The following is a 115343-nucleotide window of genomic DNA, read 5'->3' as shown; positions in this document are numbered from 1 at the left end:
GCCGCCTCTCCGACCGGCACGGCATCCGCGTCCAGCTCCGCCCCTCGGGCGAGCAGGCGGGCACCACCTCGCTGGTCATGCTGCCGGACGCGATCACCCACGGTGGCGGCGGCGAGTCGCAGCTCCAGCGCGACGAGTTCACCGTCTCGCAGATCATGCCGGAGCAGTCGCAGCAGCAGTTCCAGGGCGAGGACTTCAACCACGCCCCGATGCGCACCGCGGCCGAACTCGGCTTCGACGACACCCGCTACCCCGAGGTGCCGGACGACATCCGCGAGCTGGACCCGGTGGGCCGTTCGCTGATGCGCGAGGAGCGCCGCGCGGCCCTGGAGACCCAGAAGCCGGGCACGGAGTCCGAGGCCGGCGACTACCCGGAGTTCCCCGAGTTCGACGAGCCGCAGCAGCAGCCGTACGGCAACGGCCAGCAGGGCTACCAGGACCAGCCGACCGGCTTCACCGGCCAGCCGGCGTACGAGGAGCAGCAGCAGACGTCGTACGACGAGCCGCAGCAGCCCACGTACGACGAGCAGTACTTCGCGCCGAACGGCGGGCTGCCGCAGGGCGACGGCTTCCCGGACTCCTTCCCGTCGAACGGCGGTTACCCGGAGCCGGGTTATCCGGAGCCGGCGCGGGAGGAGCAGGCGTCCGCGCACTCCGCGGCCCCGGAGACGTATACGGGCTTCGAAGAGCAGTCCTACCAGGACGACTGGCCGCAGCAGGACGGTTACCGCAACGGGTATCCGGACCAGTACGCTCCGGAAGCGGAGTCCACGCAGGCCGCTGACGTCAGTGAGCGGGACCACGTAGGCTTCGAGCGTCCGGGACCGGCGCCCTCCGCCGTGCACGCGCTCACCGACGCCGGGCTGCCGCGCCGCGGTTCGGCCGCGAGCGGCACGAACGGCTCGGGGCCCGCGCAGCAGGGGCCGTCGGCCGCGCCGGAGAGCAAGGTCGACGTCTTCGGCACCGCGAACGGCGGCTCCGGCACCACGGACTGGCGGTCGGCGAACGACGAGCGCTGGCAGCAGGCGTCGGCGCTGAAGAAGCCGAAGGCAGGCGGGGTCACCTCCTCCGGCCTGCCGCGGCGGGTACCCAAGGCCAACCTGGTCGAGGGCACCGCCGAGAGCACTCCCCAGGGCGGCCCCCAGGTCTCCCGCGCTCCCGAGGACATCCGGGGCAGGCTGAGCAACCTGCGCCGCGGGGTTCAGCGGGGACGCAGCGAAGGCAGCGAAACGAACGGTCAGGGTTTCGGCTCTGACAGCACCTACAACCAGGAGCGTTAGTGTGAGCCCGATGAGCCAGGCGGCGCAGAACCTGAACTGGTTGATCACCAACTTCGTGGACAACACCCCGGGGGTGTCCCACACGGTGGTGGTCTCCGCCGACGGACTCCTTCTGGCGATGTCCGAAGGGTTCCCGCGCGACCGTGCCGACCAGCTGGCGGCCGTAGCGTCGGGTCTTACCTCGCTGACCGCCGGTGCCTCGCGCATCTTCGAGGGCGGCAGTGTGAATCAGACGGTTGTGGAGATGGAGCGGGGATTCCTGTTCATCATGTCCGTATCCGATGGTTCCTCGCTCGCTGTTCTCGCGCACCCCGAGGCGGACATCGGCCTCATTGGGTACGAGATGGCCCTTCTGGTCGACCGCGCCGGTACTGTCCTGACCCCGGACCTTCGAGCTGAGCTCCAGGGGAGCCTTCTCAACTAACAGACGGACGGTGCGTTTTGGCGGCCCGAGGCCATAAGGTTTCGGGACGCGGCTCCACAGTGATGGGTGCCCGGCACAGTCGGAGGAGGAGAAAGTGGCAACACCCCCAGGCGGTTCGTCTTCGGGCAACTGGTCGTACGGTCCCGGCCAGGGACAGGGCGACGGTTCCCAGAACCGGTACAACTTTCCCTCCTCCCCCTCCCCGCGTCGCCAGCCGTACCCGCAGGGCCCCGGTCCTTCGCCGTACGACCAGCCGCCGGCGCCGCGGATCCAGCCGGTGCAGCCCCATCGACGCTCGCCCGAGTCGGCGCCCGCGGGGTCGACGAGCAATCCCCTGGTGCGTCCGTACGCCATGACCGGCGGCCGGACGCGCCCCCGCTACCAGCTCGCCATCGAGGCGCTGGTGCACACCACCGCGCAGCCGCACCAGATGCAGGGCCAGTTGCCCGAGCATCAGCGGATCTGCAACCTCTGCCGGGAGATCAAGTCGGTGGCCGAGATCTCGGCCCTCCTGACGATCCCTCTCGGTGTGGCCAGGATCCTCGTCGCCGACTTGGCGGAGGCGGGCCTGGTCGCCATTCATCAGCCCGGCGGCGACGAGAACGCCGGCGGCCAGCCAGACGTGACACTGCTCGAAAGGGTGCTCAGTGGACTTCGCAAGCTCTAGCGGCGGTCCTTCCCGCTCCACCACCTCGGCGAAGATCGTGGTGGCGGGTGGCTTCGGCGTGGGCAAGACCACGTTCGTCGGGGCCGTCTCGGAGATCAACCCGCTGCGTACCGAGGCCGTCATGACGTCCGCATCGGCGGGCATCGACGACCTCACCCACACCGGAGACAAGACGACCACGACGGTCGCCATGGACTTCGGCCGCATCACCCTGGACCAGGACCTGATCCTGTACCTGTTCGGCACGCCCGGCCAGGACCGCTTCTGGTTCATGTGGGACGACCTGGTGCGCGGTGCGATCGGCGCGATCGTGCTCGTGGACACCCGTCGTCTCGCCGACTGCTTCCCCGCGGTCGACTACTTCGAGAACAGCGGCCTGCCCTTCGTCATCGCCCTCAACGGCTTCGACGGCCAGCAGCCGTACAACCCGGACGAGGTCCGCGAGGCCCTGCAGATCGGCCCGGACACCCCGATCATCACGACCGATGCCCGCCACCGCGCGGATGCCAAGTCTGCTCTGATCACGCTGGTCGAGCACGCGCTGATGGCACGCCTGCGGTAGCCGGCCCACCACCTGTGCCGAGGGGTCCTCTCCAGCCGGAGAGGGCCCCTTTGTCGTGGCCCGCCGCCACGATGAACCCTCGTGAGTCCGGCAGGGGAAACGCCGGCGGCCCCACCCTCCCGAAGGAGAGTGGGGCCGCCGTGGACGCGCTGAACGCTCAGTGCCAGCTGTGCGGTGCCCGGAAGCCGCCCTCGCGCTCCAGGCGGCGCCAGCCGGCCTTGGGGAGGGGGCGGTGGGCCGGGGCCTCGGCAGGGGCGGAGGCCGCGCGGGCCAGGAGGATGGCCGTGATGGCGGCGACTTCCTCGGGCTCGGCGTGGCCCTTCTCGACACGAATGTCAGGGGTGCTCATAGGTCTCAGTCTCCGTGGATGAGGTTTCCGCGGGTGTACCGCGAGGAATCCGCTGGATTACTGCGGGGGGTTGCCGTGCTTGCGCGAGGGCAGGTCCGCGTGCTTGGTGTGCAGCATCGCGAGGGAGCGGATGAGGACTTCGCGGGTGGCGGCGGGGTCGATGACGTCGTCGACCAGGCCGCGTTCGGCCGCGTAGTACGGGTGCATCAGCTCGGACTTGTACTCCTTGACCATGCGCGTGCGCATCGCCTCGGGGTCCTCGGCGTCGGCGATCTGGCGGCGGAAGATGACGTTGGCGGCACCCTCGGCGCCCATCACGGCGATCTCGTTGGTGGGCCAGGCGTAGGTGAGGTCGGCGCCGATGGACTGGCTGTCCATGACGATGTAGGCACCTCCGTACGCCTTGCGCAGGATGAGCGAAATCCTCGGCACGGTGGCGTTGCAGTACGCGTAGAGCAGCTTCGCTCCGTGCCGGATGATTCCGCCGTGTTCCTGGTCGACGCCGGGAAGGAATCCCGGAACGTCCAGGAACGTAACGATCGGAATGTTAAAAGCGTCACACATCTGGACAAAGCGCGCAGCTTTTTCGCTGGCCTCGATGTCCAGGACGCCCGCGAGGCTCTGCGGCTGGTTGGCGACGATGCCGACGACCTGGCCGTCGAGGCGGGCCAGCGCGCAGATGATGTTGCGGGCCCAGCGCTCGTGGACCTCCAGGTAGTCGCCGTCGTCGACGATCTCCTCGATGACCTTGGTCATGTCGTACGGCCGGTTGCCGTCGGCCGGGACCAGGTCCAGCAGGATGTCCGAGCGGCGGTCGGCCTCGTCGCCCGACTCGGCGCGCGGCGGGTTCTCCCGGTTGTTCTGCGGGAGCATCGACAGGAGGTAGCGCACCTCGGCGAGGCAGGTCTCCTCGTCGTCGTACGCGAAGTGGCAGACGCCGGAGGTCTCCGCGTGGACGTCGGCGCCGCCGAGGCCGTTCTGCGTGATCTCCTCGCCGGTGACCGCCTTGACGACGTCCGGGCCGGTGATGAACATCTGCGAGGTCTCGCGGACCATGAAGACGAAGTCGGTGAGGGCGGGGCTGTAGGCCGCGCCGCCCGCGCACGGGCCGAGCATCACGCTGATCTGCGGGATGACGCCGGACGCCTTGGTGTTGCGCTGGAAGATGCCGCCGTAGCCGGCGAGCGCGGAGACGCCCTCCTGGATACGGGCGCCGGCGCCGTCGTTCAGGGAGACCAGGGGCGCACCGGCCGCGATGGCCATGTCCATGATCTTGTGGATCTTCGTGGCGTGGGCCTCGCCCAGGGCACCGCCGAAGATGCGGAAGTCGTGCGCGTAGACGAAGACCGTGCGGCCCTCGACCGTGCCCCAGCCGGTGATGACACCGTCGGTGTAGGGCTTCTTGGCCTCCAGGCCGAAGCCCACGGCGCGGTGCCGGCGCAGCTGCTCGACCTCACGGAAGGATCCGGGGTCGAGGAGCAGCTCGATGCGCTCCCGGCCGGTCAGCTTCCCCTTGGCGTGCTGCGCCTCGGTCGCCTTCTCGCTCGGGCCGGCCAGTGCTCGCGCACGGATCTCGTGCAGCTCGGCCACTCGCCCTCGCGCGTCCGTCGGCTCACCCGGCGCCTCATCCAAAACGGTCATGTACCGACCCTACGAAGGACACCGAGGAAAGGGCGCCGTCGACTCTGCACAGTCTCCGGCCCGTTTTCCTGGTACCCCTGAACAGAACCTCACCGGCATGCAGCCGTTCCGACTGCTCACGGGCCCTGCCGGTTGTAGGGGTTACACAAAGCCGACAGCTGAGAGCCACCTCACATTCACCTGGGGCGGATGCCGTCTCCGGAGTGATTCTCGCGTTGCCGGGAGTGCCGGGAGAGCGTACTCGTAGAAGTGGCCCGTAGTAGTTGGCCCAACACCCTGCGGATGATGTTGAAAATTGAATGGAATAGGTCTACGGTCCTTCTTGTTCACTTCGTTGAACGTTCAACAGAGTGCAGCACCATCCGATCCCGCACGCTTCCCGTCCCCTTTAGGAGCACGTCATGGGCATCTTCGGCCGCAAGAGCGACGACACCGAGACCACCACCCCGGCACCGGCCGCCACCACCCCCGACCTGGCCGCGCTGACCGGCGACTACACCATCGACCCCGCGCACACCACGCTCGGCTTCACCGCCCGGCACGCGATGGTCACGAACGTCAAGGGCAAGTTCCTCGACTTCTCCGGCACCCTGCACCTGGACGGTGCCGACCCGGCGAAATCCACCGCGTCGCTCGACGTCAAGATGGACAGCATCGACACCGGCTCGGCGGACCGCGACGGTCACCTCAAGAGCGCGGACTTCTTCAAGACGGACGAGTTCCCGTCGATGACCTTCCGCTCGACCTCCGCCGAGTCCCTCGGTGGCGACGACTACCGCATCACCGGTGACCTGGAGATCCTCGGCACCACCAAGCCGATCACCATCGACCTGGAGTTCAACGGCGCGGCCAAGGACCCGTTCGGCAACGAGCGCGTCGGCTTCGAGGGCAAGGCCGAGATCCTGCGCTCCGAGTTCGGCCTCACGTGGAACGCGGCGCTGGAGACCGGTGGCGTCCTCGTCTCCGAGAAGATCAAGCTGAACTTCGACATCTCGGCGATCAAGAACGCCTGAGGCCCAGCCACACCGCCAGATCCTCGATCTCGGCGTCCACGGCATCGGCGATGCTCCTGCTGAACTCCACGTCCTGATGGACGGCGTTCACCAGGAGCACGCCGGCCTTGCGGTCGGCGGTGGCGTCGAGCTTCCCGACGAGCCGGTCGCCGTAGAGGATCGGCAGGGCGAAGTATCCCCAGCGGCGCTTCTCGGCCGGCTTGTACATCTCCAACTGGTAGTCGTAGCCGAAGAGTTCGGTGGTGCGCTTCCGGTCGTGGATCAGCCGGTCGAAGGGCGACAGCAGTGCGGCCCGCCCGCTGAACGGCCGGTCCAGGCAGGCGGGATCGACCCGCCACTCCCCCTTCACCCCTTCCACGACGGCCGGTTCACCGGCGTCGCCGACGACAGCGGGTTCGACCGGGAGCGCGGTGCCGGTGGCCCGGGCGATGCCGAGGGCACGCAACCGCCGTTCGTTCCGCTGCCGGCGCGCTTCGGCGACCGGCACGGCGGGTTCGTCCGGGTAGACGCGTGCGGCCAGGTCCCACAGCCGCTCCCGCCCCGCGCGCCCCGCGACGGCGACCTCCCCCCGCAGCACCATCAGCTCCAGCAGTTGGCTGACGTTGCGGTGGTGCGTCCACCCCGACGACTTCCACGGCACCGCACACGTGTCGGGCAACTCCCGTGAGGTGAGCGGCCCTTGATCCCCGAGCCGCTCCAGGATGTCCCGCCTGCACGCGTCGTTGGCGGCGACCCACGCGCGGTAGTGGGTCGTCTCGCTCTCCCACACGGCCATGTCGGCGCGGTACAGCGCCAGGTCCTCGCTCGGGCGGATCATCGCGCGGAGTTCGAGGAGGCTGCGGTCCGCGAGCGCGGCGGCGAGGTCCTCCCGCGCGTACCCCGACCCGAGGCGGCTCCAGGCGACCAGGTCGGCGTTCGGGGCGATCGCGGCGGTGGGGTCGATCTGGAGGAGGGTCAACCGGCGTACGACGGCGTGGAGTCCGGTGGGCCGGTCGGCGTCGAGAAGCTGGGCCTGGACGGCGATCCTGCGGGCCTGCGGGCGGGTGAGTTCATGCACGGGGGCTCCACTGGGCGCTTGCGGGGAGGTGGCGTGTCCGCCGTGGCCACCACTCGGGGTCGGTGGCCCGTTCGTCATCCTGGCGCAGCCCGGCCGGGATCGGGCGCAGACGCGGCTCGGTCACGCGTCCCTCGGGCTGAGTTCGCCGTCCCGCCGGCCGCCGGCGGCCCCACCGCGCGGGCCGTCGGCATGGAGGGCCGGCGTTGCGGGGCGGCGGGTGCGCGGCACCGGGAGGAGCCACCATGCCGACGCCACCGACAGGGCCGCGCCGACCGCGATCCCTTCGAGGCGGGTCGGCAGCAGGGTCAGCGCGTCCTGGCCGAAGTAGCCGAGGAGCAGGGAGAGCGCGCAGGTCATTCCGGCGGCCCAGTAGGCGTAGGTGAGGGGGCGCAGCCACAACGCCACGGCCAGGACGGTGAACATGAGCGCCACGGCGGTGTGTCCGGTGACACCGGCCGCCGCGACACCCGCGGCGAGGACGGTGCCCACGGTGGCTCCGGCGAGGCGTTCAAGTCCCTTGCGCAGGACGTCCGTTCGGCCGCGGTTGCCGCTCGCGGCGACGTACGCGGTGAGGACCACCCAGGGCCAGTGGTCGTCGAAGAGGAGATTCCCGAGGACGAAGGCGGCGGCGATACCGGCCGCCATCTGCAGGGCCATGCGGGTGCTGGGGCGGGGGTGGAGACGGGAGCGGTGCGGGCGGTGTCCGGGGGCGGCCCGCACGCGCCAGTCCTGTGGCCCGTACCGGTCCGCCAGCCCCTGCACGAGCCAGACCCCGGCGCACGCGACCGCGCCGATCAGCGCCGCCCAGGCCCACGTGACCAGCCCGCTCTGGGCCTTGGCCGGCAGCGCGGGGCCGGGGACGACGAGGAGGGTGACCAGCGGGAGGGCGATGAGGGTGCCGGCCTTGGTGGCGGCGGGGCCGTAGCGGCGGATCCAGATCGCCAGTGTCATGCCCGCCGTGTAGACGGCGGCGCCGAGCGCGTAGTGCGAGCCGATGAGCCGGCCGACGAGGATCGAGGCCCCGGCCGTGGCGGGCAGCAGTAGGAGCGCGGTGAGGCGGCGGCGGGTGTCCGCGGTGCGCTGGCTGGAGGACAGGGTGAGGGTCAGCGCGACGGCGAGGACAAGCACGTCGGTGTGGAGTCCGGCGGCACCCTCCAGCCAGAGGGCTGCGCCCCAGCAGAGCAGCACGGCGGTCATCGTCAGGGCCGCTTCGTACGCGTTGCGTATCAGTTTGGCGGTCACAGTCCCGAGAGTAGCGGGAGGAATCGGCACTGGATAGTAAGTGCTCGCGTACGATGTTCGTCATGGATCACCTCTCCGAAGCCGCCCGGATCCGTCGTGGCGTGGTACGGCTGAACCGGCGGCTGCGGCAGGAGCGCGGCAACGAGGCCGGGCTCACCCCGAACCAGTTGATCGTGCTCGGGCATCTGCACCGGCATCACTCCGCGACGCCGGGCGAGATCGCGGCGGCCGAGCGGCAGCGGCCGCAGTCCCTGACCCGGGTCTTCGGCGAGCTGGAGGCGGAGGGGCTGATCTCACGGGAACCGAGCGCGGTGGACCGGCGGCAGTCCGTGCTCACGCTGACGGCGGCGGGGCGGGCGGCCCTCGATCAGGACATGGGCGAGCGGGATGTGTGGCTCGCGGAGGCGCTGGCGTCGCTGAGCGCGACGGAGCGGGGGGTGCTGGAGTTGGCGGGGGCGTTGATGGAACGGCTCGCGGGCGGTGGGTGATCGGCTGCGGGCCGGTGGTGTCCGGCTTTCAGAAGCCTCCGCCGAAGTCTCCGCCGCCTCCCCCGTCCCCGCCGCCTCCGAAGTCGCCGCCTCCGCCGAAGTCGCCGCCGAAGTCGCTCGGGTCGAAGTTGGCGCCGGAGACGTCACCGCCGTCGAAGCCGCCGGTGCCGAAGTCGCCGTAGCCCGTGCCGTAGTCGGAGGCGTAGGACGGGGTGGACATCATGCTGCCGAGGACCGTGCCGACGAGGAGGCCGGGGAGGAGGCCGCCGCCGAAGTAGCCGCCCGCCCAGGGGCCGTAGGCCGGGCCGGCGTCCCAGTACGGGCGGCGGCCGTAGTCGGTGTCGACCTCGCGGATCATCGGGTCCCGGCCGTCGGCGAGGCGCGTCCGGTCGGCCGCGCAGACCGGGACCTCGCGGGGCGCGCCGCCGGGCGGGGTCCAGGTGGCGTCGGCGACCGAGGGGCCGTGGCGCGGGTCGAAGAAGCAGGGGGCGCGGCGCTCGGGCAGCGGCCGGCCCTCGCGGCGCGCGGCGAGCCGGGCGAGCGAGAAGCGGCCGTCCTCCAGCGCCTGGGTGACCGACCGGACGTCCTCGGGTCTCGTGGCCGCCGCCATGTACGACTTGGCCTGTTCATAGGCGTCCAGGGCCCGTTCGTAGTCCGCGCGCATGGCGTCGTCGGCGCCGGGTTCGGCGGGGTGGAATTCGAGGCGGTCGAGTTCCTCGCCGAAGGCCGTGATGTCCTCGTCCACGACCACCCGCAGCTGGTCGAGCGCCGCCCGCTGTTCCTCCTCGCGGCGGCGACGGCCACGGCGTACGAGCGTGTACGCCCCCGCGCCGCCGGCCACCAGCACCCCGCCCGCGACGATCAGCGCCGTACCGGAGACTCCCCCGCCGTCGTCCGGCGAGCCGCCCCAGGACGCGGGCGCCGAGCCGCCCATGGCGGCGAGAGCGCGGTCGGTGAAGTCGGCGAGCTGGGTCGTCGCGTCCTCGCCCTGCACGCTGCTGACCAGGTTCTTCACGGCCGTGTTGGACAGGACGGAGGAGTCGGCGCGGGCGTCGAAACGGTCGCCGAGGCGGATCGCGTAGAGGCCGGTGATGCCGGTGGCGGTGCGGAGGTCCGTGAAGAGCTTCGCCGTGGGGTATCCGGCGGGAAGGACCGCGACGAACACCGGCTTGTCCGCCTTCTTGATCCGCTGCGCGAGCGCGTCGGCGGACGGCAGCCCGGAGGACGCCGGGTCGACGTAGACGGGTCCCTTCCGCAGGGCCTGCCCGATGGTCGAGACACCGGTGTCCGCGGCGGCCGGGGACACCGTCGTCAGGACGGCGAGCAGCAGGGCCGGCAGCAGCCCGGCGAGGCGTCGGGTCCGGATCACAGCCTTCATGATTCGACGCTACCCGAACCGGGTCTCCTTGGTCGGTCCACCCGTGTCCGCCCGCCGGCCGCCGCTCACCAGCTGATCCGGGCCGCCACCGGCAGGTGGTCGCTCCCGGTGGCCGGCAGCTCCCACGCACTCCGCGCCCGCACCCCCCGTACCAGGATCTGGTCGATCCGCACGACCGGGAACGCCGCGGGCCAGGTGAACCCGAAGCCGTTCCCGGCGGCCTTCTGCGCCGAGGTCAGCCGGGAGGTCAGGCCCTGGAACGCGCGGTCGTCCGTGGTGCCGTTCAGGTCGCCGAGCAGCACCACCCGCTCGTTCCGCTCGGCGGCCACCGCCTTGGCGAGCGCGCGGGCGCCGACGTCGCGGGAGTCCGTCCAGAAGCCGTGCCGGGGCATCACCCGCACGGAACCCAGGTGCACGACGTACACCGCGAGCGGCCCGTGGTCGGTGGTCACGGTGGTGCGCAGCGCCCGCACCTCGTCCGCCTTCCGCGCCGCCGACTCGGGCGCCTTGGTCCTCGCCAGCGGCCCGGTATCGCCCCGCAGCACGTCCACCGCCCGCGTGTCCGACAGCGGCAGCCTGCTCCAGAGCCCGACCGTGCCTCGGACCACGTGGTAGGGGTACGCCTTCGCCAGGACCTTCGCGTACGCGCCCCGGGCCTGGTCGGTCAGCTCCTCCAGGGCGAGCAACTCCGCGCCGGACGCGGCCAGTTCGCGGGCGGTGCCGGCCGGGTCGGAGTTGCCCGCGCCCACGTTGTGACCGACCACGGTGAGGTCGCCGCCGGGGTGGGACCGGTCGGTGAGCAGCCCGCCGAAGAGGCTCACCCACACCGTGACCGGCAACACCAGCGCGACCGCGGCGGAGGCGGAGCGGCGCCACACCGCCCCGGCCAGCAGCACCGGCACGCCCGCCCCGCACCACGGCAGGAGGTTCTCGACGAGGCTGCCGACGCCCCCGAGATCCGGGATGCGGGCGTGCAGCGCCATGACCAGCCCGAGCAGCAGGGCCGCCGCCACGAGCAGCGGACCGCGTCTCCAGGGGGCGAGGGGCATCCGGAGGGCGAAGGGCAGGCGGGGCACGAAGGGCGTTCGGGAGGTCGTCACCCCGTCAGCCAAGGCGGCCCGGTGTTGCCGACGCGTATGCCGTTTTCGATACGCGGACGATATGTGCCGACTCCTACCATCGAACCCATGCGTGTGCTGATCGTCGAGGACGAGCCCTACCTGGCCGAAGCGATCCGCGACGGCCTGCGTCTGGCGGCGATCGCGGCCGACATCGCCGGTGACGGGAACACCGCGCTGGAACTGCTGGGTGTCAACGCCTACGACATCGCCGTCCTCGACCGCGACATCCCGGGCCCCTCCGGCGACGAGGTGGCCCAGCGCATCGTCGCCTCCGGCAGCGGGATGCCGATCCTGATGCTCACCGCAGCCGACCGGCTCGACGACAAAGCCAGCGGGTTCGAGCTCGGCGCCGACGACTACCTCACCAAACCCTTCGAGCTGAAGGAACTCGCGCTCCGGCTGCGGGCGTTGGACCGCAGGCGCGCCCACAGCCGGCCGCCCGTACGGGAGTTGGCGGGTCTGCGCGTCGATCCGTTCCGCAGGGAGGTCTACCGCGACGGCCGTTACATCGCGCTGACCAGGAAGCAGTTCGCCGTGCTGGACGTCCTGGTGGCCGCCGAGGGCGGAGTCGTCGGCGCGGAGGAACTCCTGGAGCGGGCCTGGGACGAGAACGCCGACCCGTTCACCAACGCCGTGCGCATCACCGTCTCGGCGCTGCGCAAGCGGCTCGGCGAACCCTGGATCATCGCCACCGTGCCGGGTGTCGGCTACCGCGTCGAAGCGCGGCCCGCGGCCGGAGCCGATGGTGAGGGAGACAGAGAGGGAGGCGGAGACAAAGGCGGCGTTGGAGAGGGAGGCGTAGGTGGAGGTGGACGTGGAGGCGGCCGTGGAGACGGCCGTGGATAGGGCGGCCGGGATGAGCGTCCGTCTCAGACTCGCCCTCAGCTACGCCGGGTTCCTCATGGTCGCGGGCACCTTGCTGCTCGTCGCGGTGTGGGTGTTCCTCCTGCGTTATGTCCCCGACCGGGCGGTGCTGATCAACCGCGACGACGGACTCACCGGGGTCTTCCCCGTCCGGTCCGCCCTCCTGGACGTCTTCGCGCCGAGAGCCGCCGCCGTCCTCGCGTTCCTCCTGGTGTTCGGCCTGGTCGGCGGGTGGATCCTCGCCGGGCGGATGCTCGCCCCGCTGACCCGCATCACGGACGCCACCCGCACGGCCACGAACGGCTCGCTGTCCCACCGCATCCGGCTCCCGGGCCGCAACGACGAGTTCCGCGAACTCGCCGACGCCTTCGACACCATGCTCGCCCGGATCGAGGCCCACGTCTGCGAACAGCAGCGCTTCGCGGCCAACGCCTCCCACGAACTGCGCACCCCGCTCGCGGTCTCGAAGAGCCTGCTCGACCTGGCCCGCGCCGATCCGGACCAGGACACCGGACAAATCATCGACCGGCTGCACACCGTGAACACCCGGGCGATCGAGGCCACCGAGGCCCTGCTCCTGCTCAGCCGCGCCCACCAGTGGTCCTTCACCCGCGAACCCGTCGACCTGTCCCTGGTCGCGGAGGAAGCCGCCGAGACGCTCCTCCCGCTCGCGGAGAAGCGCGGCGTCACCATCGAGACCGGCGGCGACATCGCCCCCGCCCTCGGCTCCCAGCCCCTCCTGCTCCAGCTCGTCACGAACCTCGTGCAGAACGCGATCGTCCACAACCTCCCCGACCGGGGCACGGTCCGGGTGACCACCGCCGTCGGCCCCGTCTCCGCCGTCCTCACCGTGGAGAACACCGGCGACGTCCTCACCCCCCACCAGGTCCCGACCCTCACCGAGCCCTTCCAGCGCGGCACCGAACGCCTCCGCGCCGACCACGCGGGAGTGGGCCTCGGCCTGGCCATCGTCAAGACGATCACCGGCGCCCACGACGGCACCCTGACCCTCACCCCGCGCCCCGGCGGCGGCCTCCGCGTCACGGTGGACCTTCCCGCCGGCCGACGACCGCACCCCCCGTGCCGTTGAGGCCACAGGGGGTGCGGGGAGCGCGGACGGTCGCTATGCCGCCCGGTACGCCTCCTCCAGCTTCTTCACAGCCGCCGCGTACCTGCCCGTCAGCAGCAGGTGGTCCGCGTCGGCGAACGGCTTCGACACCGCCGCCGTCACGTGCTGCCCCACCTTCGCCTGCACGAGCAGCCGCGCCTTGCCGACGAGCGCCCTGCCGGTCGCGGCCGACCTGGTGTGCGCCGCCGCGGCCTCCAGCGCCTTCAGAGCGGACGTGCCACCCGTCGGCGCCTTCGCCAGGGTCGTCAGGCCCCAGCCGTACGGGAACTGCGGATCGTACGACGTGTCGCCGACGTTGATCGGCAGCTGGGCCTCCGACTTCGGCCAGGTGACCGGGAGTTGACCGGTGAAGGCGCGCTTGCCGTAGAGGACGTCGGCCACTCCGTCGCCCTCGGTGCCGGGCAGCCAGGAGGCCACCAGGGCGTCGATCCTGGGGAGTCGGTCGCCGATCAGCTGCGGGCGCCCGGAGACGACGAGCACCGCGCACTTCATCGCCGCGCACACCTTGTCCACGGCCGCCTGGTCGGCCGGGGTGAGGGTCAGGTCGTTGCCGTTGCCGACGTCCCCGACGCCCTCGGCGTACGGGGTCTCGCCGACGACGACCACTCCGACGTCGTAGCCGCTGGTCGAGGCGGACGCGTCCTTGGAGTACGTGACGTTCCCGCCGGCGTTTTTCATCCCCTGGAGGATCGTCGTGCCGGTGGTGTTGGTGCCGGACGCGCCCTGCCAGGTGATGGTCCAGCCGCCGGTCTGGTTGCCGAGGTCGTCGGCGTTGGAACCGGCGACGTAGACCTTCTGCGACTTCTTCAGCGGCAGCACGCCGCCCGCGTTCTTCAGCAGCACCTGCGACTCGGCCGCCGCCTGCCGGGCCACGGCGCGGTGCGAGGCCGAGCCGATCTTCGAGGCGTTGCGCGTGTCGGCGTAGGGCTTCTCGAAGAGGCCGAGCCTGAACTTCTGGGTGAGGACGCGCGACACGGCGTCGTCGATCCGCTTCTCGGTGACGCGTCCCGCCTTCACCTCGGCGACGAGCGTCGAGCTGAAGTCCTTGTAGGTGTACGGGACCATCATCATGTCGACGCCCGCGTTGACCGCCGTGTCGACGTGCGAGGCGTAGTCGCCGGGGAGCTGGTCGATGGCGTTCCAGTCGCTGATGACGAAGCCGTCGAAGCCCATGCGCTTCTTGAGGACGCCGTTGATCATGTCGGCGCGGGCGTGCATCTTCACCGGGCCGAGGCCGTCGCCGACGATGTCGAGCGAGGAGTAGGACGGCATGACCGTGCCGATGCCCCGGTCGACCGCCGTCCGGTACGGGGCGAGGTGGATGGCCTCCAGCTGCTGCCGGGTGACCGTGGTGACGCCCTGGTCGATCGTGTACGTGCCCGTGGTGGAGGAGCCGTACGCGGTGCCGCCGTCGCCGACGAAGTGCTTGGCGGTGGCCAGGACCTTGTCGGCGTCCTTCAACTGCTTGCCGTTCGCGGCGCCTTGGAGACCCTGGATCACCGTCTCCATGGACTCGACGAGCGCCGGGTCCTCGCCGAAGGACTCGTAGGAGCGGCCCCAGCGTTCGTCGCGGGTGACGCAGAGGCAGGGGGCGAAGTCCCAGGGGACGCCGGTCGCGCGGACCTCACTGGCCGTCACATCGCCGGTCTTCTGGGCAAGTTGGGGGTCCCGGGTGGCGCCGATGCCGATGTTGTGCGGCATGATCGTGGCGCCGGCCAGGTTGTTGTGGCCGTGCACGGCGTCGACGCCGTAGATCAGCGGGATCTGGAACCGCGTGGCCTGCGTCCGGAGTTGGAAGGAGTCGATCATCTTCGCCCAGGCCGCCGCCGTGTTGGGCGTCGGGGTCGAGCCGCCGCCGGAGAGCAGCGAGCCGAGGCCGTAGGAGGCGATGTCGCCCGGCGTGCTCATCGCGCCGCGCTCGGCCTGGGTCATCTGCCCGGCCTTCTCCTCCAGCGACATGCGCTTGACGAGGTCGGCGACCCGATTCTTGACCGGCAGCTTGCTGTCCAGGTACGGCAGTCCGTGCGCGTCGACGACGACCTGCGGGTTCTCGGTCGGGGCCTTGGCGCCGGTGACCGTGAGCTTCAGCGGGATCGTCTCGGCGTTCTCGGCCGACTTGTCCTTCAGCGTGCTGACCTTGACGGTCCGGGTGGCGCCGGACGCGGTGCCCGCCGGGAAGGTGAGGGTGCCGGAGACCGGGGTGTAGTCCTTGCCCGAGGTGGCGGTGCCGCCGCCGGACGTGTAGGCGACGGTCACCGGGTCGTCGAGGGGGACGGCGCCGGTGGTGGAGACGGTGACCTTCACCGCGGCCGTGCCGCCCTCCTTGACCGGGTAGACGGCCGAGTCGGTGGTGACGGAGGCGCGCAGGGACTGGTCGGCCTTGCCGTACAGCTCGACGTCGTCCATGGCGAACTGTCCGCGGATGCCGACGGGGAGGGTGACCGCGTAACCCCACATCTGGGTGAGGCCGAGGACGTGGTCGATGCCGCCGACGGGCTGGTAGTCCGTGCGGTAGACGAAGTCCGTGAACGGGATCTCGATCTGCTTCCAGCCGGTGAAGTCGTCCGTGAAGGACGTCGTCCACAACTCGGAGGCCTCGCCGTTCGCGCCGCCGTCCTTGATCTCGAAATTCGTGGCCTTGCCGGTGTTCTGACCGTCCCACCAGAAGCGGATGCCCCGGTGCGCCGACCAGTCGTGGCCGGGTTCGGTGGCGGCGTAGTCGTGGGTGAAGCCGCCGTAGCCGCTGATGTCGTACGTCCCGGAAAGGACCTTCGCGCCCTCGGGGGCGTCGGGTCTCGCGGTCAGGGCGAGCTGCGGCGGGTCGTCGGTGTCACCGCCCCAGGTGAAGATGCCCTCGGCGGGCTGGCTCGCGAAGGGCACCTCGCCCTCGAAGCGGTCGACGGGCGTGGGGGCCGGGTCGGCGGCGGCAGCCGCCTGGGAGACGGCGGCCGGTGACAGCAGCGCGGCGCACAGGGCGGTGGAAACGAGCAGGGCGGTTCTTGGCATGGACCTTCCCTCGGCTCTGGGGCTCTGGTTCACTCTGGTTTCGCACAGTTCACTCATGGCTTAGATCACGCCGTGAGTTAACTAACGGCCCGCAGACCCGTCAAGACGTCTCGTCAGGAAGGGCTAACGCAACCATGTCCAGGAGAACCCCCCGCACGGCCCGGCTGCTCCTCGCCGGACTGCTCTCCGTGGCCGGCTTCACCGCGGCCGTACCCCCCGCGCACGCGGCCGGTGAACAGGTCACCGCCTATCTCACCACCACCGACGACGCCGCCGGGCGCCATGTCACCCGCGGCCTCCAGGCCCAGACGCCGTTCGCCTTCTCGTCCGGGACCGGCGGCAGCGGCGAGAACATCACCGTCGACGAGAACACCCGCTACCAGACCTTCACCGGCGGCGGAGCGTCCTTCACCGACACCGCCGCCTGGCTGATGAACAGCAGCGGCGCGCTGTCGGCGGCGACCCGCAACGCGACCATGACCAAGCTGTTCTCGCCGACCGGCGGGATCGGGCTCTCGTTCCTGCGCAACCCGATGGGCGCGTCGGACCTCGCCCGCTTCGGCTACTCCTACGACGACGTGCCCGCCGGGCAGACCGACCCGAACCTCACCTCGTTCTCGATCGCGCACGACCTGGCGGACGTCGTGCCGCTCACCAAGCAGGCGCTGAGCCTCAACCCCTCTCTGACTGTCATGGCCTCGCCATGGACGGCACCCGCGTGGATGAAGGACAGCGGCTCGCTCAACGGCGGCTGGCTGAAGGCCGAGGACTACGGCGCCTACGCCGACTACTTCGTCAAGTACCTCCAGGCGTACAAGAACCAGGGCGTCAACGTCTCCTACGTGACCGCGCAGAACGAGCCCACCTGCTGCTCCGGCTATCCGTCGATGAGCTGGAACGCGTCCGGGCTCGCCTACTTCACGAAGAGCGAACTCCTCCCGAAGCTCAACGCGTCCGGACTGACGACGAAGGTGCTGGCGCACGACTGGAACTGGGACGTCTACGACTCCTACGCGGCCTCGACCGTGGACGACGCGGCGGTGCGCGCCAACCCGAACTTCGGCGGGATCGCCTGGCACGGCTACGGCGGTGACGTCACCAAGCAGACCAGCGTGCACAACCAGTACCCGACGCTGGACGCCTTCGGCACCGAGCACTCCGGCGGCACCTGGATCGCCAACCAGCAGCGCGAGGACATGAACAACATCATCGACTACACCCGGAACTGGGCGAAGTCGGTGACCAAGTGGTCGCTCGCCGTGGACCAGAACATGGGGCCGCACAACGGCGGTTGCGGCACCTGCACCGGGCTCATCACCGTGCACAACGGCGACGGCGCGAGCGGGACCGTCGACTACACCGTCGAGTACTACACGATGGGCCAGCTGACGAAGTTCGTCCGGCCGGGAGCCCAGCGGATCGCTTCCACGGCGTCCACGAACGTGCCCAACGTGGCGTGGCGCAACCCGGACGGTTCGAAGGCGCTGATCGCGTACAACGACGCCTCCGCGGCGAAGACGGTGACCATCAACTGGGGTGGCCAGCACGCGACTTACTCGTTGCCCGGGAAGACGTCCGCGACGTTCACCTGGGCCGGGACGCAGGCCGGGGGCGGTGGCCAGACCGGGGCGTTCGTGGGGCTCGCGGGCAAGTGCCTCGATGTGGCCGGGGGTTCGGCCACCAACGGCACGGCCGTGCAGCTCTACGACTGCAACTCCTCGTCCGCGCAGCAGTGGACCGTGGGGACCGACGGGACGGTGCGGGCGCTCGGCAAGTGCCTTGATGTGACGTCGGCTTCCACCGCCAACGGGGCGAAGGTGCAGCTCTACGACTGCAACGGGACCGCGGCTCAGCAGTGGTCGTACAACGCCGGTACCGGGGATGTGGTGAACACCGCGGCCAACAAGTGTCTTGATGTGACCGACAATTCGTCGGCCAACGGGGCGCGGGGGCAGATCTGGACCTGCACGGGGACCGCCAACCAGAAGTGGCGTCTGCAGTAGTTTTCGCCCCCGCCGCCCCTACCCGTCCCCTCCTTCCGGGGCTCCGCCCCGGGCCCCGCCAGGGGGCCCTGCCCCCTGGACCCCCGCTCCTCAAACGCCGGAGGGGCTGAAAGAAGGAAGCAGCGCCGGAGGGGCTGAAAGAACACACCGCCGGAGGGGCTGACTGTCAGTCCCTCCGGCGGTACTTGTCACTCCGCGGGCTCCACTCCCGCCTTCAGCAAGCCGTAGGTGTACGCGTCCTCCAGTGCCTGCCAGGACGCGGCGATGACGTTGTCGGCCACGCCTACCGTGGACCACTCCGCGGAACCGTCCGACGTGGCGATGAGGACTCGGGTGGTGGAGGACGTGCCGTGCTTGCCCTCCAGGATGCGGACCTTGTAGTCGACCAGCTCCAGCTTGGCGAGCTGGGGGTAGAGCTTTTCCAGGGCCACGCGGAGGGCCCGGTCGAGGGCGTGGACAGGGCCGTTGCCCTCGGCGGTGGCCACGATGCGCTCGCCCTTGGCGAAGAGTTTGACCGTGGCCTCGTTGGCGTGGGTGCCGTCGGGGCGGTCCTCGACGATCGCGCGCCAGGACTCGACCTCGAAGTAGGAGCGGGCCCTGCCCTCGGCCTCGGCGCGGAGGAGCAACTCGAAGCTCGCGTCGGCCGCTTCGTAGGTGTAGCCCTTGAGTTCGCGTTCCTTCACGCGTTCCACCACTCGGCCGACCAGTTCGCGGTCGCCGCTGATGTCGATGCCGAGTTCCTTGCCCTTCAGCTCGATCGACGCGCGGCCGGCCATGTCGGAGACCAGCATCCGCATGGTGTTGCCGACCTGCTCGGGGTCGATGTGCTGGTACAGGTCGGGGTCGACCTTGATCGCGGAGGCGTGCAGGCCCGCCTTGTGGGCGAAGGCCGAGACGCCCACGTAGGGCTGGTGGGTGGAGGGGGTGAGGTTCACGACCTCGGCGATGGCGTGGGAGATCCTCGTCATCTCGCGGAGCCGGCCCTCGGGGAGGACCTTCTTGCCGTACTTCAGCTCCAGGGCGGCGACCACCGGGAACAGGTTGGCGTTGCCGACGCGCTCGCCGTAGCCGTTGGCCGTGCACTGGACGTGGGTCGCGCCCGCGTCGACGGCGGCGAGGGTGTTGGCGACCGCGCAGCCGGTGTCGTCCTGGGCGTGGATGCCGAGGCGGGCCCCGGTGTCGGCGCGGACCGTGGCGACGACGGCCTGGATCTGCGCCGGGAGCATCCCGCCGTTGGTGTCGCAGAGGATCACGACGGAGGCACCGGCCTCGGCGGCGGACCGTACGACCGCCTTCGCGTACGCGGGGTTGGCGCGGTAGCCGTCGAAGAAGTGCTCGCAGTCGACGAAGACGCGGCGGCCCTGGGCGACCAGGTGGGAGACGGTGTCGCGGACCATCTCCAGGTTCTCGTCGAGGGTGGTGCGCAGGGCCAGCTCGACATGACGGTCGTGGGACTTCGCGACGAGGCAGACGACCTCGGTGCCGGCCTCCAGGAGGGCCTTGACCTGCGGGTCCTCCGCCGCCTTCGCGCCCGCCCGCCGGGTGGCGCCGAAGGCCACGAGCTTGGCGTGCTTGAAGTCGATCTCCTGCTGGGCGCGGGCGAAGAACTCGGTGTCCCGCGGGTTGGCGCCCGGCCAGCCGCCCTCGATGAAGCCCACGCCGAAGTCGTCCAGGTGCCGTGCGATGGCCAGCTTGTCGGCGACGGTGAGGTTGATGCCCTCCCGCTGCGCGCCGTCACGCAGGGTCGTGTCGAAGACGTGGAACGAATCGTCGCGTTCGCTGGGTTCCGTCATGGTCTCTGGCTCCTGAGGATCTGGATCTCGGTCTGTACCGGAATGACCGGCTCCACCGTCCCCCAATGATCCCTCGCGCTGCGCTCCCGGCTGAAGGTGGGCCAGAAAAGCGAAAAACCCCTCGCGGGTGCGAGAGGTCTGCGCGCGGGTCGAGGACGACGATGGCCGCCCGTACCTGGTCGTACGAGGCGGTCACTGCGGACCGGCGCGCCTGCTGCCAATAATCGTGGCGAACGAGAGCACGGAGGCAGTCTGGCACAGACCACCACCATGCTCACCGTCCGTCTCATGATGCGAACAGTCGGTTGATCAACTCGGCCGCCGGGGAGAGGCACGGCCCCGCCCGTCCCGTGCGGCCGGGCCGGACGGTCACACGTCCGCGAGGAGCCCGTCGTCCAGGAACTCCCGTACGTGGGACAGGACCTGCTCGCGGTCGGTGCCCCGCAGGCCGATCGCCACATGGATGGAGAAGCCGTCGAGGAGGGCACGCAGCCGGGAGGCGAAACGGTCCGGGTCGACGGGACGGAACTCGCCCCGTGACACGCCCTCCGCGAGCAGCGCCACGAGGTCGCGGTGCCAGACGCCCTCGATCGCGGCCTGGCGGTCGCGGGCGTCGGCGTCGGCGTTCTGCGAGCGGTTCCAGACCTCCAGCCACAGCGTCCAGTGCGGGTCGCGGTGGCCGTCCGGGACGTACAGGTCGACGTACGCGTCGACGCGTGCCCGGACCGTCGCGCCGGTGCGGGTGAGCAGCCGGCCGCGTTCGGCGCCGAGCCTGCCCTCGCTCCACTCCAGGGCCTGGAGCAGGAGTTCGTCCTTGGAGTGGAAGTAGTAGAGGAGATGGCCGCTGCTCATGCCGACCTCGCGGCCCAGGGCCGCCATGGTGAGCTGCTCCAGACCGCGTTCGGCGATCATGCCCATGGCGGCGGCGAGGACGTCCTCGCGCGGCGGCGCGTTCTTCCGCGCACCGGCCATCGTCCGACTCCCTCCGGCCGGGTCCCTAGACCTTCGGCTGCTGCTGGGTGATGCAGTGGATGCCTCCACCGCCCGCGAAGATCGTACGGGCGTCCACCAGGGTGACCGTCCGCTCCGGGAACAGCCGGCGGAAGATCCCGGCCGCGATCTCGTCGTTCGGGTCGTCGAAGGCGCACAGGACGACCCCGCCGTTGCAGAGGTAGTGGTTGATGTAGGAGTAGTCGACCCAGTCGCCGTCCTCGTCCGTGAGGACCGTCGGGGCGGGCACCTCGACGACCTCCAGGCGGCGGCCCTTCGCGTCGGTCTGGGCGCGGAGGAGGGCGAGGTACTCCTGCGAGCGGGCGTGGTCGGGGTGGGCCGGGTCGCGCTGGCTGTGCACCAGGACGGTGCCGGGCGCGGCGAAGGCGGCGACGATGTCGACATGGCCCTGGGTGCCGTAGAGGCCGTAGTCGCCGGTGAGGCCGTGCGGGAGCCAGATGGCCTTGGTGGTGCCGAGCCGGGCGTGGATCTCCGCCTCGACCCGCTCGCGCGTCCAGCCGGGGTTGCGGCCGGCGCCGAGCTGGACGGTCTCGGTGAGCAGGACCGTGCCCTCGCCGTCGACGTGGATCGCGCCGCCCTCGTTGACGAGGGTGCTGCCGAGGACCGGCGCCCCGGTGAGGTCCGCGACATGGCGGGCGATCTTGGAGTCGTGCTCCCAGCGGGCCCAGTCCTGGCCGCCCCAGCCGTTGAACGTCCAGTCCACGGCGGCCAGTTCGCCCTCGCCGTCGGTGACGAACGTGGGGCCGATGTCGCGCATCCACGCGTCGTCCAGCTCGCGCTCGACCAGGTCGACGTCCGGGCCGAGGAGTGCGCGGGCGGACTCGCCCTGCCCCGGGCCGTGCACCATCGTCACCGGTTCGAAGCGGCGCACGGCACGGGCCACGGACGCCCAGGCGGTGCGGGCCTCCGCCAGTTCCTCGTCGGTGGTGAAGGTCGGGTTGGGTCCGGGCCAGGCCATCCAGGTGCGCTCGTGCGGGGCCCACTCGGGGGGCATGTGGAAGCTCATCAGAAGTCCCAAGTCTCGTGGTGCTAGAGGAAGTAGAGGCGGTTGAGGGAGACCGAGTCGGCGGGTTCGGAGCGGAGTGGCTCGCCGTCCAGGGTGACCAGGCCGGTGCGCTGGTCCACATCGACCGCTCCGGTACGGGAGTTGAGCCGCAGGTCGGCGGGGCCGATGCCCCGGGTGCCGCGAACCGCCACGCGCCTGCGGCGAGTCGGCATCGTGTCGTTGCCCTGGTCCAGGGCGGCCTGCGCGACGAAGGCCACGGAGATGTCGGCGGGTGTGGTGCCGTGGGCGCCGAACTGGGGCCCCAGGACGAGGGGTTCGCAGGTGTCGGTCGCCGCGTTCGGGTCGCCGACCACGCCGTAGGCCGGGAACCCGGACTTCAGGACGAGCTGCGGCTTCGCGCCGAAGTACTCGGGGCGCCACAGCACGATGTCGGCGAGCTTGCCGACCTCCAGGGAGCCGACCTCGTGCGAGAGTCCGTGCGCGATGGCGGGGTTGATGGTCAGCTTGGCGATGTAGCGCAGGACGCGTGCGTTGTCGTGCTCGTCCGGGGCGCCGAGCTCCGCCTTCATCTTCCCGGCCATCGCGAACGTACGGCGCACGGTCTCGCCCGCGCGGCCCATGCCCTGCGCGTCGGAGGAGGTGATGCCGATCGCGCCCAGGTCGTGCAGCACGTCCTCGGCGCCCATCGTCCCGGCGCGGATGCGGTCGCGGGCCATGGCGGCGTCGCCGGGCAGGTCGGTCTTCAGGTCGTGGACGGAGACGATCATGCCGTAGTGCTCGGCGACCGCGTCCCGGCCGAAGGGGAGGGTGGGGTTGGTGGAGGAGCCGATGACGTTCGGGACTCCGGCCATCTTCAGCACGTTCGGCACGTGTCCGCCGCCGCAGCCCTCGATGTGGAAGGCGTGGATCGTCCGGCCCTCCAGGACCCGCAGGGTGTCCTCGACGGACAGGCACTCGTTCAGCCCGTCGCTGTGCAGGGCGACCTGGACGTCGTACTGCTCGGCGACGCGCAGTGCCGTGTCCAGCGCGCGGGTGTGGGCGCCCATGTCCTCGTGCACCTTGAACCCGGAGGCGCCGCCCTCCGCGAGGGCCTCGATCAGCGGGGCGTCCGAGGAGGACGAACCCCGGCCCAGGAAGCCGATGTTGACCGGCCAGGCGTCGAAGGCGTTGAACGCGTGGCGCAGCGCCCAGGGGGAGTTGACGCCGACGCCCCACACCGGGCCGAACTCCTGCCCGATGATCGTGGTCACCCCGGAGGCGAGCGAGGCCTCCATGATGCGTGGCGAGAGGAGGTGGACGTGGGTGTCGACGGCCCCCGCGGTGGCGATGAGGCCCTCGCCGGAGACGATCGAGGTACCGGTGCCGACGACGACGTCCACGCCGTCGAGGGTGTCGGGGTTGCCGGCCCGCCCGACGGCGCAGATCCGCCCCTCCCTGATCCCGATGGACACCTTGCGGATGCCCTGCGCCGCGTCGATCACGACGACGTTGCTGATGACGACGTCGCAGGTGTCCCGCACGGCGGCGGCCTTGAGGTGCAGTCCGTCGCGGGCCGTCTTGCCGAACCCGGCGAGGAACTCGTCGCCGTAGCGCTGCGAGTCGGACTCCACGCGGATCGTCAGGCCGGAGTCGCCCAGGCGGACGCGGTCGCCCGCGCGGGGGCCGTGGGTGGCGGCGTACTCGTACGGGGTGAGACGGCGGGCTTCGGCGGGGTGTCCCCCGGGGCGGCTCATGCGTCTGCCTCCTGGTCACGGGTGTCGTCACGGTCGTCGCCGGCGTCGCCCGGCGGGGCGTCGGGCCCGGTGCCCAGGTAGCCGCAGGCGGCGGCGCGGCGCAGCGCCTCCGCGCGGGCGCCCGGCGCGTCCAGCGGTCCGTCGACGAGACCGGCGAAGCCGATGGCGACGCGGGCGCCGCCGATGGGCACCAGCCCGACCTCCGCCGATTCCCGCGGCCCGAACCGCACCGACGAGCCCGCGGGCACCGCGAGCCGCATGCCGTAGCCGGCCGCACGGTCGAAGTCGAGGCGCGGGTTGGCCTCGAAGAAGTGGAAGTGGGAGGTCACGGAGACGGGGACGGTCGCGGTGTTGGTGACCGTGACGCGGACGACGGCCTCGGGTTCGGCGTGCGCGGGTCCCGGGAGCAGGGCGCCCGGGGCGTCGCCGTCCAGTCCTCCGCCGATCGGGTCGGAGACCACCGCGAGCCGCGAGCCGTCGTCGAAGACCGCCTCCACATGCACCTCGGTGACGACGTCGGCGACCCCCGGGAGGACGTCGTCGGGGCCGAGCACGGAGCGGGCGCGCTCGATGGCCTCGGCCAGCCGCCTGCCGTCCCGGGCGGCCTCGCAGACCGTGTCCGCGATGAGCGCGGTGGCCTCCGGCACGTTGAGTCTCAGGCCGCGCGCCTTGCGGGCGCGGGCCAGTTCGGCGGCCGAGAACAGCAGCAGCCGGTCGCGTTCCGTGGGGGTCAGTCGCATCCCGTGTTCCTCCTTTAGAACATCACTCTAAACCGTAAAACCCATCTCCGAAATGGTTGACGCGCCACCCTGGCTCGGTTCACATTGAACGTCACTCTAAGAAAGTGATGGGCCCACCATGCCGATAGAACAGCGCGGAGTCGACACCGTCCCCGACGCGGAACGCACCAGCGGCCCGCGCGACCTCATGTCGATCCTGCTCGGCTCCAACCTCTGCCTCGGCGTGATCATCTTCGGCTGGCTGCCGCCGTCGTTCGGCCTCGGCTGGTGGGCGTCGGTCAGCTCGATCGTCGCGGGCACGGTGGTCGGCACCCTGTTCACGGCCCCGCTCGCACTGGTCTCGCTGCGCACCGCGACCAACCTCTCGACCTCGTCCGGCGCCCAGTTCGGGGTGCGGGGCCGGCTCGTCGGCTCGGTCGTCGGCCTGCTCCTCGCCCTCGGCTACACCGCGCTGACCGTGTGGATCGGCGGCGACGTGATGGTGGGCGTACTCGGACGGCTCTTCGGACTGCCCGCCGACGGGATGTCGTACGCCGTCGTCTACACGGTGCTCGCGACGGCGACCGTCGCGGGCGCGGTCTACGGCTACCGGGTGCTGCTCGCCATGTCCCGCGTCCTGTCCATCGGCATGACCGCGCTGCTGGTCCTCGGCGTGATCGCCTACGCCCCGCACTTCACCACCGGCGCACTGCCGGAGGCCGGCGGATACCTGCTGGGCGGGTTCTGGCCGACGTGGTGTCTGGCGACGGTGGCGGCGGGACTGTCCGGACCGATCGCGTTCATCACCCTCCTCGGCGACTACACGCGCTACATCTCCCCCGTCCGCCACACCTCGCGCCGGGTCCTGCACGCCACCTGGCTCGGCCTGATCGCCGGACTCCTGGTCCCCCAGCTCTTCGGCACCTTCACCGCCTACGCGGCCCACGCGGCCCTCGACTACGCGGGCCCGCTGGTCCAGGCCTCCCCCGGCTGGTACCTGGTCCCGCTGCTGCTCGCCGCCTCCGCGGGATCCGTCGGCAACGCGGGCCTGATGCTCTACTCCATGGGCCTCGACCTGGACGCGATCCTGCCCCGCGCGTCCCGGGCCCGGGCCACCTGCACGGTCGCGGTCGTCGCGATGCTCTGCGTCTTCGTCGGGCACTACGCCTGGAACGCCCAGTCCGCGATGACGTCCTTCGTGCTGCTCCTCACGGCGATCGGCACACCGTGGGCGGTGATCACGCTCATCGGCTTCGTGCGGTGCCGCGGTATGTACGACGCGGACGCGCTCCAGGTCTTCAACCGCCGCTCCCAGGGCGGCGTCTACTGGTTCCGGGCGGGCTGGAACATCCCGGCGACGGTCTCCTGGGCGGTGGGCGCGGGGGTCGGTCTGCTGGCGGTGTCACTGCCGTCGTACGAAGGGCCGCTGCTGTCGCTGACCGGTGGGGTGGACTGCAGTTTCCTGCTGTCGGGGGCGGTCGGAGGTGCCGCGTACCTGCTGCTCGCACGGCGTCCGGCGCCTCAGGGGGAGGTCGCCTCGTCCACGTCGGAGAGCCAGCGGGCCTCCGCGGTGTCGTAGCGGACCGGTCCCTGGGTGATCCGGGTCAGGTCGAGGGCCCGGAGCGCGCGGTACGCGGTGTCGTCGAGGTGGGGGCCGAGGATGATCTGGATGCCGGTGGCCGGGTCCTGGAGGACGACGGTGGATGCGGTGGTCGGGGTGGGGGCCGTGGCCGCGTCGTCCTGGGCGGCCGGCGGCTCCACGGACGGCCCGGCTCCGGATCCGCGGCGCAGGACCCTGCGGACCGCGCTCCGCAGGCCGTGGTGCGCGTCCTCGCCCGCCTTGCCGCCGAGCGCGGTCAGGAACGCCTGCAACGGCAGGACGACCAGGACGGCCCAGGCCAGTTGCTCGATGGGGCGGCGGGCCGGCAGGGCGCGGGCCCGGACGGTGAAGCCCAGCGCGCCGAACTCCTCGACGAGAGGCGTCTCCCGGCCGGGCGGGGCGGACTCCTCGACGAAGACGTCGGCGGTACGGGGGGACTGGGCCGGGTCGCTCATGGGACGTCTCCTCGTAGCCGTGCGTGGGTGGGACCGTCGTCGTCCCCGATGCCCCGGATTCCCTGGGCCATGGTGGCGATGGTGGTCAGCCAGACCTCGTGCTCGCGCTCGACCAGCGCACGGGCCACGCCGTCGGGGCCGAAGGCCAGCGCGCGTACCTTCCAGTCGAACCCGTACCGGCGGGAGGCGACCATCCGCCCGCTGCGGAGATCCTGGACGGAGGCGCCGTCCTCCTTCGCGACGGCGAGCCGGTGCCCTTCCCTGTCGTACGCGATGTCCATGAAGAAGCCGGAGCCATGCTCGGCGACCACGCTGCCGCTCCCCTCCGGGCCCCAGACCCGCACCCTGCCGTCGCCGTGACCCGTCACGAAGGCCGTGTTGCGGGGGTGCAGGGCGACGCGGATCACGTCGGTACCGCAGTTCCGTTCGGCGAGGAGGCGGCCGGTGCGGGCGTCCCAGACCCGGACGTGCCGCTCGCGTGTGCGGGTGCGCACCCCCTGCGCGGCCAGGATCCACGCGCGCGTCACGTCCTCGGGGGCGTCCACCGTGGCGAACATCGTGCCGTCCCGGGAGGTGACGGCGAGGGTCGCCTTGTCCTCCTGAGCAGTGAGGCGGTCGGGGGCGTCCTGGGAGTCCCGCCAGTGGTAGGCACCCGAACCGCCCGGCAGGAAAAGGGCGTTGAGGCCCTCGGCACCGAGGGCGACCTGCCCCTCCGGCTCGTCCGTCCGCCATTCCGCGAGCTGGGATCCGCGGTCCACGTCCCACACACGCAGCGTCGGGACCGCGTACGTCACCAGCCGCTGCCCGCCGGGCGCGAGGGCCGCCGCGATCGGCATCCTGTCCTCGCGCGCCAGCTTGCCCAGCCGTTCCAGCACGCTGTCGTGCCGGACCAGGTGCGACCGGCCGGGGTCGAGCACGTCGGCGACCAGGGCCCTCCGGCCCAGGCAGGCGACGACGAACCGGGTGCCGTCCGGGCTGAACGAGAAGCCCAGGGGGCGGCCCTGGACCCGGACCGGCACGTCATGCGCCGACCTCGCGGCCGACGGGCCGGCGGCGTGGCGGGTCGCGGGGGCGGGGCTGTCCCGGATCACGGGAGGCGCCCAGTCCGAAATGGAGCCTTGGCGGGACACCGGCGGCTCGGTGGACCGGCGCGCGGTGTCCGGTGCCGAGTCCTCCACCGAGGGCGGCACTTCGCCCTGCTCCACCGCGCCGACCAGCGACGGCACCGCCTCGCCGGACGTCAACTCGGCCACCGGACGCGGCACTTCACCCGGCGCGGGTTCGTCGGTCGAGGTCGGCTTCTCGCTCGGCGGAGCCGGGGGCTCACCCGGGGCCTGCTGCGCTTCCCGCGCGGCCTGCAACCGTGCGCGCGCGTCCGCCGCCAAGCCGTTCGGGTCCGGGTTCTCCGGTACCAGTGCGGCGAGTTCCGTGGCGACCGCGAGGACCGCTTCCCATTCGCCGGCCGCGTGGAAGGCGGCGGCCTCGGTGTGCCAGGCCTCGGCGGCTCTGCGGCGGCGGGCCTCGGTGAGGTGGGTGCGGGTGTCGAGGAAGGAGGGGTCGGTGGCGTCGACCGCCTCCAGGTGGTCGACGGCCGCGTCCCACCGGCGCTCCTCGATCGCGCCGAGGCCCGCTTCGTACAGGTCGTGCAGACTGCGCAGCCGCAGTGCCTCCGCGCACATGGCACGGGCGTCGGAGTGGCCGGGGTCGCGGACCATGACGTCACGGAAGAGGTCGACGGCCCGCTGCCAGCGCTTGCTGCGCAGCGCGGCGAGGCCCCTCATGTACAGGTCGCTGACCTCGTCGGCCGCCGCCACGGGCGTACCGGCATCGGCGAGGTCGAAGAGCCGGCCGTCCAGCGAGCGCATGAACAGCACCGGTGTGACCCACTCCAGCGTGCCGCGCCGGGCGAGGCGGATGGTCTGCCGGGCCTCCGTGACGGCCTCGTCGACGGGGCGGCGCTGCGCGAGGGACTCGTAGAAGGTGCGGCTGAACTCGACGGCGGCGTCGTTCGAGATCGGGTACTGCATGGCGACCACCGCCGGGACGCCCTTGCGCATGAGGGCGCCCGCGACGCTGGAGAAGGGGTCCCGGTCGGCGGAGCGGCCGGTCTCGCAGGCGTTGAGGACGACGAGCCGCAGGGAGGTGCGGCGGGCGACGAGCATGGCGAGGTCCTCGGCCCCGAGGTGGTACGTGCCGCCGTCGTCGTCGGCGAGCGCGAGCGTGCCCTCGGCTCCGTCCGGGTCGAATCCGCCGTGCCCGATGAAGTGGAAGGCGTGCCAGGTTCCGCCGTGCAGCGCGGTGCGCAGGTCGCGCCAGGTCGGTCCCGCCGTCCACTCCACGTGGATCAGTTCCTGCCGGCGCAGTTCGGACAGGGCCCGGCCGAGCCACTCCTGTTCGGCCCGGACGGCCAGCGGCGCCCGGTCGTCGGGGCGGGCCGCCATGCACAGCACCCGCAGCGGCGGCCGTACGGTCAACGGCCTCTCGGGCACGCTGACTTCGGGGCGGCGGACCAGGGACGTGGTCTGGCAGACGTAGCCGTGCTCGTCCGGGTCGTAGAGGAACTCCCAGGGCAGCCGGGCGAGTTCGGCCGGGCGGACGCGCAGCACGATGCGCAGCGGGCGGTCGTCCTGGGCGGCCCGATCGCGGGCGGCGGCGAGGAGAGGTCCGCCTCGGCCGCCGAGGAGGAACTCGTGGAGCTTGCGGCCGAGTTCGCGGACCGGCAGCTCGTCGGCGGTGGGGGCGCGGCGCAGGTGGGCGGCGGAGCTGAGGACGGCGTGCGGGACGGTGGTGTCCAGGGCGCGCAGTTCGACGGGGGTGAGCGGGAAGGGTTTGACCTCGGAGGCCTCGTCGCCCGCGGAGCCGCGCAGGGTGATCTCGTAGCTGCGCGGGCGGCCGGGGTCACGCTCGTCCGCGCTCCCGGCGCCGATCTCCACATGGAAGTCCAGCGTGTCCAAGGCCCCGTCTCCCCCGTCTGCGCGCCTCCGCCCGGCGGTCCACCTTGCCACGGCGAAGCCCGCCCCGGGACAGGGACGGGCTTCTTCATCGACTCCGCGCGGGACCGTCTCCTGGGCGGTTCGGGCCCCCGCGTCGTCAACTCCGCAGTGGATTCTCGGGAGTTCAGCCCAGCCGGTGCATCCACCCGTGCTTGTCGACGGTGTCGCCCCGCTGGATGTCGAGGAGCGCGCCGCGCAGCCTGAGCGTGACCTCGCCGGGCTCGCCCGCGGCCTGCTGCCATTCGGCGCCCGTGCGCTTGACCGTGCCGACCGGGGTGATGACCGCGGCCGTACCGCAGGCGAAGACCTCGGTCAGGCTGCCGTTCTCGGAGTCGCGCTGCCACTGCTCGACGGAGATCCGGCCCTCCTCGGCGGTGTAGCCGAGGTCGCGGGCGAGGGTGAGGAGGGAGTCGCGGGTGACGCCTTCCAGGATCGAGCCGGTGAGGGTGGGGGTGACGATCCGGTCGCCGTAGACGAAGTACAGGTTCATGCCGCCGAGTTCCTCGACCCACTGGCGCTCGACCGCGTCGAGGTAGCAGACCTGGGCGCAGCCCTGTTCGGCGGCCTCGGCCTGGGCGAGGAGGGAGGCCGCGTAGTTGCCGCCGGTCTTGGCGTCGCCCATGCCGCCGGGGACGGCGCGGACGTGGTCCTCGGAGACCCAGATGGAGACGGGCTTCACACCGCCGGGGAAGTAGGCGCCGGCCGGGGAGGCGATGACCAGGAAGAGGTATTCGTTGGCGGGCTTCACACCGAGGCCGACCTCGGTCGCGATCATGAACGGGCGCAGGTACAGGGACTCCTCGCCGCCGTGCGCCGGGACCCAGTCGCGGTCCTGCTGGACCAGCACGTCACAGGCCTCGATGAACGTCTCGACCGGCAGCTCGGGCATGCCGAGGCGGCGGGCGGAGGTCTGGAAGCGCTTCGCGTTCTTCTCGGGGCGGAAGGTGGCCACCGAGCCGTCGGCCTGGCGGTAGGCCTTGAGGCCCTCGAAGATCTCCTGCGCGTAGTGCAGGGTCATGTTCGCGGGGTCGAGGGAGAGCGGGCCGTAGGGCACGAGCTGGCCGTCGTGCCAGCCGCGGCCCTCGGTCCACTTGATCGTCACCATGTGATCGGTGAAGTGGCGGCCGAACCCGGGGTTCGCCAGAATCGCGTCGCGCTCGGCGGCGGAGAGTGGCGAGGCCGAGGGCTTGAGCTCGATCGTGGGCGTCGTCATGAGTGGTTGTCCTTCACCGGTTGTGTGTGACGGGCCGCGCTCACGCCCTCGACTGCCAGTGGCCAGTGTTAGGACGTCCGAGCATTCCCTCATTCCGCGGCTCCGCGTTCGATTATCGCGCGCGGTGGGCCGTGGACGAAACGGCGTGAATGCGACCCGGGGATGATGGTGGCACCCGGCGGGGACGTAAGAGAAGCCGCCGGGTGCGGTTGCGGCCCGGCGGCTTCGAAATACTGCGGGAGTCTTTCGAGGAGCGGCGGGGTCAGCCGGCTACTCGTACGGCGAGCGCGTCGCCGATCTCGGTGGTGCTGCGGGCGGGCTTGCCGGTGCGGTCCGCGAGGTCGGCGGAGACGGCGTCCTCGATGCGGACGGCCTCGGACTCGTAGCCGAGGTGGCGCAGGAGGAGGGCGACGGACAGGACCGTGGCGGTGGGGTCGGCCTTGCCCTGGCCCGCGATGTCGGGCGCGGAGCCGTGCACGGGCTCGAACATCGAGGGGAACTCGCCGGACGGGTTGATGTTCCCGCTGGCGGCGACGCCGATGCCGCCGGAGACGGCCGCGGCGAGGTCGGTGATGATGTCGCCGAAGAGGTTGTCGGTGACGATCACGTCGAAACGGGCGGGGTCGGTGACGAGGTAGATCGTCGCCGCGTCCACGTGGATGTAGTCGGTGGTGACCTCGGGGAACTCGGCCGCGACCTTGTTGAAGACGTTCGTCCACAGGTGGCCCGCGAAGGTCAGCACGTTGTTCTTGTGGACCAGCGTGAGCTTCTTGCGGGGGCGGGCCTGGGCGCGGGCGAAGGCGTCACGGACGACCCGCTCGACACCGAACGCGGTGTTGACGGAGACCTCGGTGGCGACCTCGTGCTCGGTGCCCTTGCGGATGGTGCCGCCGTTGCCCGTGTACGGGCCCTCGGTGCCCTCGCGGACGACGACGAAGTCGATGTCCGGCTCACCGGCGAGGGGGGTCGCCACGCCCGGGAGCAGCTTGGAGGGCCGCAGGTTGACGTGGTGGTCGAAGGCGAAGCGGAGCTTGAGCAGGAAGCCGCGCTCCAGGACACCGGAGGGGACGCTCGGGTCGCCGATGGCGCCCAGCAGGATCGCGTCGTGCTGCTTCAGCGCGGCGAGGTCCGCGTCGGTGAGGGTCTCACCGGTCGCGTGGTAGCGCTTGGCGCCGAAGTCGAACTCCTCGGTCTCCAGCTTCACGTCCTGCGGAAGGACGGCGGAGAGGACTTTCAGACCTTCGGCCACGACTTCCTGACCGATGCCGTCACCGGGGATCACTGCGAGATCGATGCTGCGAGACATGCCCGCCACCGTACTCCGCGTCCCATGGGATGACACCGGGTGTCCATGATGCGGACGTGCCGAGGTTACCGGCGTCGGCCGTTCGACGGACGTTCACCCTTACGCATGGCCCCCGTTGAGGTCCACTGGGAACTTCATCGACATGGAGACACCCGACGTCGGCATCCCGGAACACCTCGCGGTCCGGATGAGCATGGCCGAGCAGTACGAGTACCTGCGCACGAAGCTGACCCGGCGCCGCGCGCTGGTGTCGGCGGGCGCGGTGGCGGCGGGCGGACTGCTCGCGGGCTGCGCGGGCCGGGCGTCCGCCGACGGCAAGGCGGCGCTCCCCTCCCCGGCCACCTCCAAGGTGCCCGGCACGGCGGTCGTCCCCTTCGGCCGCCATCTCGCCTTCGGCGCGGACCCGAAGACGGCGATGCGGATCTCCTGGCAGGTCCCCTTCGCGGTCAGGAAGCCGTACGTACGCGTGGGGTCGAGGCCGGACGAGCTGGGCCACCGCGTCACGGCCGAGATCCGCGCCCTGCACACCCCCGGGCTGACCGGGGTACGCCCCGCCGTGGAGCAGTACTACGTGCACGCGGCGCTGGACGGCCTCCACCCCGGCACGACGTACTACTACGGCGTCGGCCACGAGGGCTTCGACCCGGCCGCGCCGGCCCACCGCTCGGCCATCGGCTCGTTCCGCACGGCACCGGCGAACCCCGGGACGTTCGTGTTCACGGCCTTCGGCGACCAGGGCGTGAGCAACGCCGCCGCCACCAACGACCACGTCGTCCTGCGCCAGGACCCCGTCTTCCACCTCCACGCGGGCGACATCTGCTACGCCGACACCAACGGCCAGGGCAGGAAGACGGACGGCTACGACCCGACGTACTGGGACCTGTTCCTCAAGCAGAACGAGCCGGTCTCGCGCTCCGTCCCGTGGATGGTGACGACCGGCAACCACGACATGGAGGCCTGGTACTCCCCCGACGGCTACGGCGGCCAGCTCGCCCGCTGGTCCCTCCCGGAGAACGGCTTCGACCCGACGCACGCGCCGGGCGTGTACTCCTTCGTCTACGGCAACGTCGGCGTCGTGGCGCTCGACGCGAACGACGTGTCGTACGAGATCACCGCCAACCTCGGCTGCACGGGCGGGAAGCAGACGACGTGGCTGGACGGCAGGCTGCGGGAGCTGCGGGCGACGAAGGGGGTCGACTTCGTCGTCGTCTTCTTCCACCACTGCGCGTACTCGACCTCCTCGCACGCCTCCGACGGCGGGGTGCGCGCCGAGTGGCTGCCGCTGTTCGCGAAGCATCAGGTGGACCTGGTGATCAACGGGCACAACCACGTCTACGAGCGGACCGACGCGATCCGGGACGGCGAGGTCGGCCGGACCGTGCCGATCGGCGCGTCCACCGATCCGACACGGGACGGGATCGTCTACGTCACGGCGGGCGGCGGCGGGCGCGACCTGTACGGGTTCCCGGCGGGCGTCAAGGAGAGCTACGAGGGGCACGTCACCCGGCACGGGACGGTCGACACCGTGCGCTGGGAGAAGGGGCAGCACACCGAGGCGGAGACGGTGGAGTGGTCGCGGGTGCGCTACCGGGGGTTCTCCCTGCTCTCCGTGGAGGCGGAGAGCGGCAGCACGCCCCGGCTCAGGGTCTCGGCGCTGGACGGGAACGGCAGGCGCATCGACCACTTCGAGGTGCGGCGCGGTCACTGAGACCGCGCCGCACCCCCTGCGGGTGCGGCTCCCGGCTGAAGGGTGGTGCTGCGGCTGCTCAGTGGCCGGTCTCGCCGCCGTTGTCCCGGCGGTCGAGGGCGCGCTGGAGGGCGGCTGCGGCGTTCTTGCGCTCGGACTCGCTCGTGCGGGGCACGTGGCGGACTCGGCGGCGGGTGGTCGTCTCGGCCATGGGGAACCGACTCCTTCGGTAATTCCTGGAGAGCAGAAGGTAGGTACGAGACTCCGCCACTGCCTAATGGGCGTGGGAGATGCCCCCGGAGAGACGGGGAGCGACGGACCGCAGGGGTTGCCTGCATGGTGTCCGGCTCACGGCCGCCATTCGCTTGGTCTAGCGAGACGTTCGGCTCCTACAAAGCTAGGACAGGACCACGCATCTGTCTCCACAATTACTCGGACTTCCTACTATCTGAGACGGCGAAACAGGTCACACATCGCTGACCTGCGCTTTCCCGATTCCGGCGGTCAGAGCACATCCCCGTCACGCCAGTCGAAGAGCAGGTCCTCGCCGAGGTCGAGCGGCCCGGCGAGCCCGGGTCTGACGTAGGTGCTGTCCTCCTCCTCGGGCAGGTGGACGATCCCGTCCGCCCCGAGCGCGGAGATCCTGCCGCCCCACAGCCGCCAGCCGCGCGCGGTGTAGAGCCGGGCCCCGTCGTCACTGGCGCCGAGCAGTCCGACGTCGTAGGCGTGGTCGACGATCCGCTCCAGCTCGGCCATGACGAGCCCGCCGTACCCCCGCCGCCGGGCATCCGGCCGTACGCCGACCCCCTCCACGTACCCGACCCGCAGCCACCGCCCCCGGTACCGCACCCGGCGCATGACGACCGAGCCGTGCGCGAGGAGCCCGGTGTCGTCGGCGAGCAGCGCGTGGACGCCGCCGAGGCCGTGCTCCCAGTCCTGGTCGGTGAGGTCCCCGGCGAAGGCCGCGTCCAGCAGGTCACGGGCGGCACGGAGGTCGGCCGGGGTGAGGTCGGCCGTGTGGGCGGTGCGCATACGGATGGTCACGGGGTCAGTATCGGAGACGAGGGCTCACCGGCCCGGCCCATTCGGGGAAACACGAGGGGCCGGGCATGCGCCCGGCCCCTCCTGTCACCTGCCCGTGGGTCAGCCCATGTGCGGGTACGTGTAGTCCGTCGGGGCCACCAGGGTCTCCTTGATGGCGCGGGTCAGCGTCCAGCGCATCAGGTTCTGCGGGGCGCCGGCCTTGTCGTTGGTGCCGGAGGAACGGCCGCCGCCGAAGGGCTGCTGGCCGACGACCGCGCCGGTCGACTTGTCGTTGATGTAGAAGTTGCCGGCCGCGTAGCGGAGCCGCTCCATGGTGTGGGCCGCCGCCGCACGGTCGTTGGAGATGACCGAGCCGGTCAGCGCGTAGTCGGAGACCGACTCCATCTGGGTCAGCATCTCGTCGTAGTTCTCGTCGTCGTAGACGTGCACGGCGAGGAACGGGCCGAAGTACTCCGTCGTGAAGACCTCGTTGGCCGGGTCACTGCACTCGACGACCGTCGGGCGGACGAAGTAGCCGACCGAGTCGTCGTAGGAACCGCCCGCGACGATCGTGCAGGTGGGGTCCGCCTTCGCGCGGTCGATGGCCGCCTTGTTCTTGGCGAAGGAGCGCTCGTCGATGACCGCGCCGATGAAGTTCGACAGGTCGGTGACGTCACCCATGCTCAGGTAGTCGACCTCGGTCGCGAACTCCTCCTTGAAACCGGAGTTCCAGATGGAGGCCGGGATGTACGCCCGGGAGGTCGCGGAGCACTTCTGGCCCTGGTACTCGAACGCACCCCGGGTCAGCGCCGTCTTCAGCACCGCGCGGTCCGCGCTCGGGTGGGCGACGACGAAGTCCTTGCCGCCGGTCTCGCCGACCAGCCGCGGGTAGGTGCGGTACTTCTCGATGTTGTTGCCGACCGTCTTCCACAGGTACTGGAAGGTCCTGGTCGAGCCGGTGAAGTGGATGGCGGCCAGATCGCGGTGCTCCAGGGCGACCTTCGACACCTCGATGCCGTCGCCGGTGACGAGGTTGATGACGCCCTTGGGCAGGCCCGCCTCCTCCAGCAGCTGCAGGAGCAGCACGGCGGAATGGGTCTGCGTGGGGCTCGGCTTCCAGACCACCACGTTGCCCATCAGCGCGGGCGCGGTCGGCAGGTTGCCCGCGATGGCGGTGAAGTTGAAGGGCGTGATCGCGTAGACGAAGCCTTCGAGCGGGCGGTGGTCGAGGCGGTTCCAGACGCCCGGGGAGTTCGCCGGGGGCTGCTCGGCGAGCAGGTCGCGGGCGTACTTGACGTTGAAGCGCCAGAAGTCGACGAGCTCGCAGGGGCAGTCGATCTCGGCCTGCTGGGCGGTCTTGGACTGGCCGAGCATGGTGGACGCGGCGAGGGTCTCGCGCCACGGGCCGGAGAGCAGTTCGGCGGCGCGCAGGATGATCGCGGCGCGGTCGTCGAAGGACATCGCGCGCCAGGCGGGCGCGGCGGCGAGGGCCGCGTCGATCGCGTCCTGGGCGTCGGCCTGGGTGGCGTTGGCGTAGGTGCCGATGCGGGCCTTGTGGTTGTGCGGCTGGACGACGTCGACGCGCTCGCCGCCGCCCATCCGCCGCTCGCCGCCGATGGTCATCGGCAGGTCGATCGGGTTCTCGGCCAGTTCCTTGAGCTTGACCTCAAGACGGGCACGCTCGGGAGAGCCGGGCGCGTAGCCGTGCACCGGCTCGTTGACGGGGGTGGGGACCTGGGTCACAGCGTCCATGAGATCCGTAACTCCTTGTGGGTGAGCGGGTGTTGGGTCAGCCGATGGTGTGCGGCGAGCGTGCGAGGACGAGGGGCAGGAGAGGGAGGAGGCCGGCAGGCCTCGGCGCGGGGGTCATCGCTCAGCCCCGGGTCAGCATGCTGCGGGCGAAGAAGCGCAGGTTCGCCGGCTTCTCGGCGAGGCGCCGCATGAAGTAGCCGTACCAGTCGGTGCCGTAGGCCGTGTAGACGCGCATGCGGTGGCCCTCGGCGGCGAGCCGCAGGTGCTCCTCGCTCCTGATCCCGTACAGCATCTGGAACTCGTACTCGTCGAGCTTGCGGCCGGCCCGCCGGGCCAGTTCCTGCGCGACGGAGATGAGGCGCGGGTCGTGGGAGCCGACCATCGGGTACCCGGAACCCTCCATCAGGATCCGCAGGACCCGGACGTACGCCTTGTCGATCTCGTGCTTCTGCTGGTAAGCGACCTCGGCGGGCTCCTTGTACGCGCCCTTCACGACCCGGACGCGGCTGCCGGCCTCGGCGAGGCGGCGGGCGTCGGACTCGGTGCGGAAGAGGTAGGCCTGGATGACACAGCCGGTCTGCGGGAAGTCCTTCCGCAGCTCCTCGTGGATCGCGAACATCGAGTCGAGGGTGGTGTGGTCCTCGGCGTCGAGCGTGACGGTCGTCCCGATCGCGGCGGCGGCCTCGACGACGGGCCGGACGTTGGCGAGGGCCAGCTCGTGGCCGCCTTCCAGCGCCTGACCGAACATCGAGAGCTTGATGGACATCTCGGCCCGGGTGCCCAGCTCCAGGTCCTTGAGCCGGTCGACGAGGGTCAGATAGGCGTCGCGGGCGGCGGCGGCCTGCTCGGGCGTGGTGATGTCCTCGCCGACGACGTCCATCGTCAGCTCCAGGCCCTTGTCGGTGAGGTCCCGGACGATCGGGACGATCTCGTCGACGGTCTCACCGGGGATGAAGCGGTCCACGACCTGCTTGGTCACCGGCGCCGCCGAGATCAGCCGGCGCATCTGATCGCTGCGCGAGGCGGCGAGAATCACGGGACCCAGCACGGGGCACCTCCAAGCAGTCGGACATAAGGGGAACCACCGTGAAACCTAGGGTTGTCTCCGATCGTCGGCCATCGACAGCTGTCACGCATCCGTGCCGCCGATCTCAGACAGATGTATGAAGGCGGCGCGGGAATGCGGGAGAATGCCCGGGTGACATCCGATTCCAGAGGCGACTACCAAGAGCTCGTCGACGAGATCTCCGAACTGCTCGGCGCCCCGGCGACCCTGGAGAACCGCGACTTCGAGCTGATCGCCTTCGGGGCCTACGACGGTGAGGGCGACCTCGACGCGTCCGCGCTGGACCCGGTCCGCACCCGCTCGATCCTGACCCGGCGCTCGACGACCACCGTCCGCACCTGGTTCGAGGGCTTCGGCATCACCCGCGCCACCGGACCGGTCCGGATCCCGCCCACCCCCGAGGCCGGCGTCTACCGGGGACGGATCTGCCTGCCGGTCCGCCATCGGGGTGTCGTCCTCGGCTACGTCTGGCTCCTGGACGACGACCCGGGACCCACCCCGGCGCAGTTGGCCGCCGCGATGGAGGTGGCCGCCCGCATCGGCGCGCTGCTCGCGGACGAGGCGCAGCACGGGGCGGATCTCAGCCGGGAGCTGCGGGCGGTGCTGACCGCCGAGCGCGGCTGGCAGGGGGACATGGCGGTGGCGGCCCTGCGGACGGCCCTCGGCACGCGCGGCGACGGACCGTACGCGCTGGTGTGCGTCGCCCCCTGGCCGTCCGCCGACCCGGACGACGCCCCTTCGGCCCGTACGGTCCCGCACGCGACCGCGCTGTGCACGGTTCCGTGGGGGACGGCGGACCAGTGCCTGGCGGTGCTGGTCCGGCTGCGCTCGGCGGACGTGGGCACTCCGGCGGCGACGGCCGCCGGCCGGCTGTTGCGGGAGTCCGCGCGGGCCGCCGGCGTCGGCGCCCCGCGTGGCGGCCTCGCCGACCTGGCCACCGCCTGGCAGGAAGCCACGGCTGCCTGCCGCGCGGCCCTGGCGGAACCCCGCTTCGGTCCGGTGGCCGAGTGGTCCCGCATCGGCCCGTACCGTCTGCTGACCACCCTCTCCCCCGACTCCGCCCACGATCCGGCCGTGGCCCCGCTCCTCTCCCCGACCCACCACGAACTGGCGCGCACCGCCGAGGTCTACCTCGACCGCGCGGGCCAGGCGGGCCGCACGGCGGCCGAGTTGGGCATCCACCGCCAGACCCTCTACTACCGCCTGTCCCGGGTGGAGCAGCTGACAGGGCTGGACCTCGACGACGGTGAGGACCGGTTGTTGCTGCACATGGTGCTGAAAGGCGCGCGGCTGTAGGCAGGGCTGACGGGTCATCAACTGCCTGCCGTGCCACGGCTGATGCCGGACGCGGCGACCGCCGTGCGTCACGTCATCGCTCCGCCGGAAACAGCGCGCTGAGGCGGGGCAGACGGCGGTGCGCCTGCTCGTCGTCGTTCGCTTCCCACCGCTCGCCGGACGGTTCCAGCGCCTCGGCGCCGAGGCCCCCGCACTCCTCGACCGCCGCGTAGAAGTCCTCCTCCGTCCGGCCCGTGACCTGGACGAACGCCCGTCCGGCCACGAAGTCCAGCCCCTCCCACTCAAGCCACTCCTCGTCGTCCCAGTCCGCCGGATTCCGGCCCGCGAGCCGCGACACCTCCGGGACGCCGGCCAGGGCATCCGGATCGGCGACGACGCGCTCGAACGTCTCCCGTCCCAGCCCGACCAGCCAGAGCCGGAAGTAGAAGAAGCTGTCGTCGGAGCACCAGCCCATGATCCGGTCCGCCGCCGCCCACAGGTCCCAGGTGGCCGTGGGCAGCAGCGCACGGTCCAGGCACAGCTGGAACCGCACGGCCTCCGACTCGGGCCCGCGCGCCAACTCCCCGACCAGCCGGGCGAGTCGTTCGTCCGGGTCCGGTGTCCGGCGCCGGAAGCGCTCGATCAGCGTCCAGAAGGTGTCGTCGTCCATGACGGCACTCTGGCAGGCGGCACTGACAACGCGGCCCGCGACGCGGCGGACGTCATCGATCCCGGAACGGGACCTGCCCGACAGCCCGCCGGCCCCCTGCTGCCGGCGCCCTCACCGCCTCGCCGAACTCCCGCCGTGTCAGGGTGACTTCCGTACTCCCTCGACCACCTGCCGGAGCCCCTCCGTCAGTGCCTCGCCGTCCGGCGCGGTCTTCGGGTCGAACGTCCACTGGGCGATGAGCCCGGTCATCAGGGTCAGGTAGAAGCGGCCGAGCGTGTCCGCCGTCTCGTCGGTGACCTCCTCCTCCGGCACGCCCATCAGCAGGGCCACGAGCCCGCGCCCGCCCTCGCGCTGCGCGGCCGACAAGTGCTCGCGCACCTCGGGGAGTTCGAGGGCCATGACCTCCATGCTGAGCCGCCACATCGAACCCGGCTCCCGCATGGTGGCGACGATGTTCGACCACACCCAGCGGAACCGCTCCAGCGAACCGGGCGCTCCCTCGGCCCCGGCGGCGGGACCGCCGTCGCCGCCTTCGAAGGCGTCGGAGGTGTTCTCGACGAGCGAGACGTAGGCCTGCGCGAGCAGCGCGTCCTTCGAGCCGTAGTGGTAGCCGATGGACGCGAGGTTCGTCCCGGACTCCTTCACGATGTCGCGCGCCGTCGTGCGCGCGAAGCCCTTGGCCAGCAGGCAGCGCTTCGCGCCTTCGAGCAGATCCTCACGGTGTCCCATGCCTCCCACCGTACCGCCGATTCCATACAGACGTCCTAGACGCATGAATTATACAAGCGTTCTAGACAGTCGTTTAAGACGCGCGTACATTCACTGCCATGACGAACCCGACGCACGCGCCGAACCCTCCGAGCACCCCCGACTCCCTTGCCGGACGCAGGGAATGGACCGCTCTCGGCGTCCTGATGCTCCCCCTGCTCCTCGTCTCGATGGACGTCTCCGTCCTCTACTTCGCCATCCCGGCGATCAGCGCGGACCTGGAGCCCAGCGGCACCCAGCAACTGTGGATCTTCGACATCTACGCCTTCGTCCTGGCCGGCCTGCTGATGACGATGGGCTCGCTCGGCGACCGCATCGGCTACCGCAGGCTCCTCCTGATCGGCGCCGCCGCCTTCGGCACCGCCTCCGTCATCGCGGCCTACGCGAACAGCGCCGAGACCCTCATCGCCGCCCGCGCGGTCCTCGGCATCGGCGGCGCGACCCTGATGCCCTCGACGATGGCGCTGCTGCGCACGATGTTCGCCGACCCCGGCCAGCGCGCGAAGGCGATCGGCCTGTGGTCCGGCGTGATGACCGCGGGCATCGCCCTCGGCTCGGTGCTGAGCGGTGTCCTCGTCCAGTACTTCTGGTGGGGCTCGGTCTTCCTGGTCAACCTGCCCGCGATGGCACTCCTGCTGGTCCTCGGCCCGTTCCTGCTCCCCGAGTCCAGGAACCCCGCCCCCGGCCGCTTCGACTGGCCGAGCGTCCCGCTGTCGATGGCCGCCGTCCTGCCCGTGGTCTACGGCCTCAAGGAGATCCCCTCCGAGGGCTGGCACCCGCAGTACGTCGTCTCGGTCACCGTCGGCCTGCTCTTCGCCGCCCTCTTCGTCCACCGCCAGCGCACCACCGCGTCCCCGATGATCGACCCGGCCCTCTTCCGCGGCCACGGCTTCGGACCCTCCCTCGTCCTCAACCTCCTCTCCGCCTTCGGAATGCTCGGCTCGGCGTTCTTCACCACGCAGTACCTGCAGTCCGTGCTCGGCATGAGCGCGATGGAGGCGGCCCTGTGGGCGCTGCTCCCCTCGGTCCCGATCGGCATGGCGGCCCCGCTCGCGACGACCCTCGTCCAGAAGGGGGTCGACCGCGCCCATGTCGTCGCGTCCGGCTTCACCGTCGCCGCCTGCGGCTACGTCCTGCTCGCCCTCACCGGCACCGACTCCCTCTGGCTGGTGCTGGCCGCCGCCGGCGTCCTCGCCTCCGGGATCGTCATGGTGATGTCCCTGATCATGGACCTCGCGATGGGCAGCGCCCCGGCCGGGAAGGCAGGCGTCGCGTCCTCCCTGATGGAGACCGGCTCCGAGTTCGGCGGCGCCCTCGGCATGGCCGTCCTCGGCTCCATCGGTACGGCGGTCTACCGCCACGGCATCCCCGCCTCGGCCCCCGGCCCGGCCCACGAGACCCTCGGCGGCGCCCTGGCCGTCGCCCACCAGCTGCCGGGGCGCACGGGAGACGCCCTGCTGGCCACCGCCCGGGACGCCTTCACCGACGGCATGCACGGGGCGGCGATCGCGGGGGCGGTCCTGCTGCTGGGGGCGGCGATCACGGCGGTGCGGACCCTGCGGGGCATCCAGGTCCCCGCGCCCGGACCGGTGGTGACGGAGCCTCAGAAGGCCGAGGCGTGAGCCCCGGTCACAGCGAAACGCCGGGTGGGCCGAGGATCATCTCCTCGGCCCACCCGGCGTTCTCGCGGAACGTCGGACCGGAACGTCAGACCAGGTTCACCGAGCGAGCGGACGTCGCGCCGATCTCCTCGGCCACCTCCGCCAGCACGGTCGCGGTCACCGTGTCATCGACGGTGAGCACGGCCAGCGCCTCGCCGCCCGCGGCCGACCGCGACACCTGCATGCCGGCGATGTTGATCCCGGCCTCGCCGAAGACCCGGCCGACCGTGCCGACGACACCGGGCCGGTCCTCGTAGCGCAGCACCACCATGTGGTCCGCGAGGGCGAGGTCGACGTCGTAGTCCCCGACCGCCACGATCTTCTGGAGGTTCTTGGGGCCGGCGAGCGTGCCGGAGACCGAGACCTCCTCGCCGCTGCCGAGGGTGCCGCGCACCGTGACGACGTTGCGGTGGTCGTTCGACTCGGAGCTGGTCGTCAGCCGTACCTCGACACCGCGCTCCTGCGCGAACAGCGGGGCGTTGACGTAGGACACGGTCTCGGCGACGACGTCCTCGAACACGCCCTTGAGCGCGGAGAGTTCGAGCACCTTGACGTCGTGCTGGGTGATCTCGCCGTAGACCTCGACGTCGAGGCGGACCGCGACCTCGCCCGCGAGGGCGGTGAAGATGCGGCCGAGCTTCTCGGCCAGCGGCAGGCCCGGCTTGACGTCCTCGGCGATGACGCCGCCCTGGACGTTCACCGCGTCGGGGACCAGCTCACCGGCGAGCGCGAGGCGCACCGACTTGGCGACCGAGACACCGGCCTTCTCCTGCGCCTCGTCCGTGGAGGCGCCGAGGTGCGGGGTGGAGACGACCTGGTCGAACTCGAACAGCGGGGAGTCCGTGCAGGGCTCCTTCGCGTAGACGTCGAGTCCGGCACCGGCGACGCGGCCCTCCTTGAGCGCGGAGTACAGCGCCTCCTCGTCGACGATCCCGCCGCGCGCGGCGTTGACGATGCGCACGGTCGGCTTGACCTTGCGCAGCGCCTCGTCGCCGATCAGACCGACCGTCTCCGGGGTCTTGGGGAGGTGCACGGTGATGAAGTCGGAGACCTCGAGCAGCTCGTCCAGGGACAGGACCTTGACGCCCATCTGCGCGGCCCGTGCGGGCTGGACGTAGGGGTCGTAGGCCACGACCTTCATGCCGAAGGCGGACATGCGCTGGGCGACCAGCGCGCCGATGCGGCCGAGGCCGACGACGCCGAGGGTCTTCTCGGCGAGCTCGACGCCCGTGTACTTGCTGCGCTTCCACTCGCCGTTCTTCAGCGCCGCGTTGGCCTGCGGGATGTGGCGTGCGGTCGCCAGCAGCAGACCGCAGGCCAGCTCGGCGGCGGTGACGATGTTCGAGGTGGGCGCGTTGACGACCATCACGCCGGCCTTGGTGGCGGCGGAGACGTCGACGTTGTCCAGGCCGACGCCGGCTCGTGCGACGACCTTCAACTTCCGTGCGGCGGCGACCGCTTCGGCGTCGACCTTGGTGGCCGAGCGGATCAGGATCGCGTCGACGTCGGCGATCGCGGGGAGCAGTTCGGCTCGGTCGGCGCCGTTGCAGTGCCGGATCTCGAAGTCCGGGCCGAGGGCGTCCACCGTCGCGGGCGACAGCTCTTCGGCGATGAGTACGACAGGTTTCGAGCTCACGTGAGTCCTCACAAGTCCGTTGCGTGCGGACGGCCGTCCCGACGGCCGCAGGCGGTGGAGGTACGAACCGCGTGGAGACGCACGACGCTGTGGGCCTGACGCGTATGTAGTACGGCAGTGTAGTGGCGGACCGACAGTCGTCTTGCGCCTCTGCGGAAGGATCACCCGTCCGTGGCTGGACGGGTTGGACAAAGGGGCCGGAGCCTTCGCTCCGGCCCCCTGTGCCGCAGGACTTACGCCTCTTCGTCGACCCAGCTCATCAGCTTGCGGAGCTGCTTGCCGGTGGTCTCCAGCAGGGACTCGGCGTCCTTCTGCTTGTACTCGTTGTACTTCTTCAGGCCACCGTGGTACTCGGCCATCCACTCACGCGCGAACGTGCCGTCCTGGATCTCGGCGAGGACCTGCTTCATCGTGGCCTTGGTCTCGTCCGTGATGATCCGCGGGCCGGTGACGTAGTCGCCCCACTCGGCGGTCTCGGAGATCGACCAGCGCATCTTCTCCAGGCCGCCCTCGTACATGAGGTCGACGATGAGCTTCAGCTCGTGCAGGCACTCGAAGTACGCGATCTCGGGCTGGTAGCCGGCCTCGGTCAGCGTCTCGAAACCGGCCTTGACCAGCGCGGCCGTACCACCGCAGAGAACGGCCTGCTCACCGAACAGGTCGGTCTCGGTCTCCTCGGTGAACGTCGTCTTGATGACACCGGCGCGGGTACCGCCGATGCCCTTCGCGTACGACAGCGCGAGCGCGAAGCCGTTGCCGGTCGCGTCCTGCTCGACGGCCGCGATACACGGAACGCCGCGGCCCTCCTCGTACTGGCGGCGCACCAGGTGGCCCGGGCCCTTGGGGGCGACCATGCAGACGTCGACGCCGGCCGGCGGCTTGATGAAGTCGAAGCGGATGTTCAGACCGTGGCCGAAGAACAGCGCGTCGCCGTCCTTGAGGTGGTCCTTGATGGACTCCTCGTAGACCTGGGCCTGGATCGGGTCCGGGACCAGGATCATGATGACGTCGGCCTCGGCGGCGGCCTCGGACGGGGTCACCACGCGCAGGCCCTGCTCCTCGGCCTTCGCCTTGGACTTGGAGCCCTCGTGCAGACCGACGCGCACGTCGACACCCGAGTCGCGCAGCGACAGCGCGTGGGCGTGGCCCTGGCTGCCGTAGCCGATGACCGCGACCTTGCGGCCCTGGATGATGGACAGGTCGGCGTCGGCGTCGTAGAACAGCTCGGCCACTTTGGGTTCTCTCCTTGGTGTGCAGGTGTTGCGTCCCACCGTATGACGGCGGGCGGAATCGAAGTCCGGGGGTCTCGGAATGCGGGCGGCCGGGGCCGCCCGCAGTCGGTGCTACGCGGAGCGGTCGAGCGAGCGCAGCGAGCGGTCGGTGATGGAGCGGGCGCCGCGGCCGATGGCGATCGTGCCGGACTGGACCAGCTCCTTGATGCCGTACGGCTCCAGCATCTTGAGCATCGCGGACAGCTTGTCGCTGGAGCCGGTGGCCTCGACGGTGACGGCCTCCGGGGAGACGTCGACGGTCTTGGCGCGGAACAGCTGGACGATCTCGACGATCTGGGAGCGGGTCTCGTTGTCGGCGCGCACCTTCACCAGAACGAGTTCGCGCTGAACCGCGGAACCCGCCTCCAGTTCGACGATCTTCAGCACGTTGACGAGCTTGTTGAGCTGCTTGGTGACCTGTTCGAGCGGGAGTGCCTCGATCACGTTCACCACGATCGTGATGCGGGAGATGTCGGGGTGTTCGGTGACGCCGACGGCGAGGGAGTCGATGTTGAAGCCGCGCCGCGAGAACAGGGCGGTGATCCGGGCGAGGACACCGGGCTTGTTCTCGACCAGGACCGAGAGCGTGTGCTTGGACATTTCTCTTTCGTCTCTCTCGCTTAGTCGTCTTCGTTGTCGCCGAAGTCGGGGCGGACGTCACGGGCGAACATGACCTCGTCGTTCGAGGTGCCGGCGGCGACCATCGGCCACACCATGGCGTCCTCGTGGACGATGAAGTCGACCACGACGGGGCGGTCGTTGATGGAGTTCGCCTCCTCGATGACCTTGTCCAGCTCGTCCGGGGACTCGCAGCGGATCGCGTAACACCCCATCGCCTCCGCCAACTTGACGAAGTCGGGGATGCGCGTGCCGGCGCTCGGCTGCTTGCCGTCCGCCTCCGGGCCGCTGTGCAGCACGGTGTTGGAGTAGCGCTGGTTGTAGAACAGGGTCTGCCACTGGCGGACCATGCCGAGGGCGCCGTTGTTGATGATGGCGACCTTGATCGGGATGTTGTTCAGGGCGCAGGTGGTGAGTTCCTGGTTGGTCATCTGGAAGCAGCCGTCGCCGTCGACCGCCCAGACCGTCCGGTCCGGGGCGCCGGCCTTGGCGCCCATCGCGGCCGGGACCGCGTAGCCCATGGTCCCGGCGCCGCCGGAGTTGAGCCAGGTCGAGGGCTTCTCGTACTGGATGTAGTGCGCGGCCCACATCTGGTGCTGGCCGACGCCCGCGGCGAAGATCGTTCCCTCCGGGGCGAGTTGGCCGATGCGCTCGATGACCTGCTGCGGGGAGAGCGAGCCGTTGTCGGGCTGCTCGTAGCCGAGCGGGTAGGTCTCGCGCCAGCGGTTGAGGTCGTTCCACCAGGCGCTGTAGTCGCCGGTGTGCCCCTCGCTGTGTTCCTTCTGGACGGCCTGGACGAGGTCGGCGATGACCTCGCGGGCGTCCCCGACGATCGGCACGTCGGCGGCGCGGTTCTTGCCGATCTCGGCCGGGTCGATGTCGGCGTGGACGATCTTCGCGAAGGGCGCGAAGCTGTCCAGCTTGCCGGTGACGCGGTCGTCGAAGCGGGCTCCGAGGGCGACGATCAGGTCGGCCTTCTGCAGCGCGGTGACGGCGGTGACCGCACCGTGCATGCCCGGCATTCCCACGTGCAGCTCGTGGCTGTCGGGGAATGCGCCGAGCGCCATCAGGGTGGTGGTGACGGGCGCTCCGGTGAGTTCGGCGAGGACCTTCAGCTCGGCGGTGGCCTGTGCCTTGAGGACGCCGCCGCCGACGTAGAGGACGGGCCGCTTCGCGGAGGTGATCAGCTTGGCGGCCTCGCGGATCTGCTTGGCGTGCGGCTTGGTCACCGGGCGGTAGCCGGGCAGGTCCATGACCGGCGGCCAGGAGAAGGTGGTCCTGGCCTGGAGGATGTCCTTGGGGATGTCGACCAGCACCGGGCCCGGGCGGCCGGTGGAGGCGATGTGGAAGGCCTGGGCGATGGCCCGGGGGATGTCCTCCGCCTTGGTGACCAGGAAGCTGTGCTTGGTGATCGGCATGGTGATGCCGACGATGTCCGCCTCCTGGAAGGCGTCCGTGCCGATCGCGGCGGACACGACCTGCCCGGTGATCGCGACCAGCGGCACGGAGTCCATGTTCGCGTCCGCGATGGGGGTGACCAGGTTGGTGGCGCCCGGCCCGGATGTCGCCATGCACACCCCGACCTTGCCGGTGGCCTGCGCGTAACCGGTGGCCGCGTGGCCGGCGCCCTGCTCGTGGCGGACCAGCACGTGGCGCACTCGCGTGGAGTCCATCAGCGGGTCGTACGCCGGCAGGATGGTGCCCCCGGGGATGCCGAATACCGTGTCGGCCCCGACTTCCTCAAGAGAGCGGATGAGGGACTGCGCGCCCGTGACGTGCTCGGGTGCGGACTGCTGTCCTCCGGATCGGGGCCGCGGCTGCGGATGGGCCCCGGTGGCCTGCTCGGTCATCGTCATTCTCTTCTCGATGCTGAGGGTTTTTGCGAGGTTTGTGCGGGGTTCTACTGCTGCACGACTGGTGCCTGTGCAACAAAAAACCCCTCGTGCCGTGAGGCAAGCGAGGGGAGCGCGCCGGGTGCGGTCGCTGGGAGTTCCGGGTCCGTCCGGACGTCACCAGCTTCAGCCGACGCGCTTTCCAAGTACGAGAATTCGGGTGCGCATGGCAATGACCCTCCCCCCGGCACGCATCCACTGTCAAGTGGGTGGGACGGGAGTCTCATTATGTGAGCGGAGGGCCGTTCCGCCACCGAAAACCGCGGGCACACCACCGGTGTACACCCCGGCGACGCCTCCCGCGAACGCGGGTTCGGCCGCGCCGTGCGGCACCGGGTAGTGGCCGCGCGACAGGGCCCGGCGCAGCCGGTACTCGTCCAGCGGCCCGGAGAAGGCCATGCCCTGCCCGTGCGTACAGCCCATCGCGCGCAGGGCGACCACCTGCTCCGGCAGATCGACCCCGTCGGCCACGGACTGCAGCCCGAGATCGCAGGCGATCCGCAGCAGCCCACTGGTGATCTTGTGCAGCCGGGCGGACTCGACGACGCCCTCGACCAGACTGCGGTCCAGTTTCAGTACGTCGACGGGGAGCCGCCGGAGCGTCGTGATGGCCGCGTAGCCGCTCCCGAAGCCGTCGAGGGCGATCCGGACGCCGAGCCGCCTGAGCGCGGTCAGACGGCGCTCCAGCTCGTCCAGGGGGACCCGCGGATCGGTGTCGGACAGCTCGATCACCAGCGACCCCGACGGCAGCCCGTGCCGGGTCAGCAGCGCCTCGACCGAACCCAGCGGCATCGACCGGTCCAGCAGCCGCCGCGCGCTCATCCGCACCGCCACGGACACGGCGAGGCCGGTCGCGGTCCGCTCGGCGGCCTGTTCCACCGCCTCCTCCAGCATCCAGCGCCCCAGCTCGGCGGTCCTGTCGCTGTCCTCGGCCACCCGCAGGAACTCGGCCGGCGTGAACAGCACCCCCTGCGAGGACCGCCAGCGCGCCTGGGTGGACACCGACGCGATCCGGCCGTCCACCAGCGACACCACGGGCTGGTGCAGCAGCGCGAACTCGCCGTCGTGCAGCGCGGCCCGCAGCCGCGTGGCCAGCTCCGCCTTCCGTACGACGTCCTGCTGCATCTGCGGTGCGTACAGCTCGACGCGGCCCTTGCCCGCCCCCTTGGCGCGGTACATCGCGAGGTCCGCGTTGCGCAGCAACTCCCCCGCGCCCAGGCCCGGTTCGGCGAAGGAGACGCCGATGGAGGCCGCGACGCGGACATCGTTGCCGTCGATGAGGTACGGCTGGGACAGGGTGATTCTCAGGCGGTCGGCGAGCTCCATGATGTGCCGCTCGCGGGCGGTGCGGTCCCGGGTGCCGTCGCCGACGATCAGGGCCGCGAACTCGTCGCCGCCGAGCCGGGACGCGGTGTCGCCGTGCCGGACCGCCGACTGGAGGCGCTGGGCGGCCTGGACGAGCAGTTCGTCACCGGCCTGGTGGCCGATGGTGTCGTTGACGGCCTTGAAGCCGTCGAGGTCGATGAAGAGCACGGCCGTGCCGCGGTCCGTGGAGCGGCGGCCGGACAGGGCCTGCTGGACGCGCCGGGTGAACAGCGCGCGGTTGGGCAGGTCGGTGAGCGGGTCGTGCTCGGCGTTGTGCTGCAACTGGGCCTGGAGGCGCACGCGTTCGGTCACGTCCCGGCTGTTGAAGATCAGGCCGCCGTGGTGGCGGTTGACCGTCGACTCGACGTTGAGCCAGCCTCCCCCGCCGCCGGAGCGGAAGCGGCACTCGATGCGGGTGGTGGGTTCGTCGAACGGGCTGGCGGTGAGGAAGCGGCGCACCTCGTGCACCACGCAGCCGAGGTCCTCCGGGTGGATCAGCGAGGCCAGTTCGGTCCCGACCAGCGTCTCCGCGTCCTTGCCGTAGACGCCGGCGGCGGCCGGGGAGACGTAGCGGAGGATGCCGTTCGGAGCGGCGATCATGATGACGTCGCTCGACCCCTGCACCAGGGAGCGGAAGTGGTTCTCCTGCTGGGCCAGTTCCTGGGTGAGGGTGATGTTGTCGAGCAGCATGATGCCCTGGCGCACCACGAGGGCGAGCACCACGCAGCCCGCGGTGATGAGCACCACGCGGTCGGGGCTGCGGCCGTTGAGGACGTTGTAGAGAATCCCCAGCGTGCAGACGGCGGCGGCGAGATACGGGGTGAGCGCGCCCAGCGAACTCGCGATGGGCCGGGTGGCCGGATAACGGCCGGGGTCGCCGCCGTCCTGCCCGGCGACCGGTGCGGGGACCTGGGGGATGCCGGCCCGCGGTCCCGGCCGGTGCTCGTGCACCACGCGCGTGTGCCGCTCGTCCTCGGGCTGGGCGTGCCGGGGCGCGGCCCAGGGGGCGTAGGCCAGGAGCAGGGAGCCGGCGAACCAGCCCGCGTCGAGCAACTGGCCCGAGTGGTAGCTGTTGTGGAGCAGCGGCGAGGTGAACAGGGCGTCGCACATCACCGTCAGGGCCAGCGCGCCGATCGCGGTGTTCACCGCGGTGCGGTTGACCGAGGAGCGGCGGAAGTGCAGCGCGAGCACCATGCTGACGAGCGCGATGTCGAGCAGCGGGTACGCCAGCGACAGCGCGGTGGAGGGCACGCTGGGCCCGTCGAACTTGGCGGCCTGGGCCAGCGCGAGGCTCCAGGACAGGGTGAGCAGCGAGCCCCCGATCAGCCAGGCGTCGAGCGCCAGACAGACCCAGCCGGCCTTGGTGACGGGCCTCTTGGCGAGCACCAGGAGGCCGACGATGGCGGGCGGCGCGAAGCACAGGAAGAACAGGTCGGCGAAGCTGAAGCGGGGCACGGTCTGGTCGAGCACGACCTCGTACCACCCCCAGACACCGTTGCCCAGCGCGGCCATCGTCGAGGAGAGCGAGAACAGCAGCCAGGCGGGTCGAAAGCGGACACGGCGGCTTCGCGCGTAGAGGAAGCAGGAGACGGCCGCGGTACCGGCCGCCGCGCTGAGCCCGAAGTCGCCCATGATCATGGCGACTTGGTGCGAGCCCCAGTCGAGCGCGGAACCGACGGTGTAGCCCGCGCACACCAGGGCCAGGACGAGTTGCTGGACCAGGCTCCGCGCGCCGCCGGATCCCGGCGGGCACGGCTGCCGCGCTCCCGGCGAAGTCCGGTCCCGGAGCGCCCCGTTGAGGGTGGTCGTCGGAGACGGTGGGGAATTCACCGGTCCCTCCCGGTCCGCGCGACTCCCGCGTCCCGTGGGCCCCGGTGCGCTGGATGAGCGTGCCGGCGGCGGCTGTTGGGCCTGCGGTGGTGGTGGCTGTGGCTGCCGTGATGACTGTGGTGGCTGTGACTGCCGTGATGTCCGCCGTGGCCGCCATGACCGCAGTGGCCGGCGTGCTGGCCGCGGCCGTGCGCGGCGGTGCGCCAGGGTCGCCGTCGGCGGCCCCGCCGCGTCGGATCGCTCGTCCATAGGCCGTGCATCGCCCGTCGCCCCCCTCACAGTCTGATATGTCCGTCCCCGGCGCCGAACGGTCCGCGGCGCAGCCCCTGCCGGGACGATACACCAGTCTCGTCACTCAGGGACATAGTTCCTCTACGCTCCGTGACGACCAGCGGAGATGCGTGCACGCCCCGCTTCCGGAGAGTCGCGGAGGGTGCCGGAAGCGGATGGCACCCGTGCCGTGGCTACTCCGCCGGTCCCGTCGTAAGGATCACGTTGCGCAGCGGCTCATGGTTCACGAACCGTCCCAACTGGTCGGCAACCAGACGCTTCGCCCGCGGCAGGAACGCGGACGTGGGCCCCCCGACGTGCGGACTGATCAGCACCCCCGGCGCCTGCCACAACGGGTGCCCCTGGGGCAGGGGTTCGGGGTCGGTGACGTCCAACGCGGCGGTGATACGGCCGCTTTCGAGCTCCGCGAGCAGCGCCTTGGTGTCCACGACCGGGCCGCGGGCCACGTTGACCAGCAGCGCCCCGTCCTTCATGCGGGCCAGGAACTCGGCGTCGACCAGGTGCCGGGTGGTCTCGTCGAGCGGCGTCGACAGGATGACGACGTCCGCTTCCGGGAGCAGGGCGGGCAGTTCGGCGAGCGGATGCACGGGCCCGCGCGCGGTGGCGCGCGCGGAGCGCGCCACCCGCGCCACCCGCGCGAGCTCGAACGGAGTGAGCCGGTCCTCGATGGCGGAACCGATCGCCCCGTAGCCGACGATCAGGACGGACCGGTCGGCGAGGGCGGGGTGGAAGTCCCCCTGCCAGCGCTCCTGTTGCTGCGCCCGCACGAACCCGGGGATACCGCGCAGCGAGGCGAGCGTCAGCGCGAGCGCGAGTTCGGCGGTGCTCGCCTCGTGCACGCCCCGCGCGTTGCACAGCCGCACACCCGGGGCGATGGACGACAGGCTCGCGGTCATGTCGTCGATCCCCGCGGTGAGCGTCTGCACGACCTGGAGGTTCCGCATCCGCTCCAGGGGCCGCGTCTTCACGGGCTGCCGCTTCATGTAGGGCACGACGTAGAGGACGCAGTCGGCGGGATCTCCGGGGAACTCCTGGTCGCCGTCCTCACCCCCGTCCCAGAACAGGTAGTTGGGGCCCTCCGGGAGCCCTTCGATGTACTCCGGCGGGATGGGCAGCCATACGTCGACAGTCATGGTCAGGAGGCTATGTCAGGGCCACGCGCGCGCAGAGGTTAGGTTGGGGTGCCAGAAGAGGGAGGGTCACGAGCAGGTGGAGCGCAGGACGATCGGTGCGGGGGCGCTCGCTGTGGGGGCCGTCGGACTCGGCTGCATGCCGATGAACTGGGCGTACAGCGGGTCGCGGCGACGGGGTGACGAGTCGGTCAGGGCCGTGCACCGGGCGCTCGACCTGGGCGTGACGCTGCTGGACACCGCCGACATGTACGGCCCGTTCACCAACGAGCTGTTGTTGGGGCGGGTGTTGAAGGAGCGTCGCGCGGACGCCTTCGTCTCGACCAAGGTCGGCCTCCTGGTGGGCGAACAGCACATCGTGGCCAACGGCCGCCCCGGCTACGTCAGACGCGCGTGCGACGCGTCGCTGCGCCGCCTCCAGACGGACGTGATCGACCTCTACCAACTCCACCGCGCCGACCCCGAGGTCCCCGTCGAGGAGACCTGGGGCGCGATGGCCGACCTCGTACGGGCCGGAAAAGTACGGGCGTTGGGCATGTGCGCCGTCGGCGCCCGGTCCGCCCGCCGCCCCGGGGCGCGCCTCCACGACGGAACGATCCGCCAACTCCGGCGCGTGCAGCAGGTGTTCCCGGTCACCGCGGTACAGGCCGAACTGTCCGTGTGGTCCCCGGAGGCCCTGGACGAACTGCTCCCGTGGTGCACGGCACGCGGCGTCGGCTTCCTGGCCGCGATGCCCCTGGGCAACGGCTTCCTCACCGGCACGCTCACTCCCGGCGAGGGCTTCGAACCGGACGACGTCCGCGCCCGTCACCCCCGCTTCACCGCCGAGATGACCGCCGCCAACCAGCCCATCGTGGCCGGCCTGCGCCGCGTCGCCCGCCGCCACGGCCCGGAGGTGACCCCGGCCCAGGTCGCCCTGGCGTGGGTGCTGGCACAGGGCGCGCACGTGGTGGCGGTACCGGGCACCAAGCGGGAGCGATGGGTGACGGAGAACTCCGGGGCGACGGAGGTGCGGTTGACGCCGGAGGACTTCGCGGAGGTGGCGGAGCTGCCCGGGGCACTGGGGTCCTGGGACTGACGGGTCAGGGGGACCTGAGCGCCACCGCGCCACCGGCGGAACTTCTCCGGGCCCTACGGCTCGATCGTGCGTCGGTGGGCGGTGATCGGGAACCTGGGCGGGGCGAGCGGTGTATGACAAGGAGAACCCGCCCGTGGAAAGGACCTGATCGTGCACCATCGAGTCGTGTCGGCCGCCCTGGCCGTGACCGCGCTCCTGCTGACGGCCGGCTGCTCCTCCGACGGCGGAGGGTCTCCGGGCAACGGCGCGAGCACGTCCTCCGGCGGCAGCGGTACGTCGACGGGATCGGCGCCCTCCCGGCAGGCCACCGCGCAGACCCCGCCCGCGAAGGGCACGGTCAAGGTGCTGCACACGGTCACCGAGGGCCTGAAGTCCCCCTGGGGCCTCGCCCCGCTGCCCGACGGAAGCCTCTTGGTCTCCTCACGCGACGACGGCACGATCACCCGGATCACCGAGGCGACCGGCAAGAAGACCGAGCTGGGCACGGTGTCCGGGGTCTCCGCGGCCGGCGAGGGCGGCCTCCTCGGCATCGCGCTCTCCCCGGACTACGCCTCCGACCACATGATCTACGCGTACTTCACCACCGCCTCGGACAACCGCATCGCCCGCATGCTCTACGACCCCAAGAAGCCGGCCGGCGAGCAGCTCGGGGCGCCCGACACCGTCTTCAGGGGCATCCCCAAGGGCTTCATCCACAACGGCGGGCGCATCGCCTTCGGCCCGGACGGCATGCTCTACGCGGGCACGGGCGAGAGCGGTCAGCGGGGCCTGGCGCAGGACAAGAAGTCCCTCGGCGGCAAGATCCTGCGGCTGACCCCGGACGGCGACCCGGCGCCGGGCAACCCGTTCCCGGACTCCCCGGTGTACACGTACGGCCACCGCAATGTGCAGGGCCTCGCCTGGGACCCCGAACAGCGCCTGTTCGCCTCGGAGTTCGGCCAGGACACCTGGGACGAGCTGAACGCCATCAAGCCGGGCGACGACTACGGCTGGCCGAACGCGGAAGGCAAGGGCGACGACCCGAAGTACCACAACCCGATCACCCAGTGGCACACGGACGACGCCTCCCCCAGCGGCATCGCCTACGCCGAGGGCTCCATCTGGATGGCGGGCCTCAAGGGCCGGCGCCTGTGGCGCATCCCCCTGGACGGCGTCACGACCTCCGCCGCCCCGCAGGCCTTCCTCACCGGCGAGTACGGCCGCCTGCGCACGGTGGTCTCCGCCGGTGGCGACAAGCTGTGGCTCATGACCAGCAACACGGACGGCCGCGGCACGCCTAAGCCGGGCGACGACCGGATTCTGGAGATTCAGGTGTCGTAGGTGCGGGTGGTGTGGAGGGAGGTGGGGTGGGTCCGGGCGGCGGGTCGGACACGGGCGGCCGCACGGGCTCCGGCGCCCGGGCCGACTCGGGATCGTCCGCGGGCTCGGCGGCGGAGTCGGGCAGCCGTACGACCACCCTGCCCGAGTCCAGGTCTATCGGGCCGCGGCCGGGGTCTCCGTCGGCGACGTCGACCCTGGTCATCTCCAGGCGGTTGGCCTCGTCCTGGGTGTGCTTGCGGCCCGGTGAGAACAACTCCTCGAACATGTTGAACACGGCGCCTCCCCTGTGCCGGTCCCCTACAGCGTACGACTCATCCCGCGGAGCGCACGGTGAGCGGGTCCGGCGGGAAGAGGCCCAGGCGGTGGGCGACGGCCGCGGCCTCTCCCCGGCCGGAGACGCCGAGCTTGCCGAGGATGTTCGAGACGTGGACGCTCGCGGTCTTCGGGGAGATGAAGAGCTCCTCCGCGATCTGCCGGTTGGTGCGGCCGGCGGAGACCAGCCGCAGCACGTCCCGCTCACGGCTGGTGAGGCCGAGCGCCTCGACGGGGTCGGCCGGGTCCGCGGGGACCGCTCCGCGCGCCGGGGCCTTCGTGAGCGTCAGCCGGGCCCGCTGGGCGAGCAGGGCGACGGCGTCGGCGAGGGGCCGGGCGCCGAGGTGCTGGGCGACGGCGCCGGTGAGCCGGAGCAGTTCGGTGGCGCGATCCCGCTCGTCGTCGTCTCCGGCCGGGTCGGACAGCAGGGCCTCGGCCAGGCGGTGGCGGACGCGGGCGAGGTCGTAGGGGCGGTCGAGGAGTTCGAAGGCGGCGACGGCCTCGGACCAGTCGTCCGGGGTGGCGCGGCCCTCGGCGTGCCGCAGTTCGGCGCGGAGCCAGCGTTCGTGGGCCTGCCAGACGGGGACGTTGGTGGCGACCGGCTTGGCGGCCTGCCGGATGCGCTCGATGATCCCGGGGCGGCCGGGGTCGGCGAGGGGCAGCCCGACGGTCCGGGTCTCCGCGATGGCGGCGGTGACGAGCAGGGGCCAGGCGCCGAACTGGGTGCCGGGGCGGAAGCCGGAGTCCAGGACGCGTTCGAGGGTGGCGCGGGCGTCCAGGACACGGCCCTCGGCGGCGGCGAGCTGGATCTCGATCCGCTCCAGGGGCTGGTGGTGCTGCGGTGCCACGTCATGGGTGCCGAAGTGCGCGCGGGCGGCGGCCAGTTGGCGCCGGGCCTCGGGTATGTCACCGCGGGCCAGGGCGAGTTCGGCGTGGATCCGGGCGTGGAAGCCGCGGGGCTGGGCGCTCTGGCCCACCCGCTCGGCCCTGCTGGCGGCCTCGGCGGCCTCGGTCCAGCGGCCGAGGGTGAAGAGGGATTCGGCGAGGTTCCCCCAGATCCAGGCCTCTTTGTCGAACTGGCCGAACTTCCGGGCGAAGGCGAGCCCGGTCTCCAGGATGGGCACGGCCTCGCGGGAGCGGCCGACGGTCTCCAGGGAGGACGGGAGGTTCACATAGCTGCGGCCCGCGACGATGGTGATGCCTTCGGCGACCGTCCGTTCGTTGACGTCGACGAGTTCGGCGAGGCCCGCCTCGACGTCACCGGAGGCGACCATGAGGCCGGCCAGGGTGAGGCGGGCGTCCATCTCGATCTCGCGGGCGCCGACCATGTGCGCGTACTCGACCGCGCGCTCGGCGGCCACGTAGGCGTCGGGACCGGGGACGTGGACCATGGACCAGCCGGCGACCTTGGCGAGCACCTCGGCGTGCACTTCGGAGGGCGGGAGTCCGCGGACGAGTTCCTGGGCGGCGGCGAGTTCCGGCCAGCCGTCGCCGCGGGCCTGGGAGCGGACCAGGACGGAGCGCTGCACCCAGAACCAGGCGGCCCGCAGCGGGTCCTCCTCGTCCTCCAGGAGGTGCAGGGCCCGCTTGGTGATCTTCAGGGCGCGCTCGCGCTCCCCGCTCAGCCGTCCGGCGACGGCGGCCTCCGCCATCAGGTCGAGGTAGCGCAGCGGCGTGGTCTCGGGGTCGCAGCCGCTGGGGGTCCCCCCACGTCTTTTGGACAGTGGGGGAGGGTAGACCTCGGTGTAGTCGACGGGGCGCAGGCCCGCGCGTACGGCGTCGGGGACGGTGTCCCACAGCTCCATCGCCCGCTCCAGGAGCCGTAGTTGCTCGGAGTGGGCGTGCCGGCCGCGGGCGGCGACGGAGGCGTCCAGGACGGCGGGGAGGGCCTTGGCGGCGTCATGGGCGTGGTACCAGTAGCTCGCCAGGCGCATGACGCGCTGGTCGGCAGGAACGAGCGTCGGGTCGGCCTCCAGCACCTCGGCGTAGCGGCGGTTGATGCGGGAGCGCTCGCCGGGCAGCAGGTCGTCGCCGACGGCCTCGCGGACCAGGGAGTGGCGGAAGCGGTAGCCGTCGTCGCCGGGGGCGGCCTGGAGGATGTTGGCGCCCACGGCGGCCCGCAGCGCTTCGATGAGGTCGTCCTCGGCGAGCCGGGCGACGGCGGCGAGCAGGCGGTACTCGACGGTGGAGCCGCCCTCGGCGACGATCCGGGCGACCCGCTGGGCGCTCTCGGGCAGTGACTCGACGCGGACGAGGAGCAGGTCGCGCAGGGAGTCGGTGAGGCTGGAGCGGCAGCCGTCGTGGGCGGCGACGGCGAGTTCCTCGACGAAGAAGGCGTTGCCGTCGGAGCGTTCGAAGATCTCGTCGACCTGGGCGGGGTCCGGTTCGGCGGCGCGGATGCCGGCGATCTGGCGGCCGACCTCGTGCCGGTTGAAGCGGCTCAGCTCGATCCGGCGGACGGTGCGGAGCCGGTCGAGTTCGGCGAGCAGGGGGCGCAGCGGGTGGCGGCGGTGGATATCGTCGGCGCGGTAGGTGGCGAGGACGAGGAGGCGGCCGGTGCGCAGGGTGCGGAAGAGGTAGGCGAGGAGGTGGCGGGTGGAGGCGTCGGACCAGTGCAGGTCCTCCAGGGCGACGACGACCGTGCGGTCGGCGGCGACGCGCTCCAGGAGGCGCGCGGTGAGTTCGAAGAGGCGGGCCATGCCCTCCTCGTCGTGCCCGCGGGTCCGCTGCAGGGTGGGCGTCTCCGCCAACTCGGGGAGCAGCCGGGCGAGTTCCTCCTCCTGGCCGGATGCCGCCGCCGTCAGTTCGTCGGGCAGTGCGCGGCGCAGGGCGCGCAGGGCGGTGGAGAACGGGGCGAAGGGCAGTCCGTCGGCGCCGATCTCGACGCAGCCGCCGAGGGCGATGACGGCGCCCTGCCGGCAGGCGGCGGTGGCGAACTCCTCGACGAGGCGGGTCTTGCCGACGCCGGCCTCGCCGCTCAGCAGCAACGCCTGCGGCTCGCCCGCGGCGGCACGGGCGAGCGCATCGTTCAGCGTGTCCAGTTCGTCGGCCCGGCCGACGAAGACCGGACTGACGGACCTGGTCTCCACGGCTCCGAGCATGTCACGCGGCTCTGACAACGCGGCACCGGTTTTCGGGCGGGCGCCCGGCGGAGGGGGTCCCGGCCGGAGGGCGACCGCCGACAGGAGAGCGCCGCCGCCCTCCCGTGCCGGAGCGTTCACCACGCGCGGGCGAACAGGTGCCTGCGGGGGCGTTCGGTATGCACCTCGCCCTCGGTGGCCTGCCGGGCCTGCTCGCGGCGGGCGGCGCGGGCGCCGCGCACGGCCTCGCGGGCCAGCCGCTCGTTCGCGGCCTCGCGGCGCATCTCGGCGGAACGGATTCGGTGGAGTTCGTACTCGTACATCTCAAGTCCCTTGGAAGAGGCGGTTTTCCGGCTTCGCTTTCCGCGATGCCTCAACCTTCGTCTCCCAGGGGGGTCCGCCACATCGGGAGAGTTCCGCATCTTGCGGCGGCGGGCGGGCCTTAGACGCGCGTAAGGGGCCTCAGGTCCTCCGTAAGGTGCTTACGAAGGGCCTGAGGCCCCTGATGACGTGCGGTGACGCCGGACCGGCCGTCAGCTGGCCGACGGCAGGCCGAGCAGGACGTCGGTGTACTTGAGGACGGCCAGCAGCAGTCCTACGACACCGAGGGCGACGCCCGCCCACGCGACCGACTTGATCCAGGTGGCCTGCGGCTTGCCCGGGGTGCCGAACGCGGGCCGGATGAGGGCCCCGACGCCGACGAGCGCGGCGACCAGGGCGAAGATGCCGGCCCACAGCGCGGTGGTGTGCCAGGCGTCGCCGTAGACCTCCTTGATCTGGGTGCTCACGCTCGCGGTGGAGGCGGTGTGGAGCTGGCCCACGAGGGTCTCGCGGGCGGCGGCGACGCCGCCGATCCAGCCGCCGGAGAGGGAGATGAAGCCGAGCGCGGCGGAGACGACCGCCGCGGCGCCCTGGCCGACGCCGGTGGGGCCCTCCTCCTGGTGGAGCTTCGCGAGCTCGGCCGCGTACTCCTCCTCGGTGAGGTCGTCCTCGGTCTCGGCGGTCTCCGCCTGGTGGTCCGCCTCCTGTGCGGTCGCTTCCTCGTCGGTCTTGGTGACGTCGACGGTCTCCGCGTCGCTCTTCACCTCGGTGGCCTCGTTCGCGGCCTCGTCAGCAGTCTTGGTACCCATGCTGCGCACGGTAGGGGTGAAGTCTGAGAAGTTCCTTAATGATCGCTGTGCGGGACACGCGCGCGTGCCGCGCGCCACTCGGGTGCGAGCACGGACCACACCTCGATGTCGTGGCGCACGCCTCCGTGGGCGTGTGATTCGCGCAGGACCGCGTCCCTGGTCATGCTCATGCGGCGGGCGACATTCAGGCTCTTCTCATTCCCCGCGGCGGCGTGCCATTCGACGCGGTGGATTCCGCGCCGCTCGATCGCGAAGTCGATGAGGACGCGCATCGCGCGGGTGACCAGTCCGCGTCCGGTGCCGGCGGGTTCCAGCCAGCAGCCGACCTCGCAGTTGCCCCGGTCGGCGTGGAAGTTCAGGAAGAGGACGCCGCCGACGAGCGTGCCGTCGAGCCAGATGCCGTGCAGGGAGGCCTCGTCGGCGGCGCGGAGGTCGGCGTAGCGCTGGAGCATGGCCCGTGCGGAGTCGGTGTCGGTCGCCTTGGAACCGAAGGTGATGAACTGCCCGATGAACTCCCGGCCCCGGTCCAGGTGCGCGAGGAACTCCTCTGCGTGCCACGGCTCCAGGGGGCGCAGTTCGGCCCCGTCGTCACCCAGGGGTATCGCGTACATCCTGCTCCCGCTCCTTCGCCAGGACGTCCGCCACCTCGGCGTCCGTCGCGGCGGCCAGCCTCTCATGGGCGGCGCGGCACTCGGGAGGCTCGATGCTGATGCGGGGCAGGACGCGGTCGAGGCGGCGGGGCAGCCACCAGTTGGCGCCGCCCAGGAGGTGCATCAGGGCGGGCACCAGGAGGGTGCGCAGCACGAAGGCGTCCAGGGCGACGGCGGACGCGAGGGCGATGCCGAACATGGCGATGACGCGGTCGCCGCTGAGCACGAAGGCGAGGAAGACCGAGATCATGATGACGGCGGCCGAGTTGATCACCCGGCTGGTCTCGGCGAGGCCGACGCGGACGGCACGGCGGTTGTCGCCGGTTTCCAGCCATTCCTCGTACATCCGGCTGACCAGGAAGACCTGGTAGTCCATGGAGAGCCCGAAGAGGACCGACACCATGATCACGGGGAGGAAGGGTTCTATGGGCCCGGCGCGTCCCAGGCCGAGGAGTTCGCTCCCCCAGCCCCACTGGAAGATCGCGACGACGACCCCGAAGGCGGCGGCCACGGCGGCGATGTTCATCGCGGCGGCCTTGAGCGGGATGCCGATCGACCGGAAGGCGAGCAGGAGCAGCACGCAGCCGAGCGAGATGACGACCCCGACGAACAGCGGGAGCTTGCCGACGATCACGTCGGCGAAGTCGTCGTAGCTCGCCGTCACGCCGCCCACGTGGATGTCGAGCGAGGTGCCGGTCTCGGCCCGGGGCAGGACCTCGGTGCGCAGCCGGTCGACGAGGTCGCTGGTCCGCCGGGACTGCGGTGCGGAGTCCGGTACGACGCTGAAGTACCCGGTGGAGCCGCCGCTGTCGTAGGTCACCGGGGTCACGGAGGCGATGCCCTCGGTGGTGCGGAGGGTGGCGTCGAGGTTGTCGAGGGTGAGTCTGTCCTCGGCGCCGCCGATCTTGGTGACGAGGGTGAGCGGGCCGTTGACGCCGGGGCCGAAGCCGTCCGCGAGGAGGTCGTAGGCGTGCCGGGTGGTCGAGGACCTGGGGTCGTTGCCCTGGTCGGAGGTGCCCAGGTGGAGCGAGAGGGTGGGCAGGGCGAGGACGGTCATGACGATCAGGGCGAGGGTGCCGAGGAGTTTGGGCCGGCGCTCGACGAACGCGGACCAGCGGGCGGCGAGGCCGGTGGGCAGCTCCGGCTGGGGCCCGTGCTCGGCCAGCCGGCGCCGTTCGCGGCGGCTGAGGGCGCGGGGGCCGATGAGGGACAGCAGGGCGGGCAGGAGTGTCACGGACGCGGCGACGGTGAGCACCACGGTGAGCGAGGCGGCGATGGCGACCCCGTTGAGGAAGCCGAGCCGCAGGATCAGCATCCCCAGGAGGGCGATGCACACGGTGGCGCCCGCGAAGACGACCGCGCGCCCGGTGGTGACGACCGCGTTGGTGACCGCCTCGGTGACGGGCAGCCCGCGTTTCAGTCCGCGCCGGTGCCGGGTCACGATGAACAGGGCGTAGTCGATGCCGACGCCGAGCCCGATCAGCATGCCGAGCATGGGCGCGAAGTCGGCGACGGTCATCGTGTGCCCGAGGAGGACGATCGCCCCGTACGCGGTGCCGACCCCGACCAGGGCGGTGCCGATGGGCAGGAGGGACGCGGCGAGCGAGCCGAAGGCGAGGAACAGCACGAGGGCGGCGACCGCGACCCCGACGATCTCGGCGGTGTGCCCGCTCGACGACTCGGTGAGCGCGATGGCGCTGCCGCCCAGTTCGACCTGGAGCCCGTCGGTCTGGGCGGACTTGGCCGCGCCGACGACCGCCCGCGCCTCCGCCTCGTCGATGTCCTCGGCCTGGTGCGCGAAGGTGACGGTCGCGTACGCGGTGCGTCCGTCGGCGCTGATCCGGCCCGTGCCCTGGCCGTCGTACGGGCTGACCACGGAGGCGACCCCGGGCAGCTGCGCGATCCTGTCCAGGGCCTCGGTCATGGTCTGTTCGACGTCGGCGGAGCGGACGGCGCCGGGTGCGGTGCGCCAGACGACGGTGTCGCTGTCGCCGCCGAGTCCCGGAAAGCCCTCCTTGAGCAGCTGGGTGGCGCGGCCCGACTCGGTGCCGGGGGCTTCGTAGTCGTTCGAGTACGCCGAGCCGGCGACGGCGGCGGCCGCGGTGACCCCGCCGAACGCGGCGAGCCACAGCAGGACGGCGGCGAGGCGGTGCCGAACACACCAGCGTGCAAGGGCTGCCACGAACGTGCTCCCGGGGAGGGTGAATGGTGGATCTTTGACCGGGAATCGTCGTTCAAGGGATGAACAGCCCGCAAAGAACGCATGAGCAGTACGAGGCCCACTCTTGCAGCAGAAAATGATCGTTTACGGCGTTCGTGCGCCGAATCTCGGGAGTGGGAGCCAGATCACAGGACAGTAACGGCACCTCTGTAGTCGCGAAGGCCCGTCGAGCGTCAACTCAGTCGAACTGGTCCCCCAGGGCCATCACCATCGCCCCGACGACCAGCAGCCAGAGCGCCCGCCTGGTACGGCCCCTGGACCCGAGCACGGCCGCGAGCGCGCACACCGCGGCGCCGAGCGCGTAGGCGGCCGGGACGAGCACCGGCGCGGACCCGCGCGCCCGCAGCGCCGCCGCGGCCACCCCCGCGAGGGCCAGCACGGCGCCGGTCAGCGCGGCCGTCCACCGGGCCCGGCGCGCGTCCAGCGCCGGGTCCCCGGCGTCCGGTGTCCCAGAATCCCCGCCTCCGTCCATGGCGGGCGAGGGTAGCGCCTCCGCCTGAGAAACCTGGTGCGCGGCCAACCGACGCCCTCCACAATCGCGTTGCTTCCTCACAGCAACCTACGCAGAAGCGGAGGACCCCGTTCACCGATGGCCGACACCGACCTCACCACCCGCCTGACCCACCCCGACTACCCGCGCAGCAGCACCTACGACGCCCGCTGGACCATCGAGAACCAGATGGGCCCGCACGCCCTGTGGCTCCTGGAATGGCTGGCACCGGCCCTCGGCCTGGACACCCTGCCCCCGGGCGCCCGCGTCCTGGACCTGGGCTGCGGACGCGCCATGACCTCGGTCTTCCTCGCCAGGGAGTACGGCCTCCAGGTCACCGCCGCCGACCTGTGGGTCAAGCCCGACGACAACGCCGTACGCCTCGCGGAGGCGGGCGTGGCCGACCGCGTGCTCCCCCTCCGGGTGGAGGCGCACGACATCCCCTTCGCCGAGGGCACGTTCGACGCGATCGTGTCGATCGACGCCTACCAGTACTTCGGCACCGCCGACCTCTATCTGCCCACCGTGACACGGCTGTTGAAGCCCGGCGGCCGGATCGGGGTCGTCATGCCCGCCGTCCGGGAGGAACTGGCGGGCGACGAGCCCCCGGAGCACCTCAAGCCCTACTGGGACCCCGGCTTCTGGGCGTTCCACTCCCCCGGCTGGTGGCGCCGCCACTGGACGCGCGGCGGCACCGTGGAGGTCGAGACCGCCGACTGGCAGCCCGACGGCTGGAAGGACTGGCTGCTGTGGAGCGAAGTGTGCGCCGAGGAGAGTCCCTACGCGTGGATGGCGGACATGGCCCGTGAGTCGGTGGACCTGGTGAAGGCCGACCGGGGGCGCCTCCTCGGCTTCACCCGGGTCGTGGGCCGCCGCACATGACGGGAACGGCCCCGGAGACCAGGTCTCCGGGGCCGTGCACGGCGTACTGGATCAGCCTTCGCCGGCGCCCAGTTGTTCCAGGATGAGCTCCTTGACGCGGGCCGCGTCGGCCTGGCCGCGGGTGGCCTTCATGACCGCGCCGACCAGGGCGCCGACCGCCGCCACCTTGCCGCCGCGGATCTTGTCCGCGACGCCCGGGTTGCCGGCGATGGCCTCCTGGACGGCGGTGGTGAGGGCGCCGTCGTCCGAGACGACCTTCAGGCCGCGCTTCTCGACGACCTCGTCCGGGGTGCCCTCACCGGCGAGGACGCCCTCGATGACCTGGCGGGCCAGCTTGTCGTTCAGGTCGCCCGCGGTGACCAGGGCGGTGACCCGGGCGACCTGCTCCGGCGTGATGGGCAGCTCGTCGAGCGCCTTGCCGGACTCGTTGGCGCTGCGGGCGAGTTCACCCATCCACCACTTGCGGGCGGAGGCCGCGTCGGCACCGGCGTCGATCGTGGCGACGATCGGGTCGATGGCACCGGCGTTGAGGATCGACTGCATGTCGAACGCGGTGATCCCCCACTCCTCGCTCAGCCGGTTGCGGCGGGCGAGCGGCTGCTCGGGCAGCCCGGCCCGGATCTCCTCGACCCACTCACGCGAGGGGGCGACCGGCACCAGGTCCGGCTCCGGGAAGTACCGGTAGTCCTCCGCCTCCTCCTTCACGCGGCCCGAGGTCGTCGACCCGGTGTCCTCGTGGAAGTGGCGGGTCTCCTGGATGATCGTGCCGCCGGAGTTCAGCACCGCGGCGTGGCGCTGGATCTCGTACCGGGCGGCGCGCTCCACGGAACGCAGCGAGTTGACGTTCTTCGTCTCGCTGCGGGTGCCGAACTTCTCGCGGCCGTGCGGGCGCAGCGACAGGTTCACGTCGCAGCGCATCTGGCCCTGCTCCATGCGGGCCTCGGAGACACCGAGCGCCCGGATCAGCTCGCGCAGCTCGGCGACGTACGCCTTGGCGACCTCGGGAGCGCGCTCACCGGCGCCCTCGATCGGCTTGGTGACGATCTCGATGAGGGGGATGCCGGCGCGGTTGTAGTCCAGCAGCGAGTGCGAGGCGCCGTGGATACGGCCCGTCGCGCCGCCGACGTGCAGCGACTTGCCGGTGTCCTCCTCCATGTGGGCGCGCTCGATCTGCACCCGGAAGGTCTCGCCGTCCTCCAGTTGTACGTCGAGGTAGCCGTCGAAGGCGATCGGCTCGTCGTACTGGGAGGTCTGGAAGTTCTTCGGCATGTCCGGATAGAAGTAGTTCTTCCGGGCGAAGCGGCACCACTCGGCGATCTCGCAGTTCAGCGCGAGGCCGATCTTGATCGCGGACTCGACGCCGATCGCGTTGACGACCGGGAGCGCGCCGGGCATGCCGAGGCAGGTCGGGCAGGTCTGCGAGTTGGGCTCGGCGCCCAGCTCGGTCGAACAGCCGCAGAACATCTTGGTCTTGGTGCCGAGTTCGACATGGACCTCAAGGCCCATGACGGGGTCGTACGACGCCAGGGCGTCCTCGTACGACTCCAGGTCGGTCGTGGTGGTCACGGTGAACTTTCCCTCTCAGCCCAGCAGGACGTCGTCGTCGCCCAGCCGCTTCAGCTCGCGGTACAGGATGGCGAGGCCGGTGACGATCGCGACGGCGGAGACCGTGGCATCGATCAGACGGAGCGTGTCGTGCTCGGTGCGCGCCTTCTTGATCTGCTTGGCGACGCCCAGCGCGCCGAACGCGGTGGTGGCGATGGACACATAGGTGCCGGACTTGGACTTCTTGAAGCCCTTGGCCTTCGACAGTGCGTTGCTCACAGCGACGGTGCCTCCTCAAGCAGCGGGTGGCCCCACTTTTCCACGAAGGCGGCCTCGACAGCAGCGCCGACCTTGTAGAGCCGGTCGTCCTTCAGCGCCGGGGCGATGATCTGCAGCCCGACCGGGAGGCCGTCCTCCGGCGCGAGACCGCAGGGCAGCGACATGGCCGAGTTGCCCGCCAGGTTGGTCGGGATGGTGCACAGGTCCGCGAGGTACATCGCCATCGGGTCGTCGGCGCGCTCGCCGATCGGGAAGGCGGTGGTCGGCGTGGTCGGCGAGACGATCACGTCGACGCTCTCGAACGACTTCTCGAAGTCGCGGGTGATGAGCGTACGGACCTTCTGGGCGCTGCCGTAGTACGCGTCGTAGTAGCCGGAGCTGAGCGCGTACGTGCCGAGCATGATGCGGCGCTTGACCTCGGGGCCGAAGCCCTCCTCGCGGGTGAGCGAGGTGACCTCCTCGGCCGAGTGGGTCCCGTCGTCGCCGGTACGCAGGCCGTAGCGCAGGCCGTCGAAGCGGGCGAGGTTGGAGGAGCACTCGGAGGGCGCGATCAGGTAGTACGCCGACAGGGCGAGGTCGAAGGACGGGCAGTCCAGCTCGACGATCTCCGCGCCCAGTTCCTTCAGGACCTCGACGGCCTCGTCGAAGCGCTGGACGACACCGGCCTGGTAGCCCTCGCCGCGGAACTGCTTGACGACGCCGACGCGCATGCCGCGCACACTGCCGTTGCGGGCGGCCTCGACGACCGGCGGGACCGGGGCGTCGATGGACGTCGAGTCGAGCGGGTCGTGTCCGGCGATGACCTCGTGCAGCAGCGCCGCGTCCAGGACCGTACGGGCGCAGGGCCCGCCCTGGTCGAGGGAGGAGGAGAAGGCGACCATGCCGTAGCGGGAGACCGCGCCGTACGTCGGCTTGACGCCGACCGTGCCGGTGACGGCGGCCGGCTGGCGGATCGAGCCGCCGGTGTCGGTGCCGATCGCCAGCGGCGACTGGTACGAGGCGAGCGCGGCGGAGGAACCGCCGCCGGAGCCGCCGGGGATCCGGGTGAGGTCCCAGGGGTTGCCGGTCGGGCCGTACGCGCTGTTCTCCGTCGACGACCCCATGGCGAACTCGTCCATGTTGGTCTTGCCGAGGATGACGACGTCGGCGGCCTTGAGCCGCTTCGTGAGCGTCGCGTCGTAGGGCGGGATCCAGCCTTCGAGGATCTTGGAGCCGACCGTGGTCGGGATGCCCTCGGTGGTGAAGATGTCCTTGAGCGCGAGCGGGACGCCGGCCAGCGGGCCGAGCTGCTCGCCCCTGGCCCGCTTCTCGTCGACGGCGCGGGCCTGCGCGAGGGCGCCCTCGCGGTCGACGTGCAGGAAGGCGTGCACCTTCTCGTCGACGGCCTCGATCCGGGCCAGGTGGGCCTCGGTGACCTCGACCGCGGTCAGTTCGCCCGCGGCGATCCTCCCGGCGATCTCGGCGGCGGTGAGCTTGATGATGTTGCTGTCCGTCATGGTGTTCTAGTCCTCCCCCAGGATCTGCGGCACCTTGAAACGCTGCTGCTCCTGGGCCGGGGCGCCGGAGAGCGCCTGCTCGGGGGTGAGCGAGGGACGGACCTCGTCCGCGCGCATGACGTTCGTCAGCGGCAGCGGGTGGGAGGTCGGCGGTACGTCTTGGTCGGCGACCTCGCTGACGCGGGCGACCGCGCCGATGATGTCGTCCAGCTGTCCCGCGAAGTGCTCGAGCTCTTCGGGCTTCAGCTCCAGACGCGCCAGCCGGGCGAGGTGGGCGACCTCCTCGCGCGTGATGCCAGGCATGCAGCGTTCCTCTGGGGTGAGTGTGTGTGGTGTGGGGCAGGTGGAAATGTGACGCCAGTCCCCAATCCTATGGGGCGGTGGCCCTCAGCCGTTAAACGGTTTCCCCGGGAGCCCGGTCACCGGGCCCGGGCGTCCCACGCCGGGCTCTTCATGAAGTGGTTGTCGTACACCTCCTGCACCTCCAGGAGGCTCTCCGGGCCGACCTCTCCGAGGGCGATGCGCTGGAGGTGGCGGAAGTACTCGAAGCGCTCGACGCCGGGGGTCAGGACGATGAGCAGGTCGGCGTCGGCGCCGGGTGCGGCGGCGAAGGCGTGCGGCAGGCCGGGCGGTACGACGACCAGGTCACCGGGGCCCGCGGTGACGACCCGGTCGCCGGAGAGGATCTCGGCGGCGCCGTCCAGCAGGAAGAACATCTCGGCGGACTTTCCGTGCCAGTGCGGTCTCGCGCCGTCCGCTCCTCCGGTGAGGGTGACGCGCTGCGTGGACAGCGCGCCGCCGGTCGCACTGCTGTCCGCCAGCAGCTTCACGGTGGTCGGCGCCCGGCCCACCACCTCGGCCTCGGCATCGCGGACGATCACGGACCCACCGGATCCGGGTACCAGCAGCGACATTTCGGAACCCCGTTCGACAGAGGATGCGGCAGGGAGGGCGGAGCGGGCTCAGGCGAGGAAGAGCAGGGCGGCACTGATCAGTACAACGATCGCCGTGGCGAAGTGGATCCCGAAAGCCACGGCTTTCGCGCCGCCGTGGCGCAGCACTATCGCGGTGTCGCCGAACGGGATGACCGCGACGCAGAGCATGAACCAGGCCTCGGCGTGCGTCCCGGCGAAGGCCAGGACGGCGAGCCCGACCAGACCCAGTGTGCCGTCCCGGACGCCCTTGATCGTGAGGTAGGCGCCGGCGTCACCGGCGGGGTCGGCCGGCACTCCGTAGCCGGTGGCGGCGGGGCCCGGCCGGAACAGGAAGCGGTAGCCGAGGAACAGGCAGAACAGGTCGAGCGCGATCGCCAGGGTGTACGCGGTGATGGTCATGCCACTTCTCCCGTCTCGTTTGCTAGCGGCGCTAGCAACAGGAGCGAAGCTAGCAGAGCGACGACAGGAACGCTAGCGGTGCTAGAATCCGGGGCATGACGATTCAGACGCGCCGGGAGCGCGAGCGGGCGGAACGGGAGCGGCTCATCGTCTCGGCCGCACGGGAACTCGCCGAGACGGAGGGCTGGGACGCGGTGACGACCCGGCGCCTGGCGGCCGAGATCGAGTACAGCCAGCCCGTCCTCTACAGCCACTTCAAGGACAAGGGCGCCATCATGGCGGCGGTGGCGGTGGAGGGCTGCGCCGTCCTGGCCGTCGAACTCCGCACGGCACGCACGGCGGCGAAGGGGACACGCGACGCACTGACCGCGATCGGCGAGACGTACACGTCGTTCGGCCGCCGCCGCCCCGCGCTCTACGACGCGATGTTCACCCACATCGTGGACCTGCCGTTCGCCACCCCGGAGGCCCCGGCGCCCCTCCAGGCGGCCTTCGCCGAGATCTCCCGGGCCGTCGAGCCCATCGCGGCGCAGGGCGAGGACCCGGGCCTGCTCACGGAGACGTACTGGGCGGGCCTGCACGGCCTGGTGACGCTGATGCGCAGCGGGCGCCTACCGGAGGAGGCCCACGAGCAGCGGCTCGCGCTGCTGATCGCCCACTTCGCGGCAGGGGTGAGCTGAACTCCCCAAGGGTCGCGGGGACCTGCGCGACAAGCCACAACGGGGCCGCAGCCGCGACCGAACACAACCCCCCACCCCACTAGGCGCGGAAGGTCACCCGATCCGTCCCGGGTCATCGGCAGCCGCCGCCGGCAACGCGGCCCGCGGCCGCTGCCATCCCCGGGACCCCCGCGCCCGCAGCCAGGCCGTCATGTCCTCGGGCGGCATCGCCGCGGCGACGAGCCACCCCTGCACGGCGTCACACCCGAGATCCCGCAGCCGCTCCCACGTCTCGTCGTCCTCGACCCCCTCGGCCACGACGAGCAGCCCCAGGGAATGCGCGAGGTCGACGGTGCACCGGACGATCTCCGCGTCCTCCGTGTCCACCGCGAGCCGGGCCACGAACGACCGGTCGATCTTCAGCTCGCTGACCGGCAGCCGCCGCAGATGCACCAGGGACGAGTACCCCGTACCGAAGTCGTCGAGGGACATCTTCACGCCGTGCCCGGTCAGTCCGTTGAGGGTGTCGGCCGCCCGCTGCGGGTCCTCCAGGAGGACGTGCTCGGTGATCTCCAGCTGGAGCGACCCCGCCGGGACACCGTGCCGGGCGAGCCGCGCGGCGACCGATCCCGCGAACCCGGGCGTGTGCACATCGCGCGGCGAGACGTTCACCGCGACCGGCACGAACAGCCCCTGGGCACGCCATCTGGCGACCTGGGCGAGAGCGGTGTCGAGCACGTACTCGGTGAGATGCGGCATCAGCCCGGACGACTCGGCGATCGCTATGAACTCGTCCGGCGGCACCTTCCCCCGCTCCGGATGCACCCACCGCACCAGCGCCTCGAGCCCGGCGACCTGACCGTCGAAACGGACCTTGGGCTGGTAGTGCAGCTGCACCTCGTGCGCGTCGAGCGCGCGCCGCAGATCGCCCAGCAGACCGAGCCGGTCGGGGGTGTTGGAGTCCCGCTTGGACTCGTAGACCTCCACGCCCGTGCGGTCCCGCTTCGCCTGGTACATCGCGACGTCCGCCCGGCGCAGCAGCCCCTCGGCGTCGAGGGCGTGGTCGGGGAAGACGGCGACGCCCGCGCTGGCCTCCAGGACGAGGGTGAGCCCGTCGAGGTCGAGCGGGGAGCTGAGCGCGGCGACGAGGTTGCGGGCGACCCGGGTCGCGGACGTGGTGGAGTCGGCGACGGGCAGCAGGACGGCGAACTCGTCACCGCCGAGCCGCGCGGCCTCCGCCCCGCGCGGCAGCGCCACCCGCAGCCGGTCGGCGATCTGCAGCAGCAGCCGGTCACCGGCGAGATGGCCCAGGGTGTCGTTGACCGACCGGAACCGGTCGAGGTCGATGAGCATGAGGGCGGCCTTGGCGCCGATGCGCTCGGCGTCGTCCAGGGCGGTCCAGATGCGCTCCAGGAGCCACTGCCGGTTGGGCAGCCCGGTCAGCGGGTCGCGCAGCTGCTCCTCGGCCCTGGCCCGGGCCATCCACAGGGTGGAGTCGAGGGCGATGAGCGGGATCGAGAAGAGCGGAAGGAGGACCGGCCGTGCCACGGCGACCACGCAGATCAGCGGGGCGATGCCGAGCAGGGCCACGGCGACCAGGCCCTGTCTGAGCAGGGCGGTGCGGGCGACGGTGGGCAGTCCGCCGTCGCGCGGGGCGTGCAGGTACCAGAGCAGGGTGCGGGTCACGGCGAGGTACGCGACGGCGACCAGGACGACTTCGGGGGCGGTGTAGACCGTCCAGCTGTCCGGGTTCCAGGGTTTCTCGACCGACGGCACCCGGCCGAAGGAGCCGAGCACGAGTGCTCCGGCGGCGATGCCGAGGATGTCCACCGCGCCGTGCAGCACGCCCTGGCGCCAGCGGTTGCGGCGGGCTATGCCGACCAGGACGACGACGGTGAGGCTGACCATCCCGGCGGCGACCCAGCCGTAGAGCAGCAGGACGCCGAGGGTGAGGGCGGCGCCCGAGCCGGTGCCGCCCCACCAGCGGGCGCGGCCGAGGGCGACCAGGTGGCCGACGATGATGCCGGTCAGGACGGCGAGCGACCAGCCGACCGTGCCGGCCGGGAAGAGCGCGTGGTCGCCGGTGAACGCCCGGAAGAAACCGGCGCCGAGGACGAACCCGGCCGCGGCCACCACCGCGGTCGGCAGGGCGGGCCAGCTCGGATGGCGTCCGGGCTCGCCGCCGGGCAGTCCGGCGGTGGGGTCGGAGGTGAGCGGTACGGAGTGGCGCGCGTCCGGCGTGGAGTACTGTCCGGTGGCGCGCGGCTGGGCGCCCGGACGCTCCACGGGTCGCGCTCCCCAACGGCTCTCCCGCCAGGCGCCGGTGACCCGGCGCAGCAGTGAGTCCGAGGGGGCGCTCTCGGTCGGTTCCATTCCCGTCCCTCTCACAGCCGGCGGTGCCCACGCCACGCGGTCCGCTGCCCGACTTCCGTCAACGGCACCGCGTTTGGAAAACCCCTCCCCCTGCTCACCAAGAGCAGGGGGTTGCCCCAACCGCAGCCGGGCACGGCAGGTGCACACCTCAACAGTAGGCCGCAGAAGGCTTCCACGGGCAGCGGTCGTAGACGGTTGCCCGAATGCGACCCGGCCACCCGTATGCATCTGGTATGCGCCGATCGGGTGGCCTTCAACCGCTGCTCCTCGCTACTCCTCGGCCGGAAGCGCGACTTCGGCGGCTGCCTCGGGGCCCTGCTCCAACAGGACGGTGAAGCCGTCCTCGTTCAGAACAGGCACCTTGACCTGCATCGCCTTGTCGTACTTCGAACCAGGATTGTCACCTACGACGACAAAAGACGTCTTCTTCGAAACAGAACCGGTCACTTTCGCTCCGCGGCTCTGCAGGGCGTCCTTCGCCCCGTCCCGGGTGAAATGTTCGAGTGTGCCGGTCACGACCACGGTCAGGCCCTCCAGCGGGCGCGGGCCCTCGTCCTCGGCGGAGCCCTCCTCCTCCATGCGGACCCCGGCGGCCCGCCACTTGCGCAGGATCTCCTGGTGCCAGTCCTCGGCGAACCACTCCTTGAGGGAGGCGGCGATGATCGGGCCGACGCCCTCGGTGTCCGCCAACTCCTTCTCGGTGGCCTGTTCCATGCGCTCGATCGACCGGAACGCGCGGGCCAGCGCCTCGGCGGCGACCGGGCCGACATGACGGATCGACAGTCCGGTGAGGATGCGGGCGAGCGGGCTCTCCTTGGCGGCGGCGATGGTCTCCAGCATCGCCAGCGCGTTCTTCTTGGGCTCGCCCTGCTGGTTGGCGAAGACCGTGACGATCTTCTCCTCGCCGGTGTTCGGATCGCGCTTGGGCAGCCCGCTGTTCTGGTCGAGGACGTACGCCTTGATGGGCAGCAGCTGCTCGATGGTGAGGTCGAAGAGGTCGCCCTCGTCCTTCAGCGGCGGGTCGGCCGGCTCCAGCGGCTGGGTGAGGGCGGCGGCCGAGACGTACCCGAAGTGGTCGATGTCGAGCGCCTTGCGGCCCGCGAGGTAGAAGAGGCGCTCTCTCAACTGGGCAGGGCAGGCACGGGCGTTCGGGCAGCGGAGGTCGATGTCGCCCTCCTTCATCGGCCGCAGCGGCGTACCGCACTCGGGACACTCGGCGGGCATCACGAACTCCCGCTCGCTGCCGTCGCGCAGGTCGGCCACCGGGCCGAGGATCTCCGGGATGACGTCACCGGCCTTGCGCAGCACCACCGTGTCGCCGATGAGGACGCCCTTGGCCTTGACGACGTCCTGGTTGTGCAGCGTCGCGAACTCCACCTCCGAGCCCGCCACCGTCACCGGCTCGACCTGGGCGTACGGCGTGACCCGGCCCGTACGGCCCACGCCCACGCGGATGTTGACGAGCTTGGTGTTGACCTCCTCGGGCGCGTACTTCCACGCGATGGCCCAGCGCGGGGCGCGGGAGGTGGAACCGAGCCGTCCCTGGAGGGGGATCTCGTCGAGCTTGACGACCACGCCGTCGATCTCGTGTGCCACGGAGTGGCGGTTCTCGCCGTAGTACCGGATGAACTCCCGTACGGCGTCGAGGTCGTCGACCACCCTGTTGTACGGGGAGGTCGGCAGGCCCCAGGTCTTCAGCAGGCCGTACGCCTCGGAGAGGCGGGTGAGGGGGGTGAAGTCCTCCAGGGCGCCGATGCCGTGCACGACCATGTGCAGCGGGCGGGTGGCGGTGACGCGGGGGTCCTTCTGGCGCAGTGAACCCGCCGCCGCGTTCCGGGGGTTGGCGAAGGGCTTGTCACCGGCCTCGACCAGCCGGGCGTTGAGCTCCTCGAACTTCTCCATCGGGAAGTAGACCTCGCCGCGGATCTCCACGAGGCCGGGCACGCGGTCGCCGGTGAGGCGGTCCGGGATCTCCGCGATGGTACGGACGTTGGGCGTGATGTCCTCGCCCGTACGGCCGTCACCGCGGGTCGCCGCGCGCGTGAGGCGGCCGTGCTCGTACGTCAGGTTGACGGCGAGGCCGTCGACCTTCAGCTCGCACAGGAAGTGGTAGTCGGGGGTGCCGACGTCCTTGTGGACGCGCTCGGCCCAGGCCGCCAGCTCCAGGTCGTCGAACGCGTTGTCCAGGGAGAGCATGCGGGAGCGGTGGACGACGGACGTGAACTCCGTCTCGTAGGCCCCCGAGACCTTCTGGGTCGGGGAGTCCGGCGTGCGCAGCTCGGGGTGCTCCTCCTCCAACGCCTCCAGGGCGCGCAGGAGTCGGTCGAACTCCGCGTCGCTGACGACCGGGGCGTCGTTCACGTAGTACCGGAAGCGGTGCTCCTCGATCTGCTCAGCGAGCTGCGCGTGCTTCTCCCGTGCCTCTGCGGGCACCGTCGTCTCCGCCTGCCTGTCGCCGGCCACCGTGTTGTCCTTCCGTCACTCAGGGTTGTCCGCGAGGGATCTCGCCGCCCGGACGCAGTGGGCGAGAGCTCGCCGCGCGTACTCGGGAGAAGCCCCCGCGAGTCCGCACGACGGGGTGATGGTGACCGCCTCCGCGAGAAGTCCCGGTCGCAGCCCCAGCCTGCGCCACAGCGTCCTGACACCCATGACGCTACCGGCAGGGTCCGACAATGCGGTGTCCGTGCCCGGCACGACACCGGCGAAGAGCCGGGTGCCGGCCTCGACCGCCTCGCCGATCGCGTCGTCGTCACGCTCGGTGAGGAGGGAGAAGTCGAAGGAGACCCCGGCGGCGCCCGCGCGCCGCAGCAGGGCGAACGGGACGTCCGGGGCGCAGGAGTGGACGACGACCGGGCCGCTCCCGTGCGCGCCGACGACCTCGCGGAGCGTGTCCTCGACGAGTTGGCGGTCGACGGCGCGGTGGGTGCGGTAGCCGCTGGCCGATCTGACGTGGCCGCGCAGGACGGCCATGAGGGACGGCTCGTCGAGCTGCAGGACGATCCGGGCGCCGGGGACGCGGCGCCGGACGTCGGCGAGGTGGTTGCGCAGGCCTTCCGTGAGCGAGCCCGCGAGGTCCCGGGCGGCGCCGAGGTCGGAGAGCGCGGACTCGCCGTTCCTCAGCTCCAGGGCGGCGGCGAGGGTCCAGGGGCCGACCGCCTGCACCTTGAGCGGGCCCTCGTACCCCTGGGTGAACTCCTCCAGGGCGTCGAGGTCCTCCCCCAGCCATGCCCACGCCCGCTTCGTGTCCCGGCCCGGCCGGTCGCCGACCCGCCACCCGCTGGGCTCCACGCGCGCGTACACCTCGACGAGGAGGCCCGCGGTCCGGCCGATCATGTCCGCGCCGGGGCCCCGGGAGGGCAGTTCGGGCAGGAACGGGAAGTCCTCGAAGGCCCCGGTCGCGGTCCGGGCGGCCTCACGGGCGTCACCACCGGGCAGGGAACCGACACCGGTGGCGGCACCGAAGCTGAACTGGCTGTTGTTGCTCACCCCGGAAGACTACGGAACCCTCCGCGGGCGGGGCAGCGCCCCCGGGGTCCGCGCCACCCGGACCCCCTCAGCGGCCCGGCCGCACCGTCAGGTCGTTGACCTCCGCGTCCCCCGGCAGGTCGATCGCCATCAGGATCGTCGTCGCGACCGACTCGGGGTCGATCCACCGGGCCGGGTCGTACGCCTTGCCCTCCTGCTGGTGGACCTTGGCCTGCATGGGGCTGGCGGTGCGGCCGGGGTAGACGGAGGTGACGCGGACGCCGTGCGGGTGCTCTTCGTGGCGGAGGGAGTCCGCGAGGGCCTTGAGGCCGTGCTTGGAGGCCGCGTACGCGGACCAGTCGGCGCTCGCGCTCAGGCCCGCGCCGGAGTTCACGAAGAGGACGTGGCCGCCGGAGAGGCGGAGTTGGGGCAGGAAGTGGCGGGTCAGTTCCGCGGGGGCGATCAGGTTGACGTTGAGCTGGTGGCGCCAGGTCTTCGGGGTCAGCTCGCCCACCGGGCCGAGGTCGACGACCCCGGCGATGTGCAGCAGCGTGTCCACCCGGTCGGGCAGGCTCTGGTGGGAGAACGCCCAGCTGATCTTGTCCGGGTCCGCCAGATCGCCCACCAGGGTGCTCGCCCCGGGGTACTGCGCCGCCAGTTCCTTCGCGCGGCCCGCGTCGCGCGCGTGGAGCACGAGGTCGTCCCCGCGCGCGTGCAGCCGGCGGGCGACGGCCGCGCCGATGCCGGAACCGGCCCCGGTGATCACATGTGTAGCCATGCCCGCCATGCTCGCATCACTGCGTACCGGACGACTCCTCGAGGTAGGCGAGCGCCCCGACCGGCTCCTCGGCGAAGAACACCAGGTCGGTGAGCGGGACCGGCAGGAAGCCCTCGTTCTCCATGCGCAGGAACTGGGTCCTGAGGCCGTCGTAGAAGCCCGCCGTGTTGAGCAGCACCACCGGCTTGTCGGTGTGGCCGTGCTTCTTCAGCTCCAGGATCTCCGTCGCCTCGTCCAGCGTCCCGGTGCCGCCCACCATGATCACCACGGCGTCGGACTTCTCCAGGAGCAGCCGCTTGCGTTCGGCGAGGTCGGCGGCGATCACCATCTCGTCGGCGTTCGCGCGGGCCTTCGCCGCCAGGAAGGTCACCGAGACGCCCACGAGGCGTCCGCCGGTCTCCTGGACGCCGTCGGCGACCACCTTCATCAGCCCGGACTCGGAACCGCCCCACACGAGCGTGTGCCCGCCCTTGCCCAGCAGTTCCGCGAACTCCCGCGCGGGGCGGGTGTAGCGCTCGTCCAGGTCGGCGGCGGAGAGAAACACACAGATCTTCATGTCGTCACCGTACGCGGGAAGAACCACGGGCCCGCGAGTGCTCTTCGGGTATGGCTGACGGACACACGATCACGATCGAGCAGGGCGACCGCCGCGTACGCGTCGTCCACGGCGACCAGGTGCTGGCGGAGAGCGACCGCCCCCTGATCCTGAAGGAGACGGGCTGTCCCGTGCGCTACTACCTCCCTCCGGAGGATGTGCGCCTGGACCTCCTGACCCCCTCCGAGACCCGCACCCACTGCCCCTTCAAGGGGGACGCGTCCTACTGGTCGCTCCCCGACGCGACCGACCTGGTGTGGGCCTACCCCGAGCCCAAGCCGGACGTGGCGCAGATCAAGGACCACCTGTGCTTCTACGAAGTGGACGTGTTGTGACCGATTAGTTCCGCCGCGTGCGGCAGTCTCCCGTTCCATGGACAAGAAGACTGTTTCGCCCGACGGCACCGCTGTCGCGTACGAACGCATCGGTGCGGGTTCGCCCGTCGTCCTGGTCGGTGGCGCGATGACCACGGGCGACGGGCTGCTGCCGCTCGCCGCGCAGCTCGCGCACCGGTTCGGGGCCGTCCCGTACGACCGCCGGGGCCGGGGCGCGAGCGGCGACACGGCGCCGTTCGCGGTGGCCCGCGAGGTCGAGGACATCGCGGCGCTGATCGACGCCGTGGGCGGCAGCGCGGCGCTCTACGGCCACTCCTCGGGCGCCGCCCTGGCCCTGCACGCGGCGGCGAGCGGCCTGCCGGTGACCGAAGTCGCCCTGTACGAGCCGCCGTTCGCCCTCGACGCGAGCGGTGCCAAGGAGCGCGCCGAGTACACCGAGCGGCTGAAGGAACTCCTCGCCGAGGACCGCCGCGGTGACGCCGTGGAGCTGTTCATGGCGCTCACCGGCGCGCCCCCGGAGATGATCGAGGGCGCCCGCCGCTCCCCCATGTGGCCCGGCATGGAGGCGATCGCCCCCACTCTCGTCTACGACGACGCGGTCCTCGGCGACGGTCTGGTCCCGGTGGAGCGGCTGGCGTCCCTGTCCGTGCCGGTGCTCACGATCGCGGGCGGCGCGAGTCCCGAGTGGATGCGTCAGGCCGCGCGGAACGCGGCGGACGCGGCGCGGGACGGGACGTACCGCGTGCTGGACGGCCAGACCCACATGGTGGACCCGGCCGTCCTGGCACCGCTGCTCACGGAGTTCTTCTCCGGCTAACCGCGGGCAGCCGCGGGCGGGGCCGGCTTCGGCGGGGTCAGGCCATCGCCGTCGCCGCGCGCGTGGTCGTCGCGATCGTCGCGGACCCCACCACGCGCGTGTCGTCGTAGAGCACGATCGCCTGGCCGGGGGCCACGCCCCGCACCGGCTCGCTGAAGGACACCTCCAGCGTGCCGTCGACGAGTTCGGCGGTGACCTCGGTCTCGCCGCCGTGGGCGCGGAGCTGGGCGGTGTAGGTGCCGGGGCCGGCGGGGGCCGTGCCGCACCAGCGGGGGCGGACGGCGGTCAGGCCGCTGACGTCCAGGGAGGCGGCCGGGCCGACCGTCACCGTGTTGTCGACCGGGGAGATGTCCAGGACGTAGCGCGGCTTGCCGTCGGCGGCCGGGGTGCCGATGCGCAGGCCCTTGCGCTGGCCGATGGTGAAGCCGTACGCGCCCTCGTGCGAGCCGACGACCTCGCCGGACTCGTCGACGATGTCGCCCTCGGCCTTGCCCAGGCGGCTCGCGAGGAAGCCCTGGGTGTCGCCGTCGGCGATGAAGCAGATGTCGTGCGAGTCGGGCTTCTTGGCGACCGCGAGGCCCCGGCGCTCGGCCTCCGCGCGGATCTCGTCCTTCGTCGTCACGGTGTCGCCGAGCGGGAAGAGGGCGTGCGCGAGCTGCTTCTCGTCCAGGACGCCGAGGACGTAGGACTGGTCCTTGGCCATGTCGGAGGCGCGGTGCAGTTCGCGGCTGCCGTCCTCGTTCACGATCACCTGGGCGTAGTGGCCGGTGCAGACGGCGTCGAAGCCGAGGGCGAGGGCCTTGTCGAGGAGCGCGGCGAACTTGATCTTCTCGTTGCAGCGCAGACAGGGGTTCGGGGTGCGGCCGGCCTCGTACTCGGCGACGAAGTCCTCGACGACGTCCTCGCGGAAGCGGTCGGCGAGGTCCCAGACGTAGAACGGGATACCGATGACGTCGGCGGCACGGCGGGCGTCCCGTGAGTCCTCGATGGTGCAACAGCCACGCGCGCCCGTGCGGAACGATTGGGGGTTCGCGGAGAGCGCGAGGTGGACGCCGGTCACGTCGTGGCCGGCTTCGGCGGCCCGGGCGGCGGCCACGGCGGAGTCGACACCGCCCGACATGGCGGCGAGTACGCGGAGCGGGCGGGGGCGCTGCGAGGAGGTCTCAGTCATAACCCTTCCAGAGTACGGGGCATCGGGAACCGGGACCCGCGAGTATCCGTTGACGATCACATGGGGGAGACGAAGGACGACGGAGAGACGGCGGGGCGGCGGCCCGGGCGGCGCGCTCTGCTGATCGGCGGGGCCGCGGCGGCCGTGGGGACGGCGGTGCTGGCGCGGGACGAGCTGTCACGGCTGTGGTGGCGGATGCCGGGGGTGGAGAAGCCGCGGACACCGGGTGCGGTCGACTTCCTGGGCGCGACCTGGGTGGCGGCCTCGTCGGCGAACTACCGGCGGGCGGACCGGCCGGACGACTACGCGATCGACCGGGTGGTCGTCCATGTCACGCAGGGCGGCTACGAGAGCGCGGTGAAGGCCTTCCGGAACCCCGGGCACCAGGCCGCCGCGCACTACATCGTCCGCCAGGAGGGGGCCGTCACGCAGATGATCCGCGAGCTGGACGTGGCCTTCCACGCGGGCAACCGGTCGTACAACGAGCGCAGTGTCGGCATCGAGCACGAGGGCTTCGTGGACCGGAGGTCGTCCTTCACGGACGCGATGTACACGGCCTCCGCGCGGCTGACGGCACAGATATGCGGGCGGTACGGCATCCCCGTCGACCGGGACCATGTCATCGGGCATGTGGAGGTGCCGGGGACCGATCACACGGACCCGGGGCCGTACTGGGACTGGGACCGGTACATGACGCTCGTAACGCGGGCACACCGGACACGAGCGTGACTCAGGTCACATCACGCTCCGGCTATGAGTCGTCGCCGCCCCGGTGGTGTCCGATGCGTCCCCTGCCCCGAAAGTGACCTGGGGCACGCCAACTCGGCAGTTCTTCCAGGGGAGTTGGCGGGGCAGCGCGCACGCACATCTTTCACAGCTTGCTCTGCTGACTACTAAGTGTCGCCCAGCCCTTACACAGCCCTTAGGCCAAACCTCTGGCGCATGACACACACCAGCGAGCCCGCGTCGGAACAGAACTCGGAACAGAGCAGAGACTCCAGGGGCGGCCACCGCAAGAGCGCGGCGGAGAAGCGCGACCACGGCAAGGACAGTGCGGCCCGGGGGAAGGGCCTGCACCGGCGCAGGTTCCTCGGCGGCATGGCCGGGGCCGGTGTCGCGGCGGTCGCCGCGGCCGGCGGCGCCTTCTCACTGCTGAACGAGGCGGCGAAGAACAAGGCGTCCGCGGCGGACAGCACCCTGGTCATCCCCGACCTGCTGGAGGGCACCACCTCCAGCGGCGTCACCACGTTCACGCTGGAGGCCAAGACCGGGACCCACGAGGTGATCTCGGGCGTCACCAGCAGCACGATGGGCTACAACCAGGACTTCCTCGGCCCCACCCTGAAGTGGACGAACGGCGACGAGGTCCTGCTCAACATCACCAACGACATAGGCGAGGACACGACCGTCCACTTCCACGGCGCCCATGTCCCGGCGAAGATGGACGGCGGCCCCCAGGTGGCCTTCGCCGACGGCACGACCTGGTCGCCCACGTTCACCGTCAAGGACCCGGCCACCACCCTCTGGTACCACCCGCACGCCCTGGGCACCACCGCCAAGCAGGCCGTGCACGGCCTGGCCGGGATGATCATCGTCGAGGACTCCTCGGACGCCTCCGCCGCACTGCCCAGCGACTACGGCGTCGACGACGTCCCGCTCATCTTCCAGTCCCTCGCCGTGGACACCGCCGGGGACATCAAGTACGACGCGGCCGGCTACCGGCTGAGCACCACCACCTTCCCCCTGCTGCTCAACGGGACCAACGTGGACTCCACCACGCTCGGTTTCACCGCCACGAAGACCCGCACCCGGTTCCGCGCGCTGAACGCCTCGCCGTCCGACATCATCGTGATCCAGCGCAGCGACGGCGGCACCCTCACCCAGATCACCACCGACCAGGGGTATCTGACCGAGGCCACCGAGGTGACCACGATCCGCCTGGTGGCCGGCGCCCGGGCCGAGTTCGTCATGGACCTCACCGCGGACGCCACCCTCCAGGCCGTGATCACCACCGGCTGGATCCGCGGCGGCAGCGGCACCTACGACGTCCTCGCGGTGACGGCGAGCGGCAGCGACACCCCGGCCGACCTGCCCAGCCCCCTCAGCACCATCGACCGCTACGACACCAGCGACTTCACCGCGCGCACGATCACGCTGAGCCAGAGCGGCGCCAGCATGGAGATCAACGGGTCCATCGGCACGTCCATGGCCGCGATGGCGATGATCAGCACGACGGTCGGCGCGAAGGAGATCTGGACCATCCAGAACGCCACCCAGCTGGAGCACTCGTTCCATCTGCACGACGTGCCCTACCAGTTGATCTCCATCAACGGCGAGGATCCGACCGGCGTCCAGCTCGGCTGGTACGACACCTACGAGGTGGTCGGCGGCGGCTCGATCAAGATCGCCATGGAGTTCACCGACTTCGCCGACGACACCTACATGTACATGCTCCACTGCCATCTTCTGCAGCACGAGGACGAGGGCATGATGGCGTCCCTCATGGTGACCGACGCCGACAGCTGACGGCACCGGCTCCAGGGCCGGTCATCCGACGTCCGGCGTCGGCCTCCCCCGTGGACGCCGGACATCCCCGGCCGGGGAGGGCACCTGACGGGCTCTCCCCGGTTCCGTCCGTCCGCGGGTCAGGTCAGTCCGGCGGCGCGGGCCCGCTCCACCGCCGGGCCGATCGCCTTGGCCACGGCCTCCACATCGGCCTCCGTGGAGGTGTGGCCGAGCGAGAAGCGCAGGGTGCCGCGGGCGAGGTCCGGATCGGTGCCGGTGGCGAGCAGGACGTGGCTGGGCTGGGCGACACCCGCCGTGCAGGCCGAGCCGGTGGAGCACTCGATGCCCTGGGCGTCGAGCAGGAGCAGCAGGGAGTCGCCCTCGCAGCCGGGGAACGTGAAGTGGGCGTTGGCCGGCAGCCGGTGCACCGGGTCGCCGCCGAGGATCGCGTCCGGGACCGCCGTACGGACGGCCGCGACGAGGTCGTCGCGCAGGGCGCCGATCTCGCGGGCGAACCACTCGCGCTGTTCGGCGGCGAGACGGCCGGCCACCGCGAAGGAGGCGATGGCGGGGACGTCGAGGGTGCCGGAGCGGACATGGCGTTCCTGGCCGCCGCCGTGCAGGACGGGGACGGGGGTGTGCTCGCGGCCCAGCAGCAGGGCGCCGATGCCGTACGGCCCGCCGATCTTGTGGCCGGAGACGGTGGCCGCGGCGAGCCCGGAGGCGGCGAAGTCGACCGGGATCTGGCCGAAGGCCTGTACCGCGTCGGCGTGCAGGGGAACCCCGAACTCCTGTGCCACGTCGGCGAGTTCACGGACCGGCAGGACCGTGCCGATCTCGTTGTTGGCCCACATCACGGTGGCCAGGGCGACGTCGTCGGGGTTGCGGGCGATGGCCTCGCGCAGCACCTCGGGGTGGACACGGCCGTAGGAGTCGACCGGGAGGTACTCGACGGTGGCGCCCTCGTGCTCGCCCAGCCAGTGGACGGCGTCCAGGACGGCGTGGTGCTCGACCGGGCTGGCCAGCACCCGGGTGCGGGCCGGGTCCGCGTCACGGCGGGACCAGTACAGGCCCTTCACCGCGAGGTTGTCGGCCTCGGTGCCGCCGGAGGTGAACACGACCTCGCTGGGTCGCGCGCCGAGCGACTCGGCGAGGGTCTCCCGGGCCTCTTCGACCGTACGGCGGGCCCTGCGGCCGGACGCGTGGAGGGAGGAGGCGTTGCCCGTGATGCTCAGGTGGGCCGTCATCGCCTCGACTGCCTCGGGAAGCATCGGGGTGGTCGCGGCGTGGTCGAGGTATGCCATGGTGACGCCGATTCTACGGGCCCCGGTGCGCGCCCCGGAGGGGCGGGCGGCCGACGGGTTCCGGCCGTCTCTCAGAAGCTCCAGGAGACGGTGCTGTCCATCTGCATGAAGGCGACGAGGACGAGCAGATCGGCGACGCCGAGTCCGAGGCCCAGGAAGGCACGGCCGCGACGGGCGGTGCCGCGCCACAGGGCGGCGCCGGCCAGGGCGATGGCGATCGGGCCGAGGAAGACGTTGAGCACGAGCAGGCCGACGAGGCCGAGGATGAAGGACGCGACGGCCATGCCGTCGGCGTCACGCCGGCCGGTGGGCTTGACGGCGGTGCTGGTGCTGGTTGCCGGTGCGGTGAGGTGCATGGGGTTCAGCTCCCGATGATCGGGCGGGCGGTGGGCCGGGCGGCCGACGGGCGGCGGCGGACGGGCGGTCGGCGCGCGGTCAGTTGGCGGACGGACGGCCGCGGCGGCCGTGCCGCTCGCGGAGCGCGAAGATGCCCAGCCAGACCGCGATGACGGCGGCGGCGACGGCGGTGAAGGCGAGCGGCGCGTGGGCCACGGTGCCCACCACGACGCCGAACAGCAGGAGCGCTACGACGAGGAACAGCATGGGATGGATCCCCCTCCGAGATGTCCGGGACGACTCTCTCGTTACGTTTCGGTGAACGGTTGTAGTAACACTTGTTCACTGAACTTGAGTCTATCCCGTCCGACGGCTTTCCAATTACGGAGAACAGTTGTTAACTGGATGACATGAGTCACACCCTCGGCATCCGGCAGGCACAGAAGCAGAAGACCCGACAGGCGTTGCTGGACGCCGCGTTGGGACTGCTGGAGGAGCAGAGCCTGAGCAGTCTCGGCCTGCGCGAGGTCACCCGGGCCGTGGGCGTCGCCCCGACCGCCTTCTACCGGCACTTCCGCTCCACGGCCGACCTCGGGGTCGCGCTCGTCGAGGAGGCGCTGGGCAGCCTGCACCCGATGATCCGGCAGACGGTGGCCCCCGCCGACAGCGCCCAACGCATCACCCGCGCAGTCGAGTTGATCGCCCACCACGTGGACTCGCACCCGGCCCACGTCCGCTTCATCGCCCGCGAACGGCACGGCGGGGTCCAGCCGGTGCGGGAGGCGATCCGCGAGCAACTCGCCCGGTTCGCCGAGGAGGTGAAGGCCGAACTCGCCAAGGACCCGGAGTCGGCGGGCTGGCCGGACGGGGACCTGCTGATGCTGGCCCACCTCTACGTCGACCAGATGCTCATCACCGCCTCGCTCTTCCTGGAGACCCTGGAGGCGACGGCCGAGGAGCGCGCACGCGTGGCCCGACTCGCCGAGCTCCAGCTGCGGTTGATCAGCGTCGGCCGCCGCCACTGGCTCGGCTGAGCCACCCGCCGGGACACGGCAGGGGCGGCGCGCCCGGACACCGGACGCGCCGCCCCTGCCGTGCGGGCGGGCGGTCAGCCCTGCTGCGGGGCCCCGCTCATCCGGCCACCGCCGGGACCGCCGCCGCATCCGCCGCCGGGGCCTCCGCCCTGGCCGCCCGCTCCGCCTCCGCCGCCGGGCGCGCCGGTCGGCATGCCGGAGGCGTTGCCGGTCGGCATGCCCGTGGGCCGGCCGGAGGCCGCGGCACCCGTGGGCGCGCCGGAGGGGGCGCCGCTGGGGCGCGCCGTGGGGTTGCCTGTGGGCATGCCGGAGGCCGAACAGGACTGCGTGGAGCCGGAGTTGCCGCTGCCCGAGCCGGAGGACGACGAGTCGCCCGAGCCGCAGGCGGTCAGGGCCAGGGGCGAGAGGACCAGCAGGGCCACGGCGGGGACGAGCCGTACACGCTTCATGAGAAACAACTCCAGGAACGATGAGGGAGTGTTGGGGCGCGCAGCCAATCAACGCCGTTTAGGGGACGGTTGGGGGCGCCCTGTCCCCCGCCTGTGCGTCAGGCAAAGGGAGCCTCAAGAGGCGCCGCCGACCTGCGAGTTCACTCGGCGGGCCGGCTGACTCGCTGGTACAGCTCCGTGACAGAAGCGGCCGCCGCGATCACCTCGGCGCGCACCTCCGGCGGCGACACGACCTCCACCGCGTCGGCGAACTGGAGCAGTTGACGTGCCTCGCGCACGACGGCGTACGACAGGTGGACCGTCACCCACTCCTTCTCCCCCTCGTCCTCGGGGAGTCGCGCGAGCGAGGAGGCGTTGAGGCGGACGAACATGTCGAGGCGGGAGCGGTGGACCCGGACGGTGACGTCGACGCCGCCGGGGCGTTCCTCGACCTGGCGGCGCAACTCCTCCCAGGCGTCGGCGAGTTCGACGCCCGGACGGCGCTCGACCGGGTCGGGCAGGAGGGTGGCGGAGCGGACCCGGTCGGCGCGGAAGAGGCGGGGGCGGGCTCTGCGGTCGGCGACGAGATACCAGACGCCGGCCTTGGAGACGAGGCCGTACGGGTCGACGGTGTAGGTGCTCGGGTCCTTCGCGCCGCTGTGCCGGTAGCGCAGCCGCAGCCGCCGGTCGGCGAAGACCGCGTCCTGCAACACGTCCAGGTCCACGGCGGGTTGGGGCCCTCCCTTCCAGCGGGTGGCGTCGACGAGGATGCGCCGGGAGGTCACCTCGGCGGCCGGGCGGTACGGCGCGGGCAGCGCGGCCATCACCTTGCGCAGCGCGGAACCGAGCGCGGCGTCGAGGCCGAGGGCTGCGTGGGCGCCCTGCGCGGCCAGGATGAACAGGGCGCGGGACTCGTCGGCGGTCAGTCCCGTGACGTCGGTGCGGAACCCGGCGAGCAGTTCGATCCCGCCGTGCCGTCCGCGCTCGGCGTACACCGGGACCCCGGAGGCGGACAGCGCCTCGACGTCCCGGTAGACGGTCCGCACCGACACTTCGAGACGGTCGGCGAGTTCACGGGCGGGAACCCGCCCCCGGGTCTGCAGCAGCAACAGGATCGAGAGGAGTCGGTCGGCCTTCACCGCCCCAGGATCCGTCTCCCGGAAGGCCCGTGCAAATGTTGACGGAAACTGTCAGGTTATGGGTCGAGCATCACTGCCATGACCACCGAGACGAACGACCCCCGCCCCCTGTACACCCGCGCCACCGAGCAGGCCGCAGCCCTGGTCGGGACGGTACGGCCGGAGCAGCTGGACGGCCCGACCCCCTGCGCGGAGTTCGACGTACGGACCCTGCTGAGCCATCTCGTCGGCGGCACCCACCGGATCGCGACGATCGGCGAGGGCGGCGACGGCCTGGCCGTCCACCCCTTCGTGGACGGCGTCGACGACAGCGGCTGGACGGCCGCCTACGACGAGGCCCGCGTCCGGGTCGGGAAGGCCTGGGCGGACGACGCCCGGCTGGACGCGCCGGTCCGGGTCCCGTGGGGGGAGGCACCGGGACGGATCGCGCTCTCGGGCTATGTCATGGAGAACGTCACCCACGCCTGGGACCTCTCCGAGGCGCTGGGCCACCCGGTCCGACTCGACCCGGAACTGGCCGAGTTCGCCCTCGCCGTCGCCCGCCGGATGCTGCCCGACGCCGAGCGGGACGCGGACACGCCCTTCGCCACGGCCCGGACGGCACCCGAAGGGGCCGACGCCTACGGCCGGTTGGCGGCCTGGCTGGGGCGGGCGCCGGTCAGCTGAGCCGGACCCGCGCCAACTGCCGTGACTGCGCGACCAGTCGGTCCGCGCTGTCCCAGATCTCCGCGTCCTCCTCCAGGAAGCCGCCGGCCAGGTTGCGGGTGGTGATCGACACCCGCAGCGGCCCCGGCGCGGGCCGGGCCCGGACGTGGACGGTGAGTTCGACCGTGGGGACCCATCCCTTCAGGCCGATCTCGAAGGCGGTCGGCGGGAGCGCGTCCACCGCCAGGAGCAGCGAGAGCGGGTCCGCGTCACGGCCGTCCGCGAGGCCGAACCAGGAACGCATCTCGCCCTTGCCGGAGGGCGCGCCGAGGGCCCAGCCGAGGGTGGACGGGTCGAGCTTGAGCATCAGGCGGTCGGTGATGGCCGAGCTGCCGGGGACGGGGGCGGGCCCGTCCTCGGGGCCGAAGCACTGGTCCATGGGCGGGAGGGCCGGCGGGCGTGCCGTCGTCCGGACGTCGTCGGGGAGGGCGTCGAGGTCGCCGTAGGAGGCGAGGACGCGGATGCGCTCGACCTCCGCGCCCTCGTCGTCGTACTGGAAGAGGGACGCCTGGCCGGTGGAGAGGGTGCGGCCGGTGCGGACCGTGTCGGTGCGGATGACCGCGGGGCCGGGCTGGGACGCGGTCAGGTAGTGCGCGGAGATCGTGAACGGGTCGCCGTGCGGCAGCGCGTCCGCGAGGGCGCGGCCCAGGACGGCGAGGAGGTAGCCGCCGTTGACGGCGCTGATGATCGTCCAGCCGGCCGAGAGGTCGATGTCGTAGACGCCCGGCGCGCGGCGGACGACGGCGGTGTCGCGGTCGAACTCGCTGTCGCCGACGGTGGCCCGGGGAGCCTCGGTGGCCGCCGGTGCGGATGCTGCTTCTGGCATGGATGAACCGTACAACAGGTAATTACTAAGCGGTAGCTTTGTTGTTGCGGGCAGATGAAACCACCGGCCGCTCCGGAGCCGCCCGGGTGAGGAACCGGCAATTTCTTGGTAAGTGTCCGAACTCGTCCGTGACCGGCGGCCCGCGATCCCCCTCTTTGGGGACATGAGCCTCACCGGGACTCCGTTCCTCTACACCGCGGTCGTGCTGACGATCGTCGCCCTCATACTGCCGCTCGTGCTGTGGTCGCGGATGCGCGGCCCCAAGGCCGTACGCGTGGCGGCGCGGACCCTGATGCTGCTGTTCGCCCAGGCGACGGCCGTCACCCTGGTCTTCGTCATGGTCAACAACCAGAACAACCTCTACGACAACTGGGCCGACCTGCTCGGCACTGGCAACCACGTCCAGCAGGCCGCGAACCTCGGCAGGAACGGCACCGGGAACATCTCGCTGAACCGGCTGCCCAAGGTGAAGCAGGACTTCTCCGCCGCCGGCGGACCCGGCATGAGCTCCGCGGGCCAGGTCGAGGTCACCCAGCTCAAGGGCCGGGTGTCGGGCGTGAACGCCGAGGTCTACGTCTGGACCCCGCCGCAGTACAAGGAGGCGGCCTACCGCCACAGGAAGTTCCCCGTCGTGGAACTGCTCCCGGGCTGGCCCGGCTCCGCCAAGGCCTGGTTCGGGTCGATGCACGTGACCCAGCAGCTGGAGCCGCTGATGAGGAGCGGGCGGATCGCGCCCTTCATCCTGGTCGCGCCGCGCTACAACTTGCTGGCCGGTGTGGACACCGGGTGCGCCAACATCCCGGGCACGGTCAACGCCGACACCTGGCTCAGTGTCGACGTGCCGAAGATGGTCATGGACAACTTCCGCGCCCAGCCCGCGCCCAAGGGCTGGGGCGTCGCCGGTTACTCGGCCGGCGCGCACTGCGCCGTCAAGCTCGCCGTCGCCCACCCCGACCGCTACCAGGCCGCGGTGAGCATGTCCGGCTACAACGACCCGATCGGCGAACGCAACTCGCTGGCCGCGCAGAACCTGGCCCTGCGCGAGGCGAACAACCCCTACCTGCTGCTGCGGAAGGCGGCCACACCGCCGCCGATCGCGATGTACCTGTCCGGCGAGTCCGGCGACGGGTACCAGGCGGGCGTGGCCCTCGAACAGATCGCGAAGGCGCCGACGAGCGTGCACGTGGTGTTCCTGCCGCGCAGCGACGGCGGGCACACCATGGCGCTGTGGCGGCCCCAGGTGAAGACGGTGTTCCGCTGGCTGACCCTGGAGCTGGGGCAGAACCGCCCCCGGATCACGAAGTCGACGTCGGATCCTCACGGACGGTCGAACGCCGGTTCCACGCCCGCGGAGCTCGCCAGTGGAACCGCATCGCGAGCAGGCGGAGCACGAAAGCGGTGACGACCGCGAGCCCGCTGGTGAACGGGGTCACGGCGTCGTAGCGGATGCAGACGGCCACCATGGTGGCGCCGACGATCGCCGGGACCGCGTACAGGTCGCGGTCCCAGCGGAGCAGGGACGGGGTCTCGTTGGCCAGCACGTCCCGCAGCACACCGCCGCCGACGGCGGATCCGAGACCGAGGGCCACCGAGGAGGTCAGGCCGAGCCCGTAGTCGTAGGCCTTCACCGTGCCGGTGACACAGAACAGGCCGAGTCCCGCCGCGTCGAAGACGTTGACGCCGGACTGGATGCGCTCCACGTGGGGATGGAGGAAGAACACGAGGAGCGCGGCGAAGAGCGGGGTGCTGAAGTACCCGAGGTCCGTGAAGGCGGCCGGGGGCACCGCCCCGATGATGAGGTCGCGGAACACCCCTCCGCCCAGCGCGGTGACCTCGGCGAGCACGGCGATGCCGAACACGTCGAAGTTCTTGCGGACGGCCAGCAGCGCGCCGGAGATGGCGAACACGAAGATGCCGACGAGGTCGAGCGTGTGCTGGACGGAGGGGCTGAACAGTTGCTGAAGCACCCCACATTGTTACTCGTGGGGATCGGTCGGCGGTTCTCCGGCGGAGCTAGAGGGTGGGCTTGCCCGGTGTGTACAGCCAGGTCCGGAACAGGTCGTCGAGCTGCTGCCCGCTGATCTTCTCGGCGAGCTTGATGAACCCGGCGGTGTCGCCGTTGCCGTAGCGGTGGAGCTTGGTCCAGGCGGGGAGCAGCTTGAAGAACGCGGTGTCGCCGATGCGTTCACGGAGCATCTGGAGGGTCATCGCGCCGCGCTGGTAGACGGCGGAGGCGAACATCGTGTCGCGCTGCGGGTCCGCCACGACGGTCTGCCAGAAGGCGTTGTCGGCGGGGCGCGAGGTGTAGCCGGCCAGGAAGGAGTCGTGCGCGGTGCGGGTGCCCTGGTGCTCGGCCCACAGCCACTGGGCGTAGGTCGCGAAGCCCTCGTTGAGCCAGATGTCCTTCCAGTGCGCGACCGACACGGAGTCGCCGAACCACTGGTGGGCCAGCTCGTGCACGATCGTCGTCTCGCTGCGCACGGCCGAGTAGGCGGGCTTGCTCTGCACCTCCAGCGAGAACCCGGCCTCCGGCATGTCGTCGACGATCGCGCCGGTCTCCTCGAAGGGGTACGGCCCGAACAGCTGCGACCAGTAGTCGGTGGCGGCGGCCGTCACCGCGTACACGTCGACGCTGTTGCTGTTGGCGAGGACGGGGTCGATGGCGACGTAGATCGGGGTGCCGCCGGGCGTCCTGCCCGTCTTCACGTCGAACTTCCCGATGGTGGCGGTCGCGAGATAGGTCGCCATGGGCTTGCTCTCGCGCCAGTGGGTGTACGTCGAGGCACCCTTGCTGTACGTCGAGACGAGCCGGCCGTTGGAGACTCCGGTGAGGCCCTTGGGAGCCTTGATGCGGATGTCGTAGGTGGCCTTGTCGGAGGGGTGGTCGCTGGACGGGAACCAGGTGGAGGCGGCGTTGGGCTCGCAGGCGACGAAGACGCCGTCGGCGGTCTTCATCCAGCCGTAGTCGGAGCCGAACACGATGGGCCCGTTGAGGGGTTCGGGGACACCGCCGTAGGTGACCGAGACCGTGAAGTCCCTGCCCTTGCGGAGGAAGTCCCTCGGCGTGATGCGCAGTTCGTCGCCCGAGCGGGTGAACTTGGCCTGTCTTCCGTTCACTTGGACCTTGGTGACCTCCAGCTTCTGGAGGTCCAGGTCGAAGGAGGAGAGGTTCTGGGTGGCGCGGGCGGTGAGGGTCGTACGGCCGTCGAGACGGTCGGTGTCGGGGTTGTAGGCGACGTCGAGGTCGTAGTGCCGGGCGTCGAAGCCGCCGTTGCCGAGCTGGGGGAAGTAGGGGTCACCGATGCCGTCGGCGCCAGGGGTGGGGGCGGGCGAGGCGGCGATGACGAGAAAAGAGGCCGCCGCGGTCGCGAGGGCCCCCAGACGTGCCGAACGGGAGAGTGCCATGAGTCGTCCCTTCGGGTGCGTTTCCGATCAGACGGACACGCCAGACTCTGCACTCTCCCGTTTTGCCATGACCATGACTTTACCAACTCGTCATGTGCTACTTGGCAGTTGACTCCTGGTCACCCGACTCCGCCTCGGAGGCCTCCGCCTTCGGAGCCTCCGGCGCGGAGGTCTCCGCCTTCGGGGTCTCCGTGACCGTCGTCCTTGGAGCCGCCGTCTTCGGGGTCTCCGCCCCGGGCGTCTCCGCCGGCTTCTCCAGGACCGCCGAGCCCACCAGCTCCACCGCTTCCTTCGCGGCGCTCAGCAGGACCGTGTCCTGCGGGGCCTGGTCCGCGAAGTTCTCCGGGTGGTGGCAGGCGACCTGCTGGCCGGGCCGCAGCTCGACCAGCTGGGGCTCCGACGTCTTGCAGATCTCCGTCGCCTTCCAGCAGCGCGTGTGGAAACGGCAGCCGCTCGGCGGCGAGATCGGCGAGGGGACGTCGCCCTTGAGCAGGATGCGCTCGCTCTTGGCGCCCCGGCGCTTGGGGTCCGGCACCGGCACGGCCGACATCAGGGCCTTGGTGTACGGGTGCATCGGCGCCTCGTACAGCGAGGTGCGGTCCGCGAGTTCGACGATCTTGCCGAGGTACATCACCGCGATGCGGTCCGAGACGTGCCGGACCACGGAGAGGTCGTGCGCGATGATCACGTACGTCAGGCCGAGCTCCGACTGGAGGTCGTCCATGAGGTTGACGACCTGCGCCTGGATCGACACGTCGAGCGCCGAGACCGGCTCGTCCGCCACCACGAGCTTCGGCTTGAGCGCGAGCGCGCGGGCGATGCCGATGCGCTGGCGCTGACCACCGGAGAACTCGTGCGGGTAGCGGTTGAAGTGCTCGGGGCTCAGGCCCACCAGCTCCAGGAGGCGCTGGACCTCCTTCTTCACCCCGCCCTCGGGCTCCACGCCCTGCAGCCGGAACGGCGCCGAGACGATCGAACCGATGGTGTGCCGGGGGTTCAGGGAGCCGTACGGGTCCTGGAAGATCATCTGGATGTCCCGCCGCAGCGGACGCATCCCGGCCGAGTTCAGGGTCGTGATGTCCTGGCCCTCGAAGTGGATCGAGCCGCCCGTCGGGTCCTGGAGCCGGGTGATGACCCGCCCCATGGTCGACTTGCCGCAGCCCGACTCACCGACGACGCCCAGGGTCTCGCCCTTGCGCACCTCGAAGTCGATGCCGTCGACGGCCTTCACCGCGGCGACCTGGCGCTGCAGGATCCCCTTCTTGATGGGGAAGTGCTTCTTCAGGCCCTCGACCTTGAGCAGCACCTCGCGGTCCTCCGAGGAGGCCGCCTGCCCGGGCACGGCCGCGGTCTGTTTCTTCGTATCGCTCACAGCTTCGGCGCAATCTCTTCGGTCCAGATCCGCGTACGGTCCTCGGCCGGGAGGTGACAGGCGGACCAGTGCCCGCCGGCGACCTGCGCCAGCTCGGGACGCACGGTTCGCGTGACATCGCCCTTGGGGATGTCCGCGTACGGGCAGCGCGGGTGGAAGGCGCAGCCCGAAGGGACGTTGATGAGGCTCGGCGGCTGGCCCTTGACCGGGATGAGCCGCTCCGAGGTCTCCCGGTCGATGCGCGGCATCGAACCCAACAGGCCCCAGGTGTACGGGTGTTGCGGCTTCTCGAAGATCTCGTCGACGGGACCGCGCTCCACGCACCGGCCGCCGTACATGACCAGGACGTCGTCGGCGATCTCGGCGACGACACCGAGGTCGTGCGTGATGAGGACGACCGCGGAGCCGAACTCCTTCTGCAGGTCCCGGATGAGGTCGAGGATCTGCGCCTGGACGGTGACGTCCAGGGCGGTCGTCGGCTCGTCCGCGATGAGCAGTTCGGGGTTGTTGACCAGGGCCATCGCGATCATGGCGCGCTGGCGCATACCGCCGGAGAACTCGTGCGGGTAGCCGTCGACACGCTTGGCGGGCTCGGGGATGCCGACCCGGTCGAGCATCTCGATGGCGCGCGTGCGGGCGACCTTCTTGCTGACGTCGTGGTGGACCCGGTACGCCTCGACGATCTGGTCGCCGATCTTGTAGTACGGGTGCATCGCGGACAGCGGGTCCTGGAAGATCATGGACATCTGCTTGCCGCGGAGCTTGCGCACCTCGTCCGGCTGCGCCCCGACCAGTTCCTGGCCGTCGAGCCAGATCTCGCCCGACATCTGCACGTTCTTGCCGCGCGCGCCCAGCCGGTGCAGGCCCATGATCGCCAGCGAGGTGACGGACTTGCCCGAGCCCGACTCGCCCACGATGGAGAGGGTCTTGCCCTTCTCCAGCGAGAAGCTGAGCCCGTCGACGGACTTGACCAGGCCGTCGTCGGTCGGGAAGTGCACCTTGAGGTCGCGGACCTCGAGGAACGCGTTCGGGGCCGACTTCGCCGAGTCGACGGGCTCGCCGACCGCGGCGCCGGTCGCGGACAGGGGATCAAGGTCGGTCACGAGAGCCTCACCCGCGGGTCGGCGGCGGCGTAGAGAAGGTCCACCAGAAGATTTGCGATGACGACGAAGAACGCTGCGAGCAGCGTCACGCCGAGGATCGGGGGCAGGTCGTTGCTCTCGATCGACTGCACCGCGTACTGCCCGATGCCGTGCAGGGAGAACACCGACTCGGTGATCAGAGCGCCGCCGAGCAGCAGACCGAGGTCCATGCCGAAGACGGTGATGATCGGCGTCAGGGCGGCCCGCAGACCGTGCTTGACGACGACGTTGCGTTCCCGCAGGCCCTTGGCGCGGGCCGTGCGGATGAAGTCCTCGTTCATCGTCTCCAGCATGCCCGAGCGGGTGAGCCGCGCGTAGATGGCGGAGTACAGGAGCGCGAGCGAACACCACGCCGGGAAGAGGGTGTTGGCCCACTGCGCCGGGTTCTCGGTGAACGGGACGTAGGTGCGGCCGAAGATCGGCCACTGGTAGGTGAAGAGCAGGATGGCCAGGTTGCCCGTGAAGAACATGGGCAGCGAGACACCCGCGAGCGCCACGCCCATGAAGGCGCGGTCGAAGAACGACCGCGGCTTGAGCGCGGAGATCACACCGACGGTGACACCCGACAGGAGCCACAGCACGGCGGCGCCGGCGGCCAGCGAGATGGTGACCGGAAGGCGGGAGGTGAGCTGCGGCCAGACCTCGACGTGGTCCTTGAAGGAGTAGCCGAAGCAGGGCGCGTTGCAGTGCACGGTGGTCGGGCCGAGGTTGTAGGTGGCCCCCGACACGATCCCCTTGATGAAGTGCCAGTACTGCTGGTAGAGGGGCTGGTCCAGACCCAGGTTGTGCTTGACCGCGGCGATGTCCGCCGCCGACGGGCTCTTCCCGATGTACTGCTGGGCCAGCTGGTCCGCGGTCTGGCCGGCGAGCCGTGGCAGCAGGAAGAAGATGCCGAAGGTGACCGCGGAGACGACCAGCAGCAGGATCACCGCTGCGACCGTCCGACGGAGAATGTACGAGATCACGGGGATCGGCGCTGGTGCCCGCGGGCCGCAAAGCCCGCGGGCACCAATGCCTTCACCTGCCTTCCGGGGCTACGACTACTTCGTGGTGCCGATGTTGAGGTAGTCGTACTGGCCGCTGAAGGCCGCCGTCGACACCAGGTTGCTGTAGTTCGCCGGACGGGCGAGCAGGACCTTGAAGTAGGTCAGCGGAACGAGGGCCGCGTCGCTCATGGTCTGCTTGTCGATCTGGGCGTACATGTTGTTGCGGGCAGTGACGTCCTCGGTGCCGATGGCCTTGGCGAGGAGGTCGTTGACCGTCTTGTTGTCGTACTGCGACAGGTTGGTGTTGCCCGAGGCACCGATCGCCTCACCGTTCAGGATCTGCTGCTCGAAGCCGTAGCCGGAGGGCCAGTCGGCACCCCACTGCATCATGATCAGGCCGATGTTCTGCTGCTCGGTGAACTTCGGGACACCCGCGTAGTCGGTGAAGTACTTGCCCGACGGGTACTGCTTCAGGCTGGCGTTGATGCCGACGGCCTTCAGCGAGTTGATGATCGCGGTGGCCGCGGAGATCTCCTGCGGACGGTCGCTGCGGGCCGACAGGTTCGTCGAGATCGACGTCTTGCCACAGGCCTTCAGGGCGTCCTTGGCCTTGGCCGCGTCACCCTTGTCGCCGGTGGTGGCGTACTGGTTGTCCTTGACGTAGCCGGTGATGTCCGGCGGCAGGACGGTGGAGGCGATCTCGCCGCGGATCGGGCCGCCCTCGGCGGTCTGCACCGAGACCTTGTCGATGGCGTACTCGACGGCCTTGCGGCACTGGATGTTGTCGAACGGCTTCACCTTGGTGTTGATCGCCATGTAGACGAGACGGCCACCGAAGGTGTTGTCCGTGCCGGCCTTCTTGTCGGCCGAGGTCAGCAGCTGCGCCTGGGTCGCGGCCTGGACGCCGGTACCGCCCATGTCGATCGCGTTGCCCGCGAGGACGTCCTTGTCGATCGTGTCGGCGTTCACCTTCAGGTTCACGACGATCTTGTCCGGGTACTGCTTGCGCAGCGGGTCCGTCGAGGCGTCCCAGTTCTTGTTGCGCACGAGGACGGCCTGCTTGCCGTCCTGGTAGCTCTGGAACTGGTACGAGCCGGAGGACACGATGTTCTTGACGTAGTCGACGCCGGTGTCCTTCGCCTGCGGCACCGGAGCCGTCTGCGGCGCCGCGACCAGGTAGTCGAACTCCTGGAAGGCCGTGTTCAGGTGGAAGACGATGGTGGTGTCGTCCGGGGTCTCGATGGACTTGAGGCCCTCGGCGCTCTTGTCCTTGTAGGGACCCTTGTAGTCCTTGCCGCCGACCAGGAACTGCTGGAAGTAGTTCGGGCCGAGGGAGAGCACGTCACGCGCGAAGTTCGAACGCTCCACGGCGTACTTGACGTCCTTGGACGTGATCGCCGAGCCGTCCTGGTACTTCAGGCCCGAACGCAGCTTGTACGTCCAGGTCTTGCCGCCGTCGCTGGAGACACCCTTGCTCGCGGCGAGGTCCGGGACCAGGGTGTTGCCCTTGGAACCGGGGCCGGGCTCGAACGTCATCAGCGGACGGGCGTACAGCCGGCTGAAGTTGTACATGTACGCGTAGTACGTGTTGCCCGGGTCGAACGAGTCCGGAACGTCGGACAGTTCGTAGGTGACCGTCCCGCCCTTGTGGGTAGAGGCGTTGACGACGTCCTTGGTCGCTGCGTTGGCCCCAGCCGCCTTCGTCCCACCGTCGTCACTCTTGTTGTCATCGGCCTTGCTGCAACCTGCCACGAGCAGTGTCGCAGAGCCGATGGCCGCAACTGCGGCCAGCGCTGACCTTCGCATGATGGTCTGCTTCCTCCATTGTCGGAAACTTGATGAACTCTCGGGTGCGGGCCCTAGCGGCTGCGGGGGTCGAGAGCGTCGCGGAGACCGTCGCCGAGCAGGTTGAACGCCAGGACGGTCACAAAGATGGCGAGGCCGGGCACGATCATGTAGGCGGGGTCGACCTCGTAATAGGTGACCGCGTCGCGCAGCATGCCGCCCCAGGATGCCTGCGGGGGCTGGATACCGACCCCGAGGAAGCTGAGGGACGCCTCGAAGAGGATGTTCGTCGGGATGAGCAGCGTCGAGTAGACGATGATCGGGCCGACCAGATTGGGCAGCAGCTCCCGGAAGAGGATGTACGGCCCCTTGGCTCCCATCCCCCGGGAGGCGTCCACGAACTCCCGCTCGCGCAGGGCGAGGGTCTGGCCGCGGACGATCCGGCCGAGGTAGGGCCAGTTGAAGAAGCCGATGACGAAGATCAGCACGGACAGGTGCAGCGGCAGGCCGTTGAGGCCGAAGGCGCCGCCCTGCAGGGTCGCCGAGATCGCGATGGCGAACAGCAGGAGGGGGAAGGCGAGGAAGGTGTCCATCAGCCGGCTGATGATCGAGTCGACCCGGCCGCCGTAGAACCCGGCGACGACGCCGAGGATCGTGCCGATCACGTTGGAGAGGATCGTGGCGCCGAAGGCGACGACCAGGGAGACCCAGGAGCCCTCCAGGATGCGGGTGGCGACGTCACGGCCGAACTGCGGGTCGACGCCGAGCGGGTGGTCCCAGCTCATGCCGCCCCAACCGCCCTTGGGCAGCGAGGTGTTGGCGTCGATCAGGTTCTGGTGGAAGGCGTCCGGGTCCAGGCCGAACAGGGCCTGGATGGGACGGGAGAGCACCGCGACCAGGATCAGCAGGACGACGATGGCACCGCCGACGACGGCGACCTTGTCCTTCTTGAAGCGGGTCCAGGCGATCTGTCCAAGGGAACGGCCCTCGATCTGCGCCTTGTCGGCGCCGGCCAGCACAGCCTCTGGCTGCGCCCCGGCTTCCGCCCCCGTGGTCTCGATCGGTGCGGTCACTGTGACCCGACCCCTCTCGCCGGTTGGTTACCGGCTTACGCCTGCCGCGGATTAGCGGCTTTGTCGACATGCAGTGGACACGGGTACCCGGACCCTGTGCCTGAGTCGCGAGTCTTCAGCGTGGCTGCGATCACCCGCCAGGTCTGACGGCGAAAGTATGCGCAACCGTGATGCTTAACTAGGGATTCCGTTATCCGAACAGTGGGTAACGCCCCCCGGACGCCGGGCACTTGGGACAGAACGGTGTTCCGGCGTCTTTTGGGGCAACTCACCGCCGTCTACGCGCGAAGAAATGTGCTGTAGACGTAAATCCTGCGGAGAAGCTGAGAAGAGGACTCGCGGGTTCAGTATCCACCACGGACGGGGGGGTATCCGTACCCACCCGCCTGAGCGGGCGCCGCATGGGCCTCACGGTCGTAGAACGGGCGGGAGTTGGCGCGCAGCCACAGCGCCACCGGGTCGTACTCGTCGGACATCGCGACCGTCGACACCGGCAGCCCCTCGGGGACCGCGCCGATCGACTGCTGCATCATGCCGCGCACCGAGTCCACGGCGGGCGGGCTGGTGTCGTAGACGTCCAGCCCGATCGCGAGATACGGCGCTCCGAGCGCGGGCTGGACCCAGGCGCGGCGCAGCGAACGGACCGCCGAGGTGCGGTGGGCGTTCTGCGTGAGCAGGGCGTAGAACTGGGGGATCTCGATACCCGGCTCCGACAGGCGCAGCGGGCCCGCCGGCTGGCGTTCCAGGCCGGTGGCGATTCTGCGCAGGTCGAGCCAGGGGATGCCGACGCCGCCGCCGGGGGCGTGCGGGTTGAGCCAGAGGCCGTAGTGGTCGGGGTACAGGGTGCGGGCCACGTCCAGGCCGTCGACCACCTCGTACGAACGGTTCCAGCCGCTCGCGGAGAGCTCCTGGGCCGAGGTGACGCACGGGGCGTAGCCGTGGCCCTCCACCTGCATGTTTCCGTACTGGGCGTCCGGGGAGCCGGACTGGCCGTGCCACAGCAGCATCCAGATCTGACCGGAGTGGGGGGTCGCGAGGGCGCGCAGGAGCGCCTCGTAGGCGTCGTAGCGCCCGGGGGTCACTTGGCGCAGCATGTGCTCGACCTGGCCGGTCGCGGTGCCGCTGGCGCTCACGTGTCCGCTCCTTTTTGTAGGTGCCCTGCGATGGGGAACAGCTTAAGCGCCCCAGGGGTGGGAGCCTTGTGCGCGTTGGCGGGCGCGGGTGCGTCGCCGGCCGGGCGGGCCCCGCGGCGGAGCCGCGGACCGGCACAGCCCCGCGCCCCTGCGGAACTCCTCAGTGACCCTGTGTATAGAAGGGACGCACCGTCTGCCTCATCCATTCCGCCACCGGGTCCTGAGTGACGTCCAGGAGGACCAGGTTCACCTGCCACTGGACCGTCACCTGACCCAGCGCCTTCGCCAGGGCCTCCATCGGGGCCGCTCTCAAGTCGCCCTCCCAGTTGGTGAGTTCCACGCCCACGAACATGACCGGGGTGGCCGTCTCGATCGCGGCGAGGCAGCGGCGGGCCGTGGCGACGACGCCGGTCGCGGCGAACTCGGCGGAGGCCGCGGCGAGGAAGTCGACCGGGTCGTCCTGCCAGTCGGGTTCGAAGAGGCGGACGCGTCCGCCGCTGGTGGGGCCGTCGAGGGCGGTGCGTCCGAAGCGGCACAGCTCGGCCACCGCGAGCGGCGGGAGCGGGACGCCGACCGTGCCGCCGGGGTTCACGGCGATGCCGACCTGTGGGGGCAGGCCCCGGGCGAACTCCACCGCCGGCGCGATGGTGAACGACAGATGCGAGCCGACGACCTGGCGGAACTGTTCCTCGGAGCTGAAGACCGGGACGTAGGCCTGCCCCTCGATGTCGAGTGTGGGCAGGTCCAGGGGACCGCTCTGCGGGCCGCCGCCGCTGGGGAGCGGGACCCAGACGAAGCTGCGGCCGAGCACCTCGACGATCCGGCCGCCTGCGGAGGGCATGCCGAGGGACACCGAGAGCACCTCCTCCAGCTCGTTGCCCGGCCATCCGCCGTGCGGATGCGGGTGCGGGTACGCCTGTCCGGGGAAGTCCGCCGGGAAGTCCATCTACCTACCGCCTGCTGGTGAAACCGCCTGCTGTAACCCTGCTGTGGCTGAAAAGGCTAGCGGCTCAGCCCGCGAAGTCGATCCGGCGCAGCACGTCCGCCGCGTCCCGGTCCAGGAGGACCGCCGAGCCCACGCCGTGCGGCAGTTCGCCGCGCTCCACCGAGCGCAGCAGGCGGGCGGCGGCCCGGCGGTGGCGCAGGAACGCGTACCGCGAGACGCCGCGTCCGCGCTCGCGCTGGCCGTCGAGCGCGGTGTCCGGGGTGACGTCGAGGAAGACCAGGTGGAGGGTGCCGCCCCGGCGGCCGGCGGCGCGGGCCAGCCAGCCGCGCACCCAGGTCTGCGTGCCGCAGTCGTGCACGACGGCTCCGGACGCGGAGCGCAGCGCGCGGTGCAGTCCGGCGTAGTGGGCGAGGCGGACCAGCGGGCGGTACACCGCGTACGGGAGGCGGCCGGCCGTGCGGACGTCCCAGCGGTCGCGGGTGTCCTGGCTGTCGACGCGGATCCCGTCGGCCGTCACCGCGCGCCGCATCAGCGTGGACTTGCCGCTGCCGGGCAGGCCGGTGACGACGACCAGGTCACGGGGGCCGAAGCGGAGTCCGTGCGGGCTGTGGCCCGCGCGCTCGCGGAGGTCGCGGACGACCGGTGCCGGGCGGTCCCGGCAGGCTTCCTCGGCCGGGGCGGAGGGCTGCTCGGGCAGCACCGCGGCCGAGGCGGTGGCGTACACCGTGGTCCTTGTCACCGTGATCGTCCTCCCTGCGGGGTCAGGAAAGGTTCTCCCCACCAAACGTAAAGAGAAGGTAATGCACGGTGTCTCGCGGTTCGGTGCGCGTCCGGCCACAGGCCTGTTACAAAGCCTGTGCGATGATGTGCCCGCCTAACTGCATACCGGCCGCTTGAACCCGCGCGGGAGAGTCCCCAGGCATCCGTTGCCGGGGCGCCGAAGGAGCAAGTCCCTCCCTTGAATCTCTCAGGCCCCGTTACCGCGCGGGCGAGGCACATCTGAAAAGCGGACCACCGTGCCCGGTGGTCCCACCCAAGGTGCAACCCGTGACCCGCCGGTCATGGCGAACCTCTCAGGTCCCGATGACAGATGGGGAGGAACGACCTCGCCGTCATGCCTTGGGAGACCGACCGATGAGCAGTAACGCCACCCCTGAGAAGCGCCGCACCGCACTCGACGCGCTGCACCGCTCGCTCGGTGCGACGATGACCGACTTCGCCGGCTGGGACATGCCGCTGCGCTACGGCTCGGAACGCGACGAGCACCTCGCCGTCCGCACGAAGGCCGGCCTGTTCGACCTCTCCCACATGGGCGAGATCACCGTCACCGGACCGCAGGCCGCCCAGCTCCTCGACCACGCCCTGGTCGGCAACATCGCCTCCATCGGGCTCGGCCGCGCCCGCTACACCATGATCTGCCGTGCCGACGGCGGCATCCTGGACGACCTGATCGTCTACCGGCTCGCCGACACCGAGGCCGGGTCCTCGCACTACATGGTGGTCGCCAACGCCTCCAACGCCCAGGTCGTGCTGGACGCGCTCACCGAGCGGGCCGCGGGCTTCGACGCGGTCGTCCGCGACGACCGTGACGCGTACGCCCTGCTCGCCGTCCAGGGCCCCGAGTCCCCCGGCATCCTCGCCTCCCTCACCGACGCCGACCTCGACGGCCTGAAGTACTACGCCGGTCTGCCCGGCACGGTCGCGGGCGTCCCCGCGCTGATCGCCCGCACCGGCTACACCGGCGAGGACGGCTTCGAGCTGTTCGTCTCCCCCGCCGACGCGGAGAAGCTGTGGCTGGCGCTGACCGAGGCCGGGGCGGCGGCCGGGCTGATCCCGTGCGGTCTGTCCTGCCGCGACACCCTGCGCCTGGAGGCCGGGATGCCGCTGTACGGCCACGAGCTGTCGACCTCCCTCACCCCCTTCGACGCCGGGCTCGGCCGGGTCGTCAAGTTCGAGAAGGACGGCGACTTCGTCGGGCGTACGGCCCTGGAGGCCGCCGCCGAGCGCGCCGCCTCGCGGCCCCCGCGCGTCCTCGTCGGGCTCGTCGCCGAGGGCCGCCGGGTCCCGCGCGCCGGTTACCCGGTCGTCGCCGACGGCCAGGTGATCGGCGAGGTCACCTCCGGCGCCCCCTCCCCCACGCTGGGCAGGCCGATCGCCATGGCCTATGTCGACGCGGCGCACGCGGCGCCGGGCACGGCCGGTGTCGGCGTGGACATCCGGGGCAGTCACGAGCCGTACGAGGTCGTGGCGCTGCCGTTCTACAAGCGCGAGAAGTGACAGTCGTCGTAGCGTCTCGTGTGTGACCTGGGGCGGATCGCCCCTGTTCGCCGTTGCCCCCGCAGTTCCCCATTCACCAGCACTCCCCCGCGTACAGGAGAATTCAGGCCATGAGCAACCCCCAGCAGCTGCGCTACAGCAAGGAGCACGAGTGGCTGTCGGTCGCCGAGGACGGCGTCTCGACGGTCGGCATCACCGAGTACGCGGCCAACGCGCTCGGCGATGTCGTCTACGCCCAGCTCCCCGACGTCGGCTCCACGGTGACCGCGGGCGAGTCCTGCGGTGAGCTGGAGTCGACGAAGTCGGTGTCCGACCTGTACTCGCCCGTCGGCGGCGAGGTCACCGAGATCAACGAGGACGTCGTGAACGACCCGTCGCTGGTGAACTCGGCCCCCTTCGAGGGCGGCTGGCTGTTCAAGGTGCGCGTCACGGAGGAGCCGGGCGACCTGCTCTCCGCCGACGAGTACACCGCGTTTTCCGCCGGCTGAGGAGTCGTAGAGACATGTCCGTCCTGAACACGCCCCTGCACGAGCTCGACCCGGACATCGCCGCCGCCGTCGACGCCGAACTGCGCCGCCAGCAGTCCACGCTGGAGATGATCGCCTCGGAGAACTTCGCTCCGGTCGCGGTCATGGAGGCGCAGGGCTCGGTCCTCACCAACAAGTACGCGGAGGGGTACCCGGGCCGTCGTTACTACGGCGGCTGCGAGCACGTCGACGTGGCCGAGCAGATCGCCATCGACCGGGTCAAGGAGCTGTTCGGCGCCGAGTACGCCAACGTGCAGCCGCACTCGGGCGCCTCCGCCAACCAGGCCGCCCTGTTCGCGCTGGCCCAGCCCGGCGACACCATCCTCGGCCTGGACCTCGCGCACGGCGGGCACCTGACCCACGGGATGCGGCTGAACTTCTCCGGCAAGCAGTTCGACGTGGTCGCCTACCACGTGGACCCGGCGACCGGTCTCGTCGACATGGCCGAGCTGGAGAAGCTCGCCAAGGAGCACCGGCCGAAGGTCATCATCGCGGGCTGGTCGGCGTACCCGCGGCAGCTGGACTTCGCCGAGTTCCGGCGGATCGCGGACGAGGTCGAGGCCTTCCTGTGGGTCGACATGGCCCACTTCGCGGGCCTGGTCGCCGCGGGGCTGCACCCGAACCCCGTGCCGTACGCGGACGTCGTCACGTCCACCACCCACAAGACGCTGGGCGGCCCGCGCGGCGGGATCATCCTCGCCAGGCAGTCCTTCGCGAAGAAGCTCAACTCCTCGGTCTTCCCCGGCTTCCAGGGCGGTCCGCTGGAGCACGTGATCGCCGCCAAGGCGGTCTCCTTCAAGGTCGCGGCGGGCGAGGACTTCAAGGAGCGGCAGCGGCGTACCGTGGAGGGGGCGCGGCTGCTGGCCGAGCGCCTGGTGCGGGACGACGTGAAGGCCGTAGGGGTCGATGTGCTGTCCGGTGGTACGGACGTGCACCTGGTCCTGGTCGACCTGCGGAACTCCGAGCTGGACGGCCAGCAGGCCGAGGACCGGCTCCACGAGGTCGGCATCACGGTCAACCGGAACGCCGTCCCGAACGACCCGCGGCCCCCGATGGTCACCTCCGGCCTGCGCATCGGTACGCCGGCGCTGGCGACCCGCGGCTTCACGGCCGAGGACTTCGCCGAGGTCGCGGATGTCATCGCGGAGACGCTGAAGCCGTCCTACGAGGTGGCGGGCCTGAAGGCCCGTGTCACCGCGCTGGCCGAGAAGTACCCGCTGTACCCCGGGCTGTAAGGCGGCCCACCGGGCCGTAACGGCCCGCCGGGGACACCGGCGCACACTGGGAGGTGCGCGCCGGTGTCCCGCACCACCCTGCTTTTCCGCGTTCTGAGGAGTCACCGTGGCCATCTCGGTCTTCGACCTGTTCTCGATCGGCATCGGCCCGTCCAGCTCCCACACGGTCGGCCCGATGCGGGCCGCCCGCATGTTCGCGCGCCGGCTGCGCAACGAGGAACTGCTGGACTCCGTCGCCTCCGTCCGCACCGAGCTCTACGGCTCCCTCGGCGCGACCGGCCACGGCCACGGCACCCCGAAGGCGGTGCTGCTCGGCCTGGAGGGCGAGTCACCGCGCACGGTGGACGTCGAGAAGGCGGACGACCGGGTCGAGCAGATCAAGGAGTCGGGCCGCCTCAGCCTCCTCGGCGAGCACGAGATCCCCTTCTCCTACGACGCCGACCTGAAGCTGCACCGCCGAAAAGCGCTGCCCTACCACGCGAACGGCATGACGCTGTGGGCGTACGACGCGGCAGGCACCGAGCTTCTGTCCAAGACGTACTACTCGGTGGGCGGCGGTTTCGTCGTCGACGAGGAAGCGGTCGGCGCCGACCGGATCAAGCTGGACGACACCGTCCTCAAGTACCCCTTCCGCACGGGCGACGAGCTGTTGCGCCTGACCCAGGAGACCGGCCTGTCGATCTCCGCGCTGATGCTGGAGAACGAGCGCGCCTGGCGCACGGAGGAGGAGATCCGGGCCGGGCTGCTGGAGATCTGGGGCGTCATGCGGGCGTGCGTCTCGCGGGGCATGTCGCGGGAGGGCATCCTGCCCGGTGGCCTCCGGGTCCGCCGCAGGGCCGCGATGTCGGCCCGCCAACTCCGCGCGGAGGGCGACCCGTTGGCCCACGCGATGGAGTGGATCACGCTCTACGCGATGGCCGTGAACGAGGAGAACGCGGCGGGCGGCCGGGTGGTCACCGCCCCGACGAACGGCGCGGCCGGCATCATCCCGGCGGTCCTGCACTACTACATCAACTTCGTGCCCGGCGCCGACGAGGACGGCGTGGTCCGCTTCATGCTCTCCGCCGGCGCCATCGGCATGCTCTTCAAGGAGAACGCCTCCATCTCCGGCGCGGAGGTCGGCTGCCAGGGCGAGGTCGGCTCCGCCTGCTCGATGGCGGCGGGCGCGCTGGCGGAGGTCCTCGGCGGCTCCCCCGAACAGGTCGAGAACGCCGCCGAGATCGGCATGGAACACAACCTCGGCCTCACCTGCGACCCCGTCGGCGGCCTCGTGCAGATCCCCTGCATCGAACGCAACGGCATGGCCGCGGTGAAGGCGGTGACCGCCGCGCGGATGGCGATGCGGGGCGACGGCTCGCACAAGGTCTCCCTCGACAAGGTCATCAAGACGATGAAGGAGACGGGGGCGGACATGTCCGTGAAGTACAAGGAGACGGCCCGGGGCGGGCTTGCGGTGAACATCATCGAGTGCTGAGGGCATAGGCCCTGACCAGCGCGTTCGTTTCTTTCGGCGCTGTCAGGGCCTTCCTTGCTTACGCGGCGGAAAGTCCTGAAAACGCCCTGGGACAGGCGTGAAAGTCCCTGAACAGTCCCTGGGATGTCCCTGGCTTGGGATGGGTTCCGAGGCTGAGAGAGGGCATCCGACCAAGGAGCACGCTTCCTTGAGCAGGCGCACCGCCCGGTTCTGAGGACCGTCCCCGCGGGTGCGGGGAGCATTCCTTCGGCTCGAACGTCCCGGCCGACAGCGGGGGACCATCCCCGCGCCCGTGGGGTTGGTCACAGCGCGCTGTCCGCCAAGTCCGAAGAGATCGGCTGCTCCCTGCATCCGTAGGGGTGGTCCCTGGTCCGGACTCCCGGTAGCCGAGACGAACATGTGCTCCCCGCACTCATAGGTAGGTAGCGATACCTACGCATTACAAGACCACGAGGGATCGTGTTGTGCGGTGCCTGGTCGTGCTGCCCATTGGCGTTCTGCCTGGTCAGAGGATGCGCCGCAGGTTGGCCTGTGCCACCTCGTGATGCACCGTCCAAAGGCGTCCGGTCACTGGGCGGCCACCACAAGCGCTATGGCCACGAGCATCGCCGCTTCCACCTGCCCGCCACGCCTGTTGTGGCAGACCTACAAGTCACGGAGGATGCGCGCTCCGGCGCGCGGCCCACGAACCCTGCAGCGAATGGCATCAGCGGCAGTTCACCGGACGTCGACGTAATCGGTGACCTGGGCGCTTCTGAGGTAGTGGCCTCCGGTCTGGCGGCTGAGGGCGACTGCCCAGGTTCCGTCCTGCTTGGCGGTCACCATGCCGACGAGGTGGCCGTGTTTGTCGGTGCCCAGTTCGGTGACGTAGCGGTATGTGGTGGAGCCGCGGGGCTTGAAATAGAGCGTGGGGGCACCACCGCCGAGCGGCTTCCAGGTCGTGCCGCTCTTGTACTGGAGCGTGCCGGTGAATCGGATCGGCTGGTTTTTGCGGACCGGGTCGGGGGAGGCATGGAAGCCGGTGACGCGGGTGGCGTAGCGATAGAGATGGACGGGCTTGGTGGTGTTGGTCGCCAGGTCGGGGTTGCCGTCGAATCGGGCGCGCCAGTAGGCGTTGGTGTTCGTCATGGTGAGGGTGCGGGCGAATGTCTCGTCGAACAGGGGCTTGTTGTAGCGAATCTTGATGGGGATGGTGGCGGCGTTCTTCCAGCCGCTCTTGCCGTCTTTGGAGTACTGCAGGGTGACCGTGGGATGGGTGGGCCAGTGCGCGCGTGCATCTTCGTAGGAGACGTAGCCGGAGGCCTTGAGGGACGCGTCGTCGTTGAGTGCCGCGCTCATGTCGATGTGGGTGGTGTAGGCGACGTGGAGGCTGAAAGGTTCGGTGGCTACCTGCTGGAAGGGCATGGAGGAGGTGCCGGCCACAAGTTGGGCGGTCGGCGCAGCACTTTCGGAAGAGACGTGCAGCGTGTAGGAACCTTGGCTGTCGGTGGTGGTCTGGCCTGCTACGAAGCTGGGAAGGCCGTTAGGGCCGAGGCCGAAGAGTGTGATCGCGGTGCGAGGCAGTGGCTGCCAGCCGGTGGTGGTCTGGATCTCGGCGCGGCCGGTGACAGCGCCGGTGGCGCCCTGCTTCACGTTCAGGGCGTGCGTGCTCGCGGTGAAGCGGACGGGCGCCTGGGTGGTGTGCAGGTTCTGCTTGGGGCTCAAGAGGTCGATCGCGCCGGGGTAGTTGACAGAGGCCTCGGGTGCGGCGGTCAGGTCGATGGACGTCTGGATCGGGACGAAGGCGGCGGTGAAGCGGCCGTCGGCCCTGCTGGTCGAGCTCACCCGGCCACGTCCGGTCTCGATGTCAATGGGTATGCCGGCGGCGGGAGTTGAGGTGTCCGGGTGGCGGGGGTCCGTAGCAAGGGCCGTGCCGCTGACGGTGACCTGCTGGTGGAGGTAGTCCGGCACGGCAGGGGTGGCGGTCAGATCTGGGATCGCGATGAGGGTCTGGTATCGCAGCGTGTGTGGGGAGAGGGCGCCGGTTACGGTGGCACCGGAGGCGTCCTCCAGGTCGACAGTCACCCGGTAGTCGCCGAGGTCGGGTAGGTGGACTGGTGCCCGCCAGGTGCCGGAGGTCGCGTCCTGCCCGGTGTACTGGGTGAAGTCCTCGGTCGATCCGGCTTCCGGTTCTCCTGCCGGCGCGCCCAGCGGATAGAAGTGGGCCGTGATGCGGGTGAGCGGGCTTCCGGAGTGCGCGGTTACGAAGATCAGTCCCGGCTGGTACCAACCGTCCGCGTCGGACAGGACGGGGCCGCCGCCGGCGTTGTCCGCTCGGGCCGGGGAAAGGCCCGTGAAGAGTGTGACGGACAGAGCGGTTGCCGTGGCAGCCGCCAGGAAGGTGCTGCGTCTCAAGATGGTTCCCCCAGGGAATCGGACGACTTCGTGCGCGAGCTTGAGGTTCGAAAACTTAGTGACGTGCTCCGACAGGGCAGTTCCTGCTGGCGCCGCAGGGCGGGATGAGCAATCTGGCAGACCATCAACACAAGGCGCCCGCCCAAGAGGTGCTTGAGCGAGCGCCTGAACGCCCTTTACAGGTCAACCGAGTTGGCTGACCACAGGGTTGTCGCCCTTCGCGGCAGCGTCGGCGGGCGGCAGGGCTGTGTCGTAGATGTGGATGTCGCTGACCTTACCGTTGGCGTACTCGGCGTAGCTGCCCTGGTAGAGGCGACGGCCGATCTGGAAGGGACCGGCGGCGTTCCAGGAGGTGCCGCTGTAGGTCTTGGTGCCGGACTGGCGACCGTTGACGTAGAGGGTGAGTTGGCTGGTGGAGGCGTCGTAGACGCCGACCAGGTGGGTCCATTGGCCGATCGTCGGTGTGCCTCCGTAGACGGCCGAGAAGGACGTACTGGTGGTGTCGTCGTTGTGGCGGCTGAAGGCCCAGGCCTGTTTGGCGGAGGAGTAGTACAGCTGGAGTCCGTTGGCGTTGCCCGCGCTGTCGGACTGGGAGACGAAGGTTGAGTTGGCCGTCAGAGAAGCGGGGTTGACCCATGCTGAGACGGTGAAGCTCTTTGACGTGTCGACGGCCGGGCCGCTCGTGGCGGCGTATCCGGTGGTGCCTGTGAGGTTGAGGACCTTGCCGTGGGTGGTGTCGGTGGTCCAGGAGTAGGCGCCGTTCAGGGTGGCGCCGAGGGTGCCGACGCTGTCCTTCGCGGTGGTGCCGGTGCCGTCGTCGAGAGTCCATCCGTGAGTGGCGGTGTTGGTGACCGTGCCCAGGGAGACGGGGTCGCCGAAGATGTACTGGGGTGGGGAGACGAGGACCTTGCTCCGGATGTACGGGTATTCCGTGAGTTCGCCGTGGGTGTCCACGGCGTACAGGTCGGGGTTGCCGTCGGGTCCGCCGGTCGGGCTGTTCAGGTCGCCCGGTGAGGCGACGACGGGGTAGGTGCTCGGCGACAGGGTCAGCGGCAGGGTGGCGTGTGTGGAGGCGTGCAGGAGTGCGGGCAGCCCGTTGGCGTCGACGGTGAGTGAGTAGCTGTAGAGCGCCCCGGTGGAGTTGTCCCGTGCCCACAAGGTGGGCGTGCCCTGGAACTTGCCGGGCGCGATCAGCGTCAGGCCCGACCAGTCGCCGTCACCGAGAAGGATTGGGTCGGTGAGGTGTTTGCCGTTGTTGGACTGGTAGATCCACAGCTTGCCGTTCTCCACCGTGATGACGGCGGGGTGGCCCTGTTGGTTTCCGTAGACGTCGCCGGGTGCGATGAGTTGGGTGATGTTCCACGGTGTGGCCGGATCGTATCCGGCGCCCGCGCAGCGGCTGTCGGGAACGGTTGACTGGCAGGGGTCCTTGGTCACGGGGTCGCCGGCACGCTTGCCGATATAGCCGGGGAAGCTGGACCACGGGACGAGCTGGGTGGCGCTGTCGTCCGCGGGATCAAGGTCGTTCGGGACGACGTACAACTGGGATGTCTTGCGGTTGTAGGCGAAGAGGTCGTCGACATCCGCGCCGTGCAGATTGCCGCGGTGAGCGACGAGGTAGTTGTTCCAGCTGGTTCCGTCGGGCGAGTCGGCCGGGGTGGAGACGAGCGCCGGGCCATTGATCGCGGGAGTCGTGCCGGCGACCTGTCCGGTCTGGGCGGGAGTGGCGCTCTGGGCGGGGTCGGTGTCGCCGGGGATCAGTTCGAGGTCGCCGCTCTTGGTGGTGGCGAGCAGGTCGGGTACGCCGTCGCCGCTGATGTCACCGGGGGTGATTCTGGTGTCGGGGTTCCACGGCACGGTGAAGGTGTAACTGGCCGGGGCCTGCGAGATGTTGCCGGCCGCGTCGACGGCTGCCACGTATAGGGTGTGCACGCCCCAAGTGGGCAGAGTGACGGGGATCTTGCCGGTCGCGGTGCCCTGGCTGTCGGTACTGGTGAGCGCAGCCGGTGTGCCGGTGGTGGCGGTGGGCTGGCTGTCGAGGAGCCACAGGAAGTGATCGACGCCGCTGGACAGGCATGCGCTGGGCGTGCAGCTGCTGTCGGAGGGTGCGTCGTCCGCCGCGGTGACGGTGAAGGTGGTCTGGCTCCCGGTGTAGGTGCCGGTGGCCGTAGAGCCTGTACCGACGGTCGGAACGTCGGGGTTGTCGGCTACTGCAGGGGTGTCCGGTGGGGTGAAGTCGGTTTTGAACCAGCAGTGGTCGCTCTTGTCCGAGGTCAGGCTCAGGGTGGAGTTGTTGTCTTGCGCGTAGGCGTCCCAGCCGTACTCGTGGCCGTCTTTGAGAGTGAAGCCGATGGGTAGGTTGACGTCTCGGGCGGTGTCGGCCGCGACGTAGCCGGTGGCGGGGCTTCCGTCGTCCTTTGCGTTGCCGCTGGAATCGAGCACCGTCCGGTCCCAGACATGGAAAATTGCCTTGACGTTCTCACCGGAGACGTTCGACTTGACGGTGGAGTGCAGTTGAACGTTGCTTCCAGCGTTGGAGTAGGTGACGGCGCCGATCCAGCCGTCTCCGGTCGTGGCGCAGGCGCCGTCGGCTCCGGTGGCGGCCGGTACGGTGTGCAGACTGGTCGGGACGTCCGGCGGGATGTCGAATTTCACGGTCATCGTGAGGGCACTGGACATCCTCAGGTAGTCGTCGTTGCTGGACGATGTGCTTTCGTTGCCGTAGAGGGCGATGGTCCAGTAATCGCCGCTTGCGCTGTGGTAATTCGCTATCCGCTGGGCCTGTTTGAGGACTTTGAAGGACGCGGTGTGGTTGCTGCAATTGCTGCCGGAGTTGGCCGCGCTCGGGATCGTGGTTTTGACGGGGTCGTAGCTGTCGTCGACGGGGACGGGCTTGTTGTTCCAGTCGGTGCCGGAGTCGATCGATCCGGTGGTGTGCAGGGTGATCGGCTGGTTCTGTGAGCAGTCCCAGCTGGCCCCGTACGTGGAGCTCACCGTGATGAGCGCGTCGTAGACCTGCATGGAGGGATCGAGACCGCTGGTGGGGATGGCGTAGTACGAGCGTTCAAGACCGGTACCGCAGATGCCGCCCCAGCGCTGGTAGCCCACGCCCTCGCCATCGGGCTGCGGCTTGTCGTACTGCGGACTGTCGGAGCAGGTGGAGCTGGAGTAGACCTCGTCGTAGTGGCCGGAGACCTTGCTGACCGGGTTGCTGAACGGGTCGATGTACACCGGGTAGGTAGTGCCCGGGTCGTTGAGCACGGTCGTGTCCGGTGCCAGCGTGAGACCACTGGGGGTGGTGCTCATCGGCACCGCGTTCACGTTGGCCCCCTCGCCAGGGCCATCGACGGAGGACTTCGCGGGTGCGTCTCCAACTGTGGCGGAGGCCGCCATGGGGGCGATCTCCGTCAGCGCATCCGGAAGAGTGCTGGAGTCCCACATCAGTGGGCGGGGGCTGACGTAGGCGACGGAGCCGTCGGCGGCGGTGGCGTCCATGCCACCCGAATCAGTGGCGGAGAGTGTCAGCCCCTGCGTGGAGGCGGCTTCGGTGAGCTGTTTGATGTGCGGGTCGGTGGCGGCCGTGGCGTCGTGGACGATCAGCACGTCGCTGAAACCGCCCTGGTCAGTGACGGACACGGACAGATCGACGCCTGGCAGCACCGACTTGTACACGGCCGTGTCGTCGCTGACGGTGGGCGCGGGCAGGGGGAATGGCATGGTCAGGGCCATGCTGTGCCCGTCCTGGTTGGTGAGGGTGACCAGGGGTCCGCTGCCGCCGCTGGACAGGGTGACGCCGTTCGGCGTGGCCTTGGGCGACAGCGTTCCGTCCGGGTTCGCGGCGAGGGTGGCGTCGACCGGTGTCCAGACACCTGCTCTGAGGACCCGTACCGGCATGACGTTAGTGGTGGAGGTGAACATGCCGTCGGGGTTGGCGGTGACGGCGGAAGTCTCCGTCGTCAGAGACTCGACGGGCACGTCCTGGCCACTGGCGACGGCCTCGGTCTGGGCGGCCAGCATCGGATCGCTCGGAGCCGGATCGTCGGCGCGTGCCGAAACGGCGGGAACAGTGAGCAACAGGCCTGTCAGCGCGGGCATCAGCGCCAGTCGGCGTATCAGCTCTCTTCGCCTACTCGGCTTTCGGGCGTATCCGGACAACACGAAACAGCTCCCCCTCTATTTGCCAACACTTTGCATTCGTGATCTTCGTCACGTTTAAGGGCGTTGAGGATGTGGCGGGCAATGCGCGTGGTGTCTGGTTTGTCGCTAGGTGATGATGTTCGCCCCTTCATGGAAAGAGCACATCAAGCACTCAGTTGGCATACGTGATCGCCACATCGTCGGCACAGGGTATTGAGTTGCCCCCTTCCCATCAATAGCCTCCCGTCGATCACGCTTCCCGCGTGATCGGGGTGGGACGGTCTGTCAAGGCCGCTGGTCATGGGGGAAATGAGTGAGCGGCAAGCGGCGTTGGTTCGCGAGCGTCCAGTACCGGATCTGGGGCAGAGCACTGACTCTTGCCACGGCGGCCGTCGCACTGATGGCGTTGCTGGCGCCCATAGCGGTGGCTCAGGGTGCGGTCGTGGGGCCCTACCGTTTCAAGGGCACGGTGTGGAACCCGAAACCCCTGCCGAAGACTCCGACGGTCGGCAGCCATGCCTTGCACCTGCCAACTACCGCTCATCCCAGGGGCTACAAGGCCGTCAGCAAGTATCAGGCCGCCGAGCCCGTGTGGCCGTCGGCCGGCACGAAGACGGTATCCCTGACGCACACCACCCAGGCCGGCAATACCGCGTCCACCACCACTGCTGCGTCGCCGAGTTCGTCATCCGGCCCCTCCGGCGCTTCCGATGCGGCCACCAAGTCGGCATCCACTCCTCCGTCGAGCACTCGTGTCGTCCCGGTGACGAAGCCCGTCAAGGCGGGAGCCCTGCCGGTATGGGTGGCGCCCGTGCCGGCATCCGGCCAGAAATCCCGCTCCAGCAAGGCAGTCGACCCTGCTTCGGTACTGGTGAAGGTCGCATCACACACTCAGGCGCTGAAGGCGGGCGCCGACGGAATGCTGCTCGCCTTCACCCGCGCCGACGCGAAGTCCGGCCATGGCCGGGTGCGGGTGGTCATCGACTACGCGTCGCTGGCCAAGGCGTACGGCGGCGGCTTCGGTTCACGGCTGCGGCTGTACCAGGTCCCGGCCTGCGCAATGACCACGCCTCAGCTGAAGCAGTGCGGTACGCGGACCCCCATCACCTTCACCAACCGGGCGACCGCGGACCAGTTGACCGCCACGCTCACGCTTGGTTCATCCACCGCACCGGCAGTACGCGCTGCGGACGGCACGACCGGGGCGACGGCGATGTCCGCGGCCACCACGGCCGTGGAGGTCACCTCGGGCAGTTCCGGCTCGCAGGGCAGCTACGCCGCGACTTCACTGAACCCGTCAGGCACGTGGCAAGCCTCCGGGACAGGCGCCTTCACCTACTCCTACCCGATCGACGTCCCGTCCACGATCGGCGGCAACGCCCCGTCGGTGGCCTTCTCCTACGACTCGCAGTCCGAGGACGGGGAGACCTCCGCCCGTAACTCTCAGGCGTCCTCGATCGGCGACGGCTGGAGCTACCAGCCAGGCTTCGTCGAGCGGACGTATCGTTCCTGCGGCGGCCTCCTGAACAGCAGCGGGAACAAGATCCTCAAAGGGTCGGGGGACGAGTGCTGGGCCGGCGACAACGCCACGATCTCCTTCGGCTCGCACTCCGGACAACTGGTGCCCGACGGCACCGACTCCACTGTCCCGGGCGAGATCAAGCAGTGGAGACTGACGGGCGACGACGGGACGCTGGTCCAGGAGCTGTCCGGTGCCGCCAACGGCCTGCAGGACGGCGTCTACTTCCGGGTCCTGACCACGGACGGCACCGCCGCGTACTTCGGGGCCGACCACTCACCGACCGGCCCCGGCCCGTCCGGGGGCATGCAGTCCGGCACACCCGGCGACTCCTCGACCGACGCCGCCTGGGGCGTGCCCGTGCTGCACCCGGAGTCGGGTGACCCGTGCTACGACTCTGCCAAGGGCAAGGCGTCGCAGTGCGACAAGCACGAGGGCTGGCGCTGGAACCTGGACTTCGTCGTCGCACCGAGCGGGTTCGTGCAGCGCTACGACTACACGACCGAGACCAACTACTACGACCTGGGCGGCGGACAAGCCGCTACCGGCGACTCGGGCACCCTGACCTCCTATGTCCGCGGCGGAAAGCTCGACAGCGTCTCCTACGGCTACAAGCTCGCCGACGAGCAGACGGGCCGCACCCCCGCCGGTCAGGTCGCCTTCACGTCCAAGCAGCGCTGCCAGACCACGGCCACATTCACCGACTGCTCGGCCGGAAACCTCGACGACAACACGGCCCCGCACTGGCCCGATGTGCCATGGGACCTGCACTGCGACTCCACCGACAGCACCACCCTGCCGTCCGGGTCCACCTCGGTTCCGACCAACGTCTGTATCACCGAGGGACCGACGTTCTGGTCCACCACCCGACTGGACAGCATCACCACGAGAATCCACGTGAAGGACTCGTCGACGGACTCTCTCGTCGACGTCGACGGCTATCAACTCGGGCAGGTGTACTCGGATTCCGGTGGCACGGTCGACCCGGTCACCGGTACCACCGTCGACCCCAAGGACGCGGGCTCCCTCCAGGCCGTGATGTGGCTGCAGTCGATCCAGCACACCGGCAAGGACACTTACGGCAACGGCAACAGTGACATCAAACTGAACCAGGTCTCCTTCACCGGTACGGAGATCGACAACCGGGTCAACGACACCTCCCCGTCCGCGCCACCGTTGTACCGGCCGAGGATCTCCTCGATCCAGACCGAGACCGGCGAGTCCATCGCCGTCGACTACAACACCAACGCGTGCACGAACAAGACGCTGTCGATCTCGGCCGCGGACGCGAACACCAACTCCTGCTATCCGGTCTACTGGACGGTGCCAGGCGCGTCGAAGCCGATCGCAGACTGGTTCAACAAGACCACCGTGCACACGGTCACCGCGTCCGACCTGACGATCGCATCCCAGTACAAGCCGAACTCCCAGAACATACCGGCGGGTTCGGAGATACAGGTCTCCACCTACAGCTATGCCGGTCCCGCCTGGCACCGAGACGACTCGGCGCAGACCGACGACCAATACCGCACGTGGGACCAGTTCCGCGGCTTCCGCACTGTCACGGTGCAGACCGGGCAGGCCCCCGAGCCGGTCACCCAGCACACCACCACCTACCTGCAGGGCATGGACGGCGACTACAAGTCCGACGGCACCCGCCGCTCGGTCAGCGTGGACGCCAAGGTCGGCGGCTCCACGGTCCAGAGCATCACCGACGCCGACCAACTCGCCGGCACAGCTCTACAGAGCGACACCTACACGGCGGCCGGCGGCACCATCGACGCCGTAACCGTCAACGGCCCCTTCACCTACACCACCACCACGCACACCACCCAGACCCCGTGGACGGACTGGACCCAGCAGGACAACCCAGGCGACACGAAGCCAGCCTTGTCGACGCTGCCCGACCTGACCGCCTACCGAATCAAGACCGCCCAGTCGCACGGCTACGCGCTGCTCGCGAACGGGACCTGGCGCCACACCCGAACCGACACCACGTACGACAGTCAGGGCCGGGTGTCCACCGTCGACGCACACGGCGACGTCAGCGTGGCCGCGCAGGAGAAGTGCGCCACCACCACCTACGCGACACCGTCGTCCAGCAACACCATGACCCTGTCCTACCCGGACCAGGTCACCTCCGTCAGCGGGCCCTGCGGCACCGCGGCCTCCGCGAGCACACTGCTGGCCGACAAGAGGATCTACTACGACGGCGACGGCACCCTCACCAACCTGGGCACCTTCGGGCAGCTCGACCAGACCGCCAGCACCGCCATCGGCGAGGCCAGCGCCGTACGCACCGCCACCGGCTACACCGGCACCACCGAGAACTGGCAGACCAGCTCGGCCATGACGTACGACGGCGCCGGCCGCATCACCGACGCCCTCGACGCCACAGGCCAGAACACCCACACCGCGTTCACCCCCGCATGGTCCCTCCTGGGCGGAAACACCAACCCGACCACCATCACGACCACCAACTCCCAGAGCTGGAAGGTCACTTCCACCCTCGACGCGCTGCGCGGACTGCCCACCGAGAACGTCGACGCCAACAACCGCAAGACCGACATCACCTACGACGCGCTCGGGCGGCGCACGGCGGTCTGGCTGCCAGGTCGGGACAAGACCTCGGGCCAGACCGCGGACGAGACCTTCGCCTACTCCATCAACCCCGGCGCGGTCGCCGCCCCCGGCGGCACTGTCACTTCACCCGGCGCCCCCTCCGCCGTGACCACGAAGACGCTGCGCGAGGACGGCACCTACGCGACCTCGATCACCATCTACGACGGGATGCTGCAGCCGCGCCAGACGCAGGCCACGGCCGACGGCGACACGAACTCCGGCCGGATCATCTCGGACACCTTCTACGACTCGCACGGCTGGCAGACCGCTTCGTTCGCACCGTACTCGGAGCCGGACAACAACCCGTCCACCACGCTGTACGCGGCGAACGAGAACCAGATCCCGTCGGAGACCACGACCGCCTACGACGGCCAGGGCCGCCCCGCCACCAGCACGCTGTGGCACCAAGCGGTCCAGCAGTGGCACACCACCACCGGCTACCCCGGCGCGGACGAGACGGACACCACCGCTCCGACCGGCGGCCGTTCCACCGCGACCTACACCAATGCACAGGGGCAGACCACCAAGAGCGTGGTCAAGAACACCGGCAGCACCGTCAAACTCACCCAGGGTCAGGTCATCCCGTCGGGCACGTCACTGACCTCGAACAGCGTGCGGCTGGCCATGCAGGCCGACGGCAACCTGGTCCTGTCCTCCCTCGCCACCGGCAAAACCCTGTGGTCCACCAGTACTTCGGGCAATCCGGGGGCCTTCGCCACCTTGCGGAGCGACGGCAACTTCGTCGTCTACAACGCCGGCGCCACCACAACCCTCTGGTCGACCGGAACCACCACCGGCACGACGTTGCAGATCCAGAACGACGCCAACACGGTGCTCTACGACAGCACCGGTGCCACCATCTGGAAGACCGACACCCTCAACCGGGCCGGCGAAGCCGACGCCACCACCGCGTACACCTACACCCCGGCCGGCCAGGTCGACACGATCAAGGACAGTGCGGGCAGCACCTGGGCCTACCACTACAACCTGCTGGGCCAGAAGACCTCCCAGACCGACCCGAACTCCGGTACCACCAGCTAC

Annotated in this window: 95 protein-coding genes and 1 riboswitch (2 of these 96 cut by a window edge); of the genes, 29 read left to right on the top strand and 66 right to left on the bottom strand. The window is 70.6% G+C overall.

Features of this window, described 5'->3' with window-relative positions:
- The 4 genes from ACIPTO_RS31130 to ACIPTO_RS31115 all read left to right on the top strand — a co-directional run.
- Positions 1–1280: the 3' portion of a nitrate- and nitrite sensing domain-containing protein gene (locus ACIPTO_RS31130; protein ID WP_401197678.1), read on the top strand. Its footprint begins 2008 nt before the window's first position; the window shows 1280 of its 3288 coding nt (coding positions 2009–3288); its start codon lies off the left edge, out of view; it ends in the stop codon at positions 1278–1280.
- Positions 1281–1290: 10 nt separating this feature from the next.
- Positions 1291–1704 (top strand): roadblock/LC7 domain-containing protein, encoded by a 414-nt coding sequence (locus ACIPTO_RS31125; RefSeq protein WP_005479603.1) that lies wholly within the window; start codon positions 1291–1293, stop codon positions 1702–1704.
- 94 nt (positions 1705–1798) lie between these two features.
- Complete coding sequence (locus ACIPTO_RS31120) at positions 1799–2371, top strand: DUF742 domain-containing protein (RefSeq protein WP_266772906.1); 573 nt, start codon at positions 1799–1801, stop codon at positions 2369–2371.
- Entirely contained in the window at positions 2352–2933 is a 582-nt protein-coding gene (locus ACIPTO_RS31115; protein WP_009314218.1) for an ATP/GTP-binding protein, read from the top strand. The genes ACIPTO_RS31120 and ACIPTO_RS31115 overlap by 20 nt, the downstream gene beginning before the upstream one ends.
- A 157-nt stretch (positions 2934–3090) precedes the next feature.
- Here the strand turns inward: ACIPTO_RS31115 and ACIPTO_RS31110 are convergent, their stop codons facing one another.
- Together ACIPTO_RS31110 and ACIPTO_RS31105 are read right to left on the bottom strand one after the other, a co-directional pair.
- Positions 3091–3282: an acyl-CoA carboxylase subunit epsilon gene (locus tag ACIPTO_RS31110; protein ID WP_366320851.1), complete on the bottom strand. Its 192-nt coding sequence runs from the start codon at positions 3280–3282 to the stop codon at positions 3091–3093.
- A 57-nt stretch (positions 3283–3339) separates the two neighbouring features.
- Positions 3340–4923, bottom strand: coding sequence for an acyl-CoA carboxylase subunit beta (locus ACIPTO_RS31105; protein WP_401197674.1), 1584 nt, complete (start codon positions 4921–4923; stop codon positions 3340–3342).
- Between the two features lie 401 nt (positions 4924–5324).
- Between ACIPTO_RS31105 and ACIPTO_RS31100 the strand changes: the two genes are divergently transcribed.
- Positions 5325–5936 (top strand): YceI family protein, encoded by a 612-nt coding sequence (locus ACIPTO_RS31100; protein ID WP_401197672.1) that lies wholly within the window; start codon positions 5325–5327, stop codon positions 5934–5936.
- Here the strand turns inward: ACIPTO_RS31100 and ACIPTO_RS31095 are convergent.
- A complete protein-coding gene (locus ACIPTO_RS31095) occupies positions 5923–6993 on the bottom strand; it encodes a DNA glycosylase AlkZ-like family protein (RefSeq protein WP_401197670.1) in 1071 nt (356 codons plus the stop codon). The genes ACIPTO_RS31100 and ACIPTO_RS31095 overlap by 14 nt on opposite strands.
- A gap of 120 nt (positions 6994–7113) precedes the next feature.
- Entirely contained in the window at positions 7114–8235 is a 1122-nt protein-coding gene (locus ACIPTO_RS31090) for an FUSC family protein (protein ID WP_401197667.1), read from the bottom strand.
- 62 nt (positions 8236–8297) lie between these two features.
- On the opposite strand from ACIPTO_RS31090, the gene ACIPTO_RS31085 reads away from it, so the two are divergent.
- Positions 8298–8723: a MarR family transcriptional regulator gene (locus ACIPTO_RS31085; protein WP_366320841.1), complete on the top strand. Its 426-nt coding sequence runs from the start codon at positions 8298–8300 to the stop codon at positions 8721–8723.
- A gap of 28 nt (positions 8724–8751) precedes the next feature.
- On the opposite strand, the gene ACIPTO_RS31080 is transcribed toward ACIPTO_RS31085, so the two are convergent.
- Positions 8752–10101: a hypothetical protein gene (locus ACIPTO_RS31080; RefSeq protein ID WP_401197664.1), complete on the bottom strand. Its 1350-nt coding sequence runs from the start codon at positions 10099–10101 to the stop codon at positions 8752–8754.
- Positions 10102–10166: 65 nt separating this feature from the next.
- Entirely contained in the window at positions 10167–11150 is a 984-nt protein-coding gene (locus ACIPTO_RS31075) for an endonuclease/exonuclease/phosphatase family protein (RefSeq protein ID WP_401197937.1), read from the bottom strand.
- A gap of 138 nt (positions 11151–11288) precedes the next feature.
- Here ACIPTO_RS31075 and ACIPTO_RS31070 point away from each other — a divergent pair, with 138 nt between their 5' ends.
- Positions 11289–12068, top strand: a complete 780-nt coding sequence (locus tag ACIPTO_RS31070; protein ID WP_401197661.1) for a response regulator transcription factor — start codon at positions 11289–11291, stop codon at positions 12066–12068.
- A 10-nt stretch (positions 12069–12078) separates the two neighbouring features.
- A complete protein-coding gene (locus tag ACIPTO_RS31065; protein WP_401197935.1) occupies positions 12079–13176 on the top strand; it encodes a sensor histidine kinase in 1098 nt (365 codons plus the stop codon).
- A gap of 33 nt (positions 13177–13209) precedes the next feature.
- Here the strand turns inward: ACIPTO_RS31065 and ACIPTO_RS31060 are convergent, their stop codons facing one another.
- Positions 13210–16221, bottom strand: a complete 3012-nt coding sequence (locus ACIPTO_RS31060; RefSeq protein ID WP_401197658.1) for a glycoside hydrolase family 3 protein — start codon at positions 16219–16221, stop codon at positions 13210–13212.
- A gap of 134 nt (positions 16222–16355) precedes the next feature.
- Here ACIPTO_RS31060 and ACIPTO_RS31055 point away from each other — a divergent pair, with 134 nt between their 5' ends.
- Complete coding sequence (locus ACIPTO_RS31055; protein WP_401197655.1) at positions 16356–18224, top strand: ricin-type beta-trefoil lectin domain protein; 1869 nt, start codon at positions 16356–16358, stop codon at positions 18222–18224.
- Between the two features lie 188 nt (positions 18225–18412).
- Here the strand turns inward: ACIPTO_RS31055 and cimA are convergent, their stop codons facing one another.
- The 5 genes from cimA to ureA all read right to left on the bottom strand — a co-directional run bounded on the left by cimA (position 18413) and on the right by ureA (position 24507).
- Positions 18413–20017, bottom strand: a complete 1605-nt coding sequence (gene cimA / locus ACIPTO_RS31050) for a citramalate synthase (protein WP_401197652.1) — start codon at positions 20015–20017, stop codon at positions 18413–18415.
- A 369-nt stretch (positions 20018–20386) separates the two neighbouring features.
- Positions 20387–20989: a TetR/AcrR family transcriptional regulator gene (locus ACIPTO_RS31045; protein ID WP_401197649.1), complete on the bottom strand. Its 603-nt coding sequence runs from the start codon at positions 20987–20989 to the stop codon at positions 20387–20389.
- A gap of 25 nt (positions 20990–21014) precedes the next feature.
- On the bottom strand, positions 21015–22034 hold the full coding sequence (locus ACIPTO_RS31040) for an agmatine/peptidylarginine deiminase (RefSeq protein ID WP_401197646.1): 1020 nt from the start codon (positions 22032–22034) through the stop codon (positions 21015–21017).
- A 23-nt stretch (positions 22035–22057) separates the two neighbouring features.
- Positions 22058–23767 carry an urease subunit alpha gene (locus tag ACIPTO_RS31035; protein WP_401197643.1) on the bottom strand — a complete coding sequence of 570 codons (1710 nt, stop codon included), beginning with the start codon at positions 23765–23767 and terminating at the stop codon, positions 22058–22060.
- Positions 23764–24507 carry an urease subunit gamma gene (ureA, locus tag ACIPTO_RS31030; protein ID WP_401197640.1) on the bottom strand — a complete coding sequence of 248 codons (744 nt, stop codon included), beginning with the start codon at positions 24505–24507 and terminating at the stop codon, positions 23764–23766. Before ureA ends, ACIPTO_RS31035 begins: the two co-directional genes overlap by 4 nt.
- 118 nt (positions 24508–24625) lie before the next feature.
- Here ureA and ACIPTO_RS31025 point away from each other — a divergent pair, with 118 nt between their 5' ends.
- Positions 24626–26065, top strand: coding sequence for a cytosine permease (locus ACIPTO_RS31025; protein ID WP_401197637.1), 1440 nt, complete (start codon positions 24626–24628; stop codon positions 26063–26065).
- On the opposite strand, the gene ACIPTO_RS31020 is transcribed toward ACIPTO_RS31025, so the two are convergent.
- The 4 genes from ACIPTO_RS31020 to ACIPTO_RS31005 form a co-directional block, all read right to left on the bottom strand.
- The gene (locus ACIPTO_RS31020; RefSeq protein WP_401197634.1) at positions 26008–26541 is read right to left on the bottom strand and encodes a hypothetical protein; all 534 of its coding nucleotides are present in this window, start codon (positions 26539–26541) and stop codon (positions 26008–26010) included. The two genes, ACIPTO_RS31025 and ACIPTO_RS31020, sit on opposite strands and share 58 nt — an antisense overlap.
- The gene (locus ACIPTO_RS31015; protein WP_401197631.1) at positions 26538–29495 is read right to left on the bottom strand and encodes a CHAT domain-containing protein; all 2958 of its coding nucleotides are present in this window, start codon (positions 29493–29495) and stop codon (positions 26538–26540) included. Before ACIPTO_RS31015 ends, ACIPTO_RS31020 begins: the two co-directional genes overlap by 4 nt.
- A gap of 163 nt (positions 29496–29658) precedes the next feature.
- Entirely contained in the window at positions 29659–30747 is a 1089-nt protein-coding gene (locus tag ACIPTO_RS31010; RefSeq protein ID WP_366320813.1) for a branched-chain amino acid aminotransferase, read from the bottom strand.
- Positions 30748–31009: 262 nt separating this feature from the next.
- Positions 31010–32053 (bottom strand): 3-isopropylmalate dehydrogenase, encoded by a 1044-nt coding sequence (locus tag ACIPTO_RS31005; protein WP_366320811.1) that lies wholly within the window; start codon positions 32051–32053, stop codon positions 31010–31012.
- Between the two features lie 142 nt (positions 32054–32195).
- On the opposite strand from ACIPTO_RS31005, the gene ACIPTO_RS31000 reads away from it, so the two are divergent.
- The gene (locus tag ACIPTO_RS31000) at positions 32196–33761 is read left to right on the top strand and encodes a purple acid phosphatase family protein (RefSeq protein ID WP_401197626.1); all 1566 of its coding nucleotides are present in this window, start codon (positions 32196–32198) and stop codon (positions 33759–33761) included.
- Between the two features lie 58 nt (positions 33762–33819).
- Here the strand turns inward: ACIPTO_RS31000 and ACIPTO_RS30995 are convergent, their stop codons facing one another.
- From ACIPTO_RS30995 to ACIPTO_RS30980, 4 genes are all read right to left on the bottom strand, one after another.
- A complete protein-coding gene (locus tag ACIPTO_RS30995) occupies positions 33820–33951 on the bottom strand; it encodes a hypothetical protein (RefSeq protein ID WP_366320807.1) in 132 nt (43 codons plus the stop codon).
- A gap of 293 nt (positions 33952–34244) precedes the next feature.
- Positions 34245–34784, bottom strand: coding sequence for a GNAT family N-acetyltransferase (locus ACIPTO_RS30990; RefSeq protein WP_401197623.1), 540 nt, complete (start codon positions 34782–34784; stop codon positions 34245–34247).
- Between the two features lie 99 nt (positions 34785–34883).
- Positions 34884–36515, bottom strand: coding sequence for an L-glutamate gamma-semialdehyde dehydrogenase (gene pruA / locus ACIPTO_RS30985; RefSeq protein WP_366320803.1), 1632 nt, complete (start codon positions 36513–36515; stop codon positions 34884–34886).
- 121 nt (positions 36516–36636) lie between these two features.
- Positions 36637–37563, bottom strand: coding sequence for a proline dehydrogenase family protein (locus ACIPTO_RS30980; protein ID WP_401197620.1), 927 nt, complete (start codon positions 37561–37563; stop codon positions 36637–36639).
- Positions 37564–37695: 132 nt separating this feature from the next.
- On the opposite strand from ACIPTO_RS30980, the gene ACIPTO_RS30975 reads away from it, so the two are divergent.
- Positions 37696–38877 carry a PucR family transcriptional regulator gene (locus tag ACIPTO_RS30975; protein ID WP_401197617.1) on the top strand — a complete coding sequence of 394 codons (1182 nt, stop codon included), beginning with the start codon at positions 37696–37698 and terminating at the stop codon, positions 38875–38877.
- 73 nt (positions 38878–38950) lie between these two features.
- Here ACIPTO_RS30975 and ACIPTO_RS30970 read toward each other — a convergent pair whose 3' ends face one another.
- Both ACIPTO_RS30970 and ACIPTO_RS30965 read right to left on the bottom strand, forming a co-directional pair.
- Positions 38951–39526: a DUF4240 domain-containing protein gene (locus ACIPTO_RS30970; RefSeq protein WP_366320797.1), complete on the bottom strand. Its 576-nt coding sequence runs from the start codon at positions 39524–39526 to the stop codon at positions 38951–38953.
- A gap of 138 nt (positions 39527–39664) precedes the next feature.
- Entirely contained in the window at positions 39665–40255 is a 591-nt protein-coding gene (locus tag ACIPTO_RS30965; RefSeq protein ID WP_401197614.1) for a TetR/AcrR family transcriptional regulator, read from the bottom strand.
- 98 nt (positions 40256–40353) lie between these two features.
- Between ACIPTO_RS30965 and ACIPTO_RS30960 the strand changes: the two genes are divergently transcribed.
- Positions 40354–41916, top strand: a complete 1563-nt coding sequence (locus ACIPTO_RS30960) for an MFS transporter (protein WP_401197611.1) — start codon at positions 40354–40356, stop codon at positions 41914–41916.
- A gap of 85 nt (positions 41917–42001) precedes the next feature.
- Here the strand turns inward: ACIPTO_RS30960 and serA are convergent, their stop codons facing one another.
- The 6 genes from serA to ACIPTO_RS30930 all read right to left on the bottom strand — a co-directional run bounded on the left by serA (position 42002) and on the right by ACIPTO_RS30930 (position 51991).
- On the bottom strand, positions 42002–43591 hold the full coding sequence (serA, locus tag ACIPTO_RS30955; protein ID WP_366320791.1) for a phosphoglycerate dehydrogenase: 1590 nt from the start codon (positions 43589–43591) through the stop codon (positions 42002–42004).
- 233 nt (positions 43592–43824) lie between these two features.
- Positions 43825–44823, bottom strand: coding sequence for a ketol-acid reductoisomerase (gene ilvC / locus ACIPTO_RS30950; RefSeq protein ID WP_366320789.1), 999 nt, complete (start codon positions 44821–44823; stop codon positions 43825–43827).
- A gap of 111 nt (positions 44824–44934) precedes the next feature.
- Positions 44935–45462, bottom strand: coding sequence for an acetolactate synthase small subunit (ilvN, locus tag ACIPTO_RS30945; protein WP_366320787.1), 528 nt, complete (start codon positions 45460–45462; stop codon positions 44935–44937).
- Between the two features lie 20 nt (positions 45463–45482).
- Positions 45483–47330: an acetolactate synthase large subunit gene (locus ACIPTO_RS30940; protein WP_366320785.1), complete on the bottom strand. Its 1848-nt coding sequence runs from the start codon at positions 47328–47330 to the stop codon at positions 45483–45485.
- 243 nt (positions 47331–47573) lie between these two features.
- Positions 47574–50567: an EAL domain-containing protein gene (locus tag ACIPTO_RS30935; RefSeq protein ID WP_366320783.1), complete on the bottom strand. Its 2994-nt coding sequence runs from the start codon at positions 50565–50567 to the stop codon at positions 47574–47576.
- A 464-nt stretch (positions 50568–51031) separates the two neighbouring features.
- On the bottom strand, positions 51032–51991 hold the full coding sequence (locus ACIPTO_RS30930; protein WP_401197607.1) for a 2-hydroxyacid dehydrogenase: 960 nt from the start codon (positions 51989–51991) through the stop codon (positions 51032–51034).
- Positions 51992–52067: 76 nt separating this feature from the next.
- On the opposite strand from ACIPTO_RS30930, the gene ACIPTO_RS30925 reads away from it, so the two are divergent.
- Together ACIPTO_RS30925 and ACIPTO_RS30920 are read left to right on the top strand one after the other, a co-directional pair.
- The gene (locus ACIPTO_RS30925) at positions 52068–53066 is read left to right on the top strand and encodes an aldo/keto reductase (RefSeq protein ID WP_366320779.1); all 999 of its coding nucleotides are present in this window, start codon (positions 52068–52070) and stop codon (positions 53064–53066) included.
- A gap of 165 nt (positions 53067–53231) precedes the next feature.
- Positions 53232–54386, top strand: a complete 1155-nt coding sequence (locus ACIPTO_RS30920) for a PQQ-dependent sugar dehydrogenase (protein WP_401197933.1) — start codon at positions 53232–53234, stop codon at positions 54384–54386.
- Here the strand turns inward: ACIPTO_RS30920 and ACIPTO_RS30915 are convergent.
- From ACIPTO_RS30915 to ACIPTO_RS30885, 7 genes are all read right to left on the bottom strand, one after another.
- Entirely contained in the window at positions 54343–54651 is a 309-nt protein-coding gene (locus ACIPTO_RS30915) for a DUF6191 domain-containing protein (protein ID WP_401197931.1), read from the bottom strand. The genes ACIPTO_RS30920 and ACIPTO_RS30915 overlap by 44 nt on opposite strands.
- A 46-nt stretch (positions 54652–54697) precedes the next feature.
- On the bottom strand, positions 54698–57799 hold the full coding sequence (locus ACIPTO_RS30910; RefSeq protein ID WP_401197604.1) for an AAA family ATPase: 3102 nt from the start codon (positions 57797–57799) through the stop codon (positions 54698–54700).
- Between the two features lie 116 nt (positions 57800–57915).
- The gene (locus tag ACIPTO_RS30905) at positions 57916–58101 is read right to left on the bottom strand and encodes a hypothetical protein (RefSeq protein WP_366320773.1); all 186 of its coding nucleotides are present in this window, start codon (positions 58099–58101) and stop codon (positions 57916–57918) included.
- Between the two features lie 210 nt (positions 58102–58311).
- Positions 58312–58908, bottom strand: coding sequence for a hypothetical protein (locus ACIPTO_RS30900; RefSeq protein ID WP_401197602.1), 597 nt, complete (start codon positions 58906–58908; stop codon positions 58312–58314).
- Between the two features lie 35 nt (positions 58909–58943).
- Entirely contained in the window at positions 58944–59519 is a 576-nt protein-coding gene (locus tag ACIPTO_RS30895) for a GNAT family N-acetyltransferase (RefSeq protein WP_401197599.1), read from the bottom strand.
- A complete protein-coding gene (locus tag ACIPTO_RS30890) occupies positions 59497–61740 on the bottom strand; it encodes an MMPL family transporter (protein WP_401197596.1) in 2244 nt (747 codons plus the stop codon). Before ACIPTO_RS30890 ends, ACIPTO_RS30895 begins: the two co-directional genes overlap by 23 nt.
- A gap of 217 nt (positions 61741–61957) precedes the next feature.
- A complete protein-coding gene (locus tag ACIPTO_RS30885) occupies positions 61958–62251 on the bottom strand; it encodes a hypothetical protein (RefSeq protein ID WP_366320765.1) in 294 nt (97 codons plus the stop codon).
- Between the two features lie 117 nt (positions 62252–62368).
- On the opposite strand from ACIPTO_RS30885, the gene ACIPTO_RS30880 reads away from it, so the two are divergent.
- On the top strand, positions 62369–63151 hold the full coding sequence (locus tag ACIPTO_RS30880) for an SAM-dependent methyltransferase (protein WP_401197592.1): 783 nt from the start codon (positions 62369–62371) through the stop codon (positions 63149–63151).
- Between the two features lie 51 nt (positions 63152–63202).
- Here ACIPTO_RS30880 and gatB read toward each other — a convergent pair whose 3' ends face one another.
- The 6 genes from gatB to ACIPTO_RS30850 all read right to left on the bottom strand — a co-directional run bounded on the left by gatB (position 63203) and on the right by ACIPTO_RS30850 (position 67805).
- Positions 63203–64717, bottom strand: a complete 1515-nt coding sequence (gene gatB / locus ACIPTO_RS30875; protein WP_401197589.1) for an Asp-tRNA(Asn)/Glu-tRNA(Gln) amidotransferase subunit GatB — start codon at positions 64715–64717, stop codon at positions 63203–63205.
- Between the two features lie 15 nt (positions 64718–64732).
- Complete coding sequence (locus ACIPTO_RS30870) at positions 64733–64975, bottom strand: hypothetical protein (RefSeq protein ID WP_019068646.1); 243 nt, start codon at positions 64973–64975, stop codon at positions 64733–64735.
- Complete coding sequence (gene gatA, locus ACIPTO_RS30865) at positions 64972–66471, bottom strand: Asp-tRNA(Asn)/Glu-tRNA(Gln) amidotransferase subunit GatA (protein ID WP_366320759.1); 1500 nt, start codon at positions 66469–66471, stop codon at positions 64972–64974. The genes ACIPTO_RS30870 and gatA overlap by 4 nt, the downstream gene beginning before the upstream one ends.
- A gap of 6 nt (positions 66472–66477) precedes the next feature.
- Positions 66478–66774, bottom strand: coding sequence for an Asp-tRNA(Asn)/Glu-tRNA(Gln) amidotransferase subunit GatC (gene gatC, locus ACIPTO_RS30860; RefSeq protein ID WP_007384860.1), 297 nt, complete (start codon positions 66772–66774; stop codon positions 66478–66480).
- 116 nt (positions 66775–66890) lie between these two features.
- Positions 66891–67385 carry a cupin domain-containing protein gene (locus tag ACIPTO_RS30855; protein WP_401197586.1) on the bottom strand — a complete coding sequence of 165 codons (495 nt, stop codon included), beginning with the start codon at positions 67383–67385 and terminating at the stop codon, positions 66891–66893.
- A gap of 48 nt (positions 67386–67433) precedes the next feature.
- On the bottom strand, positions 67434–67805 hold the full coding sequence (locus tag ACIPTO_RS30850) for a DUF4267 domain-containing protein (protein WP_401197584.1): 372 nt from the start codon (positions 67803–67805) through the stop codon (positions 67434–67436).
- 95 nt (positions 67806–67900) lie between these two features.
- On the opposite strand from ACIPTO_RS30850, the gene ACIPTO_RS30845 reads away from it, so the two are divergent.
- The gene (locus ACIPTO_RS30845) at positions 67901–68485 is read left to right on the top strand and encodes a TetR/AcrR family transcriptional regulator (RefSeq protein ID WP_401197582.1); all 585 of its coding nucleotides are present in this window, start codon (positions 67901–67903) and stop codon (positions 68483–68485) included.
- A 93-nt stretch (positions 68486–68578) separates the two neighbouring features.
- Here the strand turns inward: ACIPTO_RS30845 and ACIPTO_RS30840 are convergent, their stop codons facing one another.
- The 5 genes from ACIPTO_RS30840 to ACIPTO_RS30820 all read right to left on the bottom strand — a co-directional run bounded on the left by ACIPTO_RS30840 (position 68579) and on the right by ACIPTO_RS30820 (position 75636).
- A complete protein-coding gene (locus ACIPTO_RS30840) occupies positions 68579–70837 on the bottom strand; it encodes a bifunctional diguanylate cyclase/phosphodiesterase (protein WP_366320750.1) in 2259 nt (752 codons plus the stop codon).
- A 270-nt stretch (positions 70838–71107) separates the two neighbouring features.
- Positions 71108–73300: an NAD-dependent DNA ligase LigA gene (gene ligA, locus ACIPTO_RS30835; protein WP_366320748.1), complete on the bottom strand. Its 2193-nt coding sequence runs from the start codon at positions 73298–73300 to the stop codon at positions 71108–71110.
- Between the two features lie 15 nt (positions 73301–73315).
- Positions 73316–74323, bottom strand: a complete 1008-nt coding sequence (locus tag ACIPTO_RS30830) for a methionine synthase (RefSeq protein WP_366320746.1) — start codon at positions 74321–74323, stop codon at positions 73316–73318.
- A gap of 67 nt (positions 74324–74390) precedes the next feature.
- On the bottom strand, positions 74391–75089 hold the full coding sequence (locus ACIPTO_RS30825; RefSeq protein WP_401197577.1) for an SDR family oxidoreductase: 699 nt from the start codon (positions 75087–75089) through the stop codon (positions 74391–74393).
- Between the two features lie 7 nt (positions 75090–75096).
- Positions 75097–75636 (bottom strand): TIGR00730 family Rossman fold protein, encoded by a 540-nt coding sequence (locus ACIPTO_RS30820; RefSeq protein WP_401197574.1) that lies wholly within the window; start codon positions 75634–75636, stop codon positions 75097–75099.
- A 50-nt stretch (positions 75637–75686) separates the two neighbouring features.
- Here ACIPTO_RS30820 and ACIPTO_RS30815 point away from each other — a divergent pair, with 50 nt between their 5' ends.
- Both ACIPTO_RS30815 and ACIPTO_RS30810 read left to right on the top strand, forming a co-directional pair.
- Positions 75687–76010: a DUF427 domain-containing protein gene (locus ACIPTO_RS30815; protein ID WP_366320740.1), complete on the top strand. Its 324-nt coding sequence runs from the start codon at positions 75687–75689 to the stop codon at positions 76008–76010.
- Positions 76011–76047: 37 nt separating this feature from the next.
- A complete protein-coding gene (locus ACIPTO_RS30810; protein ID WP_401197571.1) occupies positions 76048–76827 on the top strand; it encodes an alpha/beta fold hydrolase in 780 nt (259 codons plus the stop codon).
- Positions 76828–76864: 37 nt separating this feature from the next.
- Here the strand turns inward: ACIPTO_RS30810 and mnmA are convergent, their stop codons facing one another.
- Positions 76865–77998, bottom strand: a complete 1134-nt coding sequence (gene mnmA, locus ACIPTO_RS30805) for a tRNA 2-thiouridine(34) synthase MnmA (protein ID WP_401197568.1) — start codon at positions 77996–77998, stop codon at positions 76865–76867.
- A gap of 60 nt (positions 77999–78058) precedes the next feature.
- On the opposite strand from mnmA, the gene ACIPTO_RS30800 reads away from it, so the two are divergent.
- Both ACIPTO_RS30800 and ACIPTO_RS30795 read left to right on the top strand, forming a co-directional pair.
- Entirely contained in the window at positions 78059–78727 is a 669-nt protein-coding gene (locus ACIPTO_RS30800; RefSeq protein WP_401197566.1) for an N-acetylmuramoyl-L-alanine amidase, read from the top strand.
- A 213-nt stretch (positions 78728–78940) separates the two neighbouring features.
- A complete protein-coding gene (locus ACIPTO_RS30795; protein ID WP_401197564.1) occupies positions 78941–80524 on the top strand; it encodes a multicopper oxidase family protein in 1584 nt (527 codons plus the stop codon).
- Positions 80525–80643: 119 nt separating this feature from the next.
- Here the strand turns inward: ACIPTO_RS30795 and ACIPTO_RS30790 are convergent, their stop codons facing one another.
- The 3 genes from ACIPTO_RS30790 to ACIPTO_RS30780 form a co-directional block, all read right to left on the bottom strand.
- Positions 80644–81807 (bottom strand): cysteine desulfurase family protein, encoded by a 1164-nt coding sequence (locus ACIPTO_RS30790; RefSeq protein WP_401197562.1) that lies wholly within the window; start codon positions 81805–81807, stop codon positions 80644–80646.
- A gap of 71 nt (positions 81808–81878) precedes the next feature.
- Entirely contained in the window at positions 81879–82163 is a 285-nt protein-coding gene (locus tag ACIPTO_RS30785) for a DUF4190 domain-containing protein (RefSeq protein ID WP_366320728.1), read from the bottom strand.
- Positions 82164–82242: 79 nt separating this feature from the next.
- Positions 82243–82410 carry a hypothetical protein gene (locus ACIPTO_RS30780; RefSeq protein ID WP_266772804.1) on the bottom strand — a complete coding sequence of 56 codons (168 nt, stop codon included), beginning with the start codon at positions 82408–82410 and terminating at the stop codon, positions 82243–82245.
- 143 nt (positions 82411–82553) lie between these two features.
- Between ACIPTO_RS30780 and ACIPTO_RS30775 the strand changes: the two genes are divergently transcribed.
- Positions 82554–83177, top strand: a complete 624-nt coding sequence (locus ACIPTO_RS30775; protein WP_366320726.1) for a TetR family transcriptional regulator — start codon at positions 82554–82556, stop codon at positions 83175–83177.
- A 74-nt stretch (positions 83178–83251) separates the two neighbouring features.
- Here ACIPTO_RS30775 and ACIPTO_RS30770 read toward each other — a convergent pair whose 3' ends face one another.
- Positions 83252–83626, bottom strand: a complete 375-nt coding sequence (locus ACIPTO_RS30770) for a hypothetical protein (protein ID WP_366320724.1) — start codon at positions 83624–83626, stop codon at positions 83252–83254.
- A 140-nt stretch (positions 83627–83766) separates the two neighbouring features.
- Complete coding sequence (locus ACIPTO_RS30765; RefSeq protein ID WP_401197557.1) at positions 83767–84744, bottom strand: helix-turn-helix transcriptional regulator; 978 nt, start codon at positions 84742–84744, stop codon at positions 83767–83769.
- 78 nt (positions 84745–84822) lie between these two features.
- On the opposite strand from ACIPTO_RS30765, the gene ACIPTO_RS30760 reads away from it, so the two are divergent.
- Positions 84823–85410 carry a TIGR03086 family metal-binding protein gene (locus ACIPTO_RS30760; protein ID WP_401197555.1) on the top strand — a complete coding sequence of 196 codons (588 nt, stop codon included), beginning with the start codon at positions 84823–84825 and terminating at the stop codon, positions 85408–85410.
- Here ACIPTO_RS30760 and ACIPTO_RS30755 read toward each other — a convergent pair.
- On the bottom strand, positions 85403–86275 hold the full coding sequence (locus tag ACIPTO_RS30755; RefSeq protein WP_366320718.1) for a thioesterase family protein: 873 nt from the start codon (positions 86273–86275) through the stop codon (positions 85403–85405). The two genes, ACIPTO_RS30760 and ACIPTO_RS30755, sit on opposite strands and share 8 nt — an antisense overlap.
- Positions 86276–86438: 163 nt before the next feature.
- Between ACIPTO_RS30755 and ACIPTO_RS30750 the strand changes: the two genes are divergently transcribed.
- Entirely contained in the window at positions 86439–87677 is a 1239-nt protein-coding gene (locus ACIPTO_RS30750; protein WP_401197552.1) for an alpha/beta hydrolase, read from the top strand.
- On the opposite strand, the gene ACIPTO_RS30745 is transcribed toward ACIPTO_RS30750, so the two are convergent.
- From ACIPTO_RS30745 to ACIPTO_RS30700, 10 genes are all read right to left on the bottom strand, one after another.
- On the bottom strand, positions 87571–88242 hold the full coding sequence (locus tag ACIPTO_RS30745) for a trimeric intracellular cation channel family protein (protein ID WP_366320714.1): 672 nt from the start codon (positions 88240–88242) through the stop codon (positions 87571–87573). The genes ACIPTO_RS30750 and ACIPTO_RS30745 overlap by 107 nt on opposite strands.
- Positions 88243–88288: 46 nt before the next feature.
- On the bottom strand, positions 88289–89680 hold the full coding sequence (locus ACIPTO_RS30740) for a M1 family metallopeptidase (protein ID WP_366320712.1): 1392 nt from the start codon (positions 89678–89680) through the stop codon (positions 88289–88291).
- A gap of 97 nt (positions 89681–89777) precedes the next feature.
- Complete coding sequence (locus tag ACIPTO_RS30735; RefSeq protein ID WP_401197548.1) at positions 89778–91052, bottom strand: ABC transporter ATP-binding protein; 1275 nt, start codon at positions 91050–91052, stop codon at positions 89778–89780.
- Complete coding sequence (locus tag ACIPTO_RS30730) at positions 91049–92155, bottom strand: ABC transporter ATP-binding protein (RefSeq protein WP_366320708.1); 1107 nt, start codon at positions 92153–92155, stop codon at positions 91049–91051. Before ACIPTO_RS30730 ends, ACIPTO_RS30735 begins: the two co-directional genes overlap by 4 nt.
- Positions 92152–93159 carry an ABC transporter permease gene (locus tag ACIPTO_RS30725; protein ID WP_366320706.1) on the bottom strand — a complete coding sequence of 336 codons (1008 nt, stop codon included), beginning with the start codon at positions 93157–93159 and terminating at the stop codon, positions 92152–92154. The genes ACIPTO_RS30730 and ACIPTO_RS30725 overlap by 4 nt, the downstream gene beginning before the upstream one ends.
- Positions 93160–93234: 75 nt before the next feature.
- Positions 93235–94986, bottom strand: a complete 1752-nt coding sequence (locus ACIPTO_RS30720) for an ABC transporter substrate-binding protein (RefSeq protein ID WP_401197544.1) — start codon at positions 94984–94986, stop codon at positions 93235–93237.
- Positions 94987–95039: 53 nt separating this feature from the next.
- A complete protein-coding gene (locus ACIPTO_RS30715) occupies positions 95040–96038 on the bottom strand; it encodes an ABC transporter permease (RefSeq protein WP_366320702.1) in 999 nt (332 codons plus the stop codon).
- Positions 96039–96382: 344 nt separating this feature from the next.
- Positions 96383–97171, bottom strand: a complete 789-nt coding sequence (locus ACIPTO_RS30710; RefSeq protein ID WP_366320700.1) for an enhanced serine sensitivity protein SseB C-terminal domain-containing protein — start codon at positions 97169–97171, stop codon at positions 96383–96385.
- A 160-nt stretch (positions 97172–97331) separates the two neighbouring features.
- Positions 97332–98117, bottom strand: a complete 786-nt coding sequence (locus tag ACIPTO_RS30705; protein WP_366320698.1) for an enhanced serine sensitivity protein SseB — start codon at positions 98115–98117, stop codon at positions 97332–97334.
- A 64-nt stretch (positions 98118–98181) separates the two neighbouring features.
- Positions 98182–98862 carry an AAA family ATPase gene (locus ACIPTO_RS30700; RefSeq protein ID WP_401197929.1) on the bottom strand — a complete coding sequence of 227 codons (681 nt, stop codon included), beginning with the start codon at positions 98860–98862 and terminating at the stop codon, positions 98182–98184.
- Positions 98863–99011: 149 nt separating this feature from the next.
- A riboswitch (glycine riboswitch) is annotated at positions 99012–99110 on the top strand.
- Positions 99111–99251: 141 nt separating this feature from the next.
- Between ACIPTO_RS30700 and gcvT the strand changes: the two genes are divergently transcribed.
- From gcvT to ACIPTO_RS30680, 4 genes are all read left to right on the top strand, one after another.
- Entirely contained in the window at positions 99252–100394 is a 1143-nt protein-coding gene (gcvT, locus tag ACIPTO_RS30695; RefSeq protein WP_366320696.1) for a glycine cleavage system aminomethyltransferase GcvT, read from the top strand.
- A 110-nt stretch (positions 100395–100504) separates the two neighbouring features.
- Positions 100505–100882: a glycine cleavage system protein GcvH gene (gene gcvH / locus ACIPTO_RS30690; RefSeq protein WP_266772778.1), complete on the top strand. Its 378-nt coding sequence runs from the start codon at positions 100505–100507 to the stop codon at positions 100880–100882.
- A gap of 14 nt (positions 100883–100896) precedes the next feature.
- Positions 100897–102156, top strand: coding sequence for a serine hydroxymethyltransferase (gene glyA, locus ACIPTO_RS30685; protein WP_366320692.1), 1260 nt, complete (start codon positions 100897–100899; stop codon positions 102154–102156).
- Between the two features lie 106 nt (positions 102157–102262).
- Entirely contained in the window at positions 102263–103630 is a 1368-nt protein-coding gene (locus ACIPTO_RS30680) for an L-serine ammonia-lyase (RefSeq protein ID WP_366320690.1), read from the top strand.
- 717 nt (positions 103631–104347) lie between these two features.
- Here ACIPTO_RS30680 and ACIPTO_RS30675 read toward each other — a convergent pair.
- The 3 genes from ACIPTO_RS30675 to ACIPTO_RS30665 all read right to left on the bottom strand — a co-directional run bounded on the left by ACIPTO_RS30675 (position 104348) and on the right by ACIPTO_RS30665 (position 111007).
- Positions 104348–106024, bottom strand: a complete 1677-nt coding sequence (locus tag ACIPTO_RS30675; protein WP_401197538.1) for a hypothetical protein — start codon at positions 106022–106024, stop codon at positions 104348–104350.
- 183 nt (positions 106025–106207) lie between these two features.
- Positions 106208–110119: a LamG domain-containing protein gene (locus tag ACIPTO_RS30670; RefSeq protein WP_401197535.1), complete on the bottom strand. Its 3912-nt coding sequence runs from the start codon at positions 110117–110119 to the stop codon at positions 106208–106210.
- 615 nt (positions 110120–110734) lie between these two features.
- Entirely contained in the window at positions 110735–111007 is a 273-nt protein-coding gene (locus tag ACIPTO_RS30665; protein ID WP_401197532.1) for a hypothetical protein, read from the bottom strand.
- Between the two features lie 25 nt (positions 111008–111032).
- Here ACIPTO_RS30665 and ACIPTO_RS30660 point away from each other — a divergent pair, with 25 nt between their 5' ends.
- Positions 111033–115343 carry the 5' portion of a ricin-type beta-trefoil lectin domain protein gene (locus ACIPTO_RS30660; RefSeq protein WP_401197530.1) on the top strand. 3723 nt of this gene lie beyond the right edge of the window, so 4311 of the gene's 8034 nt are visible here — the first part of the coding sequence; it begins with the start codon at positions 111033–111035; its stop codon lies beyond the right edge, outside the window.

The organism is Streptomyces sp. NPDC090083 (assembly GCF_044747445.1).
Classification (GTDB): Bacteria; Actinomycetota; Actinomycetes; order Streptomycetales; family Streptomycetaceae; genus Streptomyces.
The sequence above is the reverse complement of the archived record's forward strand: the minus strand, read 5'-3'. Positions and strand labels throughout refer to the sequence as shown.

Excerpts from the sequence above, each read along its gene's own strand:
- ACIPTO_RS30825 (WP_401197577.1), bottom strand. The coding sequence starts at position 75,089 with ATGGCGGGCATGGCTACACATGTGATCACCGGGGCCGGTTCCGGCATC.
- ACIPTO_RS30755 (WP_366320718.1), bottom strand. The coding sequence starts at position 86,275 with ATGCCAGAAGCAGCATCCGCACCGGCGGCCACCGAGGCTCCCCGGGCC.
- ACIPTO_RS31085 (WP_366320841.1), top strand. The coding sequence starts at position 8,298 with ATGGATCACCTCTCCGAAGCCGCCCGGATCCGTCGTGGCGTGGTACGG.
- ACIPTO_RS30910 (WP_401197604.1), bottom strand. The coding sequence starts at position 57,799 with ATGCTCGGAGCCGTGGAGACCAGGTCCGTCAGTCCGGTCTTCGTCGGC.
- ACIPTO_RS31100 (WP_401197672.1), top strand. The coding sequence starts at position 5,325 with ATGGGCATCTTCGGCCGCAAGAGCGACGACACCGAGACCACCACCCCG.
- ACIPTO_RS30995 (WP_366320807.1), bottom strand. The coding sequence starts at position 33,951 with ATGGCCGAGACGACCACCCGCCGCCGAGTCCGCCACGTGCCCCGCACG.
- ACIPTO_RS31070 (WP_401197661.1), top strand. The coding sequence starts at position 11,289 with ATGCGTGTGCTGATCGTCGAGGACGAGCCCTACCTGGCCGAAGCGATC.
- gcvH (WP_266772778.1), top strand. The coding sequence starts at position 100,505 with ATGAGCAACCCCCAGCAGCTGCGCTACAGCAAGGAGCACGAGTGGCTG.
- ACIPTO_RS30840 (WP_366320750.1), bottom strand. The coding sequence starts at position 70,837 with ATGGAACCGACCGAGAGCGCCCCCTCGGACTCACTGCTGCGCCGGGTC.
- ACIPTO_RS31045 (WP_401197649.1), bottom strand. The coding sequence starts at position 20,989 with ATGGCCGGTGCGCGGAAGAACGCGCCGCCGCGCGAGGACGTCCTCGCC.
- ACIPTO_RS30820 (WP_401197574.1), bottom strand. The coding sequence starts at position 75,636 with ATGAAGATCTGTGTGTTTCTCTCCGCCGCCGACCTGGACGAGCGCTAC.
- ACIPTO_RS30915 (WP_401197931.1), bottom strand. The coding sequence starts at position 54,651 with ATGTTCGAGGAGTTGTTCTCACCGGGCCGCAAGCACACCCAGGACGAG.
- ACIPTO_RS31000 (WP_401197626.1), top strand. The coding sequence starts at position 32,196 with ATGGAGACACCCGACGTCGGCATCCCGGAACACCTCGCGGTCCGGATG.
- mnmA (WP_401197568.1), bottom strand. The coding sequence starts at position 77,998 with ATGACTGAGACCTCCTCGCAGCGCCCCCGCCCGCTCCGCGTACTCGCC.
- ACIPTO_RS30845 (WP_401197582.1), top strand. The coding sequence starts at position 67,901 with ATGACGATTCAGACGCGCCGGGAGCGCGAGCGGGCGGAACGGGAGCGG.
- ACIPTO_RS31005 (WP_366320811.1), bottom strand. The coding sequence starts at position 32,053 with ATGTCTCGCAGCATCGATCTCGCAGTGATCCCCGGTGACGGCATCGGT.
- gatA (WP_366320759.1), bottom strand. The coding sequence starts at position 66,471 with ATGACGGACAGCAACATCATCAAGCTCACCGCCGCCGAGATCGCCGGG.
- ACIPTO_RS31080 (WP_401197664.1), bottom strand. The coding sequence starts at position 10,101 with ATGAAGGCTGTGATCCGGACCCGACGCCTCGCCGGGCTGCTGCCGGCC.
- ACIPTO_RS31025 (WP_401197637.1), top strand. The coding sequence starts at position 24,626 with ATGCCGATAGAACAGCGCGGAGTCGACACCGTCCCCGACGCGGAACGC.
- ACIPTO_RS30900 (WP_401197602.1), bottom strand. The coding sequence starts at position 58,908 with ATGGGTACCAAGACTGCTGACGAGGCCGCGAACGAGGCCACCGAGGTG.
- ACIPTO_RS30750 (WP_401197552.1), top strand. The coding sequence starts at position 86,439 with ATGAGCCTCACCGGGACTCCGTTCCTCTACACCGCGGTCGTGCTGACG.
- ACIPTO_RS31105 (WP_401197674.1), bottom strand. The coding sequence starts at position 4,923 with ATGACCGTTTTGGATGAGGCGCCGGGTGAGCCGACGGACGCGCGAGGG.
- ACIPTO_RS31040 (WP_401197646.1), bottom strand. The coding sequence starts at position 22,034 with ATGAGCTTCCACATGCCCCCCGAGTGGGCCCCGCACGAGCGCACCTGG.
- ACIPTO_RS30905 (WP_366320773.1), bottom strand. The coding sequence starts at position 58,101 with ATGTACGAGTACGAACTCCACCGAATCCGTTCCGCCGAGATGCGCCGC.
- ACIPTO_RS30785 (WP_366320728.1), bottom strand. The coding sequence starts at position 82,163 with ATGCACCTCACCGCACCGGCAACCAGCACCAGCACCGCCGTCAAGCCC.
- ACIPTO_RS30780 (WP_266772804.1), bottom strand. The coding sequence starts at position 82,410 with ATGCTGTTCCTCGTCGTAGCGCTCCTGCTGTTCGGCGTCGTGGTGGGC.
- ACIPTO_RS30880 (WP_401197592.1), top strand. The coding sequence starts at position 62,369 with ATGGCCGACACCGACCTCACCACCCGCCTGACCCACCCCGACTACCCG.
- ACIPTO_RS30775 (WP_366320726.1), top strand. The coding sequence starts at position 82,554 with ATGAGTCACACCCTCGGCATCCGGCAGGCACAGAAGCAGAAGACCCGA.
- gcvT (WP_366320696.1), top strand. The coding sequence starts at position 99,252 with ATGAGCAGTAACGCCACCCCTGAGAAGCGCCGCACCGCACTCGACGCG.
- ACIPTO_RS31125 (WP_005479603.1), top strand. The coding sequence starts at position 1,291 with ATGAGCCAGGCGGCGCAGAACCTGAACTGGTTGATCACCAACTTCGTG.
- ACIPTO_RS31065 (WP_401197935.1), top strand. The coding sequence starts at position 12,079 with ATGAGCGTCCGTCTCAGACTCGCCCTCAGCTACGCCGGGTTCCTCATG.
- ACIPTO_RS30790 (WP_401197562.1), bottom strand. The coding sequence starts at position 81,807 with ATGGCATACCTCGACCACGCCGCGACCACCCCGATGCTTCCCGAGGCA.
- ACIPTO_RS30810 (WP_401197571.1), top strand. The coding sequence starts at position 76,048 with ATGGACAAGAAGACTGTTTCGCCCGACGGCACCGCTGTCGCGTACGAA.
- ACIPTO_RS30940 (WP_366320785.1), bottom strand. The coding sequence starts at position 47,330 with ATGACCGAGCAGGCCACCGGGGCCCATCCGCAGCCGCGGCCCCGATCC.
- ACIPTO_RS30760 (WP_401197555.1), top strand. The coding sequence starts at position 84,823 with ATGACCACCGAGACGAACGACCCCCGCCCCCTGTACACCCGCGCCACC.
- ACIPTO_RS30970 (WP_366320797.1), bottom strand. The coding sequence starts at position 39,526 with ATGGACGACGACACCTTCTGGACGCTGATCGAGCGCTTCCGGCGCCGG.
- glyA (WP_366320692.1), top strand. The coding sequence starts at position 100,897 with ATGTCCGTCCTGAACACGCCCCTGCACGAGCTCGACCCGGACATCGCC.
- ACIPTO_RS30720 (WP_401197544.1), bottom strand. The coding sequence starts at position 94,986 with ATGCGAAGGTCAGCGCTGGCCGCAGTTGCGGCCATCGGCTCTGCGACA.
- ACIPTO_RS30975 (WP_401197617.1), top strand. The coding sequence starts at position 37,696 with ATGCGGGAGAATGCCCGGGTGACATCCGATTCCAGAGGCGACTACCAA.
- ACIPTO_RS30670 (WP_401197535.1), bottom strand. The coding sequence starts at position 110,119 with ATGCCCGCGCTGACAGGCCTGTTGCTCACTGTTCCCGCCGTTTCGGCA.
- pruA (WP_366320803.1), bottom strand. The coding sequence starts at position 36,515 with ATGGACGCTGTGACCCAGGTCCCCACCCCCGTCAACGAGCCGGTGCAC.
- ACIPTO_RS30795 (WP_401197564.1), top strand. The coding sequence starts at position 78,941 with ATGACACACACCAGCGAGCCCGCGTCGGAACAGAACTCGGAACAGAGC.
- ACIPTO_RS30800 (WP_401197566.1), top strand. The coding sequence starts at position 78,059 with ATGGGGGAGACGAAGGACGACGGAGAGACGGCGGGGCGGCGGCCCGGG.
- ACIPTO_RS31110 (WP_366320851.1), bottom strand. The coding sequence starts at position 3,282 with ATGAGCACCCCTGACATTCGTGTCGAGAAGGGCCACGCCGAGCCCGAG.
- ACIPTO_RS30930 (WP_401197607.1), bottom strand. The coding sequence starts at position 51,991 with ATGACTGTCGACGTATGGCTGCCCATCCCGCCGGAGTACATCGAAGGG.
- ilvN (WP_366320787.1), bottom strand. The coding sequence starts at position 45,462 with ATGTCCAAGCACACGCTCTCGGTCCTGGTCGAGAACAAGCCCGGTGTC.
- cimA (WP_401197652.1), bottom strand. The coding sequence starts at position 20,017 with ATGACGGAACCCAGCGAACGCGACGATTCGTTCCACGTCTTCGACACG.
- ACIPTO_RS30895 (WP_401197599.1), bottom strand. The coding sequence starts at position 59,519 with ATGTACGCGATACCCCTGGGTGACGACGGGGCCGAACTGCGCCCCCTG.
- gatC (WP_007384860.1), bottom strand. The coding sequence starts at position 66,774 with ATGCCTGGCATCACGCGCGAGGAGGTCGCCCACCTCGCCCGGCTGGCG.
- ACIPTO_RS30885 (WP_366320765.1), bottom strand. The coding sequence starts at position 62,251 with ATGGACGGAGGCGGGGATTCTGGGACACCGGACGCCGGGGACCCGGCG.
- ACIPTO_RS30960 (WP_401197611.1), top strand. The coding sequence starts at position 40,354 with ATGACGAACCCGACGCACGCGCCGAACCCTCCGAGCACCCCCGACTCC.
- ACIPTO_RS30815 (WP_366320740.1), top strand. The coding sequence starts at position 75,687 with ATGGCTGACGGACACACGATCACGATCGAGCAGGGCGACCGCCGCGTA.
- ACIPTO_RS31075 (WP_401197937.1), bottom strand. The coding sequence starts at position 11,150 with ATGCCCCTCGCCCCCTGGAGACGCGGTCCGCTGCTCGTGGCGGCGGCC.
- ACIPTO_RS30855 (WP_401197586.1), bottom strand. The coding sequence starts at position 67,385 with ATGTCGCTGCTGGTACCCGGATCCGGTGGGTCCGTGATCGTCCGCGAT.
- ACIPTO_RS30770 (WP_366320724.1), bottom strand. The coding sequence starts at position 83,626 with ATGAAGCGTGTACGGCTCGTCCCCGCCGTGGCCCTGCTGGTCCTCTCG.
- ACIPTO_RS31010 (WP_366320813.1), bottom strand. The coding sequence starts at position 30,747 with ATGACGACGCCCACGATCGAGCTCAAGCCCTCGGCCTCGCCACTCTCC.
- ureA (WP_401197640.1), bottom strand. The coding sequence starts at position 24,507 with ATGCGACTGACCCCCACGGAACGCGACCGGCTGCTGCTGTTCTCGGCC.
- ACIPTO_RS31060 (WP_401197658.1), bottom strand. The coding sequence starts at position 16,221 with ATGCCAAGAACCGCCCTGCTCGTTTCCACCGCCCTGTGCGCCGCGCTG.
- ACIPTO_RS30850 (WP_401197584.1), bottom strand. The coding sequence starts at position 67,805 with ATGACCATCACCGCGTACACCCTGGCGATCGCGCTCGACCTGTTCTGC.
- ACIPTO_RS30705 (WP_366320698.1), bottom strand. The coding sequence starts at position 98,117 with ATGGACTTCCCGGCGGACTTCCCCGGACAGGCGTACCCGCACCCGCAT.
- ACIPTO_RS31035 (WP_401197643.1), bottom strand. The coding sequence starts at position 23,767 with ATGAGCCGCCCCGGGGGACACCCCGCCGAAGCCCGCCGTCTCACCCCG.
- ACIPTO_RS31055 (WP_401197655.1), top strand. The coding sequence starts at position 16,356 with ATGTCCAGGAGAACCCCCCGCACGGCCCGGCTGCTCCTCGCCGGACTG.
- ACIPTO_RS31020 (WP_401197634.1), bottom strand. The coding sequence starts at position 26,541 with ATGAGCGACCCGGCCCAGTCCCCCCGTACCGCCGACGTCTTCGTCGAG.
- ACIPTO_RS30740 (WP_366320712.1), bottom strand. The coding sequence starts at position 89,680 with ATGGCACTCTCCCGTTCGGCACGTCTGGGGGCCCTCGCGACCGCGGCG.
- ACIPTO_RS30965 (WP_401197614.1), bottom strand. The coding sequence starts at position 40,255 with ATGGGACACCGTGAGGATCTGCTCGAAGGCGCGAAGCGCTGCCTGCTG.